The following is a 115,072-nucleotide window of genomic DNA, read 5'->3' on the forward strand; positions in this document are numbered from 1 at the left end:
TGACCTATCGAGCCGGCGTCGTCCTGTACGCCGTCGTCATCTGGCTACGCCAATAAGGAGACACACCCTAGACGGAAACTCCAGTCCGATGCAGCTTCAGCCGCTCACCGCTTACAAGATTTATGCCCTCAGCGATAGCTGCCGACTTGGGGCGGCATTACCTCTCGTGAGAGGTACATTACTTGGGAGTCGGCAGAATAATTGGGGTAAAGCACATGAACAACCGCGCTGTCATGCTGAACGCGTTCCTTCCGGCTACTGAGTTAGACGATCCCGAGCGTTTCGCCGGTCGAAACCAACAGGTCCGTGAATTGGCCGATTCACTGCACCTGAGAGGCTCCACTCCACTCATCTATGGAGACCGGGGTCTCGGGAAATCAAGTTTGGCCCTTCAAATCCGTCTCATTGCCATGGGAAACCCTGAGCTCCTACACCAGCTCAACGCGGAACGTCTAGCCTTACCTGCGGATGCGCACTACCTAACTTTTTACGTCACATGCACAGACGCAACAAAGTCATTTCAAGACCTTCTGCAGGCCTTAGTTAATGCAGCCGAATCCGTAGAGTCAGTCGGTTCAGGTGATGCCAGCCAACTCATCGACCGGGTCACCCGCAAGAAGCTGACCCTGAAATTCGTCGAGCTGGAAAGCACCAAGAAGTACGCCGTTGAAAGCCAAAGGCTGAGTTATCAAGATTTGAATCTCGAGGAGAAGCTAGTTCAGCTTTGCGAGCTGTTGACGCTGACCTACGGTCAGCCGGTTTTGTTTGTCATCGATGAATTAGACCGCATGGAGAGCACCGCCGGACTGGCCAGCTTTTTGAAGGCGGCATCTGGCGAGAACTTGAAGTTCGTTCTAGTCGGTATTGCAAGCAATGTCTCCGATCTGCTATCTGACCACCAATCCCTCGAACGAAGATTACAGCCGGTTCGCGTCCCGCTCATGAGCGTTAAGGAGCTGGCACAGATCGTCATAAAGGCTCAGAATTACCTCCAGGGAGCGAACTTCGACATCAAGTTTTCTCCCGCTGCCATTGGAAAATTGATCCAGGTCGCAGCTGGCTTTCCCTGGTTTGTGCACGTTCTGGGACAGCAATGTGTGATCGAAGCCGACCGGCATGGCTACAGCACCATCCAGCGCAGTCACGTGGACAATGCCATTCAGGGGATCGTGGACAGCAGGTTGGCACAACAGTTCTCGGATATGTACCAATCTGCAGTTCGTGATTCTTTGGCTAGAGAGAAAACGCTTAGATCTTTCGCTCACTGGACAGACCCGGACATACCAACTGGCGAAGTGTACAAAGTCCTTAAGCATCACTTAGGCGTCGGCAGCGGCTCCACCCATCGCGGACAGCTCTGCAAGTCGGAGTTCGGGGATGTCTTATTCGTGCCAGGAATTCAGAAGCGAGGCCTGGTGAGGTTCCGCAATGAGATGTTCAAGGCCTACGTCCGCATGCGCCCATCCATCTATACCGGAGTCGACGAAAGCGTGCGGGATGCTTTCAGCGTTTGGAACGAGGGGGCAGCGTAGGTTCCGCCATCGCGGCAACTTATACGCGCCGCCCCGTAGATCTTCGCGTCCATGCAAAAGGGGCAGTCCCCCGCCGCCCGTCTTGATCCGAAGTTCGTGATCAACTCTTTGTCGCCTTTGATCTTAAGCGCGAGGGTGCGAATTGAGCATCTTCGCGACAACTGCAGCACCGTAGACGGCTGAAGGCCTTCGCGCGGTCTTTCGTAGTTCACGATAGGGGATGCAACCCTCGCATTGCTTGATGCAAGATCCGTTATACCCAGAGAAGGTCTTCGAACTAGGCCTTTTCCGCCGCGATCCGTACGGAAGCCCTTCTTGTGACTTCACCATTCGTAGAAGGACATTCCATTCCGAAGCGTCGGCTCCTTGATCGCGCCGCTATCGAGATCATGGATATTGCCGCCAGCAAGGTGAACGGTTCCGCCGCGGACACCTCGATTCTCGATCTGTCCCGCCACGTAGAGCGATCCGGCGAGTTTCCCGCCCGGCTCAACCTGCAGAAGCGCCCCGGACTCTATATGAACCGAACCGCTTTGATCTCCCAAAACTTCTACTCGTGCAGTGGGTGCTACATGTAGTGAACCAGAATGTTTCCCTAAAATCCGACCCACGCTGCCGGGCCGGAACGTCAGGGAACCTGAGTGATGCGCGCCCAACGCAAGCGTGAACTCCGCGGTCTCGTGGACGCATATGCTCCCGTTATGCTGCCCGAAGAGTTGCTCGTGTTCCTCGATGATCCAAGCTTCTTTGCTTTCCTCTGACCCGTCAGTGATGAAGATGTCTTGACTGTGCTCGTGATCGTCGCGCACTGATACCCCTTTCGCCGTTGCTGGGAATGCTACTCGACCGAAGGTAAGTGCTAGATGATCCATCGTGTGTGGCGCACTCCCCTGTTGCGTTATCCGCCGAGAAGGCGGTGTCCCGAAAGCCGTCCTCGCCCGTGATTACAGCATCAGCAGGGAGACTGGCTACCAGTACCTGTGCCACGCAAAGCTGGAGTGCGCCGCTCCCCTGCCTTCCGTCGATGTGCAATAGTGCACGCGACCTCAGCTTGACGGAATATCCGTTATCGGTTTATAGAAAACATGTGAGGGAGTGATCCGAAAAGGGTTGCGGGTCTCCGTAGGCTGGGCTAAAACCGGTGTCTTTTTGACGGTGCTCAGGGCGCCCCCGACGGCGTCTCTGCGAGTGAGCGTTCCAGCAGCTCGCGCAGCACGTCGCGGTCCACCACGGCCAGCCGCGGGAGGTAGAGGCAGGCTTTGCTGGAGCGGTGCTTGCCAAGCCGTTCCATTAGATCGGGCCAGCGTTCGGCAAAGTCGTTGGTTAGGTAGACAGTATGCTTTGCCGGTCCCGGAGCGAACGCGAGCAGCGGTGCGCGGCCGCCGTGCCCGCTCTCGTAGCGGTACTCATACTCGCCAAAGCCGATGATCCGGCCGGCCCACACCACCGGCGGCTCGCCGCTGATCTCGCCCAGGAGTGCGAGCAGTTCTTCTGCCTCGGCCCGCCGGAGACCTGTGGCCCGTTGAAGTATTTCCTCAACCGGCTGGCCAGACGGTGACATTGCGGGCGGCTTCGCTGCCATATATCTCCTCGCTTAACGACTGAATATGGCCAGAGTAATACCCATGGGTGGCTTCGGAGGAAGCCTGGCGTGGGATACCTGTGGTGTCGGCGGTGCTTACCCTGGCGGGTGGGGTTGGTCGGGTCTGCCCGCGGAGGGCTGTCCCTGTCGACTTCTCGCTCCTGCTGAGGTTCCGCTTTGCTGCAGCTATAGACCTGATGCCGCACGGGGCTGTATGAGTCCGTGAGTTCGGCCTATCGAACGTGCTCCCGGAGTCTGCGTCCCGAATATACCTGCCGGAAGACTCCTCGCTCCTGCAGGATGAGAGCCACGTGATCGACGAAGACGTTCAGCCCGGATTAGGGCACTACAGTCCTTGTTTGTCCCGGGTCAGGGGCCGGGGGGTTGGCAGGAGGTGTCGGGACCGTAGCGCAGCCAGTCGGGCAGACCCGCGGTAAAAGCGGCCCGGACTGCCGGGGTGTTTGTGACCGTCCAATCCACCCTGCCTTTGACCTCCACTTCTTCTTTGTCCCATTCGAACCAGTTGATCATTTTCAGTTGCGGAAACCGTCTGGTGGTGGCGGGTTCGAAGAGCTGTCCCCACCAGGCCAGCTTAATGGCCAGTTCCCCTTCCCCGCCGGCGCCCGGGGCGAAGAGCGCAGCTGTCTCGGGTACGGCCACGGGTTTGCCGTGCGCTTCGCCGTAGACCTGGTAAAAGTCGGGAAGCAGGCTGTCGTCGCCGTTCGCGCCGGTGTAGCTGCCTGTGAGCTGGTCAACAAACTTTCCCGGTTCCGGGAGCTCGTTTTCGCCCCACGGGTAGTCTGCTCCCCAGTGATAGAGGGACATCCCCACCCAGTCCACGGCCTGATCGCCCGGGTAGTACGGGGCGTAGGCGTCGTCGTTCATGCTCAATGTGCCGTCAGTGTCTGTGTCCAGGGCCGTGAAGTCGGCGGTGCCGGGCTTGGCTTCGTACTGGCCGCCGGCAAATGGGTAGCCGCCACCGTAGTTCGGCGCCCACATCATCGCTGAACCGGGAGCCAGGGAATGAACGGCTGCGGCCATTGTCCGGAACGCGTCGATGTAACGGGAGGGCTGTTGGGACCACGGATACCAGGAGCCATTCATTTCGTGGGCGAACCTGACGATCACCGGGACGCCGTCATCATTGAATTCGGCAAGGTCCCTGGCAAGAGCCGCAGCCGCTTCCGGCGTTACCGCCTCGAGGCCGTTCATCGGCTCCAGTGTCAGCAGCATCATCTGCCCGTCAGCGCGGATCTGCTCCACCGCCCGCAGCAAGTCCGCCCGTTCCTCGCCCGTGTAAGGGAACCCCGTAAACGAGACACTCACGGCCGGTTTATGCCCAAGATCGCTCGCGTACGCGGACAGCGGCTTCGCCGCCAGATCCAGGTTCACCCCGAACAGGGCCCCCTCCGGCGGAACAAGGGACGCCCGGTCCAGCACCACACACTGCGACAGGGCCGGGGCCGTGTTAGGCCCCTGCTGCTGTTCACGTTCCTTGGCCTCGAGCCCGTTGGCGATGCTGATCCCGCCCAATCCTGCGGCGCCCAGGCCGATGGCTACGGGCAACGCGAAGTCCCTTAACCTTTGGCGAAAATCCTTACGGCTGTTACTGCCGCTCCCCCGCGGACTTTCCTTAACCAACGTGTCTAACCTCTCTGACGTGCGCGTTCTCCCTCAACCCTAATGCGCGAGAACAGCACCCCAGGGTGTGACAATACTGTCAAATAGGTTTTCGTAAGCGTGATCTGGGGTAGTCACTGCTTGGGGCTGACGGATACCTGGGAGGGTCCGTCAGGCAAACCGGGCAGGCCTTGTGTGTGGTCCGAATAATATGGACTCCATTCCGAGTCCGGTGACAAATGTTCCGCAGCCGCCCACACCCAAACCCACTCACACGGACAATTGTCATGGACTATCCGGGTTCCGGCCTCTGCCGATAGAGGCGGTCAACGGAGAAACACTCCACTTGTCGGGGCGCGCCTACTACCTCTTCAGTGCTGCACCACAGTTTTATCTAGACCCCGGATGGGTCAATTATGTGCGTTGGCACCATTCCCCGCAGTTCCCGCAGTCACCAAGCATTCTGTGGCCGGCAGACAGAAGGTGGGTCATGGTGTCGGAAATAGACTTCGACTCCACGGTGGTCGCCGGCAGCCAGGAGCTCATATCGGCTCTGGTCCTGGACCCTGCCATGCGAGGCGCTGCGTTTGGATGAAGGAGCAGACCTTACGTGGTGGGACGCCGACGTTCCCAACAGGCCCCTGCAGTAGCCGACCCCCGTCAGGGACGGCCCTCCTCCGGGACGCTTCATTGCCTCGCTAGTTGGTGTGAGCACCGCTTCGGGGAAACCTACAGGAGTTCAGCAGCTTCTTCTTCGGTCAACTCAATTTCCTGGCCGTTGTCGCCCACCCAGCGGTACGCCTGTTGCCCGGCTGCCACTTTGGCTCGCTTAATGAGTGTGTAAGTCGAGCCATCTTGAATTTTAATGTCCATGGACCGAGGCTACTGCAAATCCCATATGCTGCCTCTCCGACCATATGCAGGAAGCGCGTTCCGAACGAAACCGGAGTGACCTTGGCGAATCCTGACCCAGATGGGCCGCCTACCAGCGCCCTCGCCTGGCCCGGACCTTTCTACATTACGGCGCAGCGTCCGGCCGCCCGGACCAGCGCTGTTTCGCTGGGACTCTCTCGCTGTCGAGATCTTCGCCCACGAGAATTCCAAATCCAATGCCTGGCTAAAACACCCCGGACAGCACGGACACCCTCCTGATCCCGGGCAGGGAGCCAAAGGCCACACATTTCCAGCTGTTTGCGAAGCGGTGACGACGCCGCTCAGTGGGCGTTTCGTCTGGCGGTGCAGTGAGCCGCACGGACAGTAAAGGCGATGCTGGTCATAAAGCTCAGGAACAAAGCCAGGAACCCGACCGCGACAGCAACAAAGTAGCTTGCCGGATCGGGTACGGAATCGACTACCGGTTCCACGTCGAACCAGATGGTGGCGCCGGCGGTAACTCCCAAAACCGCAATCAGGCCAGTAAGGATCCAGGCCGCAATTGCCAGAATGATCAACTTCATAATCCCCCCAAACCGGGGACTCCCCCGTTATTTCGATCCTAGCTCTGCGGGTACTCCTCAGGGGATGGGCCCCAATAGACGCCCTTCCCCTGGTGGGTTCGAAGCGGTCCCCGGGACCTCACAGCGCTTCATGGACGCAGGTCTTCTGCCTTGAATACGATCGCGTCTTTACTGATGGACCAGCGCCCGACCGCCGAGGCCGCTGACGGTCGCCCATAGTCCCAGCCACCCGGGGGTCCCAACCGAATCCGACCAGCCCGGCCACCGCCCAGAAGGCCAGGTTTGGCACCACGAGGAATGCCGCGATGTGGATCCGTTGCTGCCGGATCGGGCGGAGCAGCCAGGCCAGCACCCAACCCAGGGGCGCCGCGAACACCAAGGCTATTCGGTACCCGTAGAAGGACAGGGAGAGCCCGGCACCCCAGAGGTGCCCGGCGTCTTCCCCGGCCCGCACAGTGGCACTCCTTAAACGAAAAGGGCCACCACGAGCAGGACGCCCACCCAGAGCGTGGTGGTAATCAGCCAGCCATTGATGAACGAGGAGGCATCGAGGACGACCCGCTGCCGGCTGGTCATCCCCGGCTCATCTGGAGGCGAGTTCTTTGCGGCGGAAGGTCCCGGCGATGGAGAGCTTCTTGCCGTATTCGATGGACCCGTACCGGAAGAGGTGGACGGCGAGGCGGAGGATGAGGGCCCCGACGATGAACAGCTCGGCGATCACAATGGTGGCCTCGACGCCTGAGAGTGTCCCGAAGCCGTTGCGGAGCATCGCAGTGACAGGTGCGGTCAGCGGGAAGTATGTGAAGACCTGCACGATCAGGGATTTCGGGTCCGAGATGATCAGGCTGAAGGTGTAGAAGGGGATGAACATTGCGGCCATGAGCGGGCCGAAGATGGTCCCGGCCTCTTTGGCGGTGGGCATGATCGCTCCGATGGCGACGAGGACCCCGGTGAAGAGGGTGAACCCTCCCAGCAGCAGCAGGGCCCCGATGATGAGCGGCATTGGCTCGAAGACCAGGGTCGACAGGTCCATGTCCGGCAGGGCCAGGGAGTCGCGGAAGAACAGGTAGCCGGCGGCGATCGGGGTCAGGAATACGAGCATCTGGACGAGCCCGACGGCGAACAGGGAGATAACCTTCCCGGTGATCAGCGTGGTCGGGTTCAGGGTCGTCAGGATCATCTCGGTGACCCGGTTCTCCTTCTCCTCCAGGGTGGAGTTCAGCATCTGGTTGGAGAGCAGGATCATGGCGACGTAGAACAGCACCAGGAACAGCATTGGCGGGATGACGGAGCCGACGCCGCCGGACAGTTTGCCGTCCCGGTACGTCTCGGATTCGAAGTTCACCGTCCCGGCCAGGGCCGCGGTCAGCTGCGGGTTGTCGACCTGGGTCTGGGCGGCGGCGTTGAGCAGCTGCTTGGCCACGGCCTCATACTTGCCATTCTCAAACATGCCCACATCCGTGCCGTAGACCTTCACCGGCTCCGCTGAGGGGTCTGCCGGGTAGGCGAAGTACGCCTCGGAGCTGCCGTCCTTGACTGCGGCCAGGGCGGTCTCGGGGTCGGAGGCTGTTTTGCCCCCGGCGGCCTGGGCCATGCCCGGCGGGATGATGCCGGAGGCATCCGTGTACGAGAAGGACAGCTCGGAGTTTTTCTGGGCGTCAGCGCTGGCCTCGGTGCTGGAGTTGGACGCGTAGATCAGGACGAAGAGGACCACCATGAGGATCGGGATCGACAGAGTCGCGATCGCGAAGCCCTTCTTTTTGATGGTGCGCATGAACTCGAACCCGATGACGGTGCCCAGGTTGTGCTGTGAAAATGCCATTACTGGACCTCTGCCGTCTGCTGTTCGCCGTATACCTGGATGAAGATTTCCTCGAGGGAGACCCGTGCGGTGGTGAAGGACCGCACCGCGACACCGGCCTCAACCAGCTCGCGCAAGACCCCGGCCTCGGTGGCCCCGGCCCTGGGAGCGAGTTCGGCTCGGCCGCCGGTGTCGGTGACGACGTCGTACATTGACGAGGCGGGCAGGATGCCTTCGTAGCTGACCCGGTAGACGGTGCCGCCGAACTGCTCCTGCACGTCCGAGACGGTCCCGTAGGCGCGGGCGGTGCCGTCCTTGAGCAGGATGACCCGGTCGCAGAGCCGTTCCACTTCCTCCATCTGGTGGGTGACCATGATGACGGTGGCGCCGGCCAGCTTCTGCTCCTCGATGATGTCCATCAGCAGGCGCCGGTTTACCGGGTCGAAGCCCTTGGTCGGTTCGTCCAGGATGAGCAGCTCGGGGTCGTTCATGATGGTCACGCCCAGCTGGACTTTCTGCTGCTGGCCGCCGGAGAGCTTATCCAACCGGACCGTCGCTTTGTCGGCCAGGCCGACCCGCTCCAGGTAGTCCAGGGACCACGCCTTCGCCCCGGCCTTGGCTAGGCCTTTGAGCCGGCCGAAGTAGACCATCACGTCCAGGACGGCTTCCTTCTTGTACAGGCCGCGCTCCTCCGGCAGATACCCGAGCCGGGCACCGTCCCGGGGCTCGAAGGCTTTCCCGGCTCTTCGTGGTTGCTGGGGAAATGAGTTCGTGTCGTTGAAGACAAGAGGGCCCGTGGCCCTGCTGGGATGAGTGTGTCTAAGCATTCAACCTGGAACAGGACCACGAGCCTTGATCGAGCCTACCGGGGTCGCAGCTGACGCTGCCACCATTCTTTTCAACCTGCCCGGCTACCACGTCATTTCCACCGCTGTTATTGCCGGCCGGCGGCAGGTGATCATCGAAACCGACCAGCTTCCGGGCTGCCCGAGCTGCGGTGTCATTGCGTCCCGCAGGAAGGAACGCCGTCTTCAACGACTCCGCGATATTCCCGTCGCCGGGCCGGTGGACGTGCTCTGGTCCAAGTACCGCTGGTACTGCGAAGAGTCAGCGTGCGACCGGCTCTCGTTCTTTGAATCCACGCCGCAGGTGCCGCGCCGTGCCCGCTCCACGGCCAGGCTGCGGGACCAGCTCGTGGACGCGGTCATCCGCTCCGGCCGGGCCGTGTCGGAGACCGCCGCCGGGTTCGCCGTGTCCTGGTGGATGGTCCGGGCGGCGGTGACCGAGGCCTGCCTGCTGCAGCTGCCCGACGTGGACAAGCTCAGCCCGCGGATGCTGGGCATTGATGAGCACCGGTTCCGGTCCGTGCGCTACTTCCAGGACCCGTCAACAAAGGCGTGGACACGCTTCGAGCCGTGGATGACAACCATCGTTGACCTGGACACCGGACAGGTCCTGGGCGTGGTCGACGGCCGCGACCACAAAGGCGTCGGAGACTGGCTGTTCGCCCGGCCGCTGGAGTGGCGGCTGGCCGTGCAGGTCGTCGCGATCGATCCTTCGGCGGCGTTCCGTAAAGCGTTACGGATGTGGCTTCCCCGCACCGCGGTCGCTGTCGATCACTTCCACCTGATCTCGCTGGCCAACCAGGCCATGACCGAGACCCGGCAGAACCTCTCCCAACAGGTCAAGGGCCGCCGCGGCCGAGCCATCGACAAGGCCTGGGCGCACCGCATGCTCCTGCTGCGCGGCGGTGACGCACTCAGCTGCCGGGCCGCCTTCCGACTCCAGGAAGTGTTCGCCCTCGATGATCCAACCGGCACCCTCCAGGCCGTCTGGAAAGTAAAGGAACAACTCCGGATCCTGCTCCGCACCGGCTCGCTGGAGGACGCCGCAGCGGCCAAGAAAGAACTCGAGGAACTGGTCAAGGCTGCCGCGCGGCCGGAAACCAACAGGCTCTACCGCACGGTCTGCAGATGGTGGAAAGAGATCGAGGTACTCATCATCACCGGCGCCACGACAGGCAAGGTCGAGGCCAACAACACCGCCATCAAGAACATCAAACGAACTGCCCGCGGATACCGCAACGCCGCCAACTACAAATCAGTTATTCTCTTGAGAAGTGCCGTCCGGACGGCGGCATGACGCTCATTCCAGGGATCCATTTCCCCACGAAACGTGAAGAGCCGCTTTCCCGCCGATATGCAGCGTCCCGGCGGTGGGCTGGTAGATGCCCAGCAGCGCCCGCAAGGTGGTGGTCTTCCCGGATCCGTTACTGCCCAGGAACCCGAAGGTCTCCCCGGCCCGGACATCGAAGGACAGGTCCTTGATAACCGTCGTGTCCCCGAAATCCATCCTGAAGTCTTGAATGTGCACAAGCGGCTCCGCCGCGTCCCCCAACGTCATGCTGCCAGCTTATCTGTCGCCCGGGAGGGTCGTTGCCTCTAGGCTTGCGTAGGGGCTGGGTGGGTTGCGGTTAAGGACGGACCACAATTTCGGCAACCTAGCTGAGTTTCTCCTCCAGATTGTTGAAATGAACTGCGAGACCGATCCTGCCCGAGCGCACGGAAGCGATCACGTTCGACCGCTTGAATTTTGCCAGGATGGTCTCGGGGTCGTCCGTTTTCACTGAGAAGATGGTCGACCGGCTCTCCGCGGTCCGGGGCTCGCTTCCTGGACAGGCGTCTGCCCCGGCGCCAACGAATCCGCCGGACGGATCAAGTCAGCCCACATCCTGCCCGGCAACAAATACCTCAAAGGCGCCCTGGGCATCGCAGCCCTGTCCGCTTCCCGAAGCAAGAACACCTACCTGGCCGCAAAATACTGGCGCATCGCCGCCCGCCGCGGACCCATGAAAGCCACCGTGGCCCTAGAACACTCCATCCTTACGGCCGTTTGGCACATGCTCGCCGACGGCGAATGCTACGCCGATCCCGGCGCCGACCACTTCAACCGCATGGGCCCGATCAAAGCCAAAAACAACGCCATCAAAAAGCTCAACAACCTCAACTTCAATGTCACCATCACCCCGGCCACCGCAGCCTGACGAACTCTACTTTCGTATTAGCTCCCCAGACCCGCTGCCGCGTCCCTCCATGGAAGGGGAAAATGGTGCGTTCCTCACCTTTCTGCAGTGCTTGACCCTTTCGGGCGTATGCTGCCGGGCCGATACTGGGAGCGTGTTCCGGATGCGTCCCTGGTTTTCCTATGGTGCCTGCGAGCCCGCGTATTAGCTTGGTGGCGGAGGGCCCTTGTCCGCGGGGACCGTGGACTGTTGCCTTTGAGCACGAACGTTAGATTTCTGCCTTTCATGCCCTCTCGTCCGGAACACGTTCGAACGATCCGATCGCGGCAGGAAGGCCGAATCATGGATGTCCTCTACGAACGATGCGCCGGTCTTGATGTCTCCAAGCGCGACGCGAAAGCCTGCGTGCGTGTCGCTACCGGCGGGAAGATCACACAAACGACCACGACGTGGACCTCGATGACCAACCAGGTGCACGAACTGGCCCAATACCTCCTCACAGAACGGGTCGGCCTGATCGTGATCGAAGCCACCGGCGACTATTGGCGCCAGTTCTACTTCATCCTTGAAGAAGCCGGGCTCAACGTGCAACTGGTCAATGCCCGCGATGCCAGAAACCTGCCAGGACGCAAGACCGACGTCTCTGATGCCGCCTGGCTGGCCCAACTCGGCGCCCACGGACTGGTAAGAAGCTGTTTCGTTCCGCCAGCCGATATCCGCCGGATCCGTGATCTGACCCGTGCCCGAACAGCGATCACTGATGAACGATCCCGGGAGATCCAGCGGTTGGAGAAGATGCTGGAGGGCTCAGGCATCAAACTCTCCTCAGTCGCAACCGACATCACCGGGGCTTCCGGCCGGGCCATGCTGGAGGCGCTGATCCGCGGTGAAGACGATCCGGAAACGCTCGCCTCACTGGCCAAGGCAAGGATGCGCACCAAGATCCCCCAACTAATCGAGGCACTCACCGGACGATTTAACGACCACCACGCCTTCATGGCTAAGCTCTTTCTGGACCGAATCGATGCCCAAACCGCAGACCTGGAACGCGTCGAAGCCAGACTGGAAGCCCTCATAACGCCTTTCGCTCCGGCCCGGGAACTGCTCTCGGGCATCCCAGGCATCAGCAACCGGATCGCCGAGGTCATCATCGCCGAAACAGGAGCCGACATGGCCGTTTTCGCCACCTCCGGGCACCTGGTCTCCTGGGCCGGCACCGCCCCCGGGGCCAACGAATCCGCTGGAAAGGCCAAACCCACCGGCACAAGACCCGGCAACCGTTACCTCAAACGTGCCCTAGGCACCGCCGCACTATCGGTCTCCCGCTCCCAAAGCACGTACCTCGGGGCGAAATACCGGCGCATCAAATCACGGCGCGGTCCGATGAAAGCACTTGTCGCCATCCAACACTCGATGCTCACGACCATCTGGCACATGCTCACCAACGGCGAAATCTACACCGATCCCGGACCGGACTACTTCATCCGCCAACGGCCCGCTCAAACACAGATCCGCGCCATCCACCAACTGGAAGCCCTCGGCTATACCGTCACCCTCGAACCCCGGCCAGCAGCCTAAAAGCAAAGCAAACAGACTTCATTTTCACGTTAGGGGGTAGCAGTCATATCGCTACGGAATCCGTTCGAGGCCGCTGTCCTAGCGCCTTATGCATGATCGTATCGGAGGGCCTCCTTGAGTGAGGTTCGTTTGTTGGTTCGCATGAGCGTGCGTAGATAGATGTTCGTGCTCAGTCGTATGGCCAGGATCCCAACCAGCACCACGCCGCTCGCGGCTGCCCATGGTTCCCACCATTCCACTCCCCCGTCCAGGATGCGGGTTGGCATTGCGATGGACGAGAGAATCGGCACGAATGAGGCAATTTTCAGGATTCCTTCGGGTGCGGTGAAACTCAGGAAGTAGGCGCCAAACAGAAGGATTTGCATGGGTATTGCGGAGGATGCGAGATCCTCGGACCGGGTGGCCATGGATCCCAGAGCGGACCAGATGCAGGAGACTGCAAAAAAGCCCAGGACAAAGAAGAAGATGAACCAGCCGCTGGCCGCGACGACCCGGCCAAGGTCGGGAATGACGTCTACGAATTTCAAGCCAGTGAGGGCGATGGCGGTGAGTATGGTGACCTGTAAGAAACCCAGAATGAAGTTTGCACCGATTTTGCCGACGAGCAGGTACTTCACAGATGTTGCTGCGGCGAGGATTTCTACGACCCGGCTCTCTTTTTCTTCGACAACGCTTTGAGCTATCGCAAGTCCGTAGGTCATGAGCGCCGATACGAACATGAAACTGAAGACGAACTTCAATACGAACAAGGACCCATCGTCGTCTTGTTCTTGGCTGAGCAGTTCCCGCTGCAGCGCTGCTCCTCGACTGAGTTCTGCAAGGTTGATATTCAGTCGAGCTGCGTTTGAGGAAGTGGCCTGTTGCTGTACAACGGCACCGACGGCTTGTTCGAGTGCAGGGTTTATGGAGGCGTCAGCGACGATTTTCCAGCCCTTTGCGCCTGTGCTGTCAGGGGCGGGGATCAGTGCTGCGTCCACTGACTCGTCGGCAACTTTTGCGAGGGCCTCTTCCTCAGTACCCACGTGTACGGCTGATGCTTTGTCAGGCGAGTCGGGCTTGATGGTCTGGAAAAGCTCGGCGGTTTGATTCACGACAGCCGAACCTGCGTCATCGACTACTGCGATGGTGTGGCTTTCGGTTCTGTTCGAGAAAAACGAGAGGGCCGCTATGCCGAGGACTACGAGTATGAGTGTGGATGCGATGCCGATCCGGAACGTTTTTTCCCGTACCTTCATCCCCATTTCACGGCGTAGAACTACTATCCACGCCGGACGCTGCGCCCCCATCACTTGTTTGTGGCCAGGAATAGTTCGGACAGAGAGGTTTGAACCCGGGAAAAGGCTGTCACCTCGCCGCGGTCGACGGCCTGGGATAGTACCATTTGTTCACTGCCGGGTATAAGGATTCTGAATTCCACGCGCCCTGGTTCCTGCCGGGTGATGCTGATTCCTGGGTTTGCTTCCAGCCAGGACATGTCCCCCTCCATCTCCAATCGATAGGTAGCATTTTCGCGGTCCGGTTCTACGGTGGTGTTGTTGTTGACCCGGACAGACCCGTCCACCAGCATGACGAGCTCGTCACAGAGCCGCTCGACGAGCTCGAGCTGATGGCTTGAGAAGAGCACCGGCACGCCCTCGCGGGCTTTTTCCCGAAGCATTGTGCTCATGAAGTCGACCGCGAGCGGGTCAAGCCCCGAGAATGGTTCATCCAGGATGAGGCAGGTCGGCCCATGGATGAGGGCCGTGATGATCTGCACCCGCTGCTGGTTCCCCAGGGAAAGGGATTCGAGGAGCTCGTCTTTTCTGCCTGCCAGGCCGAAAGATTCCAGGAAGCGGTCAGCGCGGCGTGTTGCCTCTTTCGACGAAAGCCCGTGTATTTCGCCGAAGAATCGAAGCTGATCGCCGATGGCTTGTTTGGGGTACAGCCCGCGTTCTTCTGGCATGTATCCGAACATCTGCTGGGTGGCGCGGGTGATGGGGGCGCCGTCCCAGCTGACGTGGCCAGCATCTGCTGCGAGCAGGCCCATCCCGATCCGCATTGTTGTTGTCTTTCCTGCTCCGTTGGCCCCAACGAATCCTGTCAGGCATCCCGGTTTGACCGAGAAAGACACATTGTTCAGCACTTGTCGTGGCCCGTAGTGACGTGAGACGCCGTGATATTCCAGCACTTTTAGCCTTCCAGCTTGGTAGGGTCGCCGACGATGACGGTGATGCGTTCGCCGGAGAAGAGGTGGGCGAACGTAGTGGAGACGAGGTCGGGTGTGACCTGCCGGAGTTCTGCTCCGATGTGGTGGTAGCGGTTCAGGGCCACGCCCCGGCTCATGAGTCTGGCGAAGTAGTCCGCTTTGGTCCGCGGGCTGTCCGAGACGTTCCGGAGTTCGTTTTCGCAGTATTTGATGGCTTGGAGGATTTCCGCCTGTGCGGGGGGATATGCCTTGAAGGACTTCTCCTCCCTTTTCATTTCTTTGGCTGCCGAGGTGATGGTGGAGTTGCTGGCGACGATCCGTGTAGCGGAAACGGGTTGACCGGCGAGTGTTCGTCGGCTGACGATCCCCCCTGTCCGTGCAGTAACTGTTTCCAGGCGGGGGTTTCTGTGCAGACGGGAAAGGGAGGACCCCCCGTAGAGAGCGGCGGTGATATACCGGGCCGCCTCGGAGATGTGTGTCGCATCAGGTTCGATGAAGTAGCTTGAAACGACGGTGGTAGTGCCGTCGATCGGAACTGTATGGTAGAGGTTTGACCGTTGCGGCCGGATCATCGCCTGATCTTTGGCCCCATCCCCTGCCGGCAGCCTCATGGCCGACAAGGCTTCCTCGAGGACATCTGCGTCGAGGTTCCCGATCACGACCAGGCTGGCCGCGGCCGTGCTGAAGATGCTGTGGCTGGTTGGCGGTTCGGCAGGTGCTGCCTGGCTCTTGGGGTTTGTCCCGACCCAGCCAGCCGCGTCAATGAGGAGCTTCCTCGCAATGATGTCTGAGAGCATGCTGAGTGACTGGGCGGGGCTTTGTGGACTGGGCGTCAGTGACGGCCAGTCCCGCGAAATGCATTCTCCGACGGTGCTGAACCAGAGGCGAAGCCCGCCCGTTTCGGCTCGCCCCGCGAACTCAATTATTTCGCCGTCTGCTGTAATTTCCAGATCCAAGGTTTCCGCTATCTTGGGGTAGCGGCTGAGGATGCTGCCGCGGATGCCGTCCACGACTCTACGGACGCCCCATGGGTCTTCCCAGCCAATGCCCTGCGTTGTGAATCGTAGGCGGAGTTCGACGAGCGGGCTTCGGTTCTCCCTGCAGTGCGCCACCGGGATTCCCCGCACGATCGAGGTTTTGAAGGATAAGGATTCAGTAAGGCCCGTGGACTCGGGCTCCTTCATCTTTGAGTAGGAGGGCAACCCCTGGGTTGGCGCCCAGCCCAAGGCCTGGGCCTGGGAGTCTCGTCCGTCTGGGATGGTGATGGCGCCGAGTGTCTTTTGAAGGTCCCCGGATGCGGTCTGGATCACAGTCCCGTTTCTGGGAAGGATCTGGACGATGGCCCTGTGCTTTCTCACCAGGGCCCGTGCCGCTCCTGCAACGTCAGTAGCGGTTAATGCCGCGACGCTTTGTGGCAATGATGAGATGAGGTTGGGGTTGCCAAACAGGAGCTGGGATTTGCCAATGAATCGGCACCGGTCCAGCAGATCGGTGCCGGTGAGTATGTATTGACGTCTCAGGGTTCCCAGTGCTGGTTTCAAGTGTTGCTCCACGACTGCAGGGTCCTGGAAGGACATCAGGGCGCGGTCGAAAGTTTCTATTGCAGCGTCACAGCTGGACTGCTTCCCGACGGTGAGCACGACGTTGAAGACCTCCGGGGTTACTGCATCGAAGGCTCCGAAGTAGCCGGTTTGCGCGTCGATATCAACCAGTGCCGTGGCCCCGAGCGATTGCATGCTGAGTAGTTTTGCCAGTGCATTCAGGCTCAGGTACGAGGTGGGGTCTCTGTCAGGTCCCGGTATCCGGTAGCTGATGGATACTCCCGGCCGGGTCACGTTCGGGTCAGAAAAGGTAGCGGTCCTGCTGGCGGTGAGCTCCGATTGGTCGAGCGGCGGATTGATCCTGGCTGGCCGGGCGGGTATTGGCCCAAAGAACCGATCAGCAAGGTGCTTGACCTCATCCTTGCTGTGCCGCCCGGTGATGGTGAGAACAGCGTTTTCGGGGGTGTACCAGTCGTGGAAGAATTCGGCGCACTCATCAAGGGAGATGGACCTCAGCCTGTTCATGTCGCCGTAACCGTCATGGGCATTGGGATAGTCGTCAAAGAGCAAGTTCGGTGCCTTGGGCCAGGGGAAGCCGGCGTAGGGCTCTACTGCTGTGTTGTAGTAGATTTCCTGCTGGACCAGTTCCAGCTGTTCCTGAAGGGTGCCCCTGGTGAATTGGGGGGCCCTCATGCGGTCTGCTTCGAAGTACAGTGTCCGTTCCAGATCCCATGGGGCGATGAGGTGTTGGTAGTCCGTGTAATCCTGGTGGGTGGTTCCGTTGACGTATCCTGCGGTGGCTTTGACCTGGGCATAGAACATTCCCTTGGGTACCCTTTGACTGCCCTGAAACATCAGGTGTTCGAAAAGGTGGGCAAATCCCTCCTTGGACTCCGGCTCCGAGCGGAATCCTACGCCGTAATGGAGGGCTACTGCCGTCCTGGCGACCTCGTCGGTGTAGTCGGCGACCACCCGCAGTCCGTTGCCTAGTTCGAAGGTGTGGAGTTCTGTGGAGCTGATAAATGTTCTTGTTGGCACTTAGCGTGATCCCATTCCTGATTCGACGAGGTACCGGACAAACCGGAGGTTTTCATGCACTTCGGGGTCGGCCATATGGGCGGCGTACGCCACGTAGTCGTGCTGATGCATCAGGATGCGCAGAATGCCGGCACGAAAGTCTTCGGGCATGAGGGCACGGCCGTAGCCGGCTTCAAAGGACTGCAGGGCCTGTTGGAAGTCTTCCGGGCTGATTCTGTCGGTTCGGCTCATTTCCAAAAGCTCCCCGATGTAGTAACCGATGTCAGAGCTTGGGTGCGCGATACAGAGCGCGGGACCTGTCAGTACCTCCAGGACCGGATTGTTTTCAAGGACGCTGAAGGTTCCCATGCCAAACTGGCCGTGACATGTCGTGGTTTCGGTTGCCCTGACTAGGGCTTGGCACCATGCCGACAGGGTTGACCACACCGGATCCCCGATGGATTCTCGAACCACCGGGTTGAAATGAGCTCCGTAAAAGTCCCGGGAAAGTCCTTTGAACCATGCATCAAGCCGCAGATAGGCGTCCGGGCCGACTGGTGTGGGCAGTCCATGTTCTGTGCTGTGGTCGTGCAGCGCGGCGAGGCACCTGCCAAGGTCGTGAGAAAGCGATGGCCAGGGTACGTGCTGGTCGGCAACCAGCACGCGATCAACCAGCGTTTCCTCACCCCGGACGTTGAAGATCCACTCTTCGCCGAAGAACCTGCCGGGGACCAGATAGGCACGCCCTTCGGTTTCGCTGCGCCCGGTGTCCTGCAGTTCCTGAGCAAACCGGCTCCGACCATGGGCTTGAGTCTTGTTTCCCCGGGTGTACCGCTGGCGGATCTCGTAGCCGTTGATGGCCTCGACAATGAAAGATGACGCGATATCGTTTACCGCAATTTCCCGGCTGGACCCGGTTTCCCTTATCTTCTGGTTCAACATCTGCTTGCCGTTTCGATCAGCCTCTTTTGGTTCCGTAGGGCTTCTATCAGCTTTACGACATCGGCGATTTCACCGGGCGCACCTTGATAAATTTCCCCTGAGGTGACGCTAAGGGCAGCACGTGGCGGAACGATGGCCATGTTCGCCTCGGCCGACAAGGCCTCCCAATGGTTCCTGTATGCGCGGCTTTCACTGCCCCCCGGTGGAAGAGCGGGAACAAAAACCACAGGTTTGGCGGTGCATTGAATCGCCAGCACTGACGGGCTGTCTCCCCTGCCGCCGGCAACCCGCGAAAGATAATCCAGTGTTGCCGGAAATACTGCGATCGCGTCTGCCCAGCGCTCAACCTCGACGTGCAGGGCTTCGTCAGCCTCTCCCCATTCATCACGGTGCACGGGCTTTCCCGTGCGGTGCGCCAGGGCTGATGAGGTGACGAATCGTTGTGCGGACTTGGTCATGACGACCTGGACTTCCATATCCGGATAGAGCTGCCGCAGCACGTACAGGTGTGTGGGAGTGTCGGCGGCAGAGGGGGATCCCGTCACAACTATCAGCAGGTGGGCAAGCTTTTCCACGCTGGCGTCCGGGAGGGTTTCTTGCTCTGTCAAGGGGTGACCTCTGTTAGTACGGTGGCCAATTCTTCCAGCGCTTCATCCGCGCTGACAGATGCGATGCCGGTGGTGTTAAGTACGACTTCATCGACTCCGGCGGCCCGATATGACTGGAGTCCTTCGCCGATGCGGTCCAGGGAACCGCCCAGGAAGACTTCCCCCGCCAGCAACTGGGCCGTGGATGTCTCCGGGGAACCGGTTCGGACATCGATGCCGGCGCGGGCCAGCATGTCTTGATAGTGCGGTGCTCCCAGATGAACTTGGCTCCCGGTCCACAGAATCTTTTTGTGGTCCCTGCCAGGAGTTTCGCGGGCAACCGGGACGATCGCGACGATCCGCGGAGCAGGTCTGCCGGCGGACTCGGCGGCAGCCTGAAGACCGGGGCGCAGAACCTCCGCAATGTAGGAGGGCGGGCACATCCACGTGATGGCCACATCTGCCACCTCGCCGGCGAGGGCTGCCATTTTTGGCCGCAGCACTCCCAGGCCCAGCTCCGCGATTTGGGTGTGAATCGGGGGTAGCTGGGCTTGCAGGGTGAAGTACTGGCCTTCCCGGCTTACCGCTTGACCGGTGAGCAACTCCCTCACGATGTTCAGATATTCGCGCATGGCAGTCAGGGGACTCGCATACGGACGGCCCATGACGCTGGTTTGGAACGTCTTGGCTCCGGGACCAAACCCGGCGACCATGGGCTGTTTGCTCAGAGCCATGAGACTGTTAATTTGGACAGCGGCCTCGAGCGGGTTCCGTAGTGGTATAAGTGCTACCCCTGAGCCCATGGGCACGCCGACGCCGGCCGCGCTTAGTGCAGTGAAGAGCTGATACGAGTCAAGCAGGAGTCCTTGGCCCTGCCAGAGCGAATGGGCGTTGCTGTGTTTGACCATCGCCGCGAAGGGCATTGCTGCCCGCACATCCAGGGGCATGACCGGCAGCAGGACGGACAGTTTCACAGTGGCACCAATTGTCCTTCGTCGGTCTCGGACTTCCTGTTTAGCGTCTGTTCGGTCACGAGCAGGGTGTAGGCCGGGCTCTGGTGCAGGAGCTCTTCGTGGGTGCCCTCCGCGGCGACCTGGCCGCGGTCAAGGACGATGATCTTGGATGCGTGTTGGACGGTGGAGATGCGGTGGGCCACCATGAGGACGGCACGGTCGCGGGCCATTTCGCGGACGCATAGACGCAGTTTCTCTTCGTTGACCCCGTCCAGCTGTGAGCTGGGTTCATCCAGCAGAACCAGAGGAGCGTCGGAAAGGATCGCCCGTGCCAGTGCGAGGCGTTGCCTTTGGCCGCCTGAGAGGTCGGTGCTGCCACCTATTTCGGTGTCCAGACCGTCCCCGAGCGCAGCGATGGTCTCATCGAGTCCGACCATCTGGAGTACCTCGGCGAGGCGACGTTCGGGGACTTCGCTTTCGCGGCCCAGATTCAGGTTCTCGCGCACGGTGCCGTGCACCAGTGTGAATGATTGGTCGACGTAGGCGGTGTTCTGCCGGACCTTGCTCAATGAGAGGTCTTCTATCGGGTGCCCAAAGAAGGTGATGGCTCCCGAGTGGTCCAGTGCGAAACGTTCGATGAGGTCAAGGATCGTGGTTTTCCCTGAGCCGGATAGCCCGACCAGGGCGGTCAGGCCGCGCGTGGGGACATCAAAGTTCACATCCTGCAGCACGGGGGCTCCGTCGCCATATCCGAATGAGACGCCGCTGAAGCTCACGGCGCAGGCTTTCTCTTCCTGCCTTACGCGGAGAGCGTCCTGCTGCGGCGCTTCAGGTCCGCCGGCATCCGGTTCCGGCTTAAACGCCTTCTCGGTGGGTAGCGCGAAGACGTTCTCGAAACGCCCGCGGGCAATCATTCCGCCCTGGATCGTGGTCAGCCCGGAAACGGCCATGACCACGGGTCCCACCATTTGAAGCAGGTACAGCAGGAAGGCGATATACGTGGGCAGGTCGAGGTCACCGGAGATGACGCGTGTTCCGCCTCCGACGAGGACGCCTACCAGTGCAATCTGCTGTCCAAGGGTGACGGCCGGGACGAGCATCGATTCAACCCGGGACGCTGAGACGCCAAGGTCGGCCAGCGCGTCGGCGCGGGCAGTGAGTCGGCGCAGAACCAGGCTTTCGGCCCTGTAAGCCTTGATTGCTGCCACGGCCTGCATCTGGCTGACGAAGTTGTCCGACAGGATGCCGATCTGGTCCTGCAGTTCCTTGTATTTTTTCCGGAGCGAAACCATCAGGAAGCCGATCACCACGAATGCTGCGGCGAAGCAGGCAAGGGTGATGAGCAGGAGAACCCAGTCCAGGATGCCCATGATCGTCAGTGTGCCCACGAGGATCAGCGCGCTGGTCGGCAGCTGCAGCGGGCCGATGTCGATAGCAGCCTTTATTTGGAAGGAATCTGCACTGAGCCGGGCGGCGAGGTTGCCGACGCCTTCTTCCTTAATGTCCCGAACCCTCATCCCCAACGAGTGGGCCATTACTCGGCCACGCAGCCGTCCGACGATACGTTCTCCAGTCCGGCCGACAAGGAACGTGGCGATGGCCCCGGCGACCGCCCCTCCGAGTCCAGCCAGAACCATCCACAGTGACGGCAGGAGCAGAGGAGCCCCTGCCTGGATCGCTTCGATGAGTTTGCCGACGAGGTAGGGAAATGCCAGTGTGCCAGTCACGGAGCCGAGACCGAGCAGGCCGATGAGGACCATGTTGAGGCGGCCGTGGTTTATGAACTCGCGCACGATGCTGACCTTGGCCGGGTCGCTGCCTTCCACTGAGGCGGGCGAGGCGTGGCTGGATGTCATGAGGTTTGACCGGCAGCGACCGGCGTGAGTTCAATGAGGGTACGGAACGGGTGATCGTCCTTGACGAGGTCAGCCTTCAGCTGCGCAGGTGCTGCGATGCGGGCAATGTCGTCCACTGTACGCACCGGTGCCGGCACCAGGGTACTCATATACAGGTCCAGTTCAGCGACATTGGGGCTCATCATCTCGTAGCGCAGGTTGATCTCACCCAGCAGGATCCGGGCGGAGGGCCCGGCGGCCGCGGCGACGTTGGTGAGGATCTGGGTGGCCTCTGCATCGGTCCAGTCGTTCAGGATGCCTGAGAGAAGATAAACGTCGTAGCCTTTGGGCAGAGGTTCGAAGAAGCTGCCCGAAATTGATTCGGCACGTTCGGTAAGTCCCGCAGCCGTGATTTCATCGTTGGCTATCGAGGCAAGGTTGGGCAAGTCCAGCGTTGCCCCGGACAGGTGCCCCTGCGATTGCAGAAGGTTGATCAAAACCATCCCGTTGTTCCCGCCGATATCAATGACAGTGCGGACGTCCGTCCAGTCATAGCCGTGGATAATTTCTTCGGCACCGTAGACCGGTTGCCGGTTGCCGTCGCTTCTGAGCGACTCCAGGTACTTCGGGTCATTGTTGAGTTCGTCCCAGTATCGGGATCCGAACACGGACGAATGGCACGTTTCGCCGGTGGTGACGGTGTGTAGGAGCCCGACCAGGCCCAGCTGGGAGCGGCCGACGCCGCCGTTGACGTCCAGGATCCTGCGGATCGAGAATGCTGAAGTGGTGAGCAGCGGTTCGGACAGGCTCGTGTTTTCAAACCGCTCCTGCCCGTCTTCCGTGAAGATTTCGAGTTCGGCCAGGTAGGACATCAGTTTCCTAAGGTGCGGTTCACTCGTGTCTGTTGCCTCGGCCAACTCCGCAATGGTCATGGGTCCGTTGGCGAGGAGGTCAGCGATGTTCAATGTTGCCGCGACCCTGAGCGCCATGGGCTTGAGGATGCTGGCGAGATCGAGCAACTGGAGCATGGCGCTGGGGTCGGAAGTAGCGTTGTCTTCGAGAGTGTTTGTCACGGGCGTTGCTTTCTGGCTGAACGGTGGCGAGTGGATGTGTAGGTCGGACGGGGCGGATCAGCTGCCTGACCCACCCCGCCTGATCGCTAATTTCTTAGAGCTGACCTAGGACTGCCTTAGCAGCCGAGCCTCCAGCTCGCGCCCGCGCCGGCGCCGCTGACAGCACCCGATACGAAAAGCTTGCTGGTGGCGATTGACCACAGGGCCAGTGTCGGGGTCGCTGCGGGCGCATCTGAGTCCGCCGTGAATTCGAGCTCGTCTGCCGCCGCGTACTGCTTGTACCCGGATACGAGTTCCATGAGATTGCCTGTTGCCTGGGACTGCGCGTTCATGTGTCGCTCTTTCTCGAAGTGTTAGTCAAAGATGAGTTTTGCTGCTGATTTTGGATCGCCCAACTATCGCTTGGGCGGTCCGCCGGTGCTGGTAAAGTACGAAAATGCGAAGCTCGCGAGGAACCCGCATAGCGGAGAACTGGCTGGCAGATCCGATTCTGCAGTGAAGGAGATTTCTTCGGCTGCAGCATATGTTGAATAGCCCGAGACTAGGCTCATGAGCTCTTTTGTTTCCATTTATTCACCCCCATTCATAAATAGACAGTCGATCTGCGAACGGATCGTTTTGGCGCTGATCAAGGCCTACCGGCCCGGACCGCCGGTCGTGATGTACGAGAATGCGAAGCTTGCCAGGAAGCCGCAGATCGGAGTGCTGGCCGGTTCTGCCGACTCTGCAGTGAAAGACAACTCATCCGCAGCGGCGTACGTCGAATAACCCGATACAAGGCTCATCAGCTCTTTTGTTTCCATCAATTCACCCCCCTTCGTGACTAGGAAAACGGCATTTGCCGGGATTCCGGCAAAACCTGTTATCCGGCGAAATTCATCGCCGGTCGCGCCGGGTCAACCCCTGCCGCGATGAGATGTCGCCGCAGTTCCTCGTCCAGGCTGCGGTTCTCGCGGGCGCTGCAGATGAGGGTTTTGGCGTAGAGAAGCGAGCGGTGTTGCCCGAAGCTGAGGTTCCGCATGGTTGGCCGCCGGTCGCACGGTTCCTCGGCGATTGATATTCCCTCTGCGATGCGTTCGGCGAAGACCGACGTTGCCGATCCGACACCGGGCGTTCCGGCTATAGTCGCGGCGAGCTCGTGAAGCTCTTCCATTCCTGGGTCACCAATGTAGGCGACGATCGCGTCATTGCGGGGGTAGGCCGCCGGGTCCGATAGAACCTTTGCCGAGTAGCGGTGACCAATGGTTTCCAGCGTGCTCAAGACCGATCCCCAAACCGAAGGAGCCTGGTCAGGTTCGGTCACGTTGACGTACAGGCGGACTGTTCTGTTGGGTTTGGCAGCCCGGGAAGCTGCTGCGCCGAGGATGTAAAAGAAGCCCGGTGAGGCGGCCGGCCGCGCTGCGGGAAGGTTTACGATGACATTTGCGTTCATCACGTGAGCGGTGTGGTCGGAGACCACCAGGTGCTTTTCGAGGCACACCTTGATTCCGTCGAGGGATACCAGCGAATGCGTTTCTCGAAGTCCTTCCGTCTCTGCCGGTCCCAGAAAAATGGCGGACTGTTCAAATTCCGGAACGGGGATTGCCGCTGCAAACTTTTCCTCGAGGGCCGCGACACGTTGCGGCCTGAGGGCTCCGGCGCTGTCGTTTTGGCAGGCGTGAAACTGTCGGTAAATCGCGTTCGCCAGCGAGACCTCAAGGTAGCGCTCGTCCGGGAGGTCCAGCCTTACGCCTTGAATGGTCGCACCTTGCAGTGACTTGTCCACCACGATCGCCTCAGAGAGAACCTGGAGAGCGGAAGTATTAACGTCCGGAACCGGTGCCAGCAGGGACCCGCTCATGATTCCTCACCGCCGAGTCCCAGTACGGCGGCGAATTTTTGAGGTTTCAGGAGCATCGACCGGCCGATCCCGGCAGCCGCCCTTTCGATGGGTGGCAGGGTGGAACGGAATTGGCTGCTGGCGAGCAGGCGGTCATGAAGGTGCCAGCCGGCAAACCCGGTGGCACGTACGGCGGTGTCCGCGGGATCGCCGAGGGCGGCGTTTTCCGTGTAGCCTGCCCAGAACTGAACGATGTGCGGGCGCAGTTCAAGAAGTTTGGCTACCCCGCGTTCAATGATGAGGTCGTGATCCAGACTGATTTCGATGTTTGGGGCGCTCTGGTCCGCCCGGACAATGTCCATGATTGCCCGATACACCCATTCCCCGGCGAAGCTGCCGATATCCCGGGCAGCGTCAGCAAGTCTGAACTCCTCCCAGTCCAGGAGGTGGACCCGGTCACCGGAGATCATCACCTGATCCAGGCGAAGATCGCAGTGGGAGGGAACGCCTGGGGTTTTTTCTTCCTCACTGAGGAGGTTTTTCACGGCTGCGGCGAATGCTGCGTCGTCCTGGTGAAGCTTCACCACCTGCAGTTCACCCCAGGTGCTGTTGAGATAGCGCTCCAACGGAAATTCGTTGAAATGGCCTATCTGAGGAAGCTCTGGTTTTGAGGTATCGTACTCGATTGCGGCGTGTTGCCCGGAGCTGTGGAGTTCTCCAATTGCCCGTCCGACTTCCCGGGAGCGCTCCGGTGTCCCGCTTCCCCGGATAACCTGTGCGGCGAGGGATTCGCCGTCCTCGAGGCCTTCAAAAACAACTTGTCCGTTTGATGCATGCGCACCCAGCATGTGTGGGCTCCGCAGGTGTGTGAAGCCGCTGGCCTCGCGGTGACGTTCAAAGGAAGCGATGCGCCGGAAGCGCTGATCCACGCTTCCGTGAGGTCCGAGAAGCTGTTTCGCGAAGACCCTGCGGCCAGTCGTCGTGGTCCCGACCCAGCTGTCGTTCCGGCCAACCGGAGACACCAGGGATCCGGGTTCAAATTGGCCTAGTCCAAGCCCATCGAGTAAATCGAGGAGCCCCGGGGCGTGGTCAAATGGCTTCGCCTGCGTGGCTAGTTCAAAGGTTGCAGCGGCCGATAACGGGACTTGTGGCCCGGAAAGCACGTGTTTCATTAATCCCGCATCCCCCAATACGTGAGTCATCAGGTCAGCACGTTTTCGGCTGACTCCCGTGACCTGAGAAGAGCCTACAGGCGAAACGGTTTCTGTCAATCTGGCTTGGAGAAACCGGAGGATGGCGAGTCGGATAGCAAACTTAGGAGCGGAACTTTCGGTTAGCGGGTACCCCGCCAGGGCCCGTTACGGTGCGAGGGTGAAATGTACTTAGAAGGGCCCGGCGCGGGTGAAATGCCTTTGCGACACAAGATTTTTTTTGTGCTCTCTTGGAGAACTCTCTGTCGGCTTACCGACGCACACTGGACGTTCCTATTATGGCTGCTTGCGCGAGGTGTTGATTATTTCCTGAAGGTAGTTGATGTGTAAGTCGAAAGCCGATTCACCTTCATCAGTCAAAGCGGCCCAAGTTTTGGAACGCGTGTCCACAGTTCTTTTCGTCAGCGCCACGTAACCGGCCTGGTTTAAGCTTTTCAGATGCTTGCTGAGTGTGGAATCCGTGACATTGAGGGACTCGCGCAGGAAACCAAACTCAGCGAGGCCGAATTGTCGCAGGATGCTGCATATCCTGAGGCGCACCTGGCCGTGGATGACTTCGTCGAAAGAGAGGCCGGCGGCAGGCTTATCCATCATTTTCCTTCGGTGAACGAGCCGCTGAATGCTTTTTCTATCCGCTGGCTTAGATAAAAAGTGGCTCCGAACGCCAGGCCTGCAGCAACCAACAAGATCCACAGCTGACCTGAAATTGTGTAGAGCCCGATTCCTCCGACTCCGAGGACCAGAAGGATTGCCAGGAGTTGCAGCCCGGTGCGACGGGAGGGGCCGCGCTCCCACGGGCTCGTCTGTACCCGCGTGAAGCGGGGACGCAGGAAGCCGAGAATCGTATAGATGATGGCCGTTGCGCAAATGGCTGTGATGAACCAGCTCATCGGCAGTGCAAAAGCCATGACGAACCCCGCTACGCACAGACTTTGGATGAGGTGATACCACGTGGGTGCTGCTGCGGCGGAGGCTGCGTTCGCCCCGTCAGAGCGCAGGAAAGCCAGGTCAGCCGCAGCGGCGTCAGGGGTGGGCGGTTGGTGGTTTCTACTGTTTTCCATGATGGAAACTTATAACTTGCATTTGCTGCAAGTCAATACTTGCCGGAATAGAAAATCGTAAGGGTTCCTATGAGAGAGCAACTGTTCGGGCCGGTCAGGCGCAGATCTACATCCCGTGACTGCTGCGGACTGCCCGGCGACCAAACTTTCGTGGCCTTCCCGAATCAGCATGCCGGCCCGGAAGAAGACCTGCCGGCAAGAAGTCGTTGGGAGGAGACGCGGCATGAAACTATGAGGCCATGAGTGACACGCCGACAATCGGTTACGCTGCAATGCTTGAGCAGTTTCATCCAACAGAGGCACTGGATTTGGCGGAGTACGCCGAACTTCGCGGATTTTCCGGCGTGATGGCCGCGGACCACTTCCAGCCGTGGGTGCCGGCTCAAGGGCACTCCGCCTTCGTGTGGAACGTCCTTGCGGCACTGGGCGAGCGGACCAAGGGAGATTTTGGACCGGGGGTCACAACTCCGACATTCCGTTGGCATCCTGCCATGGTGGCCCAGGCCTCTGCGACCATGGCAGCGATGTATCCCACGAGACATTGGCTCGGCCTGGGTTCCGGGGAGGCCCTTAACGAGCACATCACGGGCACATATTGGCCTGAAGCACCTGAGCGAATCAATCGATTGTTCGAAGCAGTAGACATTATCCGTAAGCTATTTATGTCATCACTCGCCGGCAGGGACGTCAGGCACGAAGGGCAGTTTTACAAGTTGGAAAGTACCCGGCTTTGGACAATGCCTGAGGTGCCGCCGGAAATTCTGATTGCCACAGCGGGACCGGTCACCGCAAAACGCGCTGGACGGGTTGCCGACGGATTAATCACAGTGGGAGCGCCACTCGAAAAAGTCGCCGGATTAATAGACAAGTTTGAAACTGGCGCCCGCGATTCGGACAGGGATCCCGGCTCACTTCTAAAGGTCCTTCAGCTGCATATAAGCTGGGCGCCAACCCATGAAGAAGCACTCGCGAACGCCTTGGTGGAATGGCCAAACGGAGGAATGAAGTTCCCCAAAGCAGATATTAGGTCGCCCTTTGAGATAGCCCAAATTGCCAAAATGGTTCGGCCGGAAGACTTTGACGGAAGGGTACTTATCTCCCCCGATCTGGACGAACACAAAGCGCATATACAAAGTTATCTCAACCTCGGATTTGATCGTGTTTATCTCCATAATGTTGGGCGCAACCAAAGGGAATGGATTGATGCTTTTTCTGTTGACGTACTGCCAGGTCTGACCCGATGAGGCTGGCCCTGGAGGTCTACATGGTGCCCGGAATAGGAGAAATCGGGCATGGAGACGATCTGGTAACAATCATCGCCGAGAAGTGTGGCCATGGCCTCCGTGATGGCGACATCATTGCCGTCTCCTCCAAGATCGTGTCAAAGGCCGAGGGAAGAACGGCGCCGGCAAGCCAGCGGGAACAGGCCGTCGAGGCTGAAACAGTCAGGGTCGTGGCACAAAAAAGGCACGCTGCAGGGGTAACTAAAATCGTCGAGAACCGTCTAGGAATTGTTGGCGCCGCAGCGGGGGTCGACAGTTCGAACTGTGCACCGGGAACCGTGTTGCTTCTGCCGTCTGACCCGGACGCATCGGCCCAAGCCATCTGCACCGCCCTCCGGAACCAGTTCGGCGTCAACCTTGGAGTCCTGATCACCGACACACTTGGCCGCCCGTGGCGCGTAGGCCATACCGACACCGCAATCGGAGCAGCCGGCTTTCATGTACTAGACGACTTGCGCGGTACCCCTGACGCCCATGGCCGGCCGATGGAAGCGAGCATAACCGCCGTTGCGGACGAGATAGCCGCAGCCGCCGATCTGGTGAAAGGTAAGGTCAGCCAATGTCCGGTGGTCGTCCTGAGGGGCCTGCAAAAGTTCGTACTCAGTGCAAAGGACTTCGGTGCCGGATCACGTCACCCATCAGATTCCGGCGCTGCGCGCCTGCTCCGGTCGTCCGCTGAGGACATGTTCCGGATGGGCAGCGATGAAGCGTACGAGGCCGGATACTCCGCAGGCAGACGGGCTTCGGCCCCGGGGTAGCGGACGTCCTCCTGTCGTTCAGGCGTCCTGCCTGAACGACAGTTGATACTGCGGGCTTCGGCCAACCTTCGCAGCTTGATCAGCCCCATAGTTCTGTTGGAGGTGGCGGCCAGGCCCCGTGGGGGCCAGGACTAGCGAAAGACAATCAGGGGCCGCCCGGATAGCGGGTTTTCCAGCACGGCGGCGTCAATGCCGAAGACCTTACGGATCGTGGCGGGGACAAGAACTTCCTCCGTTGGACCTGCCGCAACGACTGCACCGTCATCAAGAAGAATCGCGTGGTCGCAGAACTCAGCTGCGAGGTTGAGATCGTGCAGGGCAGCTACGACGGTGAAGCCATCTGACCCCAGCGACCGAAGAAGGCGCATGGTGCCCAGCTGGGCCCCGACGTCCAGATGATTCGTCGGCTCGTCCAGGAGAAGCACGCGGGGTTGTTGCGCCAATGCACGGGCCAATTGAATTCTTTGCTGCTCTCCCCCCGATAACGTTTCATAGAGCCTTCCTGCGAAAGCACCCATGCCCACCGTCTCCAGCGCAGCCGATGCGATCGAGAAGTCATCCGCGGACGCGGAAGCAAAAAGGCCCTGGAAGGGTGTCCTGCCGAGCAAGACCACGTCGAAGGCCATGAGAGGCTGCCCGCTGTTAACTGTCTGCTCAACCAAAGCTACGCGCTGTGCGCGAGTACGGGAGGGCAGAGACGATAAGTCTTCTCCGTCCAACTGCACGGAGCCTGTTGACGGATGCAGAACCCCGGCCAGAAGATGAAGGAGCGTGGATTTGCCCGCCCCGTTTGGACCCAGAAGTGCGGTAGGAACACCAGGTTCAATGACGCAATCGATACCCTTGACCAAACGAGCACCCGAAACGGTATAGCTTAGGCGCGCTCCGGCTAGGGTTCCGAACGAGGTTTGGTGCTGCATCCCAGCCTTCACAGCATCTTCTTTTGACGCCGGATAAGAAGAGCGAAGACCGGCGCACCTATTAACGCAGTAACAATGCCCACTGGTATTTCCCGGGGAGAAAACACCGTCCGTGCCGCCGTGTCCGCCCAGATCAAGAAAATTGCACCTGTACAGGCGCTAAGCGGAAGAACGGCGCGGTGTCCGGCTCCGGTCAGGAGGCGCACGACGTGGGGTATCACCAGCCCTACAAATCCCAGTGCCCCGCTGACGGCGACCATGCAGCCGGTTAGGAGAGCCACGAAGCCCATCATTGACCAGCGGATTCGCGTAGGATTCAGCCCCAGCGAGGACGCTGCCGAATCCCCAAAGGCAAACCCGTCCAGCAGTCTGCCCGTGAACAAAACTGGCGCCCCTGCAAGCAGGAAACCGATGACCGCAATCCCTACCGAGGACCAGGTCGATCCGGACAAGGAGCCCATAAGCCAGCTCAGGACCTCCCGGTAAGAATCGCCCTGGGCGGACCAAAAGATGACGAAGGACGTGAGTGAAGAAGCCAACGAAGACACTGCAAGCCCGGCAAGTACGGTCCGGGTCGGTGTGAGGCGGCCAAAAGAAGAAGCGAGACCCAATGCAAGGGCCATTGCTGCCAGCGCTCCCAGGAAGGCAGCCAACGGCAGCAAAAGTGCCGCTCCGAGCAAGAGGACGGACACCGCGGCCAATGAGGCGCCCGAACTTACTCCAAGGAGATACGGATCGGCCAGCGGGTTTCTGGTTAGTGCCTGCATGACGACGCCACCGATGGCGAGCCCAGCTCCCACAACGGCCGCAGTGATAATCCTCGGCAGCCGCAGTTCCCATATGATCGCAGTCTGCACCTGCCTGTCGGGATCCGGAGTGCCGGCTGCCATACGTTCGATAGCCGAAGCCGCGACCTCCACGGGCGAGACATACGTAGGTCCGACAGCGGCGGCGGCCACCACCGACAACAACAGCGTCAGCACCGACAGCGCCGGTACCAGCCGCGGCCACCTCGACGTCCTATAAGCGACGGCCGGTTCGTGCCGCTTTGAATCTGCCGCGCGGGAGGAGGAGTGTCCGGCTGGGACGGGACCAGAGTTGGTCAGTACGTCGGTTCGAGACTCCGGGGACCTCACGGTGCAGTTCCGTACAGCGCGGCGAGTTGGTCGACCACCGACTGCACCGTTTCTACATTCCTCACCCCGGCTTCAGATGCAGCGAAGGGGACGACAATATAGCGCTTGTTTTTCACAGCCTCCAGCTTCGACATCACCGGATGGGACTCAAGCACAGACATCTTCTTCGCGGTACTCCCCCAACTGGAGTCGACCAGGACGATTGTGTCCGGGTTGCGTTCCGCTATTACCTCCCAAGACGCCGATGACCACGATTCCTTTACGTCTGCCATCACGTTGACCAGGCCAGCAGCTTCCATCATCATCTGAGGCGCACCGATCCCACCCCCAACGTACGGGGTGTCCGACCCGGAACTGAACCATAGTGTTGAATGCGCACCATCGCTCGGCACGATTGCCGCCAGTTTCTCTCGCTCCTGGGTTACCAATAGCTCGGCAGCGGCGTCAACGTTGAAGATTCGTCCGACTTCAGTGATGCCGGCGAACACGTTCTCGAAGGTCAACGGGTTTGGTTGGTAGCCCGCTGTCAGGCACGCCGCCGGTGCAACATAGGTTGAAATGCCCAGCTTTTCCAGGGCCGCCCGTTCGCCCACGCCTTCTGATGAGAAATTAGACTCCCAGCCACCAAAAATGAAGTCCGGCGAGTAGGCAAGGGTAGGCTCCTGGGCCGGCAAGGCCTTAGAGATGACAGGCACCGCATTCTGCCACTTGTCCGGCAACGGGCCGTCCGCAAACGCGCTCCCAACAATTTTCTTTTCGAGACCAAGCGCAAGCAACGTCTCCGTGGCCGACGATTTGATCGTCACCACCCGTTGAGGCGGCGCCGAAATTTCTACCTGGGTTCCGCAGTTGTCAATCACGATTGGATAGGTGGAACTGCCCGGGACGTTGGCCGTAGGGGCGGCAGAACAACCCGCCAGCGTAAGACCAACACCCCCCAAAACGGCAAGAATGTAATGTCTCGAATTGGCCCTGTTCATTCGTCCCCAATACAAAATCAGCAAAAGTTTTTGGTCAGAAATCCGGTGCAACCGGTGACAATCGCCTAAATCAGGGCGCACACTCCCCGCAGATATGCGTGGGAGGCCATTTACCCAAGTCTAACCATGAAAATCTGGAATCCCCCGAATGGCGCAGGGGCACACTGCCCAGGCACTGCTGTCTTACTACGGATGCGTATTCCACAGCTCAGCACTCCCTCTGGCGCCGTCTATTCGGGCGGAACTAGCCCTGACAGTGTCGCCAAACCACAGCTGCCCGTGCCAGAGCCGTGCCATAGAATTGAAGCAGAAAGATGGGCGAGCTCGTTGGCGCTGGACCGCAAGATGCTGAACTTCCGCCACCCTGCCGCAAACGAACTCCGCTTGGACACCCAAACCGACAAGCAGACTCCCCTGCCGCTGAGCGCCCGTGTCTCCCACCATGAGGACTGAACTTCCCGGCGCCTTCAGGCAGTCCTGGCAACTCAGGACCGGCACGGCCTAACCGCGTCAGGCGCCGCATCGACTTGTCGTTCTCCAGCAGGTGCATCCACGACCGCTGACGCGTACCATCTCGCTGCTCCGCCGGTTCGGCCTTGTTCAGCACCACTGTGATGTGACCCCAAGACACTGCGAAACAGCCTATTGCGCATTTGCCCAGAGACTGTCTGAGCAATCAGTTCCGCTGCCCACAGCTCGGGACAATCCTGATGGGTTATCCACCGCAGAGGCTGAGCAGTCCAAAGTTGGGGTCAACCGGGTTATCCACGGCTGGAATCGGGGACCATTAAGGAGCTCCCCTCAGCAGCCGTAGCGCGTGCCGTTACGACGTGTGCCCGCTTTTCCTCATTCCCAACAATTTGAGGACTAAAGTCTCCTCTTGATAGTCCTGCTACTCATACGGCGCTGTTGGAAGAAGTGTCGGGTTGTTCAACAAACTGATAGCCTTGATTCATGGCAAAAAAGACAGTCGTGCTGCTGGAAGATGATATTGACGGCTCGGAAGCTAAGGAGACTATTTCTTTCGCTCTCGACGGCAGTGAATACGAAATTGATCTCAACGAGGGGCACGCAAGCGAACTACGTGAAGCCCTGGAACGCTTTACCAACGCTGGCCGCAAAATGTCCGGCGGACGAGGCCGACCGGCTGCTCGAGCTAAGTCCTCACACGGCAGCCCGGACGCCAGAGCGGTACGGATGTGGGCGGCTGAGAACGGCATCTCCGTAAATACTCGCGGTCGTATCCAAGCGGAAGTAGTCGAGAAGTACGAAGCCGCTCACTAGCGCCAGCAAAAACCAAATCCGGGCCGGAATCCATTACTGATTCCGGCCCGGATTTTTATTCGTGGAAATACATTGTCCCGCAGCAAACCATTATGCAGGAATAGCCCGCACGTCTGGGAACCAGCCTTCTGGTGCCTTTCGGTTCGAGGTGTTCGGGGTCTCGGTGTTCTTTCATGTCGCAGTTGTGGAACGGGCCGTGTGGGTCCAGGAGGACTTTCATGTGGTGGTCTGCGTGGTCGCGCCACCAGACGCTCATGCCGGTGGCAGGATCGAGGCGAAGGTGCTCCCACGAACGCCCCAGGGCAGCAACACGCGATACGGCCTCGGGGTGGAAGTACCACTCAATGCACCACTTTGCGGACTTCCCGGTGACGCTGCGGACATAGGTGGGCAGGAGCTGCTCGTGCAGGAATTCTTCGGCCGAGCCGTAGACGAGCTCCGGGGCCTTCTCGGCTCTCTCGTCTTCGCTTCCGCCGGCACTGGCCGGCGGAGTGTCCGTATCGAACAACCCAAAATCGTCTGTCATGGCAGCAGCTTCCTTACTTCGTGACCCAGGGATTAGCGACAGGTGCGGCCGCCACCGGCACCGCCTCTCCCTCGGGCCGGGGGCTGTATGTCTTGATGGAAGCTTCCACAGCATCCTTGTGTGGTCCTGTGTACCAGGGCATGGTCCGGACCAGGGTGGCCGGCGCTCCCGAAGCCAAGACGACCGCGCGGCCGCGGTCCAGTTCGGCCAGGTTGGAGACGTCGAAGATGCGTTCCTTGGCTTCCTGCCGGGAGCGGCTGGACCCGACTTTCCTGATGAGACGGAAATGTTGATGTAGCTGTAGTCCCCGATCAGGTCCGACAGTGCGCGGAGGAAGCCTTCTTCGGCGACGCCGCCGCCGTAGACTTTGACGTTCGCGGCTGACCAGATTTTCCGCATGTTGGCTTCGCCCCAGAGTTCGACGCCCTGGGACCAGGACTGCAGGATGCCCATGACGATCAGGCCTTTGGAGCCGTAGTGGCTGAATTGGTCCGGCAGGCCGGCCCAGCGGACCACGTTTGCCAGCTCGTCGAGGGCGAACAGTGCGGGCTTGGGCAGGCGGCCGCCGCTGCGCTCGGTGCGTTCTTCCATCGCCTCGGCGATGGCCACGGTCAGTGCGGTGGTGAGCGGGGCGGCTGAGCCGGCGCCTTCCTTGGAGAGGATGTAGATGGTCTCTTGGGAGGTGGCGAAGGCGTGGGGGTTGAACTGCCGGCGGGTGTCACTGGCGACGTTTGCGCCGCCGGTCGGGGCGACCCAGCGGAGCGTGTTCCGGCTCTTGAGGCACTGAATCATCTTCTCGGCGGTGCCGAAGATGCCGTCGCGCTGTTTGTCAGCCAGCTTCAGTGTGGACTCCAGGCCCTTGTACTGCAGTTCGTAGTCATGCTCCCGGAGGATTTCGATGGGTTCCTGGCTGACCTGCTCGGTCACCCACAGGTAGACCTGCGTGATCGGCAAATCGCCCAGGGCGGCCGCGAGGAAGTACGAGGAGAGGATGTCTTCGGCCTTGGGATCGAAGTAGGCGTCCGGCTTGGAGCCCGGGACCCGGGAACCGACCGAGAAGTGCTGGGTGAGTTTGTAGGCCTTTTCTTCGTCGGTGACATAGGACAGGGGGTTCCACCACCAGTCCGGCTCCTCTTGGGCGATCTTCTGCGGATCGAAGACCCACACCGGGGCCACGTTCTCGCGAACGCCGCGGGTGCCGTCCACGCACCTTGCCCTTGATGAGCCCGGCGACCAGGTCGATGGGGTGGGCAGGCGGGGCGGTTATGCCGGCCATCCAGGACCCGAAGCCTGACAGGCAAAGGACCGTAGCACGGAGACTCGGCGCCGGCGGTGCCGCCCAACGCACCGGGCGGTTGCCGCCGGCACCAGAACAGGAACTCATCATGAGCAAAGAACCACTCACCATCGTCTTCGTAGGAGCCACCGGCAGCGTCGGACGCCTCGCCATCACCGAAGCCCTCCGACAGGGCCACACAGCCAGGGCCCTGGTGCGCAACGAGCGGCGGGCCCGCACCCTCGATGACCGTGCACAGGTTATCGTCGGTGATCTCACCCGCCCCGAAACACTCACCGCCGCGGTAGACGGTGTAGACGCCATGATTTTCACACACGGCGCACCCTACGGCAGCAGTGACCTTGAAGCCGTCGACTACTCAGGCGTGCGCAACATCCTCACCGCGCTGGACGGTCGACGTGCCCGCATCGCATTGATGACCGCGATTGGGGTCACAGCCCGGGCCGACTATTACGACTGGAAACGCCGCAACGAACGCCTCGTACGCGCCAGCGGGAACCCCTACGCGATCGTGCGGCCGGGCTGGTTCGATTACAACGACAAGAACCAACTGCAGATCACCCTGCTTCAGGGCGACACCCGCCACGCCGGCAACTCCTCCGACGGGGTCATCGCCCGCCACTAAATAGCCCCGGTCCTCATCGACAGTCTGACTTCTGACGGCACTGCCGGCACCATGTTCGAACTCGTCGCCGAACACGGCCCCGAGCAACCCTCCCTCGAACCCCTGTTCGCGGGCCTGGACCGGGATCCCAGCGGCGGGAACCACGGAGTCCGGGACCAACAAAATCTTCCTTTGGCTTCGGAACCCGAGTCCGTCGTCGCCTACCTCCGAGCTGCTGCCGACCGCGCTTAACTCTCCTGCTGGCGACAGATACCTCGGGAAGGGCTCATAGGTCGCTGGCCGCCCGCGGAGATGACGGCAGAGCACTCGGACATCTGTTGGCGGTGCGATTTTCGCAGACTACCGCTGGCAATTCTCTTCGTTTGCCTAGTTGCGGTACACCCCAACCTGACGTCGGGGCGCCTGACGTGGGAAGACTTGCCCCGTAGGTGGAGCTCCGGCCTGGTTCTCAGACACCTGACGAACCGCAGGAGGTGACATCACCCGCCCCTTCGCTAAGCGACTTCCATCAAGACCTGATTCTTCGGACTATTTTGATAGTTCTCGGGCTACCGCAGCTCGGTTTCCTGCCCCTCCAACTGTCAGGGTGGGATCTGAGAACATCATGAGCCACCGTCAACAATGCGGAATTTCGCGCTATTCTGACGCCAGACCGGCGCCGCAACTTGCCCGCGCTCCCCGTCACCCTGTCCAACGCTGCTCTAGGGCGAGGCGACCTCAGAGAAACTTTTACGGGCAAGGCGTGCGGGAACCCTCACACGGCTCCTGCTTCGTGGCATTACCCGATAGCTACTTGACCGAATATCCATTCTCGGCGTTGCCGTGGCCCCGTGGCGGGGAACGGCGGCCGCCTCTATCGGGAACCGATTAGTGAAGCATCGTCTTCAAAGTGTATTCAGCGCTTCCACGGGGGTCTCGGTACCAGATGACCACCCTGCATTTTCTTCCGGCACAAGGATCAGGTCGAGGTAGCCCTTGAGGATGCCGGGCACGTCCACGGTGTCAGGATTGAGGAGCCACTCGGTTTGAATTCCTTCCCATAGAGCCACGATGGTAGGGCCCGCGACATCTGGGTCGACGCCCGGCCGAAGCCGGCCAATGCTCGCGAGGTACCGCAGCTCCCCACTGTATTCCTTCCGAAGCCGGGCGAAGCGTTGGACGAAGTAGTTACGGGCCGGGTGGTCCTCAGTCGTGGCTTCTCCGGAGAGGACGGAGTAGAGCTCTACGAGGTGGGGAATCCGCTCATTGTGTTTCGCCTGCCGCACGATGGTTTCGGCAAACCGCTCCCGTGTGCCCGGGGTGCTCGTGGAGATCCGGTCGCGGTACTCGAGCACCGCCACGAGCAGCTGAGCCTTGGTGGGGAAATGGTGGAGGAGCGTGGTCTGGTTGATCCCTGCCCGGTCCGCGACGTCCTGGATGCTGCCGCCGTTGTAGCCCCGTGACCCGAAGACCTCTACGGCGGCTTCAAGAATTTGCCGTTGGCGCTCAGCGGTCTTGGCGTAGGGGCCGCGCGGGCCTGAGCGTGCGTTCGCCTTCTTAGTCATGGAATCCAGTCTAGTTTCATTAAAAACTGAGCATCCACTCAGCTTTTGTGTTAGCCTTGTCACGTCGGGCCGCACGGCCCCGGCGCCGTGTCCGCGGCGCTGACCATAACGAAGTGGGACTCATGCCATCTCTGACACGACGACAACTCCTTTGCGGTGGACTCGGCGCCTCCGCCTTTGCCCTTCTCACCGGATGCGCCACTCCGGGCACTGTTTCCGTCAATGCCGCACCTGCCATTCCTGCGGCCAGTACCGGTGAGAAGGTGACACTCACGTACTGGTCTTGGCTCAAGAATGTTCAGAAGGTCGCCGATATCTGGAACGCGAGCCACCCCAATGTCCAGGTTGAGACGGTCTGGATCCCCAGCGGCAACCGTGGTGGGTACTCCAAGCTTTACGCCGCGCTAGCGGCGGGCGGCGGCCCTGACCTAGCGCAGGTTGAAATGCGTACCGTTCCTGAGTTCATGCTCGTCAACGGGCTCGTGGATCTCTCGCGCTACGGTGCCCGTGAATACGCACACCTTTATGACCCCGCACTTTGGAGCCAGGTGAGCTTCTCCGGGGGCGTCTACGGCATCCCCCAGGACTCGGGGCCGATGGCCACGTTCTACCGCCCCGACGTCCTGGCCAAGGTAGGCGCGGCGGCACCGGTGACTTGGGAGGAGTGGGCAGCCGTTGGGAAGGAACTCCGCGGTGCCAACGCCTACATCGACTGCTTTTCTCTCGCGGACACCTCCTACTTCGTCTCTTTCGCCGCACAGGCTGGCGCTTCCTGGCTGCGCCCAGCCGAGGACGGATGGGTCATCAACATGACCGACGACTCAACGCTGAACGTCGCGCGTTTCTTTGACCGGGCAATCGACGACGGCATCGTCACCACCGCCTATGGACCCTTCACCCCCGGCTGGTACGCGGCGGCTGCGAAGGGGGAGCTCGCGTCGCTCACGAGCGGCAGCTGGGCCGATGCCCTTGTGCAGAGCGTCAGCGGCGGAGCGGGCAAGTGGCGCGTGGCGCCCATGCCCATTTGGGACCCCAGAGGGTATGGCTCAAGCTACCTCGGCGGCTCCACCGCGGCGGTCCTGGCTAACAGCAAGCACCCCCGCGAGGCCCTCGAGTTCGCTGTCTGGATGACGTCCACGCAGGCCGGCATCGACGCCGAGATCGCCAACAGTGGCATCGGATGGTCGCCCGTGCCGGGCATCATCGGTGCAAAGCGCGAGAGGCCCTCCGACTTTTTCGGGGGGCAGAACTACAACCAGGACGTGATCGTGCCGGCGAGTAAGTCGCAGAACATGGACTGGTCTTGGTGGCCCGTCACCACGCAGTCTTTCAACATCCTGGGCGACGGGTTCCGCCGTAAGGCATCGGGCACGAGCCTGGTCGACACCGTAGCAGCCGCCGAGCAGCAGATCATGACCGCCTTCAGGAACAAAGGTCTGACGATTAGGAAGGAGCAGGCATGAGCGCCACGGCAGATACCGCACAAGCACATCCGTCAGCACTCCAGCGGGAGGGGCACGGACGGGCAAGGCAGCAGCGCCGCGTCGTCACCCGTGCACCTTGGATACTGCTCGCGCCCTTCCTGGCGCTCTTTGCCCTCACGTTCATCTTCCCGATCATCGCTGCTGTCGGTTCGAGCTTTACGAAAGTGACCCGCAGTGGCCTCTTCGGCGAGACGGGCGTCCACTCCGGGTTTGCGGGGTTCGAGAACTATGCCCGCGCCCTCGGGGACGGTAGCTTCCTCGCCTCAATCGGCCGCGTGCTGCTCTTCGGCGTGGTCCAGGTTCCTGTCATGATCGCCCTATGTACAGTCCTTGCGCTCCTGCTGGAGTCGGCCTCGGCTAAGTGGCCCGGGTTCTTCCGCGCGGCCTACTTCATGCCGTATGGCGTGCCGGGTGTCATCGCGACCATTCTCTGGTCTTTTCTCTACGTCCCAGGTCTTAGCCCGCTCGTGGACGCTGCCACGTCCGTAGGCCTCACCGTGAACTTCCTCGGCCCGGACACCGTGCTGTGGTCCATCGCCAACATCGTTACGTGGAGCTACACGGGCTACAACATGCTCATCGTCATAGCCCAGCTTAAGTCGATCCCCGGCGAGATATATGAAGCTGCGCGCGTGGACGGTGCCGGGCCCTTCCGTGTCGCGTGGACCATTCAGCTGCCGCTTATCCGGCCCGCCCTCGTGCTCACTACGGTGTTCTCGATCATCGGCACGCTTCAACTGTTCGCCGAGGCGCAAGTCCTTCAGACTGTGGCTCCGGCCGTCGACAGCCAATACACCCCGAACCTCTCCGCCTACACCACTGCCTTTGCATACAACGACTACAACGTTGCCGCAGCCCAGGCCGTGCTCATTGCCCTCGCGGCCTTCATCCTCTCCTTCACCTTCCTCCGGTTCACGAACAGGAAGTCCTCATGACTGCCACTCCCACCCTTAGCCGGCCCCAGAGCGTCGCCGGGGAGCCCCCTGTGACCCGGCGCCGACGCCCGGGCTCCACAACGATTCTTGTCACGGGGCTGCTTGTCGTAGCCGCGCTCTACTTCCTGGTCCCCGTTTATTGGGTGGTGGTCGCTGCGACCAAGACCAGCGGAGACCTGTTCGCGACCAACGGTTTCTTGTTCGCGCCTAATTTCGTCCTGTGGGACAACCTGGCGAACGTCCTCTCCTACGGGGACGGCGTCTTTGTGCGCTGGTTCCTCAACTCAATTCTGTATGCAGGGGTTGGCGCATTGGCCGCGACGTACTTCGCCGCTGCTGGCGGCTACGCCTTGGCCAAGTACAACTTCCGGGGCAACAGTCTCATCTTCGGGCTCGTCCTCGGAGGCGTCCTCGTCCCCGGCACCGCCACGGCCCTGCCCCTGTTTCTGTTCTTCAGCCAGCTCGGCATCGCCAACACGTACTGGAGCGTCCTGTTGCCCTCACTCGTCTCGCCGTTTGGCCTGTTTCTGTGTCGGGTTTATGCGCAGGCAACAGTGGATCCGGCGCTGTTGGAGGCTGCGCGAATCGACGGCGCGGGCGAACTTCGCATCTTCCACTCCGTGGGGCTGCGGGTTCTCACTCCCGCCCTGGTGACGGTGTTCTTGTTCCAGCTCGTGGGCATCTGGAACAACTACTTCCTGCCGCTGGTGATGCTCTCCGACTCGAATCTGTTCCCCATCACGGTAGGTCTGAACAACTGGCTCAGCCAAGCCGACCGGCTACCGGAGTTCTACCAGCTGACCACCGGCGGCGTACTGCTGTCTGTCATCCCGCTCGCCATCGCCATGATCGTCCTTCAGCGCTTCTGGCGTGGAGGCCTCACAGAAGGAGCCGTCAAATGAGCCCCCGTCCAGCGGAGGCCACAGCCTCCACCGCCTACGTCACCGACCCGGGCCCGGGAGAAGGACGGCGAGTACCGGCCCGTTCCTGGCTTCGCACCGACGCCCCGTCCCTGTCCCTCGACGGGCAATGGCGATTCCGACTCCTCAAGGGAGTCCCCGGAACACCCGGCGGGCGTGGGGTGCTGTCCCCGGGGGAGGCCGCGGAGGCGATGGCCGCTGCGGAGTACGACGACTCTTCGTGGGCGTCGCTGACCGTACCCTCCCACTGGGTGCTCCAGGGCGACGGATCGTACGGCCGCCCGATCTACACGAACGTGCAGTTCCCGTTCCCAATCGACCCGCCGTTCGTCCCCGACGAAAACCCCACCGGGGACTATCGCCGTACGTTCGAGCTGCCCGACGGCTGGAAGGCCGACGACACAGGCGGCGAGAGCCGCGTCGTCCTGCGCTTTGACGGCGTCGAATCCCGGTACAAGGTATGGGTCAACGGCACAGAGATCGGATGGGGCGCCGGAAGTCGCCTCGCCCAGGAGTTCGACGTCACCGACGCTGTCAGCACCGGTACCAACACCATCGCAGTCCGCGTCCATCAATGGTCCGCTTCGAGCTACCTCGAAGACCAAGACCAGTGGTGGCTGCCGGGAATTTTCCGCTCCGTGACCCTCTTGTCCCGCCCGGCCGGCGGCATCGAGGACGTCTGGCTCCGGACCGGCTACAACGACGGGGCGGGGACCCTGGAACCGGAAGTGAAAGCGCCGGCATCGTCGTACCCTGTTCGCCTCCGCGTACCCGAGCTCGGCATCGACGTCGAGTGGGCCAATCCCGGTGATGTTGCACCGGTACCTGTTTCTGCCGTCGAGCCCTGGACCGCCGAAACCCCGCGGCTCTACGATGCGACCGTGGCCAGCAAGGCCGAGACGGTGTCACTGCGGATCGGCTTCCGCACCGTAGAAATCGTGGGAGACCAATTTCTGGTCAACGGACGCAAAGTGGTGTTCCACGGTGTCAATCGCCACGAGACCCACCCCACGCTCGGCCGCGTCTTCGACGAGGACTTCGCCCGCGAGGACCTCGCGCTCATGAAGCGCTCCAACGTCAACGCAATCCGTACCAGCCACTACCCGCCCCACCCGCGACTGCTCGAGCTCGCGGACGAGATGGGCTTCTGGGTAATCCTCGAGTGCGACCTCGAAACGCACGGGTTCGAGCGGCACGGCTGGGCCCGGAACCCGAGCGACGAGCCGATGTGGCGCGAGGCGCTCCTTGACCGGATCGAACGGACCGTGGAGCGGGACAAGAACCGTCCCTCGATCGTCATGTGGTCCCTCGGCAACGAGTCCGGCACAGGACAGAATCTCGCCGCTATGTCCGCGTGGGTGCATGCACGGGATGCGGGCAGACCAGTCCACTACGAGAACGACTACGCCGGCGCGTACACCGACGTGTACTCCCGCATGTACGCGACACTGCCCGAGGTGGAGACAATCGGCCGCGACGGCGACACCACACCGCTGCTGGGCTGCTCCCCTGCCGAGGGGGCGCGGCAGCGGACCAAGCCGTTTATTCTGTGCGAGTACGTCCACGCAATGGGCAACGGGCCCGGGAACATATCGCTGTACGAGGACCTCATCGCGAAATACCCGCGGCTGCACGGCGGGTTCGTCTGGGAGTGGCGCGACCACGGTATCGCCGCCCGTACCGCGGACGGCACCGAATACTTCGCCTACGGCGGCGACTTCGGCGAGGAAATCCATGACGGCAACTTCGTGCTCGACGGCCTCATCCTCTCCGACTCCACGCCCTCGCCGGGACTATATGAGTTCAAGACCGTCGTGGCGCCCGTGAGACTTGCCTTTGACGGGCTCGAGCCGGGCGGCAAGCCCTTTATACGGGTGACCAACCTGCGACACAGCGCGGATCTGGGAGACATGGTCTTTCGCTGGCGGATCGAGGACGACGGCGAACCAGTCGCCTCCGGTGAGCTCGCCGTCGATGGGCTCGACGGCGGCCCACTCACCCCTGGCGCCTCGGCCGCGGTCCCCCTTCCGGTGTCCGCCGAGGGATGCACTGGAGAGGTATGGGTGACCGTCGAGGCGGTCCTCGAGCAGGATGCCGGGTGGGCGCATTCCGGGCACGAAGTCGCCTCAGCGCAGGGCCGCCTCGCGTCGCCCGCGAGGCGCCCGCTGCCGTTTGCAGCCGGGCTCCCGGGCGGAAATTGGCGGCCGGGAGAAGGCGCCGGGCTCCTGGAGCTCGGGCCGGCAGTCTTCGATGAAGGGCGGCTCGTTACACTCGCTGGCCTCCCTGTGGATGGGCCCCGGCTTGAGCTGTTCCGGGCGCCCACGGACAATGACCGCGGCGAATCCCGGGGCGGATACATCGACACCGACCCTTGGGCACCAGACGCAGACGGCATCCCGGGTGTAGGAGCTCCCGGGCCTTCGTCGGCAGCGCGTTGGCACGCGGCCGGTCTGGACCGGCTGCACGGGCGTGTTGAGGCAGTCGAAGTGCTCGATGACCGTGCCCTCCGCGTGCGCACCCGGTACGCCGCGGCGGACCAGGTGCGCACCGTCACCGTCGAGGAGCAATGGATTCTCGACCCCGAAGGTTTGTGGCTGCGGGTGGACATTCTGCCATCCTCCGATTGGGACGGTGTGTGGCCCCGTGTCGGTGTGCGGTTCGGGCTGCCCGCCGACGTGGACGCGGCGTCATGGTTCGGGCTGGGACCGCACGAGTCCTACCCTGACAGCCTCGAAGCCGCGCTTGTGGGACGGTACGCAGCCGGGATCGATCAGCTCGCCGTGCCGTATGCGTGCCCGCAGGAGACCGGTCACCGCGGAGGTATGCGCTCCCTCGACCTGCTCCGGGGCTCGGAGCCGTGGGTACGGGTAGACGCGTTCGCGGACTCGCGGGGCCGCCTGCCGGGCTTCACCCTGAGCCGGTACACGGCCCAGGAGCTCGCCGCGGCCCGGCACCCGCATGAGCTGCCCGCGGCCACGCGTTCATGGTTATACCTCGACGCGGCCCAGCACGGGCTCGGCACTCGCTCGTGTGGCCCGGATGTCTGGCCCGAGTCCGCCTTGGCGCCGGAGGCGCGGACGCTCACCTTCCGCCTGGCGGCCTCCGAATGACCAGCCTCGTGATGTCCAGGATGAGCGCCGATACCGTTCCGATCTCAGGTAGGCAGACCACGCTGCGCTGCGGCCCCTACACCGCCGAAATAGCCAGCGTCGGTGCATCGTTACGCTCCTTGCGCTACAACGGCAGGGACCTGATTCTCCCCTTTTCGGAACATCAGGTCCGCCCCGCCTACCGAGGGGCAGTATTGGTGCCTTGGCCTAACAGGGTTATCGCGGGACGGTATAAATTCGAAGGCGTGGAATACCAGCTCGGTATCAACGAACCGAGCCGGGGCCACGCACTTCATGGCCTATTGGCCTGGGAAGACTGGTGCCCGGTTAAATCCGACGAGTCCTCGGCCATTCTGTCCACCGTCGTTCAAGCGAGGAGCGGTTACCCCTTCCGCCTGGACGTACAGGTGTCCTACCAGCTGGACTTTTCCGGGCTGCACACCACTGTTACAGCCACCAACACCGGCCCCGGCTCAGCACCTTACGGGGCCGCCGGGCACCCATACTTGGTCGCCGGGGAGGGCCGGGTCGACGACTGGATTCTCGAGCTGCCCGCACGAAAAGTGCAGCAAGTCACCCCGGACCTTTTGATACCTACAGGAGTTAGCGACGTTTCAGAGGACCGACACTACGACTTTGTTGCCCCCCGCCCCATCGGTTCCATAACACTCGACCATGCCTTCACTGATCTCGTACGTGACAACGAAGGTTACTCAACCGCACGCCTGACTACATGGGACGGGTCCGGAACTTCGATGACATGGGGTCGGGACTGCCCCTGGGTGCAGATACACACAGCCGACCTCCCAGATGCGGAATCCAGCAGAGCCGGCCTGGCAGTAGAACCAATGACCTGTCCGCCTAATGCCTTCAACACCAGGACAGACCTCATAGTCCTCCTCCCGGGGCAGAGTCATACCGCGAGCTGGAACATCGAAGCGATACCAGCCAACCCAACCCACACCCGCTCATGAAAATCCTGGTCACAGGGGGCACGGGCTACATCGGTTCCCACACCGTTCTTTCCCTGCAGGAAGCCGGCCACGACGTGGTCGTCATCGACAACCTGGTCAACTCCAGCGAGGAATCGCTGCGCCGCGTAGCCGAACTCAGCGGCAAGACCGCAGAGTTCCACCACGTCGACCTCGTGAACGAGGCAGCCATCGACAAGGTCTTTGCCGGCGCAGCCATCGACGCCGTCATCCACTTCGCTGGCCTCAAAGCGGTGGGCAAATCTGTGCGGGAGCCGTTGAAGTACTACTACAACAACCTTGTAGGCACTCTGAACCTGATCCGCGTCATGGACAGGCATGACGTCCGCTCCATCGTCTTCAGCTCCTCCGCCACCGTCTACGGCGAACGCAACCCCATCCCCTATGTGGAAAAGATGGAGATCGGGGCCAACAACCCCTACGGGCGCACCAAGGAACAGATCGAGGACATCCTCTCCGACCTCGGCGCTGCCGACCCGCGCTGGCACATAGCCCTGCTGCGCTATTTCAACCCGGTAGGTGCACACCCATCCGGACGGATTGGCGAGGACCCGCAGGGTATCCCCAACAATCTGGTGCCGTTCATCGCCCAAGTGGCCGTGGGCCGCCGCGACAAGCTCATAGTCTTCGGGGGCGACTACGACACCCCCGACGGCACCTGCCTGCGCGACTACATCCACGTGGTGGACCTCGCGGAAGGGCACATAGCGGCCCTGAACCATATCGCGGACACCACCGGCGTGTTCCGCTGGAACCTCGGCTCCGGCAAGGGCTCCTCCGTCCTAGAGGTCCTGCGCTCCTTTGAGAAGGCCGTGGGCAAGCCCATCCCCTACGACATCACCGGCCGCCGCGCCGGAGACCTCCCTGCCTTCTGGGCCGACGCCACCTCCGCGCTGGCCGACCTCAGCTGGTCCACCACCAAGACCGTGGACCAAATGTGCAAAGACCACTGGCGCTGGCAAAAGAACAACCCCCAAGGCTATATATCCCACCGCGAATGAACTGTAGGAGCAGTGGATAAATGCAGACAGAGAATTCCACCTGCACCGACTTCCACGAGCATGTACCCACGCAGCACGATTCCATCACCATCCACGTCCACACGCGATCCCACTTGGAGGCCGCCGTGGAGGCCGCCGTCCAACAACTCTCTGCTCGTGCGAGGTACCGGAAGCAGGGAATTCTGGTAACCCGGACGGCTCCTGGAACGGTCATCGTAAGCCTTGACCCAAATGTTCCCTACGGCATGAGCTACGAACGAACAACCTGGTAGTACACGAAGGCGATAGGCGAAATCAGCCTCATGCCTGTCTTGGGCTTTTCTGATGGCCCCTTTCCAACATGGCAACTGAACCTAGGAATCACGCATGAAAATTGGAATCCTCACCAGCGGTGGTGACTGCCCCGGACTGAACGCGGTCATCCGCGGCGCCGTACTCAAGGGCATCGCCATCCACGGCCACGAATTCGTGGGTTTCCTCGACGGCTGGCGCGGCGTGGTGGAGGGCGACATCATCGACCTTCCCCGCACCATGGTCCGCGGTATCGCCAAGCAGGGCGGCACCATCCTTGGCACGTCCCGCACCAACCCGTTCGACAACGGCGGCGGCCCGGAGGTCATCAAGGCCCACATGGACCGCCTGGGCATCGACGCGATCATCGCCATCGGCGGTGAGGGAACACTGGCCGCCGCCAAACGCCTCACCGACGCCGGACTGAAAATCGTGGGCGTACCCAAGACCGTGGACAACGACCTCGACGCCACCGACTACACCTTCGGCTTCGACACCGCCGTGCAGATCGCCACCGAAGCCATCGACAGGCTCCGCACCACCGGCGAATCCCACCACCGCTGCATGATCGCCGAAGTGATGGGCCGCCACGTGGGCTGGATCGCGCTGCACGCCGGCATGGCCGCAGGCGCCCACGCCATCCTGATCCCGGAACAAAAAGTCAGCATCGAGCAAATCACCCAGTGGGTAAAGGAAGCCCACCACCGTGGCCGCGCACCCCTGGTGGTCGTCGCAGAAGGCTTCATTCCCGAACATATGGACGGGGCCTATTCCGAGCGCGGCCTGGACACCTTCGGCCGTCCCCGCCTGGGCGGGATCGCCGACCAGCTCGTCCCGGAACTGGAAGCCCGCACCGGCATCGAAACCCGCGCCACTATCCTCGGCCACATCCAGCGCGGCGGCGTTCCGTCCGCCTTCGACCGGGTCCTGGCCACCCGGCTCGGCATGGCCGCCATCGACTCGATCATGCAAAGCAAGTGGGGCACCATGGTGGCCCTCAAAGGAACGGAAATTAAACACGTCAACTTCCATGAAGCTCTGGGCCAGCTCAAGACCGTCCCGCAGCAGCGCTACGACGAAGCCGCCGTCTTGTTCGGGTAGACGCTCAAAAGACAAACATCATTCGCGAACGTTATGCTCCCCGTCACAAAGTTGCTCAGCGTTCTGCTGCATGAAGCTCGAGGACGACATGCAAACAAGCACGACGCCGAATCAAGACTAAACAAACATCCACTCTTTCGCACCGTGGCAGCCTGTTGACGACTGGACTGTGCTGACCGGCCAGGACGTCGAAGTCCACACTCACGGCAGCATGACCGACCGCGGGCGCGTCGAAGCTGTCATGGCCGACGGATCTCTACTGTGGTTGATGCAGGACGGAGCCCACAGCCGGCGCGTCATAGAACAACAACCAGGAACGTACATCCGCCGTACCTGGAACTGACAGCGATCGTGTCGAGGGGAAACTAGATCTGCGCACTCAAGCTTCGACGACCAGCGGCTCCCACCCCATGGCGTCCGGATGGTGTAGCTCCGAGGCCGTCTCGTCATTGAAGAGCACACCCCAACCTGACGTCAGGCTTACCCGACAAAAACGTCAGATTGGAGTCCACTTCAGGCATTCCGGACATACCTTCGGGAGGGCCTTAGGTCTCAACCTGACACTCATCTCGCCGTGTCTGGACCGGCCTGTCCGCTACACCAGGCCCTGAATCGGAATGCAGCACCGGAGACCACTCCCCACCGCCTCAGCCCTTCCGGTCCGCCCGGTACGCGCTGGGGCTTACCCCGTGCAGGCGGCGGAACTGGCGCGAGAAATAGAACTGGTCGTTCAGCCCGATGTCCCGGCCCACCTCCGCAATCGTCAGGTCTGTTGTGTCAAGCAGGAGCCTGGCCCGGGCCATCTTCAGCGCCGTGTGGTGGGCCAGCACTCCCCCGCCCGTCGCCTCCCGGAACAGCTTGCTCAAATGCGACGGCGAAACACCCACCACCCTGGCCAGGTCCGGCAGGCGGATGGCGCCGTCCACCCGGTCCTCGAGGAACTTCATGGCCTGCTGCAGCGGTGTTCCCTGTTCCGGGAGGCGGCGGTCCACCGCCAGGATGGCCAGCAGCTTCCAGGCCATCCCGGCCGTGGCCACCAGGCGGGCCGGCGACTGGTCCTGCTCCAGGGCAGTAATGATCTCGTCCAGCATGGCCGTCAACCGGTCCACGGCCACCAGCGGGATGATGGGCCGGCCGGCACGTACCCCGGATTCTTCAACGAGTTCGGCAACATCGGAGCCGCGGACGTGGCACCACCAGATGGTCCAGGGGTCCCCAGCAGAGGCACCATAGGCATGCGCCTCACCGGTGTTGCCGGGAAGTACGACGGCGGTTGCCTTGCCTACGTCGTACCGCGCACCGCCGGTTTCCACCCACCCCGCGCCCGCGACGCAGAGGATGACGATGGTTTCTTCCGCGCCCTGGGGACGGTATCGCCCATGCTCCCCGGCGGCGGGAAAAACGCCGGCGTCGGTGACCACCAGCCGCCGCGTAATGGGACGCTCCAGCGCCTCCCGGACCAAGGGCCGGGGAACAACCACCAGGCGCTGGTTGGGAAACCCCGTTGCCCGCTCCACCCCGCACTCCTTCCGCCACGAAGTGTCCATGCTATGGCACAAGGCGGCAGCTCAAGCGGGCTCCTCCGTCCACCCGGTCCACTGGAGGAGCTCCACTTTGTCCAGGGAAACCAGGTCACCGGCAACCGCGTCCCGCCGGCGCTGCGCCTCGGCCGGCAGTCCAACCTGCGCATCCTTGGCGAGCGGCAGGATCTGAAGCCGGACGTCCGAGCCCGGGCATATCCCGGCGTCGTTGGTTTCGATGATCCAGGGGGAACCGTCCCAGAACCTGTCCCCCACCACAGTCCCGTCAACCACCAGGCGGGAAACGTCCCCGGCCCAGGCAACCTGCAGTTCCGTGTGCTCCCCGGACAGTACCGCCGCGCCCAGGTCCACCGCATAGACGGCTGCCAGGTCATCGATGGAAGAGCCGGTGGGCGCGGCAGCGCGGCCGGCGAGCGAACCGAAGGACGCCGGGACCGTCTTCGCCGCACGGATCCGCTCGGCAGGCAGCGGCCGGCGAAGGGGTTCAGGCGTCGCGGCGCTTGTCCGTACGTCCTCGAACCGGCCCGCCGCGGTGGAGTAGCGCCGGACATCGGATTCTCCCTGCGACCTGCCGGCCAGGCGGCCGTCCGCACCAACCCACAGCGGGTCTGCGGACAGGACCAGCTGCCGCCCGTGCGGTGTCTCCAACGCCCACGCCTGGTCAGCCAGGTGGGAGGGCAGGACCAGGATGGCCGCAGAGCCTTCGGCCGAGGTCGCCGTCAAGGTCACGGGCTGGGTTGCGTCAATGGAGTACACGCCCTCGCCCAGCGCTGTTACCGGACCATCCACAACGGTTCCTTCCGGCAGGCACAGCTGCGGCACTATTCCTTCTTCTGCAGCGAGGACCAGCGTGGGCGCACCATCCGGATCCAGCAGGGTCAAGGCCGACGCCGTCGCCCAGCACAGGCGGACACCTGCCACTTCCAGATCAACGGGCCAGCGCGCGATGGTTCCCGCAGGAATGGTGAGGCCCCTGCGCGGAAAATTGAGCGTTTCCCCGTCCAGGAGGAGCGTAAACCGGGCCCCTGTGTAGTCCGGCAGCGGGATGTGGGGCTGGTGCCAGGTGATAAACAGGAAACCGGACCGGCCGTCCGAGCGCATGGCCCAGCGGAGCGTCTCCCTGTCATCAATGCTTGCAGGAAGGTTGTCCGGCAAAGTGGACGGCATCGGGGCGAGCCGGGCACCGAAGGCCGCCAGGAACGCGTGCTGCTTCCGCAGCTCGGCGAAGCCCGGCGCCAGCCGTCCGGCCGCACCAATGGGCGCGTGGAAGTCGTAGTCAAACACCGGAAGATCGTTGGGGTAGCCCGTTGCCTGCGACTCCTGCATTCCGCCCGGCGGATTCGTTCCGCCCGTGAACATGTAATAGCCCTGCCACCCGGAGCCGCTGCCGATCTTGTTGTTGGCTACCGCGGCAACATCCTTGCCGCTGGGCCACGGCCGCCGCTGGTAGGCCGTTGCCATGCCGCCGGTGAGTTCGCACGTTGCCGGCGGATACAGCGTGGACGGGGAACGGGACGGTGCCGCGCCGCTGCCCGAGAAGTGTTCACGCAGGTCCGCACCGATCCCCGCGTCATCCCACTCGTGGCTGAAGAAGTAATGCTCCCGGAAGGTGGGGTCCCACGGGGCGTCGGCATCAACCCAGAAACCGTCCCCGTAGCCACCGAACACCGGCAGGACGTCATCCTCCGGGATGTCGGCTGCGCCCCAGGCTGTTGCCGTCCAGACAGGTGCGCCCAGCCCTGCCGCCCTGGCCAGTTTCTTGAGCTCCGTGATGTGCCGGGGCTGGTCGTAGAGCTCATTTTCCAGCTGGATGCCAATGACGTTGGTGTCCGGGCCGGTGAGGCCGTCCAGTTCCCTGCCGATGCGGGTGAACCAGCGCTCCACCATGGCCAGGTAGGCGGGGTCATTGGTCCGGTGTGCCACCGGCGCGGCCTGCACCCAGTCCGGGAAGCCACCGTTGCGGACCTCGCCGTGGCACCACGGGCCTAGCCGCAGCACCACGTCCAGGCCAACGTCAGCGCAAAGCCGGACGAACGCGCCAACGTCCAGGTTGCCGTCAAAGCGGGCCTCGCCCTGGGCCGGCTCGTGATGGATCCAGAAGATATAGCACGCCACCACGGTGATGCCGCCGGCCTTCATCAGCCGCAGCCGCTCTTCCCAGCGGGACCGGGGCAACCGGCTGTAGTGCAGCTCCCCGGAGACCGGCACCGCAGGGACGCCGTCGTGTTCCATGTACTGGCTGGTGAGCCGCCACCTTTTGTGGCGGTCCTCGGTGTTACTCATGGGCGGGGACTGCAGTGCCAGCTCGTGCGGCCGGTGGGCGGCGCTGAGCATCCCGGCGCTGAACATTTCATCGCTGCCCATCCCCGCACTGCGCATCCCAACGGTCCCTTGTTCGTTCTGCATGGAGATTCTTTCAGCTTGTGGGGGCGGTAAGGATGCGGCGGTTCATGCGGAGTTGCCACGCTTCGTCGGCCCACATCGGGTGGTGCGGCGCGGCGTTGGAACACAGCACCATCCCCCAGACCCCGTGGTCCAGCGCCGCCCGGATGCCGCGTTCGGCGAGGTCGCGCCCTACGGGCCCCTCCTCGAAAGTACCGTGAAGCGGGGTGTAACCGATCCATCCTTCACCGACGACGGCCGGGACGTTCTTCCAGCGCGCCCAGGCGGCGATGGCAATGACCCGGGATTCGATTTCCCGCCTCATGACCTCCCTGAACTCGCCAAACCCGTTGTAGAGCCAGGCGTCCCACGCATCCGGATCAATCCAGTCGTACCCGTAGAACATCTGGTCCGTGACCACTGTTGCACGGTATTTCCAGTCGGCCAGCCGCCCGTATTCTGCCACGGAGGGTGCGCCGGGCCGCAGCAGGGCGGCCAGGGCAGGGTTGGGAAAGGCAGGGTTGGGAAAGCCGGCGGTACCCTCGGACCTGATGTCGATCTGCTGCTGGAGGGCATCCAGCACGCCGTAGCTGTAGACGTGGAACTGGGCTGCTCCCAGCCCGTCCGGGACGGTGTGCATGGCCAGGTGCGGAGGTTTGCCATAGCTCGCCGTGACCAGAAGGTCGGGATGGAGTTCCCGCAGGCGCTCCAGTTCCTTGGTGCCGCCCTCCGCGAGCGCGGGCAGGATAGAGAAGTCCACCTCGTTGTGCAGTTCCACCATGGCGATCCGGTCCCGGTGCCCCGCAGTTGTCAGCGCCCCGATGAGCCTGTCCCACGCGTCCGCAAGGACCCGGTACCTGTCCTGGAGCGGGACGGCGTCGATCGCCTCGAACCACCGCGGGGATCGGGCGAAGGCCGGCGACTGCTGGTATTCCCAGCTGGCGAGTATCACCACCAGGCCGTGGCGGGAGGCGGCGTCGAAGAGTTCCAGCAACCGTTCCTGCAGGTTGAGGCGGTAGCCGCCGGGAGCGTCGTACCAGCGGGTGCCGCGGCCGTAGAAGCCGCCGTCCGGCGCGGTTCCGAGCCCCTCGATCTCCAGGTCAGCGGCCAGGTCATCGAGGCCGAGCGCGCCGAAAAGGAGCAGCGGCGCGGCGCAGATGCGGATGGTGTTGTACCCCAGCTGCGCAGCCTTCGCACAGGCAGCGTCCAGGTCGGCGTACGGACCGCCTTCCTCCGCCCGCGTGTACCAGGAAAAGTCCCAGAGGCTGATGGCCAGGCGGGAGGGAAGGTGCGACGGCGGCGCGCCCGTCAGGGATGCAGCGTCAGGATCGCGTTCCATGGTTCCGGATCCGAGGTATCTCGGTGCGTCGGTCAAGAGTTTGCCTTTTCTTTGAGGTGGGAGCGGCCTTCTGCGGCCAGCGTGCGCAGGAGTGCAGCTGCTTCGAGGCGGGCGCCGGCCGCGTCCGTGGTGAACAGCAGGAGCTCGGGCAGGGATGTTGCAAAGTAGTCAGGCACTGCGGGAGCGGTTTCCAGTTCCTCGGCCCGGGCGTCGAGTTGTTGCCAGATCCGTTCGGCGTCAGCGCGCCTGCCCAGCCTGCTGCAGGCGACGCCTTTCCAGTAGTCGGCGGGTCCCGCCGGAGCGGGGCCTGCGGCCAGCGGGGAGCCTTCCCGGCAGGCGTGGTTCCATGCCTCGGCTGCCGCTTCAGCGTCCCCTGCCCGGCTGAGGGCGTCCCCCAGCGCCACCAGCCGCACGGCCAGGCTCCCGGCAGGGTGCCGCCCTTCGCCCAGGTTCGCGGGCGCCTCCATGCCCTTCCGCAACAGGTCGACGGCCGCCGTCGGACTCTGCTCAATGAGCGCGCGTGCAACCTCCACGGAGGCGCGGTCATAGGCCGCCAGGGCCAGTCCTTCGCCTCCCTCGAACGGCTGGAAGTTGCGGGTGGTCATGATGCCCAGGGCTTCGTCCGCCCGGTCGGCGTCAACCAGGAGGTTGGCATAGAGAACGGTGAGGTCGTCGCGGTGGAACACAGCGGCGCCGTGCCGTTCGATGGCGTCGAGGCGCTCCTGGACTGGCACGCCCCGGAGGCCAGCCAGCACGGAACGCTCGAACACCAGCCGGGCATCATCAGGACCCAGCTCCAGCGCACGCTCGAAGAAGGAGTCCGCAGCTGCCGCGTCCCCACCGGTGTTCACGTGAGCGATCGCGGCATTCCGCCAGACCACGGGGTCCTCTGAGCCGTTTGCCATGGAGGCCTGCAGGTGGACAAGCGCTTCCGGGGTGCGCCCCGCGTCCAGCAGCCAGCAGCCCAGCAGTCCGTGCGCCACCGCGTCCTTGGGATAAGCCTGGAGGGCGCGCTGCAACGCGTCATAGTGGTCCAGTCCATGGGGGAAGGCATAAGTGGTGTCGCTCCGCCGGGCAGCCGCCCGTTCCCCCCACGCCGCTTCCGGGTCCAGCAGCTCGTCCAGCCAGCCGGCACGGAGGTAGCGGCGGAGGGGCTCCGGGTTGCCGAACCCCTTGTCGCCGGACCGGGCCGGCTGCTCCGTCAGGTCCAGGGCCAGCTGCCACTGCCCCGCGCTGGCCAGCCAGCACGCCACGGTCAGCGGTGTCTTGGGGTCCGAAACGTCAAGGGAGCCGTCAAGCGCCAAGGCCACCGGGTCCAGCGGGTCGGCATTGAGGATGCGCTGAAGCTGGCGTGCGGCCTCGTCCCCGCGACCCAGCTGGCGCAGCGCAAGGCAGAGCAGGTGCTTTGCCGCAGGGCTGGCCGGGTCCAGCCCCAGCGCCGCTTCGGCCTGCCGGAGGGCTTCGGCTGGTTGCCCCGACCGGAGGGCCAGGCGCGCCATCGCTAGGTGGGCCGGATGCGCCCAGGCCCTGTCCCAGGCGGCTTTCGCAAAGTGTTCGGCAGCCCTGTCCGGTTGACCGGTCCGCTCGAGCACCAGGCCGAGCCGGTAGCTGGCCTCGCCACTGGGCGGATTGAGGTTTCGGAGGGTCAGCCGGGCCAGTGCGTTCTCCAGCAGCCTCCGCGCTTCCGCGTACTGGCCGGTGGCGTATCTCGCTGCACCCAGTGCGATCGATGCGCGCGAATCCATGGGGTCCCGCCGGAGCATTTCCTCGAAATAGGGCAGGGGCGATCTGGTGGGGTGCCGGTTCTGGGCCAGGTGTGTTCCGGTGACGTAGAGCTCTTCCTGGCTTTCAATCTCCGCCGGCAAGCCGGGCTCGGTGGCCACCCTCGGCTCCTCCGGGGCATCGCCTGATCGGGGTGGGGACCAGGCATCGCCGGACCGGGGCGGGGACCACGACAACAGCTCCGCTCCCCCATCAAGGACCCGGAGCGTGAGGTCAGCAGCCTCAACCGGGCCGTCAAGACCGCACACTTCCGTGAAGGGGTGGGCCGGGGAGATCCGGGCATTCCAGGACCGGATGGCCTGCCCGTGGTGTTGAAGCACCACCGTGGCATTGGCCCGGTCCGCTGTGCTGGAGACCCCCACTGTGGCGTTGCGCCCTGCGTTGTCCAGCTGGAGTGAGACGGCGCCGTCGAGGTTCGCCTGGTGCGCCGGGCCCATCTTGCGGATCGGGTACCAGAACTCGCTGAAGGTGCGGGTCTCGCCAGGGGCGAGGTAGCTGAAGTCGGGCTGGTTGTCCGTGAAGACGCCGGACATCAGCTCAACGTAAGGGCCGTCGTCGTCCGTTAAGTGTGCGTCCCATGCCTTGCCCACCGGACCGTTGCCCCACGTCCACTGCTTCTTGCCCGGGGAAATGCCGCGGTCCGCCCAGTGGACGAACCCGGCATCCGCCTCATGGTCGTAGCCGCCGAAGAAGCTGTCCCTGGTGTCGGTGACCATGTAGGAGGTGGGGACGGGAATGTTGGCATAGAAGTCGATGCGGTCCGCATCCGGATGGCCTTCCCCTGCCAGGGCGGGATAGTCCACGCCGTAGTAGGGGCGGTCCGCGCGGGGGAAAGCCGTGATGGCCCGGCGGGCATGGTCGGCCACGTAGCGGACATCCGCCGGGAAGAACGACTGGTACTTGTCGTGGACGCGGGCAGCAGCGTTCGCCCACCAGAGGAAGGTCTGCGGCACGTCCGTGCAGTTGTAGAGCCGGGCCTCCACCTCGATCAGCGAACTGCCCGGGCGGAGCCGGACACCGTGGGTCCCCCGCATCCGCTGCAGGGGGTCGAGGTCGCTGTGCCACACCACCACCGCCCCGTCGGCGCCGCGCTCGATGGATGTTTCCACGGGAAGGAACGTTGCCGGGCGGTGGTGCTGGGGCCAGTTGAACTCCACGCCTCCGGAGATCCAGGGCCCAGCAAGGCCCACCAGGCCCGGCTTGATCACGTTGTTCCGGTAGAAGAAGTCGTACCCGGCCGTCTTGTCGAAGCCGATGTGGATGCGGCCTCCGATCTCCGGCAGCAACATGAGCCTCAGGTATTCGTTCTCCAGGTGGATTGCCTGCCAGAGCCGGGGTGCCTTCGAGCCGGCGATGCTGTCAATGAACGGCATCGGGTAGACCTTGCCGCTGGACCCCTGGTACACGCGGCGGTCCAGGAACATCGGGTACCGGTCCGGCACGCCGGGAGCGTAGGTGTCGATCGAGACCGGCTCGTTCCAGCAGGCAACACCGCCGGCCTCCAGGACGGCCTGCTGGTCCGGCGGCGCGTCGGGCAAATGAATCTGGCTCTTGAAGTGGTTGGAGTCCGTCACCTCTTCAGGCTATGGACAAACGCCACGGCTGCCCATGGCAGAAAAGTTCAACTATATGGACGATCTTCTTCGCAGCACGGCCACGCGCGGACTCAGCGGAAATCAGCCGTTGAATCCTTGGCGACCTCCAGGAGCGTTGTCTGGAAGGCAATTTCGGCAGCAGCACGGACCCTGTCATGGCGGTGCGCCAGCAGGACCCGCCTTGACGGGGCCGACGAGCCGAGCGAAACGATGCTCACGCCGGGGTGTTTATTGACGACGGCGGTGCGGGGCGCCAGCGCGATGCCCAGTCCAACACTCACCATGGCCTGTGCTTCCTGGTAGTCATTGGCATGGAAGGCGATCCGGGGCGTGAATCCTGCAGCGCTGGCACTGCGCTGCAGGACCTCCACTACCGGGTGTTCCTGGCCGCGGACAATCCATTCCTCGTCCGCCAGGTCCGCCATGTCCACCTGCTTCCGGCGGGCCAGGCGGTGGTCTTTGCCGACGATCAACGCTGTTGCGTCTTCGAACACCGTGGTCAGCGCAAAGTCCTCCGAATTCATCCGGTTCCATTCGTAGTCCCACAGCAGGGACATTCCCACCTGGCCGTTCTCCAGCATCTCAATCAGGTCCTCGAACCGGCTGCTGCGGACATGCAGCTCGATGGCCGGGTATTCCTTCTTGAACCTGCTGATGACGACGGGGAGGAAGGAACCACCCAAAGTGGGGAAGGTTCCCATGGTGAGGCTGCCCCGGTTGAGGCCCGCGATTTCCGCGAGATCCGCCTCGGCCGCTGCCATCTGCCGGAGGATGCGGCGCGTGTGGGCGGCCAGGACGTGTCCGGCATCCGTGGGGACCATGCCGCGCGTCTGCCTTTGCAGGAGGGGCTGTCCAATTTCGGCTTCCAGGCGCCTCAGCTGCTGGGAGACCCCGGACGGCGAGTACACGTGCTTTTCCGCCGCAGCGGTGATTGAGCCGAGCTCCACGACATCAAGGAGCAATTCGAGCCTGCGGACGTTCAACATGGTAGCCCTTCGATTGAAGTGTTTATTACATACCCCTCAGTATTCTAATCCGATACTTCATGCGGAGCGGAATATAGCACCCTGCTGGGGGTGGAGGAACGAGCCTGTCACCCTCAGGGGCATGAAATGTGCCTCAACCGGCCTTTTGATTGAACTAAAAGTGCATGCCAGTGCATAATTTGGCGTTTGTAATTCATACGAGGCTCGGATCACACTTGTGAATGCCGATACGGCGTGACGGCCCAAGGAAGGGCCCAAGAGATGTGAAGGGCAATCATGTTTAAGATCCCAGCAGTGTGGATGCGGGGCGGAACCAGCAAGTGCTGGGTCTTCGAATGGGACAACCTCCAGGTTCCCGGAAAAAGCGTGGACGAAGTTCTCCTCCGCCTCTTTGGCAGCCCCGACCACCGCCAGGTGGATGGAGTGGGCGGCGGGACGTCCACAACAAGCAAGGCCGTCATCCTGTCCCGCTCCGTTGGCGAGGAAGCCGACGTCGACTACACGTTCGCCCAGGTGTCCATCGATGAACAGAAAGTGGACTGGGGAAGCAACTGCGGCAACTGCTCGGCAGTGGTAGCCCCGTACGCCATCGAACGGGGCTGGGTTGAACCCGGCCAGGAAAGCACATCGGTCAGGACGCTGAACACCAACACCGATCAGCTCATCCTGCAGAAGGTCCCCACCCCCGGCGGCGAGCTCCAGGATCCTGGCACGCAGCTGATCCCGGGCGTTCCTTTCCCCGGACTTTCGGTGGGCATGGGTTTCCTGGATCCCGCAGGGCGCACCACCGGGAAGCTGTTTCCCACCGGAGAGCCGCTGGACAAAGTCACGTTTGATGGCCGTCAGGTTCCCGCCACGCTCATTGACGCCGGCGCCCCGCTGATCATCCTCGACGCCGTATCCCTCGGGCTCACAGGCCACGAAACTGCGGTGACCATCGACAGCCAGGCGGCGTTGCTGGTGCACCTTGATGACGTCCGCAGGGATGCCGCCGTCCGGATGGGCCTTGCCGCCAGCCGGGCAGAAGCTGAGCGGGCCATCCCCAAGCTCGCGATCGTGGCCAGGGCATCGCCCGACGATGAGGCTGACCTCATTGTCCGAATGCTGTCCATGGGCAAGCTCCACCCCGCCCTCGCGATCACCGGCAGCGTGGCCCTGACCATGGCCGCCCAGCATGAGGGCACCGTGGTCCGGGACCTGCTGTCCACAGATCCGTCCTCAGGGCTGACCATGAGGACACCGGCGGGCCTGGTGCAGACCTGGGCTGAAGTGCGTGACGGCGTCCCCGTTGTCGGCACCCTTCGCAGCGCCCGCCGCATCGCTGACGCCGAACTGCTGCTTCCACAGACCTGGTAAACGACCACCCACAACAGCCTCCCCTCCCAGCTGCGCCAAACCGGTGTTTCATGGTGGTAGGCACTGACCCAAAAGGATTCCTCAATGACGAGCAACAAGTCATCCTTGGAGCCGCCCGGAGTCTCTCCGGACGGCACTGCCGGACAGGCAGAGCAGACGGAGCAGCCCGATCCGCCCAAGCACTCCCGCCGCACTATCCTTGCCGCGGTAGGAGCCTTCGCACTCCTCGGAACGGCCACAACGGTGCTGGGTGGAAGCCTGCTGAACCCGCCCTCCAGCACCGAAGACGGCGACTTCAGCGGCGAGACCCTCGAATTCCTCATTCCGCTGGCGTCAGGCGGCGGTACGGATACGTGGGCACGCTTCATCGGCACGGAACTGACGAACTACGTGGCCGGCCGCCCCGGCTTCGCCCCCGTCAACGAAGCCGGCGGTGAGGGCATCCTGGGAACCAACCGGTTCGCCCGCTCCGCCAAGACCGACGGGACCGAGATCCTGGTGGGCACGGCATCGACCGTTGTGCCGTGGGTCCTGGGACGCTCCGCGGTGAAGTACTCCTTCGAAGACCTCAAGCCGGTCGTCGTCAATGGAACCGGCGGCGTCATCTACGCCCGGGCTGAAGCCGGCGTGGCCAGCGTGCAGGACCTGATCAACAGGGACACCCCGCTAGTATTTGGCGGCATCAGTGCTACGGGCCTGGACATCACCACCCTGGTGGCTTTCGACCTGCTTGAGGCAGACGTCACGAGCACCTTTGGCTTCGAAGGCCGCGGACCCGTCAACCTGGCCCTCCAGCGTGGCGAAATCGATCTGGACTACCAGACGACCTCGGCCTACGGCTCGGCAGTCGAAGGCATCGTCAAGGAAGGCAAAGCCGTCGTCCTGATGTCCTTCGGTCAACTGAACGAGGCCGGAGATGTTGTCCGCGACCCGAACTTCCCCGACGTGCCCACAGTGGCAGAAGCCTACGAAACCCTTCACGGGAAGAAACCGTCAGGCGAAAAGTACGAGGCCTACAAGACCCTGCTCGGGCTTACCTACACCTACCAAAAAGGACTCTGGGTGCCGCAGGAGACACCGGAGAAGGCCTACGAGCTGCTGCGCCAATCCAGCGAGCAACTTGGCACCGACAAAGCTTTCCAGGAGAAGGCTGCCAAGGTACTCGGTGGCTATCCCCTCGTCGCGGACACCGGCATGGCCGATCGCGTCCGCGACGCCTACAAAGTCAGTGGCTCCGTCCGGTCCTATGTCACAGGGCTGCTCGCGGACAAATACAACATCCACGTTGAATAAGGACCATCATGCTTGACTCCGCAATGGCAGCGCTGGCATCCCTCGCTGACCCCTCCCTCCTCATCATGCTCCTGATCGGCACGGTGGCCGGTCTGATCATGGGCCTCATCCCGGGACTGGGCGGCACAGGAGCCGTCGCAATCCTGCTGCCCATCACCTTTGGCATGGAACCTCCCCAGGCCCTGGCGCTCCTCATCGGGGCTCTCGCCGTCGTTCACACTTCGGACACAGTGTCCGCGGTGCTGCTCGGCGCCCCAGGTTCAGCATCAGCCAGCGTCACCATGCTCGACGGATACTCCATGGCCAAGAAAGGGCAGGCCGCCCGTGCCTTGACCCTGGCGTTCCTCTCCTCCATGGCCGGAGGCATCATCGGCGCGGTCGGCCTGACCCTGGCGATCCCGCTGGCCCGGCCCTTGGTCCTGTCCTTCGCAAGTCCCGAGCTCTTCATGTTGACCGTCCTCGGTGTCTCTTTGGCGGCAGTCCTGTCACGGGGAAACATCATCAAGGGCGTCTCGGCAGGCCTCCTTGGCCTGATCCTGGGCATGGTTGGAACCTCACCGACCACAGCTGAGGAACGCTTCACCTTCGGCAGCCTGTTCCTCGGCGACGGACTGTCACTCGTCGCCGTCGCCCTGGGCATCTTCGGTCTGGCCGAAATCGCATCCCGCGCCAGCCAGCGCCGCGGAGAAAAGCAAACCATCAGCCTCGGCGGCGGATGGGGCCAGGGCATCCGGGAATGGCTTACCCACTGGACCCAGGTCATCCGCGGAGCGCTCATCGGTATCTGGGCAGGCGTCCTGCCCGGCGTCGGCGCCACCGCCGGAACATGGATGGCCTACGGCCAAGCCGTCGCAACCGCCAAGGACAAGCGCCAGTTCGGCAAGGGCGACCCCCGCGGCATTGTCGGCCCCGAAAGCGCCAACAACTCCGTCGAAGCCGGTGACCTGATCCCCACCCTCCTCTTCGGCATCCCCGGCGGCGTGCCCTCCGCAATGCTCCTGGGAATGCTCCTCACCTACGGCATCCAGCCGGGCCCCTCCATCATCACCGAACACCTCGACCTGATGTACCTCATCGTTTGGTCCTTCGCCATCGCCTCGATCCTTGGCGCGCTGCTCTGCTTCCTCAGCGTCAAACAGCTCGCAAAACTGACCAAGGTCCCCTTCGCCGTCCTGGCCGCAGGCCTCGTCGCCATCATGCTCCTGGGCTCCTTCCAGGAAGGCGGCCAGCTCGGCGACCTCTGGATCATGATCATCCTGGGCGTCTTCGGCTGGCTCCTGAAATCGACGGGATTCCCCCGGGCACCATTCCTGATCGGATTCGTCCTGGCCATCCCGCTGGAACGCTACTACTTCCTCACCGACAGCCTTTACGAAGGCTTCGACTGGATGGCCCGCCCCGGCGTCATGGTCTTCCTGGCAATCCTGATCCTCCCGATGATCTGGGCGTTCATCAAGTTCATCCGCGCCCGCCGGCACACCAACCTTGACGATGGTCACCGGGACGAACAGCCCGAGGACGACGAAGCTCCGCTGAAGAATTCAACCTGGTCCCTCGCAGCATCAGGCATCTTCTTCGTAGCCTTCGCCGCCGCCCTAATCTCCTCCGCTTCATTCTCACCGGAAGCCAGGCTGGTCCCCCAGCTGGTGAGCACCGGTGGCCTGATCTTCTCCGGCATCCTGCTCTTCATTGAGATCCGGAGAAGGCTTCGCGACAGGACCCCGAAGGCAGATCAGAGCATCTCCGAGGAGGCAGAGGTGATCCTTTCCACACAACCCGCGAAGGCAGGTTGGACCCTTGATGCCAGGTTCGCGTTGAAGACCTTCCTGTGGATGACAGGGTTCCTGGCTCTCACGGCCGCCTTCGGATACCTGATCGCCGTCACGATCTTCATCCCGGCCTTCCTTCTGATAGTTGCAAGGGCCCGGCTCAAGGTAGCCATCATCTACACCGGCGTCCTGTACATAGTGCTCCTCGCACTCCCGTCACTGCTGCCGATCGACCTGCCGCAGGGCTGGCTCAACACCCTCGTCTAGACGTCCGCAACACACCATTGGCAATTGGAGAAGAAAAAATGACGGTACTCGTCGCCTACGCACCTGCACCAGAAGGCAGGGAAGCGCTGTCAGAAGGAATCAAGGAAGCGCACCTGCGAAATTCAGATCTGCTGGTTGTGAATATCGGCCGTGGCCACCACGATCTGGAGCCAGAGGAAGTGCGCGCGCTGGAAACCCGGCTGGGGGATGCCGGCCTGGCCCTGACCATCGAATCCTCGGTCCTGTCCGACCCCGGCGATGCCGTCATCCAGATCGCCCAGGACCGCAACGTCGACATGATCGTGATCGGCCTTCGGCACCGGTCCATGGTGGGAAAGCTCATCCTCGGAAGCACCGTGCAGAGAATCCTGCTCGACGCCACCTGCCCCGTGCTGGCGGTCCGCTCCGACAAGCTCTGACCGGAGCCCGCAGACTGCCGGACTTCTTGTCCGGCCTGCGTGCTGCCGTTCCCGCACTCCATCGCAACAGGTAGCCCGAAGGACGGGCGCAGGGACGCCACAGCACGCAAGGGAGGCAGGGTGACCGCCGGTCACCCTGCCTCCTCCATGTACTTTCCGAAGGCAGTCCGGCATGGACAAAGCCCCGACCAAGGAGAATGAGAAGACCTTGTATAGCCGCCCGCAGCCTGCCGGACGGGGCGCCGCAGCCCTCTCCCCCGAACCGGTTCCCAACTGGTGCACACTCTCGCGAAGCGACCAGGTGGAAATCCACAGCCAAGGACTGCCCATCGCATCAGGACGCATCGACATGCTCGCCCTCGACGGCAGCCTCCTCTGGCTTCAGCAGGACGAGGGAAAAGGCCGCGCACTGTTCCTCCACAGTGACGGCCTGCGCGTTTACCGGCGCCCCGCACCCAGGAACGCGTAGCGCCAGCCACCTTGCGGATGACCGGCGGAGGCCTTCAGTGAAGGCGACGGCGCCAACAAGATTCGCGGTCTGGAAGCCCTTGCCGGCCTTTAACCAGCCCATGGAAACGGCCAGGTATGCGCTGAGAATCGCAGCCGCGCCGGCCCAGCCGGCGGTTTCCCACAGCAGTTCCATGGGGTCCTTTCAGGTGATGCCCGCGCAGTATCCGGGCAGGGTCTTTGACAGTGATGAAAAGGGTTTGGTTTCGCCGGATGCCACTGCTCAATGAACGGACATCATCCAACACTGCGTTGACTCGAGCCCTGTTCGGGCGAGGACCTCATGCCGGCTGGCGGCATAATCATACCCCGCAAAGAGGGGGCGTTTTACGCAGCCTCCGCGCCGTCAAAAGTCTGGACAACTCCCCCGCCAGGGAGCACCATCTGAAGGGTGACTACCGACCCCTACCTGCGCGAGCTCATGCTCCTGCGCCGGGTCAAGGACCGGATCGACCGGGAGTACGCGCAGCCCCTGGACGTCGAGGCCCTGGCCTGCGGTGTCCACATGTCCGCCGGCCACCTCAGCCGCCGGTTCAAGGCCGCGTACCAGGAATCGCCCTACAGCTACCTGATGACCAGGCGCATCGAACGGGCCATGGCGCTACTGCGCCGGGGTGACCTTTCCGTAACGGAGGTGTGCTTCGCCGTCGGCTGTTCCTCGCTGGGGACCTTCAGCACGCGCTTCAGCGAACTGGTGGGGATGCCGCCCAGCGCCTACAAGCAGGAAGCGAAGAGCACGACTGCGGGCATCCCCGCGTGCGTGGCCAAACAGGTCACCAGACCGGTCAGGAATCGAGAAGCGCCCGCTCCCGAGCCGCAACTAGCATGACTGCCATGGACAACATCACCATCTCCTCAACCTTCCTTCCGCACACCGATCCCGATGCTTCCCTGGCGTTCTACCGCGACGCGCTGGGCTTCGAGGTCCGTAACGACGTGGGGCGCGGCACCATGCGCTGGATCACGGTGGGCCCCGCGGGCCAGCCCGGCGTTTCCATCGTCCTGCACCCGCCGGGTGTGGACCCCGGCATCACCGATGACGAGCGCCGCACCATCGCCGAGATGATGGCCAAGGGCACCTACGCCACCGTGATCCTCTCCGCCCCGGACGTCGACGCCGCCTTCGCCAAGGTTGAGGCGAGCGGGGCCGACGTCGTGCAGGAACCGGTGGACCAGCCCTACGGAATCCGCGACTGCGCCTTCCGCGACCCCGCCGGGAACACCGTGCGGATCAACCAGCAGGCCTAGGCTGATACCAACGACGGCGACCGGAGGCTGCGCACGCGGCTTCCGGTCAGCGCAGCCCAACAGATAGCGCAGCCCAACAGATGGAGACCCGATGAGCACGGACACCGGCACCGATACCCAGGCTCGTACCGAAACAAAAGGCGTGCACGCCGCCGACACCCACGACCTCATCCGTGTGCAGGGCGCGCGGGAAAACAACCTCAAGAACATCAGCGTCGAACTGCCCAAGCGCCGGCTGACCGCATTTACCGGAGTCTCCGGCTCGGGCAAGAGCTCGCTGGTGTTCGCCACCATCGCCGCAGAGTCACAGCGGATGATCAACGAGACTTACAGCGCGTTCGTCCAGGGCTTCATGCCTAACCTGGCCCGCCCCGAGGTGGACTTCCTTGAGGGCCTGACGACGGCGATCATCGTTGACCAGGAGCGCATGGGCGCCAACCCGCGGTCAACCGTGGGCACCGCCACCGACGCCAACGCCATGCTCCGCATCCTCTTCAGCCGGCTGGGCACCCCGTATGCCGGCCCGCCCACGGCGTTCTCCTTCAACGTCCCTACCCGGAAAGCCAGCGGCGTCATGTCCACGGACAAGGGAGGGCGGGTGGAGAAGTCGGTAGTCAACCACGCCGTGTACCTTGGCGGCATGTGCCCGCGCTGCGAGGGCATGGGCAACGTCAGCGACATAGACCGCACGGCACTGTACGACGACGCCAAGTCCCTGACCGAGGGAGCGCTGACGGTTCCGGGGTACTCCATGGACGGGTGGTACGGGCGATTGTTCGAGGGCATGGGCCTGCCGATGGACAAGCCCATCGCCAGGTTCACCGCGAAGCAGCTGGACACCATGCTGTACGCGGAGCCCACCAAGATCAAGGTGGAGGGCGTCAACCTGACCTTCGAGGGGATCATCCCCAAGATCCAGAAGTCCATGCTGTCAAAGGACCCCGAGGCCATGCAGCCGCACGTCCGCCGGTTCGTGGAGCGGGCCGTCACGTTCCAGACCTGCCCCGAGTGCAAGGGGACCCGGCTGACGCAGCAGGCCCTCTCCTCCAAAATCAACGGCAAGAACATCGCGGAACTGTGCCAGATGCAGATCAGCGACCTCGCCGGGTGGGTCCGGAACCTCAAGGACCCGTCCGTGGCGCCTCTGCTCAAGGGCCTCCAGCACCTGCTCGACTCGTTTTCGGATATCGGCCTGGGCTACCTCAGCCTGGACCGGCCGGCCGGCACCCTGTCCGGCGGCGAGGCCCAGCGCACCAAGATGATCCGCCACCTCGGCTCCTCGCTCACGGACGTCACGTACGTCTTCGACGAACCCTCCATCGGCCTCCATCCGCACGACATCGAACGGATGAACCAGCTCCTGCTCCAGCTGCGGGACAAGGGCAACACCGTCCTGGTGGTGGAGCACAAACCCGAGATGATCACCATCGCGGACCACGTCGTCGACCTCGGCCCGGGGGCAGGCACCAACGGCGGCGAGGTCTGCTATGAGGGCACCGTGGAGGGCCTGCGGAGCAGCGACACCATCACCGGGCACCACCTGGAGGACCGCGCGTCGCTGAAGGAGGCCGTCCGGAAGGCCTCCGGGGCGCTGGAGGTCCGCGGCGCCTCGACGCACAATCTCCAAGACGTCGACGTCGATATTCCCCTTGGTGTCCTGACCGTGGTTACGGGGGTGGCCGGCTCGGGGAAGAGCTCCCTGATCCACGGGTCCGTGGCCAAGCGCGAAGGCGTGGTGGTGATCGACCAGGGCGCCATCCGCGGTTCACGCCGCAGCAACCCGGCCACCTACACCGGGCTGCTGGAGCCCATCCGCAAGACGTTTGCCAAGGTCAACGGCGTGAAGCCGGCACTGTTCAGCTCCAACTCCGAGGGCGCCTGCCCCACCTGCAACGGCGCGGGCGTCATCTTCACCGAGCTCGGCGTGATGGCCACCGTGGAGTCCCCGTGCGAGGACTGCGAGGGCCGCCGCTTCCAGGCAGCCGTGCTGGAGTACACCGTGGGCGGGAAGAACATCGCCGAGGTCCTGGCCATGTCCGTGACCGAGGCCGCCGCGTTCTTTGCCGAGGGTGAGGCCAAGACACCGCCCGCGCGGACCATCCTGGCGCGGCTCGAGGATGTTGGCCTGGGCTACCTCAGCCTCGGCCAGCCGCTCACCACGCTTTCCGGCGGCGAGCGCCAGCGGCTCAAGCTCGCCACCCAGATGGCCGAGAAGGGCGACGTGTACGTCCTGGACGAACCCACCACCGGCCTGCACCTGGCCGATGTGGAGAACCTGCTGGGCCTGCTGGACCGGCTGGTTGAGTCCGGGAAGTCCGTGATTGTGATCGAGCACCACCAGGCCGTGATGGCGCACGCGGACTGGATCATCGACCTTGGCCCGGGAGCAGGGCACGACGGCGGCCGGATCGTTTTCGAGGGCACGCCCGCTGAGCTGGTGTCCGGCACCCCGACACTCACCGGCAAACACCTGGCGGCGTACGTCGGTGCGTGAGCAATATTCCGCCTGTACCGGCAGGAACCTCCGGATACCGGAGCACCGCATCACGCCGTGAAAGCGCCGCCCCAGCGTATGACTTTGGCAATAAGTAAAGTTGTGTTAGTTTCCTCGCTGAGGACGGCACGAGGTTGTTCTCATTAATTGATTGGGGAAATTAATGCAGCTCAGGATCGAGAAGCCCAAGGAACAAAAGATCGATTTTGCCGTTCTTTATGGCGGTAAAGCCACCACCATCTAGTTCCGTTGCAGGGGTGCCGGTTGCAGATCGGCACAACCAGCCTTACGGATGCTGCGACGTCCAACGAGCAGATCCGGTTCTTCCAGCACCAGCGGGCCCGACGAAGCTACATCAAAATTGCCCGATACGTCCGCGAAACCTTCGGTCCCATCGAAATAGACGTGACAGACGCTGAGGCCTTGGACCGGCCCAGCCGCGATTTCCTAGACGCGGCAGTTCGCGTGGGCGGCTGGTCAGTCCAACTGCGTTTTGACAGCGGCGGAAATGAATCCGTCCCTCATTTCTCGGCCGAGGAACAGTCCTTGCTGAACATGCTGTCACCGTCCGCGAGGACGGACCATGCGGGACAGATCGTCACCATGGCCTTCGACTACGTCAACTCAGGAGATGCATGGACAGCGCTGAACCTTGGACATCTGCTGCAGGAGGTTGAGCAGTCACCCCGGGTGTGGAACCTCCTGGCACTTGCGCACGCCATGGTGAACGAGACGGTCCAGGCCGAGTTCTATTACGACCGCTGGAGCACATCCAAAGAGCCTCTCGACGCAATCCGGGCCCTCTACGGAAAAGCCATGCTTTATGCCCGCCACCATCCGGACGGCCTTCGAAGTTTGACTCGTAGCGAGGAGTTGCTGAATGAGGCCTATGCCCTCATCCAGCAACTGGGCTCCCAAGAGCGCACCGAGGACCGCGTTGTCTTTGACGAGGTTTTCAACAGGAACGGCTATGCCCTCATACTCTTCCGCCGCGGCCACGTGGACGAGGCCATCACGCTCCTTCGCGAGGGCATCAAAAGGCTCACGCAGACCGGCGAAAAAGTGGCCATCCACCGATCCGTACTCATTTACAACCTCGCCCAGTGCTACAAGCAAACCGGAAACCTGACCGCTGCCATTGCCACCTACGCTGAACTCCTTGACGTTGACCCCCGCATGCCCGAATACCACTTGGAAGCAGCAAAATGCCACGCGTCGGCCGGAGACTTAGACGCCGCACTGGCTGCCTGCCGACAAGCAGTGGAATTGGATGACAGTCTCGCCTCTGCATGGGGCCTGATCGGGGTATACGAAGGGGAAATCGGTTCACATGGGGTAGCCGCGGACGCGCACGCTCGGGCCGCGTCCCTCGATCCCGCCTCTTACGTCCATCCCACCAATCTGGTTTACAGCCTCATCCTCGCGGACCGCGTCGATGAAGCCACCCAGCATGTTGACGGCTGGATCCACAGCACCCTGCCAAAGGAAGAAGCCGAACGCCGTGCATCGCTGAGCGCAGAGATTGCAATCCGGCACGACCGCTGCGCTGAGGCTCTGGAACTGATAGAAGCAGGACTCGCATTGTTCCCTGACTCCGACGTCCTGGCAGCAAACCGGGAAGCCCTTCTGGGCATGCACGTATGAGCCTCGGATTGCGGGGACAACTGGGAGTCTTCACCGTTTTGTTTGCCGGTGGAATGTGGATGTCAAAAGTTGCACAACCCCTCTATTTTGAGCAGATGAATGCGTTAGTAGCATTCGGTATTGGCTACGCCGTTATGGCAGTCGTAGGCGGGTTCTCTTTCGCATGGGGTGCCTTTGCAGACCGCTTTGGCGGCTTAAATGCTGTCCGCCTGGGAACGCTTCTATACGCTGTCGGAATTGCTGGCCGCCTTTCACGGACGTTATTCCGGTAGTGATTTTCTCAGGGGTTGCAGGCGCAGGCGCATCCCTGGTTCTCGTAGCTATTAGGCCTTGGGTGCGATCCACAGCCTCCGATGAGGAAATTCCCAAAATTGTCGGAACCCGAAACCTCGGGAATCAGACGGGTCTCCTGCTGGGAACAGTCGGGGCTGCATCTATCTTCGCGTTGTCGGCAACCCAAGGGGACGGGGCGAAGACCGTTTTGCTGATTGCCCCCGCACTCGTGGCAGCAGCGCTTGTGTGGGTGCTGCTCGCGCCGAATTCCCAAGCCCGCACTCTGCCGAACTCCGTGCCGGAAGAGGCAGACGAGGCCGCCGGTAAGAGGCGCTACAAGGCCTTGGCCGTAAAGCTGGCCGTCATCGGCTTGCTCTCTGGCTTCTATGTCAGTCTGGTGGCACCTTATTTGCCGTTGATTCTCACCAATGGTGGCACCACCGCCGCGCAGGCAGCCTTGATCATGGCGCTCATGAGCGTCGCTCAAATCTGCGCCACCTGGATCTTCTCCCGCTACAGCACCAGCAGCCGGCCCTTCGCGCTGTTTGCTGTGTCCGAGGTCCTTACCGGAGTCATTACGCTGGCTGCCGCGCTGGCCTTGGGGATGGGAGCTCCGTGGATAGCAGTTATCTTCATCGCGCGGGCTGCTTTCGTGTCGCTTGCCATCGCATCAGAGGAAACGATCCAATACGCCATTATCCCGGCCCAGGCAACAGGTTTTGTTTTCGGGATTTCACAAACTGCGTTCCTGGTTGGAGACACGCTTGGTGGCGTCCTCGGCGCCCCCCTTTGGCTCAACGCGGGCCCGGAGGGACTGCTGTTCACTGCTGGCGCAGTTACGTTGTTCAATGCAGTGCTTCTGCCTGCGCTTCTGCGCAGCGTTCGCAGCGAATCGACAGTGAAAGCGGCCTAATCATGCCGGTCGAGTCCCTTTTCGAGGAGGACCACCTCGTCCCCATCGCACTTGTAGGCTCTACCCTCTTCACCTTCAGCCAACTCGATGGGTGCCTCTACCGAATATCAAACCAGGGACAGGCTGAGCCCGGCGGGTATGAGCAGATATTATTGTCCGGCTTTTTGGCGCCCTTTTGTGTACCTGGCCACCCTTTCGTCTATGACCTCATCCATGATTCGGCCACCTTGACGGTAAGGGAGTTTCCCCTTGTAGCAACGGGCCTGGGCCAACCCCGCGAGCGTGCCATCCCGTCGCCATCTAATCAGACGCACCGCATTGCCAGCCTCATCCCAGATGCAGAAGAAGCGACACTACGCGTGGTTTTCGAGCCATTGACCGCAGCGGGGGACACTCTCCTCCTCGATCTGGGGTGTGGGGATCTGCGGCCGGTCGCACCCAGCCACGGCACACCAAAATGCATATTCGCTGACGGGACCCTGGTTGCCGAATCGGAGGTCGGGTGGAGCATGGTCCGCGACGGGAACAGTGTGGGGCATGGTGCCGGTTTGATCGTTGCCGCCGCATCCGAGTTCGTTGTTATTAAACGGTCGAATAAGTCCGGTGCCCGATTCTCCGTAGTCCGCGGCGCCGGCGAGGCGGAAATCGTGGCTCCGCCGGGCTGGTCCCTGATCTCTGTCGCTGCGTCGGACACGCGTATAACGGCCTATGGCATCCACGCAGAAAAGGGACAACACCTGCTGCATATGGACCCCTGCGACGATTGCTTCACGTTAGCTGAAGCTCAATGCGGAACGTCCCAGGTTTTCGCCATGGGAGCGGCTACTGACCCGGTCATCCGGTCCACGGGTCTCGCAATCGGATCGTGCTGGCGGACCCAACGGGGCCTTATCGCCGGGATCGCCGCTGTAAGGAGGGAACTGACGGTGAGCCAGATCACCCCGGCCGGATTGCCGTGCGTTTACGTGCATGCCGAACAGCCGCCGCGTGGCCAGGAGCTCGTCGTCTGTCTTCACGGTGGCCCGGACAGCCACGAGCTCGACGACCTCAGATGGATTAACTGGCAGGCCGCGATTCGGGAAACGGCGAAGGCAGTCGCCGAGGTCATGGCCACGCGCAGAACGCCAGAGGTCTCCATTTTCGGCGTCAGTTTCGGAGCGTGGGTGGGCCTTCAGCTTGCCGAGCATGTCGAGCCGAGGCAGGTGGTTGCTATGTCTCCCATCATCAACCTCCAAGATCACCTTCAGCTACACGGGGACGAGCCGGAGTTCAGGAGGTGGGCGGCGGTTCGTTTCGGACCGACCGCGGGAGGGCCTGACGACGGCGAACAACACACCCGGAAATGCCCTGTGCGCGTGGTGGTCATCGCTCCGGACGAAGATGAAGTCGTGCTGCCGAGTTCCACCCGGAGATCCACGGACCGTGCAACAGTGCACGGACGGGAGTGGTCCCTGGTGCCGGTCCCGGGTCACCACTACCCGAGAACCTCCGCCGCAGCCGAGCATCGTTGGGCATCGTTGGTCAACGCCATTGTTCAGCGCCGTGACAGTAATAAACGAGCATTCAGCGCTATCGACGCAAGTACCGGGAGTTCCTGAACGCGGCACACGATTTCTCCGGCCCGTTCATCCTGCTCCACAGGCTGGGAGGCCGCCGTCTTTAACCGTATTTGTGGGGCAGGCTGGCCTAGGCTGTGGACATGTCAGCTAAGTACCGGTACGGCGTCGAAATCCTGCACCTGCTGGTGTCACCCGGGCACGCCTACTTCGGCCGGGCACGCGACGGCGCCGCCGATGTGCCCACCTTCGACGCCGGGAGCGCGGAAGTGGTGGCGGGCAAGGGCATTGTGGGCGACCGTTTCTTCGGCAAAGCGGCCCACATGGACGCTGCGGTGACACTGTTCGCCGTCGAGGCCCTCGAAGCCATGGCCGGGGAACTGGGCGCCGGACCGTTCGATCCGTTGGCCACCCGGCGGAACGTCATCCTCCGCGGAGCCCACCTGGCTCCGCTGCTCAACCAGGACTTCGCGCTGGAATCCGGCGGTTCCCGGGCTGAGTTCCACGGCGGCCGGCCCGCACATCCCTGCGCCTGGATGAACGCGGTGCTGGCCCCCGGCGCCCACGCATCAATGCGGGGCCGGGGCGGCATCCGCTGCCGGGCACTCTCAAGCGGAACGCTCCATCGCGGCCCGGCAGTACTGGTCAGCCCTGTTCCACTGGATCCGGAGCAGGCCGGCGTGCCCACCCTGCTGCGGCCAAGTCGGCTGCCGTAGTTAGTCGTCCAGCCGAACGCCGCGGAGCAGCAAAAGCGTCCCGCCCACTGCGGCCGCGGACGCCAGGAAAACCCCCATCGCGCCGACGCCTGCCGCTGCCACACCGATAACACTGGGAAGCACCACCTGGCCCACCCGGTTGCCGGCGAGCCGGAGGGCAAGCGCACGGCCGCGCTGCCCCGCGGGGGCCTGCGCCGACAGCCAGGACATGGTGAGGGGCTGGCCAATGCCAAGGCCCAGTCCGAGTACGGCCATGACCACAAAGAGCAGCAGTACCGGCATGGGAACCGCCATGGCGGCCAATGCGATGGTGGACAGCACCAGGCTGGCCACGAGCAGCCGCTTGCGCCCCAGCTTCCGGGAGACGTGCCCCAGCAGGATGCGGGACACCATTGAGAACACGGCGCGGACGGCGAGCAGGGCGCCCACCGTTGCCGCGCTGAGCCCACGTTCGGAGCCAAGCACCGGGAGGTAGACCATGGTCAGGTCCACCACGGCAAGGACGGTGGCGCTGGTGGCCAGGGCTCGCGCCACGCCTGGAGTCTTCAGCAGCGCGGCCACGTTGCCCTTGCCGCTGTTCGCCGGGGCTGCCGTTCCCTTCCTGGCGCTGACCGTTGCCGAGATGCCGAAGGTGGTCACCAGGAGCACCAGGCCCATGCAGGCCGAGAGGAGGAAGATCGCCTGGGTGTCGGGGCGGACGGCCGCGCCTCCCACCAGGGAGATGGCCAGGGGCCCCACCGCCTGCCCCAGGGACGCAGCGAAGGTGAGGTAGCCGAAGGCGGAATCCATCCGGGAGGCAGCCGCGTTGTTGGCCACCACCGCCTGTTGCCCAACCACGCAGGTCAGCTGGCCGACGCCCAGGAGGGCGGTTCCGATGATCAGTGCGGCGATTGACGAACCCCACAGCAGCAGGAACAAGGCGCTGGCCAGGACGACGGCGGCACCGGCCGCCATGAGGCGGCGTTCACCCAGGCGGTCCACCAGGGCGCCTGTGGGGACGGCGAGCAGCAACGGGAAGACGGCGTAGCTGGCGGCCAGGAGACCCAGGGCAAAACCGGGAACGTCCAGCTCCAGCGCACGGTACGTGGCGGCCGGCCGCAGCAGGAAGGTCAGGGCCTGGATCAGCGTGGAATGGACCAGGAGGGCTGCAGTGGACCGGCGGCCCAGTTCGCCTATCATGCAGTGGTGCCGGACATGGCCCGCACGGCTGCGTCACGCGCACCCATGACGTGGTCGAACGCGATCCTTGCAGCCCGGTCCGGGTCGCCGGCGGCCACGGCAGCCACCAGGGTCCGGTGCTGGGCCAGGGCCTGGTCCCGCCGTTCCTGCGTGCTGTTGGTGAAGTGCCGGTACCGCTCCATCTGGTTTGATATCTGGTCATGGAACCGCCGGGCCCACGAATTGCCGGCAATCCCGGCGATCTTTCCGTGCAGCGACATCCCCTGCTTCATCGCTTCATCGGCGAAGCCCACCATCGCAGCGTTGCGCTCAAGGATGCCTTCGAGTGCGTTGATGTCAGCCAGGGTGGCTTTGAGGCAGGCATTGCGCGCCATCAGCGATTCCATGGCCGCGCGGACTTCATACAGCTCGGAAATTGCCGCCTCATCCAGCGCCGGCACCAGCACGCCGCCGGTCCGTTGCTGTTCCAGCAGGCTCTCCGAGATCAGCCGCCGGATGGCTTCCCTCAGCGGGGTGCGGCTCACCTGCAGTGCAGAGGCCATCGCGGGTTCGTACACGCGTTCACCCGGCTTCAGCTCCAGGCTGATGATCTGTCGCTTCAGCTCGGCATAGACGAAATCCGCCCCGGTATTGCGGGTGGTTGCACCAGACATGTCGTTACCTCCGAAGCTACCCTAGCCCTTGGTGCATACTTGTATACAACTTGAGGAGGACCAGTGGCGCGCATATTTATCACAGGCTCTGCGGACGGGCTGGGTCGGCACACAGCCAAAACGCTTATGGAGGAGGGCCACCACGTCGTCGTACATGCCCGCAGTGCGGAACGCCTGGTTTCCGTCCAGGATCTGCTGGACCGCGGTGCGGATGGCGTTGTTGGCGACTTGGCCGACACGGACCAGGTCCGCGGTATCGCTGCCCACGTGAACCGGCTCGGGCAGATGGACGCCGTCATCCACAACGCCGGCGTGCTCCACGGCCCGGACATTTTCCAGGTCAACGTCGCTGCACCCTACCTCCTCACCGCAGTCATGCAACGGCCGCGGCGGCTGATATATGTCAGCAGCGGCATGCATCGCGGCGGCCACGCACCCATCCAAAAGCACGCCCAGGTGACCTATTCGGACAGCAAGCTCTACCTCACGGCTTTGGCAGCCGCCGTCGCGCGTTTATGGCCGGACGTCCTCAGCAACGCCGTCGATCCCGGCTGGGTGCCCACCAGGATGGGCGGCGCCGGCGCCCCGGACGACCTCCGGTTGGGCCACCGCACGCAGGAGTGGCTGGCCGCCAGCGATGACCCGGAGGCCCTCACCAGCGGCGGCTACTGGTACCACCAGCACCGGGAAAAGCCGCATCCTGCCATCCGCGATGAGCGGTTCCAGGACGAACTCCTGGACCACCTGGCCGGTGTGACCGGCGAGCGCCTGGGCTGACCCGACAAGCTGTACTGTGATGGCGTGATCGTCCCCGAAATTCCCCAGAACGCCGCGGCGGTTGCGGATCACTACGACGAGCTCGATCCGATCTATCGCCGGGTGTGGGGTGAGCATGTCCATCACGGGCTGTGGGCAACCGGTCGCGAGACTCCCGCCGAGGCCGTAGAGGCGCTGGTGGACACCGTTGGCGACCGGCTGCGCCTGATGCCCGGAGAGGCGTGCGTCGACATCGGCTGCGGCTATGGCTCCACAGCAGGACGGCTGGCGGTGACACGCAGGGTCCGCGTTACCGGCTTCACGCTGTCCGCTGAGCAGGCCCACTATGCCGCCGCGCATCCTGTACCAGACGTGGACATCCGTCTCCGCGACTGGCTCGCCAACGGGCTGCCCGATGCCTCAGCCGATGCCGCGTGGGCGATCGAGTCGAGCGAGCACATGGTCGATAAGCCCAGGTTCTTCGCCGAGGCGCATCGCGTGCTGTCGCCCGGCGGCCGCTTCGTCGTCTGCGCGTGGCTCGCCGAGACTGATGCCACAGGTTGGAAGGTTCGCCGCCTGCTCGAGCCGATCTGCCGCGAAGGGCGCCTGCCGTCGATGGGCACGCGCGAGGAGTATGAGGCGATGGCCGTCGCGGCGGGCTTTGTGATCACCGGCTATGAGGATGTCAGCCGCCGCGTCGCGCGCACCTGGCCGGTCTGCGCCCGTCGACTGATGAAGGCCCTGCTCGTCGATCGCGAGACCCGGTGCCTCGCCCTTGGGGCCCGCAACCGCATCTTCGTTCTCAGCATTCCCCGCCTGATCCTGGCCTACCGCACCGGTGCAATGCGCTATGGGATATTCACGCTGGCGAAGGCGGGCGGGAACGGGGCACCACGCGTACCCGGCCAATCGACGCAGCATGAGCCGGCCTGACCGCACTCTCCGTCCCCAAACTATTTCACAGGGCACGGGCTTGGGCGATCCATATGGGTCTAGTGTGGGGAAGGTCGGCACTCGCCGCGAATAGCCCTCAGGGAGGGTGCATGAACTCCAGACAGTCCAGCTCCGAGCAATTTATGCAGTACTTGAAAAGTGTTGGGGGCTCGGAGGCGGACGTCGCCGGAGCTTCATACGTGGTCAGCGACGCGGACACCGTGGAGAGCGTGGTTTCAGCGCTGCGGATGGAACAACAGCAGCATGGCAGCGCGGCCAAGGACCCGTCCTTCCTCCATGCTTTGGCACAGGTGATGGTCAGCAGGCGCGATGAGCGGGATCCTGGCCACCATGCCGGAGCGTCGCAGTCCGGGGAGTACCAGCTGGACATCCATTTCAGCGCCGGAAACAACACCCGCGAAGGCATTCCGGAGAAGGACATCGACGACGCCCAAGCATGGGCGCGCCAACGGATCGAATCTGAAGGCGCCGAGTTTGGGGCCATCTACTTCCCCGCGGGCGGGGATGGCGCGCCAGGCACAGGGGCGCTGGTGTCCAGCTACGACCGTTCGGTGGGCTGGTACCGCTAGCCGAATTCCCCCCGCTGGTGTCCGCCGGCAGCCAGGAAGGCATCGAGCTGGGCGGACTGATGTGCCTGGAAGGCTTTGTCGGCGCTCACGTTCGTGCTGGCGAGCAGCGGTATGTCCAGGCTCGCGTTGCAGCCGCGGCAGCGGATCTCGTCAGTCCACACCCAGCTGTACGCCGCGTGCCGTTCCCGCACCCTCTGCATCGCTGAGGTGATTGCTTCCGTCGTGGCCGCAAAGTGCGCTGCGTCCTCATTGCTGAGGCTTGTACCAATCTCGATGTCGATGCTCATCGTGCCTCTTCCGTCGTCCCCGATGGTGCTGTCGACAGTAGCGGGCGTTGCACCGGGAAGGAACGACCTGAAGGTCACGGTTGCCTAACCCTTCAAGCCGTACCTGGACCGAGCCACGGCGGCAGCGGAGCGGAAGGGGGCCGGTAGCGTTCCCGGGAACGGCTGGCGCGCCGGTTACGCGAACCGGCCCGGCCGGATTACCAGGCCTGGTGTTCGCGCGTGAAGCCGAAGGGAACAGCCTCACTGAGTGCCACGGTGAACTTGTCCACGCCGTGCCGTGTCACCAGGATGCCGTGGCGCTTCTCGGCAAGCGCGTAGGCCTTGGCGGCGGTGACAGCGGCGTCGAGCTCGCTGTCCATGCTCGCGCGGTCGGCAACGGTCAGGGTCAAGGGGAAGTCAGCGGTCATGGGTGGGGCCTTAGTGTTCTAGGTGTGGGACACGCGTCTTTCGCTCCCCCAAGCTGCCGACGCGGCAGGGCATCATACTGCCCACCTCATGATGCCCCAGCATCGGACCACCAGCAACTTGAAAAATCAAGTAACAAGGAACCGCAGGTCAGCGCTGCGGGATCCGCCGTGCAAGCTCCGCAATTACGGCCCGCTCGGGCTGGTCAATTACAGTTAATAGGGAGTGGAAGCTGTTTTTGGACGCCTCCAATGCCACCGGAGAAGCCTCCCGGCAAGACCCGTGCACCACTGCGCAACACACGGCTGTGCAACGACCTGATAAGGATCCCGCCATCTCTACGGACGCTTTCTTCGGCAGACTCACCCGGATCCGCAACGCCGTTCTTCCCACGCCCGCCCGGACCCGGCTGAACACCGGCCGCGGGCTGCTGGGCGGTTTCATCGTGGTGCACCTGGTTTTCCTGGTCTTCGCGGCATCCCTCTCGCTTCGCGGTGAGGCTTTCAGCGATACCTTCATCTACCGCGACTGGGCCATGGCAGGGTTCAACGACGCGAACCTCACCGGCGGGCCCAGCCCCTGGGTCTACCCGATCCTTGCCCTGATCCCCATGGCTATCGCAGGAGTCGCCGGCCCCGGTCCGTTCTTCTTCCTGTGGGTCCTCATGACCACAGTCCTGAACGGCTGGGCACTGCTGAAACTTACCAACCGCGGCCGGGACCGCCAGGCCATCCCCGCGGGCTGGTGGTGGCTGGTGTTCACCTTCCTCATGGGCTGGCTGGGATTCGCCCGCGTGGACGGCCTCACCGCCCCGCTGGTCCTGGTGGCCCTTGCCTATGGCGTCGGCCGCCCGTTCATCGCCTCCGTCCTGCTCGCCATCGGCACCTGGGTGAAGGTCTGGCCCGCCGCCGTCATGCTGGCCCTGTTCGCCGTCGTCAAAAACCGCGTCCTGGTGGTGCTCGCCGGCCTTGCGACGACGGCGGGGGTAGTTGCGCTGGCCGCTGCGGTGGGCAGTGTCCCCAAGCTTTTGAACTTCCTCACCCAGCAGGGTGACCGCGGCATGCAGCTGGAGGCCACCTTCACCACGCCCTGGCTCTGGCTGTCCGTTTTGAACGTCGGCGATTCCCGGATGTACATGAACACGGACATCAACTCCATGCAGGTGGACGGCCCCGGCACCGCACTGATGTCAGTGCTGATGCAGCCCCTCCTGATCCTGGCCGCACTGCTGGTGGCCGGCCTGACATTCTGGGCACTCCACAACGGAAACCAGCACAAAGGCCAGCTGAACGGCGGCGTTGACCGCACCGAGCTGCTCCTCGCCGGTGCCCTGACCCTGGCCACCGCGTTCGTTGTGTTCAACAAGGTGGGCTCGCCGCAGTTCATGGTGTGGCTCGCCCCGGCCGTCGCCGTCGGCCTCGCCCACAGCTGGCGTGATTGGCGGGTCCCGGCCGCCATGCTGATCGTCATCGCCGTGGCAACGTACTTTATCTACCCCCTGTTCTACGACGCCCTCAGCCACAACAATCCCTGGATGGCCCTGGTGCTGACCATCCGCAACGTCCTCCTGGTGGTCCTGTTCATCTGGAGCGTCCGGCGCCTCTACCTGCTGGGCAAGAAGGCGCCTGCTGCCGCCCCCGCGCTCAAGGAGTCCTAAGATTTCCACGAGGTTCTTCGACCGCCTGGTCACCGTCCGCAGCAAAGTCCTGCCCGCAAAGGTGGTGGACTGGTTCGCCCGCCCTTCCAGCGTGTGGTGGGGATTCGCCGTCGTCCATCTGTACTTCCTGGGCTGGATGGCGTCCTTCTTCCTGCACGGCGACACATTCAGCGACACGGAGCAGTACCGCCAGTGGGCCATGGACGGCTACAACCCCGCGGACCTCGATGGGAAGATCAGCCCCTGGGTGTACCCCGTGCTGGCGCAGATCCCCATCTTCCTGGCCAACATCGCCGGGCCGGACCTGTACCTCCTCGTGTGGTTCCTGATCATCACAGCCCTCAACGCGGCCGGACTCGCCTTCCTCACCCGCGGGCCGCGGAAGGAGTGCGGCATCGCCCCGGCCTGGTGGTGGCTGTTCTTCACAGTCTTCATGGGCTACCTCAGCTTCGCCCGCGTTGAAGGCATCACCGCCCCCATCGTGCTCATCGCCCTGCTGTACGCGGCGCAGCGGCCGGTGGTGGCCGGCGTCCTGCTCAGCATCGCCACCTGGATCAAGGTGTGGCCGGCGGCGGTCCTGGTGCCCATCGTGATTGCCAGCCGGAAACGAATACACATACTCCTTTCCGGGGTGGCGGTGACAGTGGTTGTAGCCCTGGGCACCTGGCTGGCCGGCGGGCTGCCACACATCATGGACTTCCTCACCAACCAGGGCGAGCGCGGCATGCAGCTGGAAGCCACCTTCTCCACGCCGTGGGTGTGGCTGAGCGTCTTCAACATCGCAGGCTCGAAGATGGCGGACAACACCGCCATTAACTCCACCGAGGTCTACGGACCCGGCGCCGGCGTGGCGGCTTTCCTGATGCAGCCGCTGCTGATCCTCGCGGCCGTGATCGCTGCCGTCCTGCTGGTCCGCGCCCTGAACCGCGGCGCGGAACGGGAGGAACTTTTCCTCGAGGGCTCCCTGATGATGGTCACCGCCTTCATTGTGTTCAACAAGGTGGGCTCCCCGCAGTTCATCATCTGGCTGGCACCCGTGATCATCGCCGGGCTGACCCACGACTGGGACCGGTGGAAGGTCCCCGCGGCGCTGCTGATGGGCATCGCCATGACCACCTTCGTGATCTACCCGCTGTTTTACACCCCGCTGATCCACGCCCACCCGGTAATGGCGGCCATCCTGACGACGCGCAACGTGCTCCTGGTGGTGCTGCTGTGGTGGTCGGTAAAGCGGACCGCCGAGCTGGGCCGGAAACCTGCAGCGGTGCCCGCCGGCGCGTAGCTGAAGTCCTAAGAAACCCCCGGCGCACCTTCCACGGCAGCCTCCGGCATAAGGTAGCGCGAGAACCATTCCCTGGCCAGTGCCGCGACCTGGCCGAGCGCGTGCCGGGCTCCTCGAAAAGGTGGGTGGCTCCCGGGATGATCTCCAGATGTACCGGGGCCCGCATAAGGTCCATAGCCTGCCGGTTCAGGGCAAGGACCTGGGTGTCGGCACCCCCCACCAGCAGCAGAGTGGGCGCACGCACCGCTGCGAGGCGCGGCCCGGCAAGGTCCGGCCTGCCGCCGCGGGAAACCACGGCGTCCACCTGCGCACCCGGTTCGGCTGCGGCCCACAGCGCGGCGCCTGCACCGGTGCTGGCCCCGAAGTAACCCACCCGGCACCTTGCGGTGTCCTCCCTGCCCTTCAGCCAGTGCGTTGCTGCGCTGAGCCGCTGTGCCAGCAGGGGGATGTCAAAGACGTTTCCGCGGTCAACTTCCTCTTCGGGGGTCAGCAGATCCACCAGCAGGGTGCCCAGTCCCGCTTCCTGGAGGACGGAAGCAACGTAGCGGTTGCGCGGACTGTGCCGGCTGCTGCCGCTGCCGTGGGCGAAGACCACCACCGCCCGGCACTGCTCCGGAAGGTGCAGGTCGCCGTTGATTGACACGCCGTCCGCTGCGATGTGGACGTCCTGGTCCACCCCAACAGCCCGGCTTGGGCGGTCACGGCGCCGCCGCGCCGCAGCGTCGAGCAGGTGGACCACTTCCTCATCGGTTGTGGGTGAAAAGTCGCGGTAGTAGTAGCCCACCGCCTCGAAGTCGCGCGGGGAAATCAGGGAGAGGACCTGGTCCGCCTCCGGCAGGGAGTCCATGGCCCGTTCCGGCGCCACCGGGACGGCCAGGACCACGCGTGCTGCCCCCAGCTGCCGCGCCACCTTACATGCCACCCGGGCCGTTGATCCGGTAGCGATGCCATCGTCCACAATGACGGCAGTACGTCCCGTGAGGTCCTTGGGGGGCCGTCCCTGGCGGTACCGTTCCAGCCTGGATTCCAGCAGCGCACGCTCACGCGCCTCTACTGTCCGGAGATCATCCTCTGTGACCCTTGCAACGGAAACGACTTGCCGGTCCAGTACCCGGGCGCCGCCTTCCGCGATGGCACCCATGGCCACCTCCGGCTGGAACGGCACCCCCAGTTTGCGCACAACAATCACGTCCAAGGGGGCATCCAGGGCCTTCGCAACCTCGGCCGCGACAGGAACACCGCCCCGGGGCAGGCCCAGGACCACCACGTCCTTCCCGCGCAGGCCGGCCAGGGCGAGCCCGAGCTTCCGGCCCGCTTCCACGCGGTCCCGGAACTCATACATCCGGACACCTCCTCGTGTGGAGACCCGTCGTGTGCTGCTGCGTCCCGGAAGACCCGGTCCTACAGGCGGGCTTATTCTTCCCCGGACAAGAGATCCGGAGAGGCCGGCCCCCTTTTCACTACACACCTGTCACTACACACCTGCCCCGGACAGCGGAACAGGGTCAAAAGCCCCGCCAGGCCAGCACGACACTGCCCACGGCTGATCACCTGCGTCAGCGGCTTCCCAGCTTCTCGCGGCCGGGCTCTTCCGCCCGGCCCCGCCTGGCCTCCCGCATCGCCACTAGCCACGTCCAGCCCCGCCTGGCCAGGTCCAGGGGCTTGCCTTCGATCAGCAGCTTCCGTGTATGCACATCGAGGAATAGAAGGTAGAACGTAAATGCCAGAGCCGTAATGAAGGCCAGCGACGACGCATCGATAGGGAGCTCCACGAAAGACCAGACTGAGAGCTGGTCCTGCGCCCCGAACACCACAAAGAACGTCACGCCCACATACAGCGACCTGATCTGCCAGTCGTCACGGATTCCCGTGACGGCCAGGAACGGCAGGAACCAGAGGATGTACCACGGCTGGATGATGGGGGACAGCATCACGACGGCGGTGAACGCCAGCGCCATCCGGCGCACCGCCAGCGAATAGTCGCCCCGGAACATCAACAGCAGGACCAGCCCGATCGCGGCCCATTTCATGCCCGTCCGCAGCAGGGTGGCGAAGGTCCCGCCGGGGAGCCCCAGGACGTTGGCGAGGAACTCCACCTGCTGGCCCAGGAAGCCGGACGGCGAGTAGCCCGTGTACCCCGGCGTCGGGTCCATGATGGCCCAGGTCCAGCCGATGCCAAGGTTGTAGGGAATGCCGCTCAGAACCAGCACGCCGAAGCTGATACCCGCCGTCGCAGCCCAGATCAGGAACTTGCGCGGCCACGACGCGGACGGTCCCGCCCACATCACGCCGATGAACGGCAGCAGGAGCACAGTAATCGGCTTGATGCCGATGGACGCGGTAACCAGGAGGATGCCCACCAGGTAGCGGCGCGTGGCCGCAAAGTAGACGCCGGCGACGGCAAGCCCCACCATGAGGGCGTCGTTGTGGGCGCTGGCAATAAAGCTGATCAGGAAGAGCGGGTTGGCTACCGAGATCCAGAGGGCCCGGGCGCCGTTGATGCCGTGCAGTTCCGCCAGCTTGGGGACATAGATGACGCAGAGCAGGACGCCGACGCCGGCCAGGAGACGGAAGAGCAGCACGGACACGTCAGGCTGGGCACCGGTCAGCCCCACCACCCCGCGTGCCAGCCAAAGGAAGTAGGGCCCGTACGGTGTCCGGTTTTCAGCCCACGCAGGGTCTGCCCCCAGCGAGAACCAGTTGCTGAGGCTGGAGATGCCCACCTCGTAGGGGTTTTGGCCCTCCATCACCAACCTGCCCTGGCCGGTGTAGGCGTACACGTCCCGTGAAAAAACCGGGACGCAGAACAGCAGCGGCAGCGACCAGGCGGAGATGGCCACCACCACGGACCGCAGCGCGGACTGCCCCCAGTCCGCCAGCCGCTGGCCCAGCCGAAGCCAGGAACGGATCAGCACCATGGCGCCCACGGTGAGCAGCACGGTGGACACCGTCACTCCCCAGCCTTCCGTGCGGAGGGCAATGACCACCGGCTGGCGGATCATGGGTGAGCCGTTGGCGATCCAGCCCGTGCCAATGGAGCCGGTAAACATCATGAGGGCTCCGATGAAGCCCTCAAGGGTGGCGAGGTAGGCGCGGCCCGTGGCCGGGCCGGAGGCTTTGGCCGGCGCACCCGGCTGAGTCTCCGAAGTCCCGGGGTGTGACCCGCCTGCCGTCATGAGTGTCTGGTCCCTTACTTGGTTACGGCGCTGGTTGGACCAGCAATAAGGCCGCCCTGCAACCACGCCATTTTATCAGCAGGGTTTCCCGCTGCCCTTGGGTTACGGACCGCCCGTGAGCCACAGTTTGGCAACAGGGCAAGGCGCACGGCCTGCGCGCGCCCCGGTCCGCTGGGCCCTGCTAGCGCAACCTGTCGCTGCGGGCAGTCTGGTTCCGGCCCAGCGACTTGGCCATGTAGAGTGCGGCGTCGGCTGAGGCGATCAGGCGCTCCACGTCCGTCGAGGCGCCGTCGTAGGTGGAAATCCCGTAGCTGGCGGTGGGCATCTCCATCCCGTCCGCCGTGGTTGCCGCCGCAAGGCGGTTGCTGATCGACTCGGCGATGAGTTCCGCCCGTTCTGCGCTGGCGCCGGGGACGAGGATGACGAATTCCTCCCCGCCGTAGCGGCCCACCAGGTCGGTGGGGCGCACCGTAGCAATGCACGCATCAGCGAAGGTCTGCAGGGCGAGGTCCCCGGCGGCATGCCCATAGGTGTCGTTGACGGACTTGAAGTGGTCCAGGTCTGCCAGAACCAGGGCACCGGATCCCTTGGTGATGGACAGGTCCGCCAGCTGCTCCGCAGCCATTTCCAGGAAGGCCTTGCGGTTCAGCAGCCCCGTGAGATCATCGCGGGACGCCACCACCCGCAGGGCCCTGGTCTGCTGTTCGCTGCTGAGGGCCGCCATGCTGAACGAGACCACCACCAGCAGGACCATGGTCACCAGGGTGGTGACCGCGGAACCGAAGACGCTTTGAAAAACCGGCCCGTGCTGGCCTTCCAGCATGAAGGCAACCCAGCGCAAAAGGTAGAACACGGACAGGCCGCCCGCGGCCACGGCCATGGGGATCCGGACCCGGGAGTAGCCCGGTTCCAGGCGCCAGAGTTCGCGGGATGCCAGTCCGATGGTGAGGCTCATGGCTGCCAGGAACACCGGCCCGCCGGACCAGGTGTTGGTGGCCGGGTCATCGAGGACCGAGGCCACCAGGGTAGCCAGGGGGATGCCGGTGAAGGCCCATTTTGGCGGCGGCACGGTCCGCAGCGACCGGGCACCCGCCCACACGGCCACCCCGCCGTGCACCAGCAGCACGTTCCCCAGCGGGTTGGCCCAGACCTGGTGGGCCGTGCCGTCCAGCAGGAAGCACGCCGATCCTGACAGGAAAAACAGCAGCGCCAGGCACCACCAGCCGCTGTACGGCGAGCGCGTCACCCGGTAGGCGGAGAAATAGAAAAGGAACACCAGCACCAGCGCCATCAGGCCGAACGCAATCCGAAGGGTCGCGGTATCCAGAACCATGTTTGCCGAAATCCCCCTGATAACGAACAGTGCGCGGACCCTCAGTATCGCACCGGTCCGGGAGGCTGTCAGGATGGCGCTATCGGCCGGCCCAGGGCCTAAGGTGGTCAGAACAGCCAGCAGGACTGCCCCGAAAGGCCAGACCCATGTTCCTTCTCTTTGGTTTGCAGACAGTGCTGAAAGCGCTGCCCGGCAAACCGGCCACCTGCCAGTACTGCCGCTCCTTCGTCCACCACAGCCTTGAGGAGCGGGCCACCAAGTTCACGCTCTTCTTCATCCCGGTGTTCACCACGTCGCGGAAATACAACATCACATGCACCAACTGCGGGTACATTTCGAGCATCTCGGCGCGGCAGAAGCGGGCGCTGGAACTGCAGCGGTAGGCCAGGCCCCGTGAAGGGCCGTAGCCGAACTTTAGCCGCCGAACAGCGGCGAGAGGGACGTCCAGAACTGCCGGAGGCCCAGGACAATGAACAGCAGGGCACAGATCCCCAGTGCGATGTTGGAGTGGAGCTTGTTGGCCCACGCCTTGGGAATCCGCCGGCCGTTGAGCAGCCCCAGCAGGGTCAGTGCAAGGAACGGCATGAACAGCGAACCCAGCGCCCCGTACAGCAGGATCAGGCCGATCGGCTGGCCCAGCGCGAACAGGACCATGGGCGGGAACGTCAGCCACAGGATGTAGAACCTGAAGTACTTTCCGCCCACGCGGGTATCCGGGTGTCCGGATTCCTTGCCCCGCATGTTGCCCCAGAAGTCGGCGAACATCAGGGAGACGCCGTTCCAGACGCCAATGATGGAGGAGAAGGACGCGGCCCAGAAGCCCACCAGGAACCCGGTACCCACAACGTCTCCGTATTCCGCCTTCAGCACACCGTAGAGGTCAAGCAGCCCTTCGTCACTGGCGGAGAGGGACACACCCGCGGAGCGCACAACCTCAGCGCCCACAATGAGCATGGCGATGACGAAGATGCCGGTCATGACGTAGGCCATGGAATTGTCGATCCGCATGACCTTCATCCACTTGGGCGTGTACCAGCCCTTCTCGCGAAGCCAGTAGCCGTAGGCGGCGAGCGTAATGGTGCCGCCCACGCCGCCGGCCAGCGCGAGCGTGTAGAAGATGCCGCCGTCCGTCGAGGGGATCATCGGGATGAGCCCGGCGAGCATTTCCGGAATGTTCGGGGCGGCAATCACGGCCAGCCCTACCACTGTCACGAACATCATGCCCACCAGCACGGCGGTGATCTTCTCGAAGGTGGCGTATTTGCCCCACCACACCATCGCAAAGCCGGCGAGTCCCATCAGGATGGCCCACGCCCACAGCGGCAGGAAAGGGAACACGGCAGCCAGCGGCAGGGCCGCGGAGGACATGGCCGTGGCCCCGTACACGAATCCCCAGATCATGATGTACGGGCCGAAGTACCAGGTGGTCCATTTGCCCAGGGACCGCCAGCCCTCAAAGATCGTTTTTCCGGTTGCCAGCGTGTACCTGCCGGCCCCCTCGACGAGGATGATTTTCAGGACCACACCCACAATGACTGCCCAGAACAGGCCGTAGCCGTAGCGGGAGCCCGCCACCAGGGTGGCCACCATGTCAGCGGCACCCACACCCGTGGCCGCCACCACCAGGCCGGGACCGACGATGCGCCATTTCGCCGGACGGCCGCCGTCGTCATCAATCCTGTCCGCATGGCTGACGCCGGGCTGGCTCTCCTTACCCGCGTTCACTACCGCGTCGTTCCGTGCAGCGGCCTTGTCCATGGCGTCATCGCCCATGGTTCCTCCTCGATTGTCCTGCAGCGTGGAAAACACAACTGCAGCCAACCTATGCCCGAACCGGTGCCCCATCAAAGGACTACGGACGGTCCGGGGCACTTTAGGGGAATCGATGTCCGTTCCCGGGCTCTGGTGGATTCCGCCAGCCGGGGCTAAAGTGGGATCCGCCGGATGACGCCGGCGGAAGCAGGGGACCTGATACCGGTCACCCACGGCAGGAGCGGGAGGTGGTTTTGATGACTGTTGCAGCCCCGCGCACTGAGCGCTCCGCACCCCTCATCCAGACTCCTTCCCTGTACTGCACCGGCCCCGCCTGACCTCTCAGCGGAGCGCCACAACACCCGGGCCCACTGCGGCCGGTGCGCAGGGGCTTCCCCTGAGGTATCACAGTGAACACATCATCAGGCCGTGCCCTGGACAGCATCACCACCACAAGCAGCACCCCACATAACGCCTCTCCAAGCAGTATCGGCCCGCGTGCCTACGGCTACACCCCGGCGGTCGCCCGGCACTTCGACAACCACCCCCTGCCAGGGGCAACGGAGCGCGGCCGCGTGGTCCGCGTGGACCGTTCCCTGCTCCTGGTGGCGGCGGGATCTGACCTGCTCCACCTTCCGTACCCGCTGACCGGTGACGCGGCAGTTACCGGTGACTGGGTGTGGATGGGGCCCAACAGGGCCGGCGAACGCCAGGTCCTCGGCGTCCTTCCACGGCTTTCGGAGCTCAGCCGGAAGCGCGCCTTCGAGGACTCCTCCGAGGCGCAGGTCCTTGCCGCCAACATGGACATGGTGGGCGTGGTGGTACCCGTGGACCGGCCGCTGACGCACAACCGGCTGGAGCGCACCCTCGTGGCAGCCTGGGACTCCGGCGCCACTCCCCTGGTGATCGTCACCAAGGCGGACCTCGCCGGGGTGGCGGACGACGTCGTCGGGAAAGTCATCCTGCAGGCGGCGGGCGTTGAGGTGGTGACCACCTCAGCCGAAACCGGTGACGGCATCCCCGAGCTGCTGGCGCACATCCCGGCGGACGGCACCATCGTCCTCCTGGGGCCGTCCGGCGCCGGGAAGTCCACGCTCATCAACGCCCTGGTGGGCCACGATGTCCAGCACACGGGGGAGGTGCGGTCCGGCGACTTCCGGGGTAAACACACCACCACATCCCGGGAACTCGTGCCCCTTCCCAACGGGACGGTCCTCATGGACACACCCGGGGTGCGGGGCTTCGGATTGTTCGACGCCGAGGACGGCATCGGCGGGATGTTCGGTGACATTGAAGCGCTGGCCGGCCAGTGCAGGTTCACGGACTGCGCCCACCAGGGCGAGCCCGGCTGCGCCGTGCAGGAGGCCATCGCCGGCGGTGTGCTGGAGGAACGCCGCTGGCACAACTACCTGAAACTGCAGCGGGAGCTTGCCGCCCTTGCCCGCCGGAGCGACGCCGCAGCGCAGCGTGCCTACCAGCGGGAATGGCACCAGAAAGTGGTGATGGCAGGTAAGTCCCAGCGTTCCGCCGAACGCGACCTCTCTGAACAGCGTGGACGGCAGGACCGGCCGGGGCGCAAGCGGCGCTGAACCGCGGCGGTGCCCTGCAGCGGCGGGGCACCGCGTCCCCTGCAACCGGTTGAGTCGATTCAACGTTGTAAAGTAGGCGGTACTGGCCTGCGGGCCGCGGTTGAACCTAAGGGACTGGGATGGCGGCAACTCTTCACGATGTGGCGCGTGTGGCGGGCGTGTCCTTCAAGACCGTCTCCAACGTGATCAACAACCACCCGCACGTCCGGGACACCACCCGCGCCAAGGTGGAAAAGGCCATTGCCGAGCTGGGCTACCGCCCCAACCTCACTGCCCGCAGCCTCCGCTCCGGGCACACCGGCGCCATTACCCTGGCCCTGCCGCAACTGAGCCTGCCGTACTTCGCCGAACTCGCGGACGCGGTCATCGAGGCTGCCGCCAAGCACGGGCTGGTGGTGCTGATCGAACAGACCGGCGCGGACCGGAAGCGCGAGCTTGAGGTGATGGCCAGCCCGCGCCTCAAGATGTCCGATGGCCTTGTCTTCAGCCCGCTGGCGCTCGGCCAGGAGGATGCAGACCTGATCAAGGCCGATGTCCCGATCGTCCTGCTCGGCGAGCGCATCTTCGGCAGTTCCTCGGACCACGTCACCATGCAGAACGTGACGGCCGCCCGGGCCGCCACCGAACACCTGCTGGACCTCGGGAAGAAACGCATCGCCGTTGTCGGCGCCCACGAGGGCGAGGTCATCGGCTCCGCCGGCCTGCGCCTGCGCGGGTACAGGGAGGCGCTGGAAGGGCGCGGTATTCCGTACGACGACGGGATCGTCGCCTGCGTGGTGGACTGGCACCGGTCCAACGGTGCGGCGGCCATGCACGACCTGCTGGACCGCGGTGCCTCCTTCGACGCCGTCTTTGGGCTGAACGACACCCTTGCCCAGGGCGCCGTGCGCGTCCTGCAGGAAGCCGGCTACCGGGTCCCGGACGATGTCGCCGTGATCGGCTTCGACGACCTGGATGAAACCCGGTACACGCTCCCCACCCTGAGCACGGTGGACCCCGGCCGGACCGAGATCGCCGAGACCGCCATCCGGATGCTGATGGAACGGATCAAGGATCCGGACGGACTGCCGCCCCGGGAAGTGGAGACGGCGTTCCGGGTGGTCCCGCGGGAATCGACCGTGGGCGCCAACAGGGGTTGACGCACCGCCCGGCTGGGCACCCCGGGCTGATCACTGCGCTCTGCGGGACTGGATCTACCCGCAGTGTCCCGTGGTGCTGCCGCGGACAACCAGCTCGGCCGGGTAGATGACCGGTTCCAGCTGCTCTTCCGGGTTTTCGATCGCGCGGATCAGGAGTTGCCCGGCTGTCACGGCCATGTCCACCATGGGCTGGGTCACCGTGGTGAGGCCCAGGCCGTTGGCGGCCAGGAGGGAATGGTTGTCGAACCCCACAACGGCAACATCCTCCGGAACCTTGTGGCCCCTGCCGCGCACTGTGTCAATAACTCCCAGCGCCATCAGGTCAGAGGCAGCGAAAACCCCGTCCAGCTCAGGCGACCCGGAGAACAGGTCCCGTGCCGCCTCGGCGCCGCCCGCCGTCGTAAAGTCACCGTGGATGACGGGCCCGGGCGGCAGCCCGGCCTCCCGGACACCCTGCATCCATCCTTCCAGGCGGTCAACGGCCGCCGTCATGTCGGCGGGCCCTGCTACCGTTCCCAGCCGGGTACGCCCCGTGGCGGCCAGGTGGCGGGCGGCAAGCCGGCCGCCCTCGAAGTTGTCCAGGTCCACATAGGGGACCCCGAACCCCATCGCCCAGGGCCTGCCGATGAAAACGGTGGGCAGGCCTGTTGTGCCGAGGGTCTCCGCCCAGTCGTCCGCCTCGTGGAACGAAACCACGATCGCGCCGTCGACGTGCCCGCCCCGCAGGTACCGCATGGTCCGGGCGGAGTCATCCCCCGCCCGGGACATCAGCAGCACCAGCTGCATGTCGGTGCCCCGGAGCGCCTCATTGACGCCGGTGATGACGGCGGCGAAGAACGGATCCATCATCACCCGTGCGTCCGGCTCCGGAATGACCAGCGCAACGGATCCGGTGCGCCTGGTCACCAGGCTCCGGGCCGCACGGTTCGGCGTGTACCCGAGGGCCACGATTGCGGCGTCGACGGCGGCCTGCGCCTCCGGACTCACCTTCAGCCCGCCATTGATCGCCCTGGACGCGGTGGAGCGGGACACTCCGGCGGCCGTGGCGAGGTCCTCGAGCGTCGGGCTGGGCCGCCCTGCTTGCAGGAGACCGCGCCGGTGGGACTTTTGGTTCATTACACAGACAATACGACACCCGGCTCCGAAGGCAGCACGGGATTAGCGCCGGCCGGAACGGCGTTGGAATCAGCGACTGCCGAATACCACAAGGCGCTGGCTTTCGGGATGCGTTCCTGGGTTGCATAGTCCACCCGGACCAGGCCAAAGCGCTGGTGGTAGCCGAAGGACCACTCGAAATTGTCCAGCAGGGACCAGGCCAGGTACCCCCGGACGTCCACGCCGTCCGCGATGGCGCCATGCACTGCCTGGAGGTGGGCCTCGAAGAACCCCAGCCGGTCCTGGTCGTCCACAAAGCCCGCCTCGTCGGGGACGTCATCGTACGCTGCACCGTTTTCGGTGATGTAGATGGGGATCCCGGCCGGACCCGTGTACTCCCCCTGCAGCCTGTTGAGCAGGCGCCGCAGCCCCTCCGGCTGGACCTCCCAGCCCATTCCCGTCACCGGCAGGCCACGGGGTACCGAGCGGGCGCCGTCTGCTGCCACGAACGGCGAGGACACCGGGCGGGCGGGCTGCGCCGGCGCCGACGTCGTCTCCTGCCCAGCCTGCTCCCCGGGGTCCGCCAGGTCCTTCGTGAGGGACTCCCCGTGGTAGTAGTTGACGCCCAGCAGGTCCAGCGGCGTGGAAATGGCCTCCAGGTCCCCCTCCTGCACCAGGTCAGCCAGTCCAAGGTGCGCCACGTCTGCCAGAAGGTCGGCCGGGTATTCGCCCCTGAACAGCGGATCCAGGAAGATCCTGTTGAACTGGCCGTCGATCCGCCTGGCCGCGTCCCGGTCGCCCTCGCTGCCGGGATCCCGCGGATCCGGGACCGTCAGGTTCAGGGTGATGCCCACAGAAGCGTCCGGATCCTCCCGGCGCAGCCCGCGGGCTGCCAGGCCGTGGCCGAGCAGCAGGTGGTGGGCGGCAGCCAGTCCTGCCCGCGGGTCCTGCCGTCCCGGCGCATGGACACCCGCCGCATAGCCCAGGAATGCCGAGCACCACGGTTCGTTGAGGGTTGTCCAGATCCGGACCCGGTCGCCCAGGACGCCGTGCATGAGTGCCGCGTACTCTGCGAAACGGTAGGCGGTGTCCCGGTTGGCCCAGCCGCCCTTGTCCTCAAGCGCCTGGGGCAGGTCCCAGTGGTAGAGGGTCAGCCACGGCGTGATTCCGGCAGCCAGCAGTTCATCCACCAGGCGGGAGTAGAAGGCGAGCCCTTCCGGATTGGGCGTCACGCCGTCGGGCATGCAGCGTGCCCAGGACGTGGAGAACCGGTAGGCCTTCATGTGCAGCTGGCCCATGAGCGCCACGTCCTGCTTGTAGCGCCGGTAGTGGTCGCACGCCACGTCACCGTTGTGGCCGTCTGCCACGGCACCGGGCAGCCGGGCGAACACATCCCAGATGGAGTCCTGCCGGCCGCCGGTGTGTGCTGCGCCTTCAATCTGGTAGGCAGCTGTTGCTGCGCCCCAGAGAAAGCCCTCCGGAAACGGAAGTTGGGTGGGACTCATCCTTTGACTGCTCCTTGCATAATTCCAGATACGAGTTGACGGCCTGCCGCGATAAACAGGAGCAGGAGCGGGACGGTGGCCAGGACGGCTCCTGCCAGGACCACGGAGTAGTCCACGAAGTGGGCGGCCTGCAGCAGCTGCAGGGCCACCGGGAGGGTGGGGTTGGACGGGTCAAGGACAATGAACGGCCAGAAGAAGTTGGTCCAGGTGGCCACGAAGGTGAACAGGGCGAGCATGGCGGCCGCCGGGCGCGCGGCAGGGAACCCGATGTACCAGAAGGCCTGGATCATGGAGGCCCCGTCCATCCGCACGGCCTCGATGAGCTCATCAGGGAGGGCGTCACGGAGGTATTGGGTCATCCAAAAGACGCCGAAGGCGGTAACCACACCCGGAATGATGACGGCCCACAGCGAGCCGGTCCACCCCAGCTTGGACATCACGATGAACAGCGGGACGACGCCGAGCTGGGTGGGAACGGCCATGGTTGCGATAACGAACACCAGCAGCCCCTTGCTGCCGCGGAAGCGGAGCTTGGCAAAGGCGAATCCGGCAAGGGTGGAGAACACGACGACGGACGCCGCGGTCACGCACGAGACGATGAGGCTGTTGCCCATTGCCTTCCAGAACGGGATGCTGTCAAAGACTTTCGCCGCGTTGGCCAGGAAGTTCCCCCCGGGCAGCAGCGGGATGCCGCGGCTCAGGACCGTGTTGTCGTGGCTGCCCACCAGGAAGGACCAGTAGAGCGGAAAGAGGGACGCCAGCAGGACTGCACCCAGGAAGCCGTAGGTGAGGAAGCCGGGCCGGCGGTCACTTCCGTGGCCGGACCTTGGTTTCCGGGCACCTGGCCCGCGCCGCGCTGCTGCCTTGGCTGCCCCTTTCCCGGCGGTCTGTTCGATCATGGGGATGGAGCTCACTTGCGGCCTCCCTGGCTTGCGATGCGCTTGGTGATGAGGAAGTTGAGCAGGGCGATCAGCACAATGATCAGGAAGAGCAGCCAGGCCACGGCCGAGGCCCTGCCGAAGTTGCGCTGGCCCCAGCCGAGTTCCCAGATGTACATGGTCAGCGTCTGCCACTGCCGGTCCGCTCCGCCCAGGCCGGACTGGTCAAAGACCCGCGGCTCGTCGAAGATCTGCAGGCCGCCGATAGTGGAGGTGATCACCACGAAGATCACCGTTGGCCGCAGCATGGGGACAGTCACGGAGAAGAACTGCCGCAGCCGGCCGGCGCCGTCGATCGTTGCTGCCTCGAACACGTCGCGCGGGATGGCCTGCATGGCCGCGAGGAAGATCAGCGCGTTGTAGCCGGTCCAGCGGAAGTTCACCATGGTGGCGATGGCCAGGTGGCTCGCAACGGAGTCGGAATGCCACCGGACCGGGTCCAGCCCTGCCGCCTTCAGCATCTCGTTGATCAGCCCGAACTGGTCCGCGAAAAGGTTGTTGAAGATCAGGCCTACCGCCACTGGCGCCACCACGAACGGCACCAGGACCCCCATCCGCCAGAACGTCCTGGCCCTCAGGTTCGCGTCCAGCACCGCCGCTATCACCAGGGCGATAACAACCTGGGGGACGGAGGACAGGATGAAGATGCTGAAGGTGTTGCCCACCGCGTTCCAGAAGTAGGGCTGCGCTACGACGAAGGCATAGTTTTCCAGGCCCGTGAACTTTCCCTGCCCGCCGATGAGGTTCCAGTTGTGCAGGGAAACCCATGCCGTGTACACCAGCGGAAAGAGCCCGGTGACGGCAAACAGGAGAAAAAACGGCGAGATGTAGAGGTAGGGGGATAGCTTGACGTCCCATTTGGAGACCTGCTGGGAGAAGGCCAGGCGCCGGACACCCTTCGTGTCCTCAGGCGGGACCTGCCCCGCAGCACTCCGTGGCCGTACCCGGTCGGTGACAGCCATGCCTAGAGGGACTTCACTGCGGTGACGAACTTCTCCCAGGAGGAGGCGGCGTCGTCCGACTTGTCAACGTCCACGCGGGTGAGGGCCTGCTGCATGGCGTCATTGATGGCGAAGTACTTGGTGCCCTTGAAGGGCGTGACGTCAACGGCCTTGGCGCGTTCGGCGAAGATCTGGCCGGTGGGCGCGCCGTTGAAGAACTCATTCGTCTGGCCCAGCAATTCGCTGCTTTCGAGTGCCTCTTTCTGGCTGGGGAAGGTGCCCTTGGCGGTGAAGGCCTTGATCTGCTGCTCAGGGGCGGTCAGCCAGCCTGCCAGCTTCTTGGCCTCGGCCTGGTGTTCACCCTGGGTGGGGACCGTCAGGTAGGACCCGCCCCAGTTTCCGCCGCCGCCGGGGAAGACGTTCGCCACATCCCAGCCGGTGACCCCGGCCGCGTTACCCTCGATAACCCCCAGCATCCAGCCCGGGCAGAGGGTTGTTGCGAAGGCGCCTGTCTGGAAGCCGGAGGCCCAGTCATCGCTCCACTGGCTGAGGTGGGCGGACAGCCCGTCCTCGGTGGAGGCCTTCAGGACCTGGTTGTAGGTGTCCTTGACCTTCTGGTTCTCCGTGGCGATGACGGTGCCGTCCTCCTCCTCGTAGACCTTTTCAAGCTGGTTGCTCATGCCCTGGTAGATTGCCCCTGCCGAGTCGAACCAGGCGGAATCAGGGTTTGCGGCCTTGTAAGCCTTGCCGGCTTCGAAATAGCTGTCCCAGCTGGTCCCCAGCATCTCGGCAACTTCCCCGCGTTCGCTGGGCATACCGGCCTTCTTGAGCAGCTCGGCGTTGTAGCAGACGGCCTCGGGGCCGGAGTCCGTCCCGTAGCCAAGGAGCTTGCCGTCGGCGGTGGTGGCGGCCTCGGCCTTCCAGTCCAGCCATCGTCCTTCCACGGCGGGGTCGGCCAGGTCGGCAAACCGGTCCGGGTACTGCAGGAGCTCCGGAAGCCAGTCCACCTCAACGGCCTCAATATCGGACAAACCGGAGCCGGCGGCCAGGCGCGTGGTCAGGTTGTCCCGTGCTTCGTTGGTGGTTGCCGCCTTCTTGTGCTCAATGGTCACGTTTGGATTCAGCGTTTCGTACTCTTCGAAAAGCTCCTCGTAGCCGAACTCATTGAAGGTGCCCACCGTGAGCGTGACGGGATCGGAACCGGTGGCATCGTTGACGCCGCCCTTCTCGGGCGCCGCTGATCCGCAGGCCGTCAGCGACAACGCCAGGCAGGCGGCCGCTGCGGACAGCACGGTGAACTTGGTTGGGTTTTTCACGGGGAAGACTCCTTCGTCAGAAAAATGCCTTGCCGATCTGCGTGGACGGCTGAAGGCGGAGAAGTGGCGAGCGGCGGACCGGGGTGGTGACCGTAGGTGGGAGCGCTCTCACCACATGGTGTCCCACCTCACAGGTTCTTGTCAAGAAGTAGTAGGAGCGCTTCCACACCACCCTTGCCCACGCCACTTGGCAGTGTTACGCTTCCCCGACGAGAGCGCTCCCACCGCCGCAGCTTCACCCTGCCGCCCACGCTCGACGAATCCCACCAACGAACAGGACCAGCAATGCCGCTAGCCCACGTCCCCCATCCTCCGCGTCCAGACGGGCCCCATAAACCGCACCTGCGGCTCACCCCGGGCCGGCGCCTGCATGTCGCCGGCAGCGTCGCACTCCTGGCCGGCCTGGTCGCCAGCGGCGGAAGCATGGCAGCCGCTGCGCCGGCCGCTCCCGCCGTCTCGCAGGCATCGGTGCAACAGGCTCCCGCACCGGCCGCTCCCCCTGCCCTCCCCCAGGCCGCAGATCCGGATTTTGGCCCCAATGTCCGGATCTTCGACCCCAGCATGCCGGTGGCCGATATCCAGGCCACGGTTGATTCCATCGCCGCTGAACAGGTGGACGATGAGATGGGGTCCAAACGCTACTCCCTGCTGTTCAAGCCGGGAACCTACGGCAGCGCCGAGGAGCCGCTCATTGTCCAGGTGGGCTACTCCACCGAGGTGGCAGGGCTGGGCGCTTCCCCCACGGATGTCACCATCAACGGGCACGTGGACGTCTACAACCGGTGCCTCACCGCGGATAACTGCATTGCCCTGAACAACTTCTGGCGCTCCCTGTCCAATCTCACCATCAACGTCACCGGCCTTGAGGGCTGCCGCGGCTCCGCGAATTTCTGGGCGGCGTCGCAGGCGTCGCCCATGCGGCGGATCAACATCACCGGCGGCAACCTCTCCCTCATGGACTACTGCACCGCCGGACCGCAGTACGCCAGCGGCGGCTTCATCTCCGATTCGAAGACGGGCGATGTCATCAACGGCTCGCAACAGCAGTACTTCGTGCGTGACAGCAGCATTGGCAACTGGTCCAACGGGGTCTGGAACCAGGTCTTCTCCGGAGTGGACGGGGCGCCGGCGCAGTCCTTCCCGAACCCGCCGTACACCACCCTCGCGGGCACACCGATCAGCCGCGAGAAGCCCTACCTCACCCTGGATTCCGCGGGTGAGTACAGCGTGTTCGTTCCCGCCGTCCGCATGGACTCCTCCGGGACCACCTGGGAGAACGGCCCGACGGCGGGGCGCAGCATCCCGCTGTCCGATTTCTATGTGGCCCGCCCCTCCGATTCCGTCAAGACCATCAACTCCCAGCTGGCACGCGGGAAGAACCTGCTGCTCACCCCGGGGGTCTACGGCATCGATGAGAGCATCGAGGTCAAAAGGGCCAACACCGTGGTCCTGGGACTGGGCATTGCCTCCCTCACCGCCGTCAACGGCGCCGTCCCGCTGACCGTCGCGGACGTGCCCGGCGTGGACATTGCCGCCGTCACGATCGACGCCGGTGAAGTGAATTCACCGGCTTTGATGCGGATCGGAAAGGCGCGGCAGGGCGGGGGCAGCGGGTCTGCCAACTCGGCTGTCCACACTGATCCTGCCAATCCCACCACGCTCCACGACGTGTTTTTCCGCATCGGTGGGCCGCACGTGGGCAAAGCCTCTGTCAGCCTGGAGGTCAACAGCGACAACGTCCTCCTGGACCACATCTGGGCCTGGCGCGCCGACCACGGCAACGGCGTGGGCTGGACCACCAACACCGGCAGGAACGGCGTGATCATCAACGGTGACAATGTCACTGCCACCGGCCTGTTCGTGGAGCACTACCAGGAGTACAACGTCATCTGGAACGGCGAAAACGGCCGGACCGTCTTCTTCCAGAATGAACTGCCCTACGACGCGCCCAACCAGGCCGCCTGGCAGCACGACGGGGTCCTGGGCTGGGCCGGCTACAAGATCGCAGACTCCGTCACAACCCACGAACTCTGGGGCGGAGGCAGCTACGTCTACAACAACGTGGACCCCACCATCCATGCCACCCGTGGCTTTGAGGTGCCGGTGACACCGGGCGTGAAGCTGCACAGCCTGCTGACGGTCAACCTGGGCGCCGGCACGCTGGACCACGTCATCAATGACACCGGCGCACCCGTGTCAACGGACGCCGTCGGGGTGCCCAGCTACGTGCCCACCTTCCCCTAACCGAAGCACCTCGCGAGTTTTTGTCCAGATGCGCCGGGATAGACGCCAAGGAAGTCCGCATATCTGGACAAAAACTCGCGGGTCAGTCCCAGCGCGCGGCAGGCCAGCCGTCCGTCCACTCCAGCTCGGCGAGGCCCAGCCGGAAGGCGCCGTCGAGGTCTTCCGCGTAGTAGTGGAAGGCGAGGGTGTTCCCTGAAACGGACTGCCCGCCTGGCCCCACGCGCCCGCCGTCTGATGCCAGCAGCGGCGTGCCGCCGCCGTCGAGCAGTTCCCTGCCCTCGGCGTCAACGTACGGCCCGGTGATGCTGTCCGCGCGTCCCACGGCAATGTTGTAGGTGCTGTCCAGCCCCTGGCAGCAGAAGTCGCGGGAGAAAAACAGGTAGTACTTCCCGCCGTGCGGCAGGATGTAGGGTGCTTCGATGGCGTTGGGCGGCGCCTTCCGGTCCGCGATGGCCAGCGGTTCAGCGGCGTCCGCGCGCAGGCCGGTGGGCCATTCGAGTTCCACGAGCTGCAGCCCTGTCCAGAACGATCCGAAGGACATCCACGGCCTGCCGTTGTGGTCCTCCGCGATGCCGGGATCGATGGCGTTGAACCGTTCTCCCCTGGAGGAGATCACCTGCCCGCGGTCCACCCATTCGTACGCGGGGTCCCCGGGGTCCAGGGTGCTGTTCGTCGCCAGCGCGATCACCGACAGGTTCTTCCCGAACGTGGACGCCGAATAGTACAGGTACCAGGTGCCGTCATGCTCGTACAGTTCGGGCGCCCAGAGGTTGTCCACGCCCGGCACCGCTGCGCTGAGCCAGGCCGGCTTCTCCTGCCAGACCTCGCCGGCGTATCCCCAGTCCACGCCGTCGTCGGAGCGGCGCACCTGGATGTTGCCGTCCGCCACCTGGCCGTTGCCGGTGGAGTAGATGAACCAGGGTTCCCCGGCCTCCCCTTTCACGAGCGCGGGGTCATGGGTGAAGAAGTCGCCGGTTAGTTCGGCGGCGCTTGCCTTCGGCGCCGGACCCGCTGCCGGGGCTGCGCAACCGGCCAGGACCAGCACGACGACGGCGGCCAGCACCGCTGCCAGCCGCACCGCCGTTAATCGAACAGCAGGGCGGCCGGCAGCGGGGCTTTTCGGCCGGGTGGGCACGTCAGCCAAGCGCGACGGCGGACCAGGACACGGGCGGCAGGGTCACGGTGAGCGTGCCCTCGTCCAGGACGGCGCCTTCGAGCTGCTTGAGTCCCACCCGGTCCTGGTCTTGGAGGGTGTTCTTGGCGTAGACGTCCTCGTCGTGGAGGGTGACGGCCTCGGTGATCACCGTCGCGTTGAGGTCGGAGACGTTGATGGTCACGTCAATCGCCTCGGTCTGGCTGCGGTTCACCAGGAAGAGGGCAGACTCTCCGGTGGCGGCGTCGGCGGTTGCCACCGCGTCCACCAGCGGCGCCTCGCCATAGACCGCCGTGGTGTAGGTTCCGGCGTCGATCCGGGGACGGAGCACCTCCCCCTTGGCGAGCCGTGACGTGACGGAGAAAGGGAAGAACGTGGTCTGGCGCCAGGTGTCGCCCCCCGGTTCGGTCATGATGGGCGCGATCACGTTCACCAGCTGGGCGAGGGAAGCGGCGGCAACACGGTCGTGGTTTTTCAGGAGCGTCATGAGCAGGTTGCCGAACACCACGGCGTCGGCCACGGAGTAGGTGTCCTCCAGCTGGCGCGGCGCGTGCGTCCAGTCCTCGTTGACCTCGTCGGAGGCCTGGTGCTCGTCCAGGTACCAGATGTTCCATTCGTCAAAGGAGAGCTGGATGGTCTTTTTGCTCTTGAGCTTGTGCTTGACGTGGTCAGCGGTGGCCACCACGGTTTCAATGAAGTACTGCATGTCCAGCGAAGATGCCAGGTAGGAGCCGAGGTCGCCGTTGCGCTCCTGGTAGTAGGCGTGGCAGGAGATGTAGTCCACGTAGTTATAGCTGTGTTCCAGCACCACGCGCTCCCACTCGCCGAAGGTGGGCATGGCGGATCCGGATGAGCCGCAGACCACCAGCTCCAGGTCCTTGTCCGCTGTCTTCATGGCGGAGGCGGTGCGGGCAGCGAGCTTTCCGTAGTCCTCGGCGGACATGTGGCCGATCTGCCAGGGACCGTCCATCTCGTTGCCCAGGCACCACATGCGGATGTTGTAGGGATCCTTGGCGCCGTTGGCGATGCGCTGCTCGCTGAGCGAGGTGCCGGAGGGGTGGTTGGTGTACTCCAGCAGGTCAAGGGCCGCCTCGATGCCCCGGGTGCCCAGGTTCACGGCCATCATCAGTTCGGAGCCGGTGAGCTCGCACCAGCGGGCGAACTCGTCCAGGCCCACCTGGTTTGATTCAAGCGAGTGCCACGCGAGGTCCCGGCGCACGGGACGCTGGTCCCGGGGTCCGACGCCGTCCTCCCAGCGGTAGCCGGAAACGAAATTGCCGCCGGGGTAGCGGACGGTGCTGGAGCCGAGCTCCTTGACCAGTTCGATGACGTCCAGGCGGAAGCCGTCCTCGTTGGCAGTGGGATGGCCGGGTTCGTAGATGCCGTCATAGACGCAGCGGCCCAGGTGCTCCACGAAGGAGCCGAAGATGCGGCGGTTGACGGGCGCCACGACGGCGGAGCGGTCCACGGTGATGACGGTGGGTGCCACGACAGCCAGGTCGGCCTGTTCAGTGGCGGCGGAAGTGATGGTCACGGTGTGTATTCCTGTTCTATTCAACGTTGTAAAAAAGATGGCGGGTCTGGTGGGGAGTTTTGTGGGGTGGATCTAGGCGTGGGCAGGACCTGCGGCTTCCAGCCCGGCGAGCCTGTGGCCCACCAGCCATCCGGAGATGAGCAGCGGGACCGAGGCGCCGATGAGGGGCACCAGCGCCGTCATTCCAGAGAAGACGACGGCGGCCGCCGCCAGGGTGGCCAGCAGGGAGAGGCTCATGGCGGGTGATACAAGCGGGAGCATCAAGGCAGTCCGCCACGTCCTGGCCACGGAATCCCGGTAGCGGCTGCACAGGCCCACAGCGGTGGCGGCGGCAGCCACCGTGACTCCCGCGGCAGCTGTGGACAGCGCCAGGAGGACGGCGTGTACGGGCGCCGGCATGGCTGTCCCGGCAGGTCCCAGCAGTGATGCGAAGTCCAGGACAAGGACGACGCCGGCAATCCAGAAGGCGCTTCCCACCCGGTTGGCGTGCCGGAACTGGAAGCGGTAGGCAGTGATGAAGTCCCGCACCAGGCTGTCCCCGGCCGAACCGTTCCGCAGCCTGCCCAGGACGGTGGTGGCAGCCACCGCGGCAGGAAAGACGCCCAGGACCACCAGCCCGGCCAGGGCTCCGGCCACGAAGAGCACGTTGACCAGGACCAGCCGGGTGGAAAAGCGGAGCCAGTCCATCAGCCGACCCGCCCACCCCAGGGGAGCATCAGTCACAGCAGCCCCTCCCGGGTTCCGGACCAGGCCACCCCGCGCTGGTCGATGCCGCTGAAGGAAAGGGCCGGGCTGCTGCGGGACCAGTCCCACGAGCTGAAGACCACGGCGTCTATCTCCGTGCCCGGTTCGCAGCCGGGCCCCGTGGGACGCAGGCGGACAGTCAGTGGATGCCCCCGGAAGTGCGCGGGACGGAGGTCACCGCACTCCACGTCCATCCGGGCGGCCGGCACAACGTCCGTGGATTCGGGGTCGAAGCGCAGGACCTGCCACGTTCCGGCCACTTCGGCAGGAACGGGAACAGCCTCGCTCCGGAGCCCGGCGAACGGCTGGGGTGAGATGGCGGGCCAGCCGCCGGCAGTGAAGAAGAGCCGGCGCAGCTGGACCACATGCTGGCTGGAATCCGCTCCAAACCGCACATGGTGGACCATAAAGTGCTCGGCTGCTCCGTCCGGCCCCTTCTGCGTCAAGACTGAGTTGTGGCCGGGCGCCAGCCAGGCTGTGCCGCCGTCGAACTGGTAGCTGCCCAGCACCTTGGTGCCTACTGCAGCTGGCGATGCGTCCAGGTCGGTCATCTCCAGCCCCCGGAAATCCCGGTAGGGCCCGGTGATGTGGTCCGCGACGGCCACCCTCACGTTGTAGGTGCTGAACAGCGAATCATAGGAGGTGAACAGGATGTAACGGCCATCGTGCGGGCTGGGGAGGATGAAGGCGCCTTCCACTGCCCCTTCCACAGACCGTGGGCGCCGCGCAATGACGGAGCCCAAGTCGCCGTCAACCCTGGGCAGCCCGGAGCTGGGGTCCAGGGGCAGGATGTAGATGCCCGAGAAGAAGGATCCGTAGGTCAGCCAGGGGCGGCCGCCGGCGTCGAAGGCAACTGCAGCATCTATGGCGTTTTGGGAATGTTCACCCTCCCGTGTTGCCACCACCAGGCCGCGGTCCTCCCACGGGCCCTTGGGTGATGCTGCGACGGCAAGGCCGATGGCAGAGGTATTGGAGCCGAAGGTCGACGCCGAGTAATACATATGCCATTCCCCGGTGGGCCAGCGGACCACCTCCGGCGCCCACAACCCCTGGGCGCCGGACCACGCCGCTGCCGCCTCCGGCACTCCGCCCAGTGCGGTTCCGAGGTACGTCCACCGCACCAGGTCGGCGGACGTACGGACATGTACCCCGGAGGGAATATCTTTTGTGTTGGCCACGGCGTCGGTGGAAAACATGTAGTAGGTGCCGTCGTCGTCCCGGACAACGGTGGGGTCATGCGCATGCCGCGCGCCCCAGGAAGACGGCTCCTGGCCGGCGCCCGCGGGGAGCGGAAGCAGCTCCGCCGCGGTATCGGTGTTGGTGTCCACTGCCACGGTTCAGCCCTTGGATCCGGAAAGCGCGATGGATTCGATGATCTGGCGCTGGAACACCACGAAGACAATAAGCACCGGCAGGAGCGCCACGAAGGATGCGGCCATGATCAGCGGGTAATCCGTCTGGATGGCGTACTGCGCATTGAAATTGGCGATGACCAGTTGCAGGGTCTGCGTGCCCGGGGAGTTCAGGTAAATGATCGGCGCCAGGTAATCGTTCCACATGGCCATGAACCAGAGGATGAACTGCGCGGCGAGCGCCGGGCGGATTGCGGGCAGGATGAGCGTCCAGAAGATCTGCAGGTAGGAGGCGCCGTCGATTCGCGCAGCTTCCACGATGGAGTCCGGGATGCTGTTAAGGAACTGGCGCAGGAAGAAGATCATGATGATGTTGCCAAAGAGCCCCGGCACGATCAGCGGCAGCAGCGTGTCCACCCAGCCGATGCTCGCGAAGATGGTGAACTGCGGAATCATCAGGGTGGGAAACGGGATCATAAGCCCGGAAAGGAGCCCCAGGAACAGGACGTTCTTGAAGGGCATCCGCATCTTGGCAAAGGCAAAAGCGGCGAGCGCGGACGTCAGCGAACCCACGATGGTCACCGAGCAGGCCACGATCAGGCTGTTTTGGATGCCACTCAGCAGCGGGCCCGCGGTCCAGATGCGTGCGTAGTTCTCCCACACGAAGGGGTCCGGAATCCACTGGGGCGGAAGTTCGAAGACGCCGTCCTTCGTCTTGAGAGAGGTGGAGAAGGTCCAGGCGAGCGGGGCGATCATCACGATTGCGCCGACGCTGAGGACCAGGGTGGTGAGGATGTTGCCCAGGCGGAGTGTTTCCTTCGCGGACCGGGAGCCCCTGCCCGCCCGCCCGGGACCGGCTGGCTTTCCGCTCCCGGCACCGCCCGGGATTTCGTGGGCGGGCTCCAGCGGGGGTGTGGTGATGACGTTCTGTGCGGACATGGCTGCCTGCCTCAATCGATCGAAAACTGGTTGCGGCGGTTGAGCCGGAACTGGATGAAGGTGATGACGAAGACCAGCAGCCCCAGGACCACGGACATGGCGGACGCGTACCCCATCTGGAGGTTGTCGAACGCCTTTTGCCAGATGTACCAAACGATGGAGGCGGACTGGAACTCAGGGCCGCCGGTGGGGGTCATGATGTTGATTTCGACGAAGATCTGGGAGCCGCCGATGATGCTGGTGACAATCAGGAAGAAGGTGACCGGCCGGACCATAGGGATGGTGATGTGCCGGAACTGCTGCCAGGCAGTTGCACCGTCCAGTGCTGCGGCCTCGTAAAGGTAGCGGGGCACCGACTGGAGGGCTGCCAGGTACAGCAGCATGGAATATCCCAGGCCTTTCCAGATGGCCATGATGATGAGGGCGGGCTTCACGGTGGCGGTGTCCTGCAGCCAGTTGGGGCCGTCGATGCCCACCAGGGCCAGGCCCTGGTTGATGAGGCCGAAGTCGCCGTTGAAGGCCCACTGCCAGAGGATGGCGACGGCGGCGATGGAGGAGATCACGGGCAGGTAGTACACGGTGCGGAAGAACGTGGTGCCGCGCATCTTCCGGTTCATTGCCAACGCAAGGCCCAAGGAGATGACCAGTCCGATGGGGATGCCGATCATCATGTACAGGGTGTTCCAGAGCGACTGCAGGAAGTAGCGGTCGCCGAACATCTTGGTGTAGTTGTCCAGGCCCTTGAAAACCGGGGCGGAGATGCCGTTCCAGTTGGTGAACGAGGCGTACACCGAGAAGAGGAGCGGGAAGAGCGTAAAGAGGAGGAACCCGATCACCGGTATGGCAACAAAAGCGAGGGCTGCCCGCTGTTCCTTCCGGTGAAGCCGCGAGCGGCGGGTGATGGTTGTTGTCATACCGGTGATCCCCCTAGTTGCCGGCCTGCTGGTTGGCGGCGTCCAGGAATTCCTGCATCCTGGGCTGGGCTTCCTTCAGATAGTCGGCAGCGGTCTGCTTGCCGTCCAGCACGGGCTGAATGTTGGTGAACAGCTCGTCATACCACTCGGCGTTGAAGGTGTTGCCGCCGGGCAGGGCACGGCCGTAGTCCTTGACGATCTGCAGGAACTCTTCCTTGTTGGCCGGCTTGGTGCTGGTGTCCGCTGCCCAGGTCTCGGCCATGTCCTTCAGGTTGGGGATCTGGATGCCCGCATCCACCAGGCTTTGCTGGGCTTCCTTGTTGGCAGTGAGGTACTCCACCAGCTTGACTGCCTCTTCGGGGTGCTTGGTGCTTTCGGAGACCGCGACGCCAAGCGTCCCGATCCAGCTGGCCGTCTCGCCGGTGTCGCCTGCAGGGTAGGGGATGACGTCCCACTCGAAGCCCAGCTTCTGGTAGGTGGAGAGGTCCCAGGGGGCGATGGGGAAGAAGCCGATTTCGCCCTTCATCCAGCGCTGGTACGTGTCCAGGGTCTGCGCCTCAGCAACAGAAGGGGTGACACCGTGGACGTTTTGCAGGTCTGCGAACCACTGCAGCGATTCGGCGAATTCGGGGGTGTCCACGGTGACCTTGGTACGGTCCTCGCTGAGCCAGTCCCCACCGTTGGACCAGACGAACGGCTGCAGGTTCCACTGGACGTTCAGGCCTGTTCCCCACTGGTCCAGCGAGCCGTCGCCGTTGGTGTCGGCGGTAAGTTTCTTGGCGGCGGCCACGAACTCGTCAAAGGTGTAGGGCTTGTCCTTGTCCGGAAGCGGAATCCCGGCTTTTTCCAGCATGGTCTTGTTGTAGCCGAAGGAGAACGGACCCACGTCCTTGGGGAGGGCATAGATGGAACCTTCACCCACGCGCTTGCCGTCGTAGCGGTAGCTGTCCACACCGTATTCCCAGATATTATCCAGGTCAATCGTGTCGGAGCCTTCCACGTATTCGGTGATGTCCTTGACGATTCCGTTCTGCACGTATGCCTGCACGTCGCCTGGCCCGATATAAAACACGTCCGGGACCTGCTTGCCGGCAATTGCGGCCTTCAGCTTGGTGGCGTACTGGTCCGCTGTTGTGACGATGATGTCAACGTCAACACCGTTTGCGGCCTCGAACTGTTCAACGGCCTTCTCGTAGGCCTTCTTCTCGTCTTCACCCCCGCGGAACATAAAGGTGAGCTTCTTTTCGCCGCCGGCGTCCCCGCCAGAGGGGGCGGAGCAGCCGCCGAGCATAAGGCCGGCGGCGGTAAAAAGCGCCAGGGTCGCGGCCATGGGACGTGACTTCATCATCACGCAGTCCTTCCGGGTTGGGTGGAGCAATCAAGTTTATTGGGCTGGGCGGTACCGGGACTCCGCGGGCCGCGGTAGCGGACCGGCATCGGAGCAGCTGCTGCTTTGCAACGTTGTAAGAAACAATCACACACGATGAGAAGAATCGTCAAGGGCGCTCCGGCAATTACTTTTGCCACCCCCGACCCGTCCTTGACGTGACCCAGATCGCATGCCATATTCTTCGTTACAACGTTGCAAACATTTGTCTGTTCCCTGGCGGTTGAAATCGCCCCACCTTCCGGAAGGACCACGTGATGATGAAGTCACGTCCATGGATGCTCCGCGCTGCAGGATTGGCTGCAGCCCTGGGCCTCACCCTCACAGCCGCAGCGCTCCCGACGGCGGCCAGTCCCCACATCGCCGCAACGGCCCCGGCCCCGGAGGTTGCCGGGACGGCGTCAGCGCCGGCCGCCAAGAACGACACCAGCCTGGCGGACCTGCCGGGCGGAAAGACCGTGGTTGGCCAAACCTCTCCCATCCACGATCCTGCCCTGATCATCGACGACGACGGCACCTGGTACGTCTACTCCACAGGCCTGGTGAACCGGGAAAACGGCGGCACCATCCAGGCCTGGTCTTCCCATGACCAGGGAACCACGTGGGAGTACAGCGGCACCGTCTGGGACCGGATTCCCGCGTGGATCGATGAGCACTTCGCCGACGGCGAGCTCCCCGGCAACCTGTGGGCGCCGGAGATCACGGAGCATAACGGCACCTACTACCTGTACTACTCGGCGTCTCGCTTTGGAGGGAACAAGTCCCTGACTGCCCTGGCCACCAACACCACCCTCGATCCCACGCATCCGGATTACGAGTGGGTGGACCAGGGCCTGGTGGTTTCCTCCCCCGCCACGGGCCTCGATCCAAACAACCCCGGCAAGACGTTCAACGCGATCGACGCCGGCATCATCGAGGACGCGGACGGCACCCCTTACATGGCCATCGGATCGTTCTGGTACGGCATCTTCCTGGTGCCCATCGAATGGCCCAGCGGCAAGCCCGTGGCGGACTGGCAGTCAAAAACCGTGAACATTGCGGACCGGTTCATGCCCGGCAACCCCATCGAGGCGCCGTACATCACCAGGCACGGCGGCTACTACTACCTGTTTGTCTCCTTCGACTCCTGCTGCCGCGGCGCCGACTCCACTTACAAGGTGGCCGTGGGGCGTTCCACCTCCGTCAAGGGCCCCTACCTGGACAAGGACGGCCGCGACATGTTCGGCGGCGGCGGGTCCGTGGTCCTGGATTCGCACGGTGCCGTCACCGGCCCGGGCGGCCAGTCCGTGTTTGGCGATTACCTGGCCTTCCACTACTACGACGGCTCCAACCGTGACATCCCCTACTTCCCCACCCTTGGCATCCAGAAGATCGAGTGGGTGGACGGCTGGCCCGCCTTCGACCAGACAGTGGAGCTGCCGCAGGTTTCCAAGCAGCCAAAGGCCAGGGCCGCGGGCGGCACAGCCAGTGTGGCCGCTACGGCCACAGGCACCCCGGGCCCGGTGGCAGTGTGGGAAACCTCGTCCGACGGCGGTGCAAACTGGGAGAAGGCAGGCCGCCAGCCCGTGACGAAACGGACAGATGAAGGCACCTACACCTCAAGGCTTGAGCTGCCCGCCGCGGCGCCCGGCCAGCCGGCGGTCCTGGTGCGGGCGGTGTTCCAGAACGCGCATGGCAAGGCAGTCACTGACGCCGTCGTCCTGCCCGCCGCCAACTACTGCAGCAGCGGCAAGGGACAGCCCAACCCGTAACCACGGCAGCCCCAACCCCGGCACCCGGGCCCTCGCCCGCAAAAGTGGGTCAGAGCTCGGGTGCGTGCTCTTCGGGCAGGGCGCCCTCGTCCTCCGGGTGCCTCTTGAGGTTGACCAGCGCCAGCGCCAGCCCGCCCCAGACAGTGAGGATCGCGATGATCATCATGGTGATGGCGATGGGTGTCATGGTGCCGTCTCCTGTGCATCCTCTTTGACCACGTCGTCGTATTCGGGGTCATGGTGGGCTTTGGAGCTGCGGCTCCAGGGAATGGCCGTCAGAATGAGGGCCAGGACCACCAGCGCGCCGGCCATGCCCCAGCCAAACAGGCCCACGAACCACTCGGGGTACCCCTCGTAGGTGGTGGTGATCTTGCTGATGAATTCGTTGGCCACCATGTAGATCAGGGCGAGGGGCACCACGCCGGCCACCAGCACTATCCACGCCCGCCCCATCTTGATGGTTGAGACACGGTTCAGGTGGGCCGAGAGCAGCGGCAGCTTGCGCAGGAACCACGCGAGCACCACCACGGTGACCAGCGCGCCCAGGGTGATCCCGAAGCTGTTGACAAAAGCATCCGAGGTGTCCAGCAGGTAAAGGCCCGTAGCAGTGGGGAACAGGCCCAGGGAGACAACTGCCACCAACACGCTGACCACCACTGAAGCCTTGACCCGGCCCCAGCCCAGCTTGTCCTGCACGGCGGCCACGATCACCTCCAGCACGGAAATCAGGGAGGTGATCCCCGCAAACACCAGCGATCCGAAGAAGAGCACGCCCATGAGCCCGCCGAAGGGTGCCTGGGACACGATGGTGGGGAATGCGACGAAGGCAAGGCCGATGCCCTGGGTGACCACGTCGTTGACGCCTGTGCCTGCTGCCTGCGCCATGAACCCAAGAGCCGCGAAAACACCGATGCCGGCGAGGATTTCGAATCCGGAGTTGGAAAAGGCAACCACCATGCCGGAACCGGTGAGGTCCGTCCGGCGCTTGAGGTAGGACGAATACGTGACCATGATGCCGTAGCCCACGGACAGCGAGAAGAAGATGTGTCCGTAGGCTGCAGCCCACACAGAGGGGTCTGCGAGTGCGGCCCAGTCCGGCGTGAAGAACGCGTTCAGGCCTTCCGCTGCGCCGGGAAGGAAGAGCGACTGGACTACCAGGAGAAGGAACATCACCATCAGCAAGGGCAGGAGGATGGAGTTGGCGCGGGAGATGCCCTTGCGGATTCCTGCCACCATGATGATGATGACCGCCACCCAGATCAGCAGGAGCGGGAAGAAGACGGACGGCACGTAGGTGAAGCCGATGCCCGGGGCCTCCGCGACGGCCAGGAAGTTCCCGAAGAAGTAGCCCTCGGCGTCGTCACCCCACGCCTCCGTGAAGGAAAAGATGGTGTACATCAGCGACCAGGCGATGATCACTGCGTAGTAGGCCGCGATGACGAAGCACACCAGCACCTGCCACCATCCCAGCGGCTCAGCCGCCCGGTGGAGCCGGCGGTAGGCCAGCGGCGCCGAGCCGCGGAACTTATGGCCCACGGCGTAGTCGAGGAACAGCAGCGGGATGCCGGCTGTCAGCAATGCCACCAGGTAGGGAATCAGGAAGGCGCCGCCGCCATTGTCATAGGCGATATAGGGAAAGCGCCAGATATTGCCCAGGCCGACCGCCGAGCCGATCGCCGAGAGGATAAAGAGCCGGCGCGAGGAGAACGTTTCACGCTTCGCCGGCGCGGCCTGGCCCTGCGATGGTGAGCCGCTCATGCCTCCACACCTCCGGCCCCAGCTGGGCCCGGCACGGTGCCGGCGGGTCCGCAAAAGCATTCTGGCCGTTTCATGAGGGCTCCCTCTCAGGTCACGTCGGAGAAACGCAGGCTACTCGGGGACTTTACTGCCCGTCGAGGCTGCGCGAAAGCCCTTCTGCTCCGGATGCCCCACGCCCCCCCGGATGACCCGCGACCGTCTCCGCCGGGAGTAGGGTTCCATCATGGACATCATCCTGGTTCCCGGTTTCTGGTTGGATGCTTCCTCGTGGGAGGAGGTGGCGCCGGCGCTTGAGGCCGCGGGCCACCGGACGCACCCGCTCACGCTTCCCGGGATGCAATCCGTCGACGCAAACCGCTCCGGTATCGGCCTGCGGGACCATATCGACGCCGTGGTTGCCGCCATTGATGCCCTGGACACCAAGGTGGTGCTGGTGGGCCATTCCGGCGGCGGCGCCATCATCCACGGCGCCTTGGATTCCCGCCCCGACCGGGTGGAGCGGGCGGTCTACGTGGACAGCGGACCGCTGGGTGAAGGCGGCGTGATCAACGATGAACTGCCGGCCGACGGCGATGACGTTCCGCTGCCGCCGTGGGAAGCGTTCGAGGACGCCGACCTGGTGGACCTCGACGACGGCCTCCGCGAGGCTTTCCGGGCACGGGCCATTCCGCAGCCCAAGGGCGTTGCCTACGACCAGCAGCATCTGCATGATGACCGGCGCTACGACGTGCCCGCCACCGTCATTGCGTGCGAGTTCCCGTCGTCGCTGCTGCAGGAGTGGATCCAGGCGGGCCATCCCTTTGTGGCGGAGCTTTCCAGCATGCGGGACGTGGAGTACGTGGACCTGCCCACCGGCCACTGGCCCCAGTTCACCAAGCCAGCGGAACTGGCCAGGGCCATCCTGGCTGCGGTTGAGCAGACAGCCGCCAAGTAGCCGGAGCTTAATTTTCCCCGGATCCCTTGCCTGCGGGCATCCTCGAATCCATAATAAATGAATGTCATTCATTTATTATGCCCCGCAACCCTCTCCGGGTGCCGTTGCCACCGACGACGCGGCCACCCACATGCCTGCCGAATGGGAACTCCACCACCGCACCTGGATGGCTTTTCCGCCGCCCAACGAAACCTTTGGCCCCCTGGGAAGCCCTTCGCTGGACCGCGCCCGTGCCGTCTGGTCCACAGTTGCCCGCACCATTGCCCGCCACGAGCCCGTGACCGTCGTGTCAGACCCCCGTGACGCCACCGCCGCACGGGGATGGCTTGGCGGGGGCATCACCGTGGCTGAAGTTCCGCTCGACGACGCGTGGATCCGGGACAGCGGACCCACCTTCGTCCACCGTCCGGATGGCTCGCTGGCCGCCGTCGACTGGGTCTTCAACGGGTGGGGCGCGCAAGGGTGGGCCGCCTGGGACAAGGACGCAGACGTGGCCCGCGCGGTGGCCGGGAAGGCCGGAGTTCCAGCCACGTCCAGTCCGCTGGTCAATGAGGGCGGCGGATTCCATGTGGACGGCGAGGGAACGGTGCTGCTGACGGAGACGGTCCAGCTGGATCCGGCACGCAACCCCGGAGTCACCAAAGAATCTGTCGAGGCCGAAATCCACGCAGCCCTGGGCACCAGCAAGGCCATCTGGCTCCCGCGTGGCCTCACCCGCGACTACGGCGAGTTTGGCACGCGCGGCCACGTGGACATCGTGGCGGCCTTCGCCGGCCCCGGAACCGTCCTCCTCCACCGCCAGGACAACCCAGCCCACCCGGATTATGAGGTGTACCGGGAGCTTTCTGCGGTCCTCGCCGGAGAAGTGGATGCCAAGGGCCGTCCGCTGCGCGTCATCGATGTTCCCGCCCCCACCGTCCTCGAGGACGGCGAAGGGTTTGTGGACTGGTCCTACATCAACCACTACGTGGCGAACAGCGCAGTGGTCCTGTGCGCTTTCGATGACCCCAATGACGTCATCGCCGCCGGCATCCTGGAACAGGCCTACCCTGGCCGGACTGTGGAGCTGGTGGATGCCCGCGACGTCTTCGCCTTCGGCGGCGGCATCCACTGCATCACGCAACAGCAGCCGGCGCCGGCAGCCCAAAGAGGCTCGGAATGAAGCTCGCCCGAACAGCCGGCACGCCGGCCACCCATGGCAGCTTCGACGTCGTCGAGGCGTCCATCAGCGAACTCCGTATGGCGCTGGAGGCGGGAGAGGTCACCAGCGAGGACCTGGTGCGCCACTACCTGCAGCGGATTGAGAAGTATGACTCTTCCGGCATACACCTGAACGCACTGGTGGTGATGAACCCGGACGCCCTGGCCGAAGCGAGGGGGTCTGACGAGCGCCGGGCCCGGGGGGCCACGCTCGGACCGCTGGACGGTATCCCCTATACAGCTAAGGACAGTTATAAGGTGCGCGGCCTGACCGTCGCCGCCGGATCGCCGGCCTTCAAGGACCTGGTGGCAAAGGAGGACGCGTTCACCATCGAGCGGCTGCGTGCCGGCGGGGCCGTCCTTATTGGACTATCCAATATGCCACCGATGGCCAATGGAGGTATGCAGCGCGGCGTATATGGCCGTGCCGAAAGCCCATACAACGCCGGTTACCTCACCGCGGCCTTTGCCTCGGGATCCTCGAATGGTTCAGGAACGGCCACCGCGGCCAGCTTCGCCGCCTTCGGGCTCGCGGAGGAGACCTGGTCCTCCGGCCGGGCGCCGGCGTCGAACAACGCGCTCTGTGCCTATACCCCGTCCCGGGGCGTGATCTCGGTCCGCGGCAACTGGCCGCTGGTGCCCACCATGGACGTGGTGGTGCCGCATGCCCGCACCATGGCGGACCTCCTGGAGGTCCTGGATGTTGTGGTGGCTGATGACGCGGAGACCCGGGGCGACTTCTGGCGGATGCAGCCATGGGTCGGGCTGCCCAAGGCATCCGAGGTGCGCCCTGGTTCCTACGTGGAGCTGGCGGCACCGGACCGGGCTGCGGCTGAAAGCGTCCTGGCCGGCAAACGCTTTGGGGTCCCGCGGATGTACATCAACGCGGACCCTGAAGCCGGCACAGCCCCTACCCCGGGGATTGGCGGGCCTACGGGCCAGCGGATCAAGACCAGGGCTTCGATCATCGAGCTCTGGGAGGCTGCGCGGCGCGACCTCGAGGCCGCGGGAGCCCACGTCATTGAGGTGGACTTCCCCGTGGTGTCCAACTACGAAGGCGACCGCCCCGGAGCGCCCAACATCTCGACCAGGGGCCTGGTGTCCCCCGAGTACCTTCGCAAGGAAATCGTTGACCTCTCCGCCTGGGCCTGGAACGACTTCCTGGACGCCAACGGGGACCCGGATCTCTGCCGGCTGGCCGACGTTAACGGCGCGGCAATCTTCCCCGACCCGGACGGCTCACTCCCGGACCGGTACCACGGGTTCGACGACGACATCAGCGACTACCCCGCGTGGATACGGGAGAACGGCGTGCCCGAACTGGCCGCGATACCGCACCTGGCCGAGGGACTGCGCGGGCTGGAGGAAACACGCCGGGTTGACCTGGAGCAGTGGATGGACGGCCTGCGCCTCGACGCCGTGGTGTTCCCGGCAGCTGCCGACATCGCCCCCGCCGACGCGGACCGCAACGGGCGCTCGGCTGACCTGGCGTGGCGCAACGGCGTCTGGGTGTCCAACGGAAACCTGGTTCCCAGGCATCTTGGCATCCCTACGGTGACGGTACCCATGGGACTTGCAGCGGACATCGCCATGCCCGTGGGCCTGACCTTCGCCGGCAGGGCATACAGCGACACCGCCCTGCTGCGGGTCGCGGCCGCGTTTGAAGCCACCGGCAGGCGCAGGGTCCCACCGCCGCGCACCGGCCCACAGTGCGGCGGGAGCTAATCCAGGTTGCGGGAGAACCGGTAGAACCGCACGCCATGGGCGGGGGGATCCACCGCCAGGGCCGGGGCACCGTAAAGCTCGGTGAGCCCGGCCCAGGTGCCGCTCCACGCCTCCCGGGCTGTCCAGCTCGCCGGACCCGGGAGGCCAAGGTCAGCGAGCGGCAGTGTCCGGGCCACGCCGGCCGTCCCGGTGTTGAAGACCGCCACGAACCTGTCCTCCGACGTCGTACTTTCCGCCGCCCACAGCACGAGGTGCCCGTCCCGCAGCAGTTCGCGGTTGTTGCGGCTCGCCGTGAGTACGTCAAGGACGTCCCGGTTGGTCAGCAGTCCGAGGGTTTCCGGGGGTGAGGAGGGAAGGTCGCAGCCGAGCATGAGCGGGGAACGGGCGATGCACCAGAGTGACAGCATGGTCCGTTGTTCATCGGGCGTCAGGCGCGTGAGCCGCGCATTTCCCCGCTCGGCACGCAGCGCGATCCGTCCCACTGGGAGCATGTCCGCGTCGGCCCAGCTTCCGGGCCCTTGGTGGGGAGCCCACCGTGCCATCCGGCCAAACTGGGCCTCGACGTCCTCCCAGCTGTCCCAGAGATCGTCCGAAACCCGCCACATGTCTGCGTTCGTGCGCAGGTGGTCGAGGTGTGCCAGGGACAGGGCCCTGCCCGGCGACAGGCTGAGGACCATGTCCCTGCCGCTGCGGTCTATCGCGCGGCGGTAGGCCGCGATCTCCCCGGCGAAGTAGGGGCCCAGCATGTCATCGGCTTTGATGAAGTCCACGCCCCAGGAAGCGAAGAGCCGCAGCTGGGAATCGTAGTAGGCCTGGGCGCCGGGGTGGCTGTGGTCCAGGCCGTAATTGTCCGTGTTCCAGGCGCAGACGGAGGACGTGTCAGCCACCTGGTTTGCGGTGGCGTCCGTCCCTTCAACGGGGAGGGCATCCCGGACCGCCTGGCGGGGGATGCCGCGCATAATGTGAAGGCCGAAGTTGAGGCCCAGGCCGTGGATCCGGTCGGCGAGCGGTTTGAAACCGAGCCCGCCGGCGGCTGACGGGAACCTGTTGGTCGCCGGAAGCTGCCGGCCGTACCCGTCCAGTTCCAGTTCTGCGCCGTTGTTGTAGCCTCCGGCCCGGGCCGCGGGTTCGTACCACTGGATGTCCACCACCACGGTGTCCCACCCGAAAGGCAGCAGATGCCCGGCCATGAAGGAGGCATTGGCCATGACCTCGTCCTCGGTCACGGAGGTGCCGTAACAGTCCCAGCTGTTCCATCCCATCGGAGGGGTGCGCGCACGTGTCATCCGGCAAATTTACAACGATAGAAAGACAAGTGCCAGTGTGTTGCAGCGCTCCGTGGCCCGCCGCTGGCGGCAGCGTGAACGCGCCTTGACAGTGGGATTGTTAGCGCTGACAGTTGAGGGAGCCAATTGCACCTCCAACCGGAAAGCCGACTCGATGAAGAACTGGGCAGGGAACCTTGAATACGCCTCCGCGGAGGTCCGGCGGCCAGCCTCGGTGGACGAACTTGCCGGAATCGTGGCCGGTGCCGGGCGGGTCAAGGCCTTGGGATCGCGGCACTCGTTCAACCGGGTGGGCGACACGGACGGCGTGCATGTTCTCCTGGATGCGCTGCCCCAGCGGATCGAACTCTCCCCGGACCATACAACGGTGCGGGTCAGCGGCGGCGTCAGCTACGGGGAACTGTGCCGCGCCCTGGAGCAGTCCGGCGCCGCTATTCACAATCTCGCGTCACTCCCGCACATCTCCGTGGCGGGCGCAGTCCAGACCGGAACGCACGGCTCAGGCGTCAACAACCAGTCCCTGGCCGGAGCAGTCCAGTCCATCGACCTGGTGCGGCCCTCCGGCGAACAGGTTTCCCTCACCCGTGCCGATCGCGACGAATTCCGGGCCAGCGTGGTGGGGCTCGGGGCCCTGGGGATTGTGACCGGCCTGGAACTCGCCGTCCAGCCGAGCTTCCGGATGCGCCAGCGCGTTTTGGAGAACCTGCCGTGGGACCAGGCACTGGGCAGCTTCCGCGAACTCGTGTCCAGCGCCTACAGCGTCAGCCTTTTCACGGACTATGCCGGGGATTCCATCAGCCAGGTCTGGCTCAAGGCGCTGGACTCGGAGCCGCCCCTGGACGGGCTGTTCGGTGCCACTGCGGCCGTGAGCCCGCGGCACCCGCTGCCGGACATGTCCGCGGAAAATTGCACCGTGCAGTTGGACGAACCCGGCCAGTGGCTGGACCGCCTTCCCCACTTCCGCCACGAGTTCACGCCGAGCAACGGTGAGGAGCTGCAAAGCGAGTTCATCCTTCCGCTGGAGCATGCCCCGGCCGCCATTGAGGCAGTCCGCGGACTCGCGGACAAGCTCGCGCCACTGCTGTTTGTCTCGGAGATCCGGACCGGTGCCGCGGACGAGTTCTGGCTCAGCCCTTTCTACCGGCAGCGGAGCGTTGCCCTGCACTTCACGTGGAGGCCGCTGCAGCCCGAAGTGGAGGCGGTCCTGCCGGAACTCGAGGATCTGCTGAGGCCCTTCGGCGCCCGTCCGCACTGGGGCAAGCTCTTCTCCCCGGAAGAGCACGACTGGGAATCGCTGTACCCGCGCTTCGCCGACTTCCGTTCACTGGCATCGGCGCACGATCCGGATGGCAAGTTCCGGAACGGGCTGCTGGACAGCATCCTGGGGGTGCCGGCGGCCAGCGCGCGGTAGCACCTTATGTCCGCCCGATAGGCTGGGCGTATGAACCGCCGCCTCGCAGTCCTGTCCGCCGCACCCCTGCTCCTGCTCCTTGCCGGCTGTGGTGCCGTTGAGGAGGCCGCAGGCAATGCCGTCAGCGACGCCGCCTCGAAGGTGGCAACGGCCGGCGCCGCCGAAGTGAACCGCCAGATCTGCGCCGTGGTCCAGGACGGGCTGGTCAGCGTCGAGGACAAGCAGCTGCTGGCGGGGCTCGTCTCTGCAGCATCCACTGCCGGGGTCCCGGCTGAAATTACGACGCCGTTGGGCCAGATTGCGGAAGCCGGAGACGAGGTGCCGGCAGAGTCCGTCCAGGCACTTAAGGATGCCTGCGCGGCCTAGCCGCCCGGCATAGTCCGGCGGCTACCGCCTTAGCGCAGGTTGAGGCGCCGGCTTGAACGGCCGTGCCCGTCCGCCTTAGTGGCCGGACTGGTCCATGCCGCGAAGGCCGGTGCCGCGTGCGCCATGGGGGCGCCTCGAAGTGCGGTGCTCAGGCGGAGCGAACGGGAGCACCTCTTGGCTCCGGCTTGCCGGCAGCGCGTTCACGAACTTTGCGAGCTCCTCGCTAAGGACCTTCCAGCCGATGTTCGGATCATCAGGGTAGGCATTGGTTTCTTCCCGGCGGGCAGCCTCAAGGATGGCTTCCCCTGATTCCGTAAGTTCCACCTTGAATTGCCGGCGGTCGGTGGACTGGCGCGTCCTGGTGATGTACCCGGCGCCCTCCAGCCGCAGCAGGACCCGTCCCAGAGTCTGGCTCTGGACCCGTATGGTTTCGGCAAGCTGTTCCTGGTTCAAGGGCCCGCCGGCCAGGCCTTCAAGTGCTATCACAGCCGCGCGGGTCAGGCCCAAGTGCGCCAGGGCGTCGTCCTGGCGCCGCTGCACCAGCCTAGCCGCCACAGAAATTAAGCGGTAGCTGGTGCGGGCATCTGGATCGAGATTGCTGGTCATCGGGCCGTGGCCTTCCTGTGGGTGGCGAAGTGCAGGGCGTGATCACCTCATGTTGCGTCGCTACGTTCTCTACAATAAGCATGCTTAGCATCCAATTCGCAAGTAGGCTTACTATCCGCCCAGGCCCAGAGCCGTTCCTGAGAGCCTTTATTAGGCGGC

96 protein-coding genes and 6 pseudogenes are annotated in these 115,072 nt (G+C 63.9%); 43 read left to right on the top strand and 59 right to left on the bottom strand.

Going from position 1 to position 115,072, the window contains the following annotated elements; genetic code table 11:
• Positions 1–215 precede the first annotated feature (215 nt).
• The gene (locus IEX43_RS09330) at positions 216–1,532 is read left to right on the top strand and encodes an nSTAND1 domain-containing NTPase (RefSeq protein WP_188810449.1); all 1,317 of its coding nucleotides are present in this window, start codon (positions 216–218) and stop codon (positions 1,530–1,532) included.
• 323 nt (positions 1,533–1,855) lie between these two features.
• On the opposite strand, the gene IEX43_RS09335 is transcribed toward IEX43_RS09330, so the two are convergent.
• The 7 genes from IEX43_RS09335 to IEX43_RS09370 form a co-directional block, all read right to left on the bottom strand.
• A complete protein-coding gene (locus IEX43_RS09335) occupies positions 1,856–2,341 on the bottom strand; it encodes a hypothetical protein (RefSeq protein WP_188810451.1) in 486 nt (161 codons plus the stop codon).
• Positions 2,342–2,691: 350 nt separating this feature from the next.
• Positions 2,692–3,114 (bottom strand): DUF1801 domain-containing protein, encoded by a 423-nt coding sequence (locus tag IEX43_RS09340; protein ID WP_188810453.1) that lies wholly within the window; start codon positions 3,112–3,114, stop codon positions 2,692–2,694.
• A gap of 369 nt (positions 3,115–3,483) precedes the next feature.
• A complete protein-coding gene (locus IEX43_RS09345; protein WP_188810456.1) occupies positions 3,484–4,680 on the bottom strand; it encodes a glycoside hydrolase family 26 protein in 1,197 nt (398 codons plus the stop codon).
• 783 nt (positions 4,681–5,463) lie between these two features.
• Positions 5,464–5,607, bottom strand: coding sequence for a hypothetical protein (locus IEX43_RS09350; RefSeq protein WP_188810458.1), 144 nt, complete (start codon positions 5,605–5,607; stop codon positions 5,464–5,466).
• Positions 5,608–5,948: 341 nt separating this feature from the next.
• The gene (locus IEX43_RS09355) at positions 5,949–6,191 is read right to left on the bottom strand and encodes a hypothetical protein (protein ID WP_188810460.1); all 243 of its coding nucleotides are present in this window, start codon (positions 6,189–6,191) and stop codon (positions 5,949–5,951) included.
• Positions 6,192–6,774: 583 nt separating this feature from the next.
• Positions 6,775–8,013, bottom strand: coding sequence for an ABC transporter permease (locus IEX43_RS09365; protein ID WP_188810464.1), 1,239 nt, complete (start codon positions 8,011–8,013; stop codon positions 6,775–6,777).
• Positions 8,013–8,819: an ABC transporter ATP-binding protein gene (locus IEX43_RS09370; RefSeq protein WP_188810466.1), complete on the bottom strand. Its 807-nt coding sequence runs from the start codon at positions 8,817–8,819 to the stop codon at positions 8,013–8,015. The genes IEX43_RS09365 and IEX43_RS09370 overlap by 1 nt, the downstream gene beginning before the upstream one ends.
• Positions 8,820–8,844: 25 nt before the next feature.
• Here IEX43_RS09370 and IEX43_RS09375 point away from each other — a divergent pair, with 25 nt between their 5' ends.
• Positions 8,845–10,134, top strand: a complete 1,290-nt coding sequence (locus IEX43_RS09375) for an ISL3 family transposase (protein ID WP_188810468.1) — start codon at positions 8,845–8,847, stop codon at positions 10,132–10,134.
• Positions 10,135–10,179: 45 nt separating this feature from the next.
• On the opposite strand, the pseudogene IEX43_RS09380 reads toward IEX43_RS09375, so the two are convergent.
• Positions 10,180–10,395 (bottom strand): annotated as a pseudogene (locus IEX43_RS09380) (ATP-binding cassette domain-containing protein); the annotation flags it as partial.
• Positions 10,396–10,492: 97 nt separating this feature from the next.
• The gene (locus IEX43_RS20450; RefSeq protein WP_268238369.1) at positions 10,493–10,618 is read right to left on the bottom strand and encodes a hypothetical protein; all 126 of its coding nucleotides are present in this window, start codon (positions 10,616–10,618) and stop codon (positions 10,493–10,495) included.
• Positions 10,619–10,654: 36 nt separating this feature from the next.
• On the opposite strand from IEX43_RS20450, the pseudogene IEX43_RS09385 reads away from it, so the two are divergent.
• Positions 10,655–10,955, top strand: a pseudogene (locus tag IEX43_RS09385) (transposase); the annotation flags it as partial.
• Positions 10,956–11,356: 401 nt separating this feature from the next.
• On the top strand, positions 11,357–12,592 hold the full coding sequence (locus IEX43_RS09390) for an IS110 family RNA-guided transposase (RefSeq protein WP_188810470.1): 1,236 nt from the start codon (positions 11,357–11,359) through the stop codon (positions 12,590–12,592).
• A gap of 86 nt (positions 12,593–12,678) precedes the next feature.
• On the opposite strand, the gene IEX43_RS09395 is transcribed toward IEX43_RS09390, so the two are convergent.
• The 14 genes from IEX43_RS09395 to IEX43_RS09460 form a co-directional block, all read right to left on the bottom strand.
• Entirely contained in the window at positions 12,679–13,878 is a 1,200-nt protein-coding gene (locus IEX43_RS09395) for an ABC transporter permease (RefSeq protein ID WP_188810472.1), read from the bottom strand.
• Complete coding sequence (locus IEX43_RS09400; RefSeq protein WP_188810474.1) at positions 13,878–14,759, bottom strand: ABC transporter ATP-binding protein; 882 nt, start codon at positions 14,757–14,759, stop codon at positions 13,878–13,880. The genes IEX43_RS09395 and IEX43_RS09400 overlap by 1 nt, the downstream gene beginning before the upstream one ends.
• A gap of 2 nt (positions 14,760–14,761) precedes the next feature.
• Positions 14,762–17,356, bottom strand: coding sequence for a M16 family metallopeptidase (locus IEX43_RS09405; protein ID WP_188810476.1), 2,595 nt, complete (start codon positions 17,354–17,356; stop codon positions 14,762–14,764).
• Positions 17,357–18,277, bottom strand: a complete 921-nt coding sequence (locus IEX43_RS09410) for a hypothetical protein (protein WP_188810478.1) — start codon at positions 18,275–18,277, stop codon at positions 17,357–17,359.
• Positions 18,271–18,885 carry a flavoprotein gene (locus IEX43_RS09415; protein WP_188810480.1) on the bottom strand — a complete coding sequence of 205 codons (615 nt, stop codon included), beginning with the start codon at positions 18,883–18,885 and terminating at the stop codon, positions 18,271–18,273. The genes IEX43_RS09410 and IEX43_RS09415 overlap by 7 nt, the downstream gene beginning before the upstream one ends.
• Positions 18,882–19,838, bottom strand: a complete 957-nt coding sequence (locus IEX43_RS09420; RefSeq protein WP_188810482.1) for an LLM class flavin-dependent oxidoreductase — start codon at positions 19,836–19,838, stop codon at positions 18,882–18,884. Before IEX43_RS09420 ends, IEX43_RS09415 begins: the two co-directional genes overlap by 4 nt.
• Positions 19,835–21,673: an ABC transporter ATP-binding protein gene (locus IEX43_RS09425; protein WP_188810484.1), complete on the bottom strand. Its 1,839-nt coding sequence runs from the start codon at positions 21,671–21,673 to the stop codon at positions 19,835–19,837. The genes IEX43_RS09420 and IEX43_RS09425 overlap by 4 nt, the downstream gene beginning before the upstream one ends.
• Positions 21,670–22,725, bottom strand: coding sequence for a methyltransferase (locus IEX43_RS09430; protein WP_188810486.1), 1,056 nt, complete (start codon positions 22,723–22,725; stop codon positions 21,670–21,672). The genes IEX43_RS09425 and IEX43_RS09430 overlap by 4 nt, the downstream gene beginning before the upstream one ends.
• 116 nt (positions 22,726–22,841) lie before the next feature.
• Positions 22,842–23,057, bottom strand: a complete 216-nt coding sequence (locus IEX43_RS09435; protein WP_188810488.1) for an LxmA leader domain family RiPP — start codon at positions 23,055–23,057, stop codon at positions 22,842–22,844.
• Between the two features lie 303 nt (positions 23,058–23,360).
• Positions 23,361–23,528 (bottom strand): LxmA leader domain family RiPP, encoded by a 168-nt coding sequence (locus IEX43_RS20555; protein WP_409372349.1) that lies wholly within the window; start codon positions 23,526–23,528, stop codon positions 23,361–23,363.
• Between the two features lie 59 nt (positions 23,529–23,587).
• Entirely contained in the window at positions 23,588–24,565 is a 978-nt protein-coding gene (locus tag IEX43_RS09445; RefSeq protein WP_188810492.1) for a T3SS effector HopA1 family protein, read from the bottom strand.
• Positions 24,562–25,815, bottom strand: coding sequence for a class V lanthionine synthetase subunit LxmK (gene lxmK / locus IEX43_RS09450; RefSeq protein ID WP_188810495.1), 1,254 nt, complete (start codon positions 25,813–25,815; stop codon positions 24,562–24,564). Before lxmK ends, IEX43_RS09445 begins: the two co-directional genes overlap by 4 nt.
• Before the next feature lie 216 nt (positions 25,816–26,031).
• Positions 26,032–26,346 (bottom strand): transcriptional regulator, encoded by a 315-nt coding sequence (locus IEX43_RS09455; protein WP_229666389.1) that lies wholly within the window; start codon positions 26,344–26,346, stop codon positions 26,032–26,034.
• The gene (locus IEX43_RS09460; protein WP_229666390.1) at positions 26,346–26,663 is read right to left on the bottom strand and encodes a hypothetical protein; all 318 of its coding nucleotides are present in this window, start codon (positions 26,661–26,663) and stop codon (positions 26,346–26,348) included. Before IEX43_RS09460 ends, IEX43_RS09455 begins: the two co-directional genes overlap by 1 nt.
• A 392-nt stretch (positions 26,664–27,055) precedes the next feature.
• On the opposite strand from IEX43_RS09460, the gene IEX43_RS09465 reads away from it, so the two are divergent.
• Positions 27,056–28,060 (top strand): TIGR03557 family F420-dependent LLM class oxidoreductase, encoded by a 1,005-nt coding sequence (locus IEX43_RS09465; protein ID WP_188810501.1) that lies wholly within the window; start codon positions 27,056–27,058, stop codon positions 28,058–28,060.
• Positions 28,057–28,857, top strand: coding sequence for a coenzyme F420-0:L-glutamate ligase (gene cofE, locus IEX43_RS09470; protein ID WP_188810504.1), 801 nt, complete (start codon positions 28,057–28,059; stop codon positions 28,855–28,857). The genes IEX43_RS09465 and cofE overlap by 4 nt, the downstream gene beginning before the upstream one ends.
• Positions 28,858–28,988: 131 nt before the next feature.
• On the opposite strand, the gene IEX43_RS09475 is transcribed toward cofE, so the two are convergent.
• The 3 genes from IEX43_RS09475 to IEX43_RS09485 all read right to left on the bottom strand — a co-directional run bounded on the left by IEX43_RS09475 (position 28,989) and on the right by IEX43_RS09485 (position 31,893).
• The gene (locus IEX43_RS09475) at positions 28,989–29,777 is read right to left on the bottom strand and encodes an ABC transporter ATP-binding protein (protein WP_188810505.1); all 789 of its coding nucleotides are present in this window, start codon (positions 29,775–29,777) and stop codon (positions 28,989–28,991) included.
• An 8-nt stretch (positions 29,778–29,785) separates the two neighbouring features.
• Positions 29,786–30,760 carry a putative F420-0 ABC transporter permease subunit gene (locus IEX43_RS09480; RefSeq protein ID WP_308422220.1) on the bottom strand — a complete coding sequence of 325 codons (975 nt, stop codon included), beginning with the start codon at positions 30,758–30,760 and terminating at the stop codon, positions 29,786–29,788.
• 149 nt (positions 30,761–30,909) lie between these two features.
• Positions 30,910–31,893 (bottom strand): putative F420-0 ABC transporter substrate-binding protein, encoded by a 984-nt coding sequence (locus IEX43_RS09485; RefSeq protein WP_194734955.1) that lies wholly within the window; start codon positions 31,891–31,893, stop codon positions 30,910–30,912.
• 954 nt (positions 31,894–32,847) lie between these two features.
• Here IEX43_RS09485 and IEX43_RS09490 point away from each other — a divergent pair.
• Positions 32,848–33,177, top strand: coding sequence for a histone-like nucleoid-structuring protein Lsr2 (locus tag IEX43_RS09490; RefSeq protein WP_188810507.1), 330 nt, complete (start codon positions 32,848–32,850; stop codon positions 33,175–33,177).
• Between the two features lie 90 nt (positions 33,178–33,267).
• Here IEX43_RS09490 and IEX43_RS09495 read toward each other — a convergent pair.
• Together IEX43_RS09495 and IEX43_RS20560 are read right to left on the bottom strand one after the other, a co-directional pair.
• Positions 33,268–33,703 (bottom strand): annotated as a pseudogene (locus tag IEX43_RS09495) (DUF4913 domain-containing protein).
• A 291-nt stretch (positions 33,704–33,994) separates the two neighbouring features.
• Positions 33,995–34,909, bottom strand: a pseudogene (locus IEX43_RS20560) (type IV secretory system conjugative DNA transfer family protein); the annotation flags it as partial.
• A gap of 179 nt (positions 34,910–35,088) precedes the next feature.
• On the opposite strand from IEX43_RS20560, the gene IEX43_RS09505 reads away from it, so the two are divergent.
• Positions 35,089–35,625, top strand: a complete 537-nt coding sequence (locus IEX43_RS09505; protein WP_202986619.1) for an SDR family oxidoreductase — start codon at positions 35,089–35,091, stop codon at positions 35,623–35,625.
• A gap of 884 nt (positions 35,626–36,509) precedes the next feature.
• On the opposite strand, the gene IEX43_RS09510 is transcribed toward IEX43_RS09505, so the two are convergent.
• Positions 36,510–37,169, bottom strand: coding sequence for a TetR/AcrR family transcriptional regulator (locus tag IEX43_RS09510; RefSeq protein ID WP_028271802.1), 660 nt, complete (start codon positions 37,167–37,169; stop codon positions 36,510–36,512).
• 122 nt (positions 37,170–37,291) lie between these two features.
• Here IEX43_RS09510 and IEX43_RS09515 point away from each other — a divergent pair, with 122 nt between their 5' ends.
• The 8 genes from IEX43_RS09515 (at position 37,292) to IEX43_RS09550 (ending at position 47,003) form a co-directional block, all read left to right on the top strand.
• Positions 37,292–38,632 (top strand): ABC transporter substrate-binding protein, encoded by a 1,341-nt coding sequence (locus IEX43_RS09515; protein ID WP_028271803.1) that lies wholly within the window; start codon positions 37,292–37,294, stop codon positions 38,630–38,632.
• Complete coding sequence (locus tag IEX43_RS09520; RefSeq protein WP_188810509.1) at positions 38,629–39,588, top strand: carbohydrate ABC transporter permease; 960 nt, start codon at positions 38,629–38,631, stop codon at positions 39,586–39,588. The genes IEX43_RS09515 and IEX43_RS09520 overlap by 4 nt, the downstream gene beginning before the upstream one ends.
• Positions 39,585–40,490, top strand: a complete 906-nt coding sequence (locus IEX43_RS09525) for a carbohydrate ABC transporter permease (protein WP_134165682.1) — start codon at positions 39,585–39,587, stop codon at positions 40,488–40,490. Before IEX43_RS09520 ends, IEX43_RS09525 begins: the two co-directional genes overlap by 4 nt.
• Positions 40,487–43,618, top strand: coding sequence for a glycoside hydrolase family 2 TIM barrel-domain containing protein (locus tag IEX43_RS09530; RefSeq protein WP_188810511.1), 3,132 nt, complete (start codon positions 40,487–40,489; stop codon positions 43,616–43,618). The genes IEX43_RS09525 and IEX43_RS09530 overlap by 4 nt, the downstream gene beginning before the upstream one ends.
• Positions 43,615–44,592 carry an aldose 1-epimerase family protein gene (locus tag IEX43_RS09535; RefSeq protein ID WP_308422222.1) on the top strand — a complete coding sequence of 326 codons (978 nt, stop codon included), beginning with the start codon at positions 43,615–43,617 and terminating at the stop codon, positions 44,590–44,592. Before IEX43_RS09530 ends, IEX43_RS09535 begins: the two co-directional genes overlap by 4 nt.
• Positions 44,589–45,611, top strand: coding sequence for a UDP-glucose 4-epimerase GalE (gene galE, locus IEX43_RS09540; protein ID WP_188810513.1), 1,023 nt, complete (start codon positions 44,589–44,591; stop codon positions 45,609–45,611). The genes IEX43_RS09535 and galE overlap by 4 nt, the downstream gene beginning before the upstream one ends.
• Before the next feature lie 20 nt (positions 45,612–45,631).
• The gene (locus IEX43_RS09545) at positions 45,632–45,883 is read left to right on the top strand and encodes a hypothetical protein (RefSeq protein WP_043438973.1); all 252 of its coding nucleotides are present in this window, start codon (positions 45,632–45,634) and stop codon (positions 45,881–45,883) included.
• Between the two features lie 94 nt (positions 45,884–45,977).
• Positions 45,978–47,003, top strand: coding sequence for an ATP-dependent 6-phosphofructokinase (locus IEX43_RS09550; protein WP_188810515.1), 1,026 nt, complete (start codon positions 45,978–45,980; stop codon positions 47,001–47,003).
• 647 nt (positions 47,004–47,650) lie between these two features.
• Here the strand turns inward: IEX43_RS09550 and IEX43_RS20455 are convergent.
• The 5 genes from IEX43_RS20455 to IEX43_RS09575 all read right to left on the bottom strand — a co-directional run bounded on the left by IEX43_RS20455 (position 47,651) and on the right by IEX43_RS09575 (position 56,628).
• Positions 47,651–48,520 (bottom strand): helix-turn-helix transcriptional regulator, encoded by an 870-nt coding sequence (locus tag IEX43_RS20455; protein WP_188810517.1) that lies wholly within the window; start codon positions 48,518–48,520, stop codon positions 47,651–47,653.
• A 51-nt stretch (positions 48,521–48,571) separates the two neighbouring features.
• The gene (locus IEX43_RS09560) at positions 48,572–50,950 is read right to left on the bottom strand and encodes a beta-galactosidase (RefSeq protein ID WP_229666391.1); all 2,379 of its coding nucleotides are present in this window, start codon (positions 50,948–50,950) and stop codon (positions 48,572–48,574) included.
• A 10-nt stretch (positions 50,951–50,960) separates the two neighbouring features.
• Positions 50,961–52,301, bottom strand: coding sequence for a cellulase-like family protein (locus IEX43_RS09565; protein WP_188810519.1), 1,341 nt, complete (start codon positions 52,299–52,301; stop codon positions 50,961–50,963).
• Positions 52,298–55,621 (bottom strand): DUF5107 domain-containing protein, encoded by a 3,324-nt coding sequence (locus IEX43_RS09570; RefSeq protein ID WP_188810520.1) that lies wholly within the window; start codon positions 55,619–55,621, stop codon positions 52,298–52,300. The genes IEX43_RS09565 and IEX43_RS09570 overlap by 4 nt, the downstream gene beginning before the upstream one ends.
• Positions 55,622–55,713: 92 nt before the next feature.
• Positions 55,714–56,628, bottom strand: a complete 915-nt coding sequence (locus IEX43_RS09575) for a LysR family transcriptional regulator (RefSeq protein ID WP_188810522.1) — start codon at positions 56,626–56,628, stop codon at positions 55,714–55,716.
• Between the two features lie 276 nt (positions 56,629–56,904).
• Between IEX43_RS09575 and IEX43_RS09580 the strand changes: the two genes are divergently transcribed.
• From IEX43_RS09580 to IEX43_RS09600, 5 genes are all read left to right on the top strand, one after another.
• The gene (locus IEX43_RS09580) at positions 56,905–57,984 is read left to right on the top strand and encodes a PrpF domain-containing protein (protein ID WP_188810524.1); all 1,080 of its coding nucleotides are present in this window, start codon (positions 56,905–56,907) and stop codon (positions 57,982–57,984) included.
• 84 nt (positions 57,985–58,068) lie between these two features.
• Positions 58,069–59,277 (top strand): Bug family tripartite tricarboxylate transporter substrate binding protein, encoded by a 1,209-nt coding sequence (locus tag IEX43_RS09585; RefSeq protein WP_188810526.1) that lies wholly within the window; start codon positions 58,069–58,071, stop codon positions 59,275–59,277.
• Between the two features lie 8 nt (positions 59,278–59,285).
• Complete coding sequence (locus IEX43_RS09590; protein WP_188810528.1) at positions 59,286–61,313, top strand: tripartite tricarboxylate transporter permease; 2,028 nt, start codon at positions 59,286–59,288, stop codon at positions 61,311–61,313.
• A gap of 38 nt (positions 61,314–61,351) precedes the next feature.
• On the top strand, positions 61,352–61,732 hold the full coding sequence (locus tag IEX43_RS09595) for a universal stress protein (RefSeq protein ID WP_188810530.1): 381 nt from the start codon (positions 61,352–61,354) through the stop codon (positions 61,730–61,732).
• A 172-nt stretch (positions 61,733–61,904) separates the two neighbouring features.
• Complete coding sequence (locus tag IEX43_RS09600) at positions 61,905–62,201, top strand: hypothetical protein (protein WP_188810533.1); 297 nt, start codon at positions 61,905–61,907, stop codon at positions 62,199–62,201.
• Positions 62,202–62,240: 39 nt separating this feature from the next.
• On the opposite strand, the pseudogene IEX43_RS20600 reads toward IEX43_RS09600, so the two are convergent.
• Positions 62,241–62,375 (bottom strand): annotated as a pseudogene (locus IEX43_RS20600) (CBU_0592 family membrane protein); the annotation flags it as partial.
• Positions 62,376–62,660: 285 nt separating this feature from the next.
• Here IEX43_RS20600 and IEX43_RS09605 point away from each other — a divergent pair.
• From IEX43_RS09605 to IEX43_RS09635, 7 genes are all read left to right on the top strand, one after another.
• Positions 62,661–63,068, top strand: a complete 408-nt coding sequence (locus IEX43_RS09605; RefSeq protein ID WP_188810961.1) for a helix-turn-helix transcriptional regulator — start codon at positions 62,661–62,663, stop codon at positions 63,066–63,068.
• The gene (locus IEX43_RS09610; protein WP_188810535.1) at positions 63,065–63,487 is read left to right on the top strand and encodes a VOC family protein; all 423 of its coding nucleotides are present in this window, start codon (positions 63,065–63,067) and stop codon (positions 63,485–63,487) included. Before IEX43_RS09605 ends, IEX43_RS09610 begins: the two co-directional genes overlap by 4 nt.
• 91 nt (positions 63,488–63,578) lie before the next feature.
• Positions 63,579–65,981, top strand: a complete 2,403-nt coding sequence (locus tag IEX43_RS09615; RefSeq protein ID WP_188810537.1) for an ATP-binding cassette domain-containing protein — start codon at positions 63,579–63,581, stop codon at positions 65,979–65,981.
• Positions 65,982–66,245: 264 nt separating this feature from the next.
• Positions 66,246–67,625, top strand: a complete 1,380-nt coding sequence (locus IEX43_RS09620; protein ID WP_188810539.1) for a tetratricopeptide repeat protein — start codon at positions 66,246–66,248, stop codon at positions 67,623–67,625.
• A gap of 334 nt (positions 67,626–67,959) precedes the next feature.
• A complete protein-coding gene (locus IEX43_RS09625) occupies positions 67,960–68,811 on the top strand; it encodes an MFS transporter (RefSeq protein WP_188810541.1) in 852 nt (283 codons plus the stop codon).
• Positions 68,812–69,737: 926 nt separating this feature from the next.
• Complete coding sequence (locus IEX43_RS09630; protein WP_188810543.1) at positions 69,738–70,409, top strand: hypothetical protein; 672 nt, start codon at positions 69,738–69,740, stop codon at positions 70,407–70,409.
• Positions 70,410–70,510: 101 nt separating this feature from the next.
• A complete protein-coding gene (locus IEX43_RS09635; RefSeq protein WP_188810545.1) occupies positions 70,511–71,083 on the top strand; it encodes an MOSC domain-containing protein in 573 nt (190 codons plus the stop codon).
• On the opposite strand, the gene IEX43_RS09640 is transcribed toward IEX43_RS09635, so the two are convergent.
• Positions 71,084–72,262 carry an MFS transporter gene (locus tag IEX43_RS09640; protein ID WP_188810547.1) on the bottom strand — a complete coding sequence of 393 codons (1,179 nt, stop codon included), beginning with the start codon at positions 72,260–72,262 and terminating at the stop codon, positions 71,084–71,086.
• A complete protein-coding gene (locus IEX43_RS09645) occupies positions 72,259–72,915 on the bottom strand; it encodes a GntR family transcriptional regulator (RefSeq protein ID WP_188810548.1) in 657 nt (218 codons plus the stop codon). Before IEX43_RS09645 ends, IEX43_RS09640 begins: the two co-directional genes overlap by 4 nt.
• 63 nt (positions 72,916–72,978) lie before the next feature.
• Here IEX43_RS09645 and IEX43_RS09650 point away from each other — a divergent pair, with 63 nt between their 5' ends.
• From IEX43_RS09650 to IEX43_RS09660, 3 genes are all read left to right on the top strand, one after another.
• Positions 72,979–73,692, top strand: coding sequence for an SDR family NAD(P)-dependent oxidoreductase (locus tag IEX43_RS09650; RefSeq protein WP_188810549.1), 714 nt, complete (start codon positions 72,979–72,981; stop codon positions 73,690–73,692).
• Positions 73,693–73,716: 24 nt separating this feature from the next.
• Entirely contained in the window at positions 73,717–74,604 is an 888-nt protein-coding gene (locus IEX43_RS09655; protein WP_188810550.1) for an SAM-dependent methyltransferase, read from the top strand.
• Positions 74,605–74,714: 110 nt separating this feature from the next.
• Positions 74,715–75,194, top strand: coding sequence for a hypothetical protein (locus IEX43_RS09660; protein WP_188728536.1), 480 nt, complete (start codon positions 74,715–74,717; stop codon positions 75,192–75,194).
• On the opposite strand, the gene IEX43_RS09665 is transcribed toward IEX43_RS09660, so the two are convergent.
• Both IEX43_RS09665 and IEX43_RS09670 read right to left on the bottom strand, forming a co-directional pair.
• Complete coding sequence (locus tag IEX43_RS09665; protein ID WP_188810963.1) at positions 75,191–75,481, bottom strand: hypothetical protein; 291 nt, start codon at positions 75,479–75,481, stop codon at positions 75,191–75,193. The two genes, IEX43_RS09660 and IEX43_RS09665, sit on opposite strands and share 4 nt — an antisense overlap.
• Before the next feature lie 197 nt (positions 75,482–75,678).
• Positions 75,679–75,888, bottom strand: a complete 210-nt coding sequence (locus IEX43_RS09670) for a hypothetical protein (RefSeq protein WP_188810551.1) — start codon at positions 75,886–75,888, stop codon at positions 75,679–75,681.
• Between the two features lie 305 nt (positions 75,889–76,193).
• Here IEX43_RS09670 and IEX43_RS09675 point away from each other — a divergent pair, with 305 nt between their 5' ends.
• Both IEX43_RS09675 and IEX43_RS09680 read left to right on the top strand, forming a co-directional pair.
• On the top strand, positions 76,194–77,543 hold the full coding sequence (locus tag IEX43_RS09675; protein ID WP_229666392.1) for a glycosyltransferase family 87 protein: 1,350 nt from the start codon (positions 76,194–76,196) through the stop codon (positions 77,541–77,543).
• A gap of 61 nt (positions 77,544–77,604) precedes the next feature.
• Positions 77,605–78,825, top strand: coding sequence for a glycosyltransferase 87 family protein (locus IEX43_RS09680; protein ID WP_188810552.1), 1,221 nt, complete (start codon positions 77,605–77,607; stop codon positions 78,823–78,825).
• Between the two features lie 8 nt (positions 78,826–78,833).
• Here the strand turns inward: IEX43_RS09680 and IEX43_RS09685 are convergent.
• The 3 genes and pseudogenes from IEX43_RS09685 to IEX43_RS09695 all read right to left on the bottom strand — a co-directional run bounded on the left by IEX43_RS09685 (position 78,834) and on the right by IEX43_RS09695 (position 83,334).
• Positions 78,834–80,167, bottom strand: a pseudogene (locus IEX43_RS09685) (phosphoribosyltransferase family protein).
• Positions 80,168–80,381: 214 nt separating this feature from the next.
• Positions 80,382–82,001, bottom strand: a complete 1,620-nt coding sequence (gene mptB, locus IEX43_RS09690; protein WP_188810553.1) for a polyprenol phosphomannose-dependent alpha 1,6 mannosyltransferase MptB — start codon at positions 81,999–82,001, stop codon at positions 80,382–80,384.
• A 181-nt stretch (positions 82,002–82,182) separates the two neighbouring features.
• Entirely contained in the window at positions 82,183–83,334 is a 1,152-nt protein-coding gene (locus tag IEX43_RS09695) for a GGDEF domain-containing protein (RefSeq protein ID WP_188810554.1), read from the bottom strand.
• 146 nt (positions 83,335–83,480) lie between these two features.
• Between IEX43_RS09695 and IEX43_RS09700 the strand changes: the two genes are divergently transcribed.
• Positions 83,481–83,717, top strand: coding sequence for a zinc-ribbon domain-containing protein (locus IEX43_RS09700; protein WP_188810556.1), 237 nt, complete (start codon positions 83,481–83,483; stop codon positions 83,715–83,717).
• Between the two features lie 31 nt (positions 83,718–83,748).
• On the opposite strand, the gene IEX43_RS09705 is transcribed toward IEX43_RS09700, so the two are convergent.
• Positions 83,749–85,107: an Nramp family divalent metal transporter gene (locus IEX43_RS09705; RefSeq protein WP_192044169.1), complete on the bottom strand. Its 1,359-nt coding sequence runs from the start codon at positions 85,105–85,107 to the stop codon at positions 83,749–83,751.
• A 389-nt stretch (positions 85,108–85,496) separates the two neighbouring features.
• Between IEX43_RS09705 and rsgA the strand changes: the two genes are divergently transcribed.
• Together rsgA and IEX43_RS09715 are read left to right on the top strand one after the other, a co-directional pair.
• The gene (gene rsgA, locus IEX43_RS09710; RefSeq protein WP_188810558.1) at positions 85,497–86,675 is read left to right on the top strand and encodes a ribosome small subunit-dependent GTPase A; all 1,179 of its coding nucleotides are present in this window, start codon (positions 85,497–85,499) and stop codon (positions 86,673–86,675) included.
• Positions 86,676–86,794: 119 nt separating this feature from the next.
• Positions 86,795–87,814 carry a LacI family DNA-binding transcriptional regulator gene (locus IEX43_RS09715; RefSeq protein WP_188810560.1) on the top strand — a complete coding sequence of 340 codons (1,020 nt, stop codon included), beginning with the start codon at positions 86,795–86,797 and terminating at the stop codon, positions 87,812–87,814.
• A gap of 54 nt (positions 87,815–87,868) precedes the next feature.
• Here IEX43_RS09715 and IEX43_RS09720 read toward each other — a convergent pair whose 3' ends face one another.
• Genes IEX43_RS09720 through IEX43_RS09740 form a run of 5 tightly spaced genes read right to left on the bottom strand, consistent with a single transcriptional unit; the run spans position 87,869 to position 93,609 of the window.
• Entirely contained in the window at positions 87,869–88,930 is a 1,062-nt protein-coding gene (locus IEX43_RS09720) for a LacI family DNA-binding transcriptional regulator (protein WP_188810562.1), read from the bottom strand.
• Positions 88,930–90,414: a glycoside hydrolase family 1 protein gene (locus IEX43_RS09725; protein WP_188810564.1), complete on the bottom strand. Its 1,485-nt coding sequence runs from the start codon at positions 90,412–90,414 to the stop codon at positions 88,930–88,932. Before IEX43_RS09725 ends, IEX43_RS09720 begins: the two co-directional genes overlap by 1 nt.
• Positions 90,411–91,328 carry a carbohydrate ABC transporter permease gene (locus IEX43_RS09730; RefSeq protein ID WP_174180806.1) on the bottom strand — a complete coding sequence of 306 codons (918 nt, stop codon included), beginning with the start codon at positions 91,326–91,328 and terminating at the stop codon, positions 90,411–90,413. Before IEX43_RS09730 ends, IEX43_RS09725 begins: the two co-directional genes overlap by 4 nt.
• The gene (locus IEX43_RS09735) at positions 91,325–92,314 is read right to left on the bottom strand and encodes a carbohydrate ABC transporter permease (protein WP_188810566.1); all 990 of its coding nucleotides are present in this window, start codon (positions 92,312–92,314) and stop codon (positions 91,325–91,327) included. Before IEX43_RS09735 ends, IEX43_RS09730 begins: the two co-directional genes overlap by 4 nt.
• A 2-nt stretch (positions 92,315–92,316) precedes the next feature.
• Positions 92,317–93,609 carry an ABC transporter substrate-binding protein gene (locus IEX43_RS09740; protein WP_188810568.1) on the bottom strand — a complete coding sequence of 431 codons (1,293 nt, stop codon included), beginning with the start codon at positions 93,607–93,609 and terminating at the stop codon, positions 92,317–92,319.
• A 285-nt stretch (positions 93,610–93,894) separates the two neighbouring features.
• Here IEX43_RS09740 and IEX43_RS09745 point away from each other — a divergent pair, with 285 nt between their 5' ends.
• Positions 93,895–95,853, top strand: coding sequence for an adenylyl cyclase (locus IEX43_RS09745; protein WP_229666393.1), 1,959 nt, complete (start codon positions 93,895–93,897; stop codon positions 95,851–95,853).
• Positions 95,854–95,935: 82 nt separating this feature from the next.
• On the opposite strand, the gene IEX43_RS09750 is transcribed toward IEX43_RS09745, so the two are convergent.
• The 7 genes from IEX43_RS09750 to IEX43_RS09780 all read right to left on the bottom strand — a co-directional run bounded on the left by IEX43_RS09750 (position 95,936) and on the right by IEX43_RS09780 (position 103,837).
• Positions 95,936–96,931 (bottom strand): arabinan endo-1,5-alpha-L-arabinosidase, encoded by a 996-nt coding sequence (locus tag IEX43_RS09750; RefSeq protein ID WP_229666394.1) that lies wholly within the window; start codon positions 96,929–96,931, stop codon positions 95,936–95,938.
• 58 nt (positions 96,932–96,989) lie between these two features.
• Positions 96,990–98,540: an arabinosylfuranosidase ArfA gene (gene arfA / locus IEX43_RS09755; protein ID WP_377102893.1), complete on the bottom strand. Its 1,551-nt coding sequence runs from the start codon at positions 98,538–98,540 to the stop codon at positions 96,990–96,992.
• A gap of 72 nt (positions 98,541–98,612) precedes the next feature.
• Positions 98,613–99,263 carry a YesL family protein gene (locus IEX43_RS09760; protein ID WP_188810572.1) on the bottom strand — a complete coding sequence of 217 codons (651 nt, stop codon included), beginning with the start codon at positions 99,261–99,263 and terminating at the stop codon, positions 98,613–98,615.
• A complete protein-coding gene (locus IEX43_RS09765) occupies positions 99,260–100,618 on the bottom strand; it encodes an arabinan endo-1,5-alpha-L-arabinosidase (protein WP_229666395.1) in 1,359 nt (452 codons plus the stop codon). Before IEX43_RS09765 ends, IEX43_RS09760 begins: the two co-directional genes overlap by 4 nt.
• A 3-nt stretch (positions 100,619–100,621) precedes the next feature.
• On the bottom strand, positions 100,622–101,575 hold the full coding sequence (locus tag IEX43_RS09770) for a carbohydrate ABC transporter permease (RefSeq protein ID WP_188810574.1): 954 nt from the start codon (positions 101,573–101,575) through the stop codon (positions 100,622–100,624).
• A gap of 11 nt (positions 101,576–101,586) precedes the next feature.
• Complete coding sequence (locus IEX43_RS09775) at positions 101,587–102,489, bottom strand: carbohydrate ABC transporter permease (protein ID WP_188810577.1); 903 nt, start codon at positions 102,487–102,489, stop codon at positions 101,587–101,589.
• Positions 102,490–102,502: 13 nt separating this feature from the next.
• On the bottom strand, positions 102,503–103,837 hold the full coding sequence (locus IEX43_RS09780) for an ABC transporter substrate-binding protein (protein ID WP_188810579.1): 1,335 nt from the start codon (positions 103,835–103,837) through the stop codon (positions 102,503–102,505).
• Positions 103,838–104,133: 296 nt separating this feature from the next.
• Here IEX43_RS09780 and IEX43_RS09785 point away from each other — a divergent pair, with 296 nt between their 5' ends.
• A complete protein-coding gene (locus IEX43_RS09785) occupies positions 104,134–105,627 on the top strand; it encodes an arabinan endo-1,5-alpha-L-arabinosidase (RefSeq protein ID WP_229666396.1) in 1,494 nt (497 codons plus the stop codon).
• Positions 105,628–105,676: 49 nt separating this feature from the next.
• Here IEX43_RS09785 and IEX43_RS09790 read toward each other — a convergent pair whose 3' ends face one another.
• A complete protein-coding gene (locus IEX43_RS09790; protein WP_013599219.1) occupies positions 105,677–105,814 on the bottom strand; it encodes a methionine/alanine import family NSS transporter small subunit in 138 nt (45 codons plus the stop codon).
• Positions 105,811–107,385 (bottom strand): sodium-dependent transporter, encoded by a 1,575-nt coding sequence (locus tag IEX43_RS09795; RefSeq protein WP_188810582.1) that lies wholly within the window; start codon positions 107,383–107,385, stop codon positions 105,811–105,813. Before IEX43_RS09795 ends, IEX43_RS09790 begins: the two co-directional genes overlap by 4 nt.
• 223 nt (positions 107,386–107,608) lie before the next feature.
• Between IEX43_RS09795 and IEX43_RS09800 the strand changes: the two genes are divergently transcribed.
• The 3 genes from IEX43_RS09800 (at position 107,609) to IEX43_RS09810 (ending at position 111,244) form a co-directional block, all read left to right on the top strand.
• Positions 107,609–108,319 (top strand): alpha/beta fold hydrolase, encoded by a 711-nt coding sequence (locus IEX43_RS09800; protein WP_188810583.1) that lies wholly within the window; start codon positions 107,609–107,611, stop codon positions 108,317–108,319.
• 61 nt (positions 108,320–108,380) lie between these two features.
• Positions 108,381–109,481, top strand: coding sequence for an agmatine deiminase family protein (locus tag IEX43_RS09805; RefSeq protein ID WP_229666397.1), 1,101 nt, complete (start codon positions 108,381–108,383; stop codon positions 109,479–109,481).
• Positions 109,478–111,244 carry an amidase gene (locus IEX43_RS09810; RefSeq protein WP_188810585.1) on the top strand — a complete coding sequence of 589 codons (1,767 nt, stop codon included), beginning with the start codon at positions 109,478–109,480 and terminating at the stop codon, positions 111,242–111,244. The genes IEX43_RS09805 and IEX43_RS09810 overlap by 4 nt, the downstream gene beginning before the upstream one ends.
• Here the strand turns inward: IEX43_RS09810 and IEX43_RS09815 are convergent.
• Positions 111,241–112,530 carry a glycoside hydrolase family 27 protein gene (locus IEX43_RS09815; RefSeq protein ID WP_229666398.1) on the bottom strand — a complete coding sequence of 430 codons (1,290 nt, stop codon included), beginning with the start codon at positions 112,528–112,530 and terminating at the stop codon, positions 111,241–111,243. The two genes, IEX43_RS09810 and IEX43_RS09815, sit on opposite strands and share 4 nt — an antisense overlap.
• A 154-nt stretch (positions 112,531–112,684) precedes the next feature.
• On the opposite strand from IEX43_RS09815, the gene IEX43_RS09820 reads away from it, so the two are divergent.
• Both IEX43_RS09820 and IEX43_RS09825 read left to right on the top strand, forming a co-directional pair.
• Complete coding sequence (locus IEX43_RS09820) at positions 112,685–113,941, top strand: D-arabinono-1,4-lactone oxidase (RefSeq protein ID WP_188810587.1); 1,257 nt, start codon at positions 112,685–112,687, stop codon at positions 113,939–113,941.
• 30 nt (positions 113,942–113,971) lie between these two features.
• Entirely contained in the window at positions 113,972–114,307 is a 336-nt protein-coding gene (locus IEX43_RS09825) for a hypothetical protein (protein WP_188810590.1), read from the top strand.
• A gap of 75 nt (positions 114,308–114,382) precedes the next feature.
• Here IEX43_RS09825 and IEX43_RS09830 read toward each other — a convergent pair whose 3' ends face one another.
• Positions 114,383–114,913, bottom strand: coding sequence for a MarR family winged helix-turn-helix transcriptional regulator (locus IEX43_RS09830; protein ID WP_188810592.1), 531 nt, complete (start codon positions 114,911–114,913; stop codon positions 114,383–114,385).
• Positions 114,914–115,072 lie beyond the last annotated feature (159 nt).

Source organism: Pseudarthrobacter polychromogenes (genome assembly GCF_014644495.1).
GTDB classification, from domain to species: Bacteria; Actinomycetota; Actinomycetes; order Actinomycetales; family Micrococcaceae; genus Arthrobacter; species Arthrobacter polychromogenes.

What these genes read in the sequence shown, in the direction of transcription:
- IEX43_RS09330 (WP_188810449.1), top strand. Translation starts at nt 216, where the DNA reads ATGAACAACCGCGCTGTCATGCTGAACGCGTTCCTTCCGGCTACTGAG.
- IEX43_RS09340 (WP_188810453.1), bottom strand. Translation starts at nt 3,114, where the DNA reads ATGGCAGCGAAGCCGCCCGCAATGTCACCGTCTGGCCAGCCGGTTGAG.
- IEX43_RS09350 (WP_188810458.1), bottom strand. Translation starts at nt 5,607, where the DNA reads ATGGACATTAAAATTCAAGATGGCTCGACTTACACACTCATTAAGCGA.
- IEX43_RS09355 (WP_188810460.1), bottom strand. Translation starts at nt 6,191, where the DNA reads ATGAAGTTGATCATTCTGGCAATTGCGGCCTGGATCCTTACTGGCCTG.
- IEX43_RS09365 (WP_188810464.1), bottom strand. Translation starts at nt 8,013, where the DNA reads ATGGCATTTTCACAGCACAACCTGGGCACCGTCATCGGGTTCGAGTTC.
- IEX43_RS09370 (WP_188810466.1), bottom strand. Translation starts at nt 8,819, where the DNA reads ATGCTTAGACACACTCATCCCAGCAGGGCCACGGGCCCTCTTGTCTTC.
- IEX43_RS09390 (WP_188810470.1), top strand. Translation starts at nt 11,357, where the DNA reads ATGGATGTCCTCTACGAACGATGCGCCGGTCTTGATGTCTCCAAGCGC.
- IEX43_RS09395 (WP_188810472.1), bottom strand. Translation starts at nt 13,878, where the DNA reads ATGGGGGCGCAGCGTCCGGCGTGGATAGTAGTTCTACGCCGTGAAATG.
- IEX43_RS09410 (WP_188810478.1), bottom strand. Translation starts at nt 18,277, where the DNA reads ATGTTGAACCAGAAGATAAGGGAAACCGGGTCCAGCCGGGAAATTGCG.
- IEX43_RS09425 (WP_188810484.1), bottom strand. Translation starts at nt 21,673, where the DNA reads ATGACATCCAGCCACGCCTCGCCCGCCTCAGTGGAAGGCAGCGACCCG.
- IEX43_RS09435 (WP_188810488.1), bottom strand. Translation starts at nt 23,057, where the DNA reads ATGAACGCGCAGTCCCAGGCAACAGGCAATCTCATGGAACTCGTATCC.
- IEX43_RS20555 (WP_409372349.1), bottom strand. Translation starts at nt 23,528, where the DNA reads ATGGAAACAAAAGAGCTGATGAGCCTTGTATCGGGTTATTCGACGTAC.
- IEX43_RS09445 (WP_188810492.1), bottom strand. Translation starts at nt 24,565, where the DNA reads ATGAGCGGGTCCCTGCTGGCACCGGTTCCGGACGTTAATACTTCCGCT.
- IEX43_RS09455 (WP_229666389.1), bottom strand. Translation starts at nt 26,346, where the DNA reads ATGGATAAGCCTGCCGCCGGCCTCTCTTTCGACGAAGTCATCCACGGC.
- IEX43_RS09460 (WP_229666390.1), bottom strand. Translation starts at nt 26,663, where the DNA reads ATGGCTTTTGCACTGCCGATGAGCTGGTTCATCACAGCCATTTGCGCA.
- IEX43_RS09465 (WP_188810501.1), top strand. Translation starts at nt 27,056, where the DNA reads ATGAGTGACACGCCGACAATCGGTTACGCTGCAATGCTTGAGCAGTTT.
- cofE (WP_188810504.1), top strand. Translation starts at nt 28,057, where the DNA reads ATGAGGCTGGCCCTGGAGGTCTACATGGTGCCCGGAATAGGAGAAATC.
- IEX43_RS09475 (WP_188810505.1), bottom strand. Translation starts at nt 29,777, where the DNA reads ATGCAGCACCAAACCTCGTTCGGAACCCTAGCCGGAGCGCGCCTAAGC.
- IEX43_RS09485 (WP_194734955.1), bottom strand. Translation starts at nt 31,893, where the DNA reads ATGAACAGGGCCAATTCGAGACATTACATTCTTGCCGTTTTGGGGGGT.
- IEX43_RS09490 (WP_188810507.1), top strand. Translation starts at nt 32,848, where the DNA reads ATGGCAAAAAAGACAGTCGTGCTGCTGGAAGATGATATTGACGGCTCG.
- IEX43_RS09505 (WP_202986619.1), top strand. Translation starts at nt 35,089, where the DNA reads ATGAGCAAAGAACCACTCACCATCGTCTTCGTAGGAGCCACCGGCAGC.
- IEX43_RS09510 (WP_028271802.1), bottom strand. Translation starts at nt 37,169, where the DNA reads ATGACTAAGAAGGCGAACGCACGCTCAGGCCCGCGCGGCCCCTACGCC.
- IEX43_RS09515 (WP_028271803.1), top strand. Translation starts at nt 37,292, where the DNA reads ATGCCATCTCTGACACGACGACAACTCCTTTGCGGTGGACTCGGCGCC.
- IEX43_RS09520 (WP_188810509.1), top strand. Translation starts at nt 38,629, where the DNA reads ATGAGCGCCACGGCAGATACCGCACAAGCACATCCGTCAGCACTCCAG.
- IEX43_RS09525 (WP_134165682.1), top strand. Translation starts at nt 39,585, where the DNA reads ATGACTGCCACTCCCACCCTTAGCCGGCCCCAGAGCGTCGCCGGGGAG.
- IEX43_RS09530 (WP_188810511.1), top strand. Translation starts at nt 40,487, where the DNA reads ATGAGCCCCCGTCCAGCGGAGGCCACAGCCTCCACCGCCTACGTCACC.
- IEX43_RS09535 (WP_308422222.1), top strand. Translation starts at nt 43,615, where the DNA reads ATGACCAGCCTCGTGATGTCCAGGATGAGCGCCGATACCGTTCCGATC.
- galE (WP_188810513.1), top strand. Translation starts at nt 44,589, where the DNA reads ATGAAAATCCTGGTCACAGGGGGCACGGGCTACATCGGTTCCCACACC.
- IEX43_RS09545 (WP_043438973.1), top strand. Translation starts at nt 45,632, where the DNA reads ATGCAGACAGAGAATTCCACCTGCACCGACTTCCACGAGCATGTACCC.
- IEX43_RS09550 (WP_188810515.1), top strand. Translation starts at nt 45,978, where the DNA reads ATGAAAATTGGAATCCTCACCAGCGGTGGTGACTGCCCCGGACTGAAC.
- IEX43_RS09560 (WP_229666391.1), bottom strand. Translation starts at nt 50,950, where the DNA reads ATGCAGAACGAACAAGGGACCGTTGGGATGCGCAGTGCGGGGATGGGC.
- IEX43_RS09575 (WP_188810522.1), bottom strand. Translation starts at nt 56,628, where the DNA reads ATGTTGAACGTCCGCAGGCTCGAATTGCTCCTTGATGTCGTGGAGCTC.
- IEX43_RS09580 (WP_188810524.1), top strand. Translation starts at nt 56,905, where the DNA reads ATGTTTAAGATCCCAGCAGTGTGGATGCGGGGCGGAACCAGCAAGTGC.
- IEX43_RS09585 (WP_188810526.1), top strand. Translation starts at nt 58,069, where the DNA reads ATGACGAGCAACAAGTCATCCTTGGAGCCGCCCGGAGTCTCTCCGGAC.
- IEX43_RS09590 (WP_188810528.1), top strand. Translation starts at nt 59,286, where the DNA reads ATGCTTGACTCCGCAATGGCAGCGCTGGCATCCCTCGCTGACCCCTCC.
- IEX43_RS09595 (WP_188810530.1), top strand. Translation starts at nt 61,352, where the DNA reads ATGACGGTACTCGTCGCCTACGCACCTGCACCAGAAGGCAGGGAAGCG.
- IEX43_RS09600 (WP_188810533.1), top strand. Translation starts at nt 61,905, where the DNA reads ATGGACAAAGCCCCGACCAAGGAGAATGAGAAGACCTTGTATAGCCGC.
- IEX43_RS09605 (WP_188810961.1), top strand. Translation starts at nt 62,661, where the DNA reads ATGCTCCTGCGCCGGGTCAAGGACCGGATCGACCGGGAGTACGCGCAG.
- IEX43_RS09610 (WP_188810535.1), top strand. Translation starts at nt 63,065, where the DNA reads ATGACTGCCATGGACAACATCACCATCTCCTCAACCTTCCTTCCGCAC.
- IEX43_RS09615 (WP_188810537.1), top strand. Translation starts at nt 63,579, where the DNA reads ATGAGCACGGACACCGGCACCGATACCCAGGCTCGTACCGAAACAAAA.
- IEX43_RS09635 (WP_188810545.1), top strand. Translation starts at nt 70,511, where the DNA reads ATGTCAGCTAAGTACCGGTACGGCGTCGAAATCCTGCACCTGCTGGTG.
- IEX43_RS09640 (WP_188810547.1), bottom strand. Translation starts at nt 72,262, where the DNA reads ATGATAGGCGAACTGGGCCGCCGGTCCACTGCAGCCCTCCTGGTCCAT.
- IEX43_RS09645 (WP_188810548.1), bottom strand. Translation starts at nt 72,915, where the DNA reads ATGTCTGGTGCAACCACCCGCAATACCGGGGCGGATTTCGTCTATGCC.
- IEX43_RS09660 (WP_188728536.1), top strand. Translation starts at nt 74,715, where the DNA reads ATGAACTCCAGACAGTCCAGCTCCGAGCAATTTATGCAGTACTTGAAA.
- IEX43_RS09665 (WP_188810963.1), bottom strand. Translation starts at nt 75,481, where the DNA reads ATGAGCATCGACATCGAGATTGGTACAAGCCTCAGCAATGAGGACGCA.
- IEX43_RS09670 (WP_188810551.1), bottom strand. Translation starts at nt 75,888, where the DNA reads ATGACCGCTGACTTCCCCTTGACCCTGACCGTTGCCGACCGCGCGAGC.
- mptB (WP_188810553.1), bottom strand. Translation starts at nt 82,001, where the DNA reads ATGACGGCAGGCGGGTCACACCCCGGGACTTCGGAGACTCAGCCGGGT.
- IEX43_RS09695 (WP_188810554.1), bottom strand. Translation starts at nt 83,334, where the DNA reads ATGGTTCTGGATACCGCGACCCTTCGGATTGCGTTCGGCCTGATGGCG.
- IEX43_RS09700 (WP_188810556.1), top strand. Translation starts at nt 83,481, where the DNA reads ATGTTCCTTCTCTTTGGTTTGCAGACAGTGCTGAAAGCGCTGCCCGGC.
- IEX43_RS09705 (WP_192044169.1), bottom strand. Translation starts at nt 85,107, where the DNA reads ATGGGCGATGACGCCATGGACAAGGCCGCTGCACGGAACGACGCGGTA.
- IEX43_RS09715 (WP_188810560.1), top strand. Translation starts at nt 86,795, where the DNA reads ATGGCGGCAACTCTTCACGATGTGGCGCGTGTGGCGGGCGTGTCCTTC.
- IEX43_RS09720 (WP_188810562.1), bottom strand. Translation starts at nt 88,930, where the DNA reads ATGAACCAAAAGTCCCACCGGCGCGGTCTCCTGCAAGCAGGGCGGCCC.
- IEX43_RS09725 (WP_188810564.1), bottom strand. Translation starts at nt 90,414, where the DNA reads ATGAGTCCCACCCAACTTCCGTTTCCGGAGGGCTTTCTCTGGGGCGCA.
- IEX43_RS09735 (WP_188810566.1), bottom strand. Translation starts at nt 92,314, where the DNA reads ATGGCTGTCACCGACCGGGTACGGCCACGGAGTGCTGCGGGGCAGGTC.
- IEX43_RS09745 (WP_229666393.1), top strand. Translation starts at nt 93,895, where the DNA reads ATGCCGCTAGCCCACGTCCCCCATCCTCCGCGTCCAGACGGGCCCCAT.
- IEX43_RS09770 (WP_188810574.1), bottom strand. Translation starts at nt 101,575, where the DNA reads ATGTCCGCACAGAACGTCATCACCACACCCCCGCTGGAGCCCGCCCAC.
- IEX43_RS09775 (WP_188810577.1), bottom strand. Translation starts at nt 102,489, where the DNA reads ATGACAACAACCATCACCCGCCGCTCGCGGCTTCACCGGAAGGAACAG.
- IEX43_RS09780 (WP_188810579.1), bottom strand. Translation starts at nt 103,837, where the DNA reads ATGATGAAGTCACGTCCCATGGCCGCGACCCTGGCGCTTTTTACCGCC.
- IEX43_RS09785 (WP_229666396.1), top strand. Translation starts at nt 104,134, where the DNA reads ATGATGAAGTCACGTCCATGGATGCTCCGCGCTGCAGGATTGGCTGCA.
- IEX43_RS09790 (WP_013599219.1), bottom strand. Translation starts at nt 105,814, where the DNA reads ATGACACCCATCGCCATCACCATGATGATCATCGCGATCCTCACTGTC.
- IEX43_RS09795 (WP_188810582.1), bottom strand. Translation starts at nt 107,385, where the DNA reads ATGAGCGGCTCACCATCGCAGGGCCAGGCCGCGCCGGCGAAGCGTGAA.
- IEX43_RS09800 (WP_188810583.1), top strand. Translation starts at nt 107,609, where the DNA reads ATGGACATCATCCTGGTTCCCGGTTTCTGGTTGGATGCTTCCTCGTGG.
- IEX43_RS09805 (WP_229666397.1), top strand. Translation starts at nt 108,381, where the DNA reads ATGTCATTCATTTATTATGCCCCGCAACCCTCTCCGGGTGCCGTTGCC.
- IEX43_RS09810 (WP_188810585.1), top strand. Translation starts at nt 109,478, where the DNA reads ATGAAGCTCGCCCGAACAGCCGGCACGCCGGCCACCCATGGCAGCTTC.
- IEX43_RS09815 (WP_229666398.1), bottom strand. Translation starts at nt 112,530, where the DNA reads ATGACACGTGCGCGCACCCCTCCGATGGGATGGAACAGCTGGGACTGT.
- IEX43_RS09820 (WP_188810587.1), top strand. Translation starts at nt 112,685, where the DNA reads ATGAAGAACTGGGCAGGGAACCTTGAATACGCCTCCGCGGAGGTCCGG.
- IEX43_RS09825 (WP_188810590.1), top strand. Translation starts at nt 113,972, where the DNA reads ATGAACCGCCGCCTCGCAGTCCTGTCCGCCGCACCCCTGCTCCTGCTC.
- IEX43_RS09830 (WP_188810592.1), bottom strand. Translation starts at nt 114,913, where the DNA reads ATGACCAGCAATCTCGATCCAGATGCCCGCACCAGCTACCGCTTAATT.